Annotated in this window: 117 protein-coding genes and 2 riboswitches (1 of these 119 running past the window's edge); of the genes, 60 read left to right on the top strand and 57 right to left on the bottom strand. The window is 46.7% G+C overall.

Going from position 1 to position 113,756, the window contains the following annotated elements; all coding sequences use genetic code 11:
• The first annotated feature begins 576 nt into the window (after window positions 1-576).
• From J2W69_RS07980 to J2W69_RS07990, 3 genes are all read left to right on the top strand, one after another.
• Window positions 577-969 (top strand): rhodanese-like domain-containing protein, encoded by a 393-nt coding sequence (locus tag J2W69_RS07980; RefSeq protein ID WP_310276442.1) that lies wholly within the window; start codon window positions 577-579, stop codon window positions 967-969.
• 174 nt (window positions 970-1,143) lie between these two features.
• Window positions 1,144-2,688 (top strand): methyl-accepting chemotaxis protein, encoded by a 1,545-nt coding sequence (locus tag J2W69_RS07985; protein ID WP_310276444.1) that lies wholly within the window; start codon window positions 1,144-1,146, stop codon window positions 2,686-2,688.
• Window positions 2,689-2,710: 22 nt separating this feature from the next.
• Window positions 2,711-3,457, top strand: coding sequence for an SDR family oxidoreductase (locus J2W69_RS07990; protein WP_310276447.1), 747 nt, complete (start codon window positions 2,711-2,713; stop codon window positions 3,455-3,457).
• 46 nt (window positions 3,458-3,503) lie between these two features.
• On the opposite strand, the gene J2W69_RS07995 is transcribed toward J2W69_RS07990, so the two are convergent.
• Genes J2W69_RS07995 through thiC form a run of 6 tightly spaced genes read right to left on the bottom strand, consistent with a single transcriptional unit; the run spans window position 3,504 to window position 9,821 of the window.
• Window positions 3,504-4,244, bottom strand: a complete 741-nt coding sequence (locus tag J2W69_RS07995; RefSeq protein WP_310276451.1) for a HesA/MoeB/ThiF family protein — start codon at window positions 4,242-4,244, stop codon at window positions 3,504-3,506.
• Complete coding sequence (thiE, locus tag J2W69_RS08000) at window positions 4,229-5,791, bottom strand: thiamine phosphate synthase (RefSeq protein ID WP_310276454.1); 1,563 nt, start codon at window positions 5,789-5,791, stop codon at window positions 4,229-4,231. Before thiE ends, J2W69_RS07995 begins: the two co-directional genes overlap by 16 nt.
• Entirely contained in the window at window positions 5,788-6,582 is a 795-nt protein-coding gene (locus J2W69_RS08005; protein ID WP_310276456.1) for a thiazole synthase, read from the bottom strand. Before J2W69_RS08005 ends, thiE begins: the two co-directional genes overlap by 4 nt.
• 2 nt (window positions 6,583-6,584) lie before the next feature.
• Complete coding sequence (gene thiS, locus J2W69_RS08010; RefSeq protein WP_310276459.1) at window positions 6,585-6,797, bottom strand: sulfur carrier protein ThiS; 213 nt, start codon at window positions 6,795-6,797, stop codon at window positions 6,585-6,587.
• Window positions 6,790-7,872, bottom strand: coding sequence for an FAD-dependent oxidoreductase (locus J2W69_RS08015; protein ID WP_310276462.1), 1,083 nt, complete (start codon window positions 7,870-7,872; stop codon window positions 6,790-6,792). Before J2W69_RS08015 ends, thiS begins: the two co-directional genes overlap by 8 nt.
• The gene (thiC, locus tag J2W69_RS08020; protein ID WP_310276465.1) at window positions 7,869-9,821 is read right to left on the bottom strand and encodes a phosphomethylpyrimidine synthase ThiC; all 1,953 of its coding nucleotides are present in this window, start codon (window positions 9,819-9,821) and stop codon (window positions 7,869-7,871) included. Before thiC ends, J2W69_RS08015 begins: the two co-directional genes overlap by 4 nt.
• Before the next feature lie 115 nt (window positions 9,822-9,936).
• Window positions 9,937-10,052: riboswitch (TPP riboswitch) on the bottom strand.
• Between the two features lie 386 nt (window positions 10,053-10,438).
• Here thiC and J2W69_RS08025 point away from each other — a divergent pair.
• A complete protein-coding gene (locus J2W69_RS08025) occupies window positions 10,439-10,732 on the top strand; it encodes a hypothetical protein (RefSeq protein WP_310276467.1) in 294 nt (97 codons plus the stop codon).
• Window positions 10,733-10,839: 107 nt separating this feature from the next.
• Here J2W69_RS08025 and J2W69_RS08030 read toward each other — a convergent pair whose 3' ends face one another.
• Window positions 10,840-11,115: a helix-turn-helix domain-containing protein gene (locus J2W69_RS08030; RefSeq protein ID WP_310276470.1), complete on the bottom strand. Its 276-nt coding sequence runs from the start codon at window positions 11,113-11,115 to the stop codon at window positions 10,840-10,842.
• A 326-nt stretch (window positions 11,116-11,441) separates the two neighbouring features.
• On the opposite strand from J2W69_RS08030, the gene J2W69_RS08035 reads away from it, so the two are divergent.
• Both J2W69_RS08035 and J2W69_RS08040 read left to right on the top strand, forming a co-directional pair.
• Window positions 11,442-11,987, top strand: a complete 546-nt coding sequence (locus J2W69_RS08035) for a zinc ribbon domain-containing protein (protein ID WP_310276473.1) — start codon at window positions 11,442-11,444, stop codon at window positions 11,985-11,987.
• 115 nt (window positions 11,988-12,102) lie between these two features.
• Window positions 12,103-12,663, top strand: a complete 561-nt coding sequence (locus J2W69_RS08040; RefSeq protein WP_310276475.1) for a hypothetical protein — start codon at window positions 12,103-12,105, stop codon at window positions 12,661-12,663.
• 102 nt (window positions 12,664-12,765) lie between these two features.
• On the opposite strand, the gene J2W69_RS08045 is transcribed toward J2W69_RS08040, so the two are convergent.
• Entirely contained in the window at window positions 12,766-13,368 is a 603-nt protein-coding gene (locus tag J2W69_RS08045) for a M23 family metallopeptidase (protein ID WP_310276477.1), read from the bottom strand.
• Window positions 13,369-13,584: 216 nt separating this feature from the next.
• Here J2W69_RS08045 and J2W69_RS08050 point away from each other — a divergent pair, with 216 nt between their 5' ends.
• Complete coding sequence (locus tag J2W69_RS08050; RefSeq protein WP_310276480.1) at window positions 13,585-15,096, top strand: FAD-binding oxidoreductase; 1,512 nt, start codon at window positions 13,585-13,587, stop codon at window positions 15,094-15,096.
• 20 nt (window positions 15,097-15,116) lie between these two features.
• A complete protein-coding gene (locus tag J2W69_RS08055) occupies window positions 15,117-15,974 on the top strand; it encodes an SMP-30/gluconolactonase/LRE family protein (protein ID WP_310276483.1) in 858 nt (285 codons plus the stop codon).
• Here J2W69_RS08055 and J2W69_RS08060 read toward each other — a convergent pair.
• From J2W69_RS08060 to J2W69_RS08090, 7 genes are all read right to left on the bottom strand, one after another.
• A complete protein-coding gene (locus tag J2W69_RS08060) occupies window positions 15,964-16,692 on the bottom strand; it encodes an AraC family transcriptional regulator (RefSeq protein WP_310276486.1) in 729 nt (242 codons plus the stop codon). The genes J2W69_RS08055 and J2W69_RS08060 overlap by 11 nt on opposite strands.
• Window positions 16,664-17,101, bottom strand: a complete 438-nt coding sequence (locus tag J2W69_RS08065; protein WP_310276489.1) for a PACE efflux transporter — start codon at window positions 17,099-17,101, stop codon at window positions 16,664-16,666. The genes J2W69_RS08060 and J2W69_RS08065 overlap by 29 nt, the downstream gene beginning before the upstream one ends.
• A gap of 130 nt (window positions 17,102-17,231) precedes the next feature.
• Complete coding sequence (locus J2W69_RS08070) at window positions 17,232-17,504, bottom strand: hypothetical protein (RefSeq protein WP_310276492.1); 273 nt, start codon at window positions 17,502-17,504, stop codon at window positions 17,232-17,234.
• Between the two features lie 500 nt (window positions 17,505-18,004).
• Window positions 18,005-18,565 (bottom strand): CBS domain-containing protein, encoded by a 561-nt coding sequence (locus tag J2W69_RS08075; RefSeq protein WP_310276495.1) that lies wholly within the window; start codon window positions 18,563-18,565, stop codon window positions 18,005-18,007.
• Window positions 18,566-18,671: 106 nt separating this feature from the next.
• Window positions 18,672-18,989, bottom strand: a complete 318-nt coding sequence (locus J2W69_RS08080; RefSeq protein WP_310276497.1) for a hypothetical protein — start codon at window positions 18,987-18,989, stop codon at window positions 18,672-18,674.
• A 302-nt stretch (window positions 18,990-19,291) separates the two neighbouring features.
• Window positions 19,292-20,335: a cytochrome d ubiquinol oxidase subunit II gene (gene cydB, locus J2W69_RS08085; protein WP_310276500.1), complete on the bottom strand. Its 1,044-nt coding sequence runs from the start codon at window positions 20,333-20,335 to the stop codon at window positions 19,292-19,294.
• A complete protein-coding gene (locus tag J2W69_RS08090; RefSeq protein WP_310276503.1) occupies window positions 20,335-21,774 on the bottom strand; it encodes a cytochrome ubiquinol oxidase subunit I in 1,440 nt (479 codons plus the stop codon). The genes cydB and J2W69_RS08090 overlap by 1 nt, the downstream gene beginning before the upstream one ends.
• A gap of 303 nt (window positions 21,775-22,077) precedes the next feature.
• Here J2W69_RS08090 and J2W69_RS08095 point away from each other — a divergent pair, with 303 nt between their 5' ends.
• Genes J2W69_RS08095 through J2W69_RS08105 form a run of 3 tightly spaced genes read left to right on the top strand, consistent with a single transcriptional unit; the run spans window position 22,078 to window position 25,784 of the window.
• A complete protein-coding gene (locus J2W69_RS08095; protein ID WP_310276506.1) occupies window positions 22,078-23,952 on the top strand; it encodes an ATP-binding protein in 1,875 nt (624 codons plus the stop codon).
• Window positions 23,945-25,348, top strand: a complete 1,404-nt coding sequence (locus J2W69_RS08100) for a sigma-54-dependent transcriptional regulator (RefSeq protein WP_310276508.1) — start codon at window positions 23,945-23,947, stop codon at window positions 25,346-25,348. Before J2W69_RS08095 ends, J2W69_RS08100 begins: the two co-directional genes overlap by 8 nt.
• 46 nt (window positions 25,349-25,394) lie before the next feature.
• Window positions 25,395-25,784 (top strand): hypothetical protein, encoded by a 390-nt coding sequence (locus J2W69_RS08105; RefSeq protein ID WP_310276511.1) that lies wholly within the window; start codon window positions 25,395-25,397, stop codon window positions 25,782-25,784.
• Here the strand turns inward: J2W69_RS08105 and J2W69_RS08110 are convergent.
• The 4 genes from J2W69_RS08110 to J2W69_RS08125 all read right to left on the bottom strand — a co-directional run bounded on the left by J2W69_RS08110 (window position 25,770) and on the right by J2W69_RS08125 (window position 31,148).
• A complete protein-coding gene (locus J2W69_RS08110) occupies window positions 25,770-26,372 on the bottom strand; it encodes a YkgJ family cysteine cluster protein (protein WP_310276515.1) in 603 nt (200 codons plus the stop codon). The genes J2W69_RS08105 and J2W69_RS08110 overlap by 15 nt on opposite strands.
• A 126-nt stretch (window positions 26,373-26,498) precedes the next feature.
• Entirely contained in the window at window positions 26,499-29,381 is a 2,883-nt protein-coding gene (locus J2W69_RS08115) for an EAL domain-containing protein (protein ID WP_310276518.1), read from the bottom strand.
• Complete coding sequence (locus J2W69_RS08120) at window positions 29,378-29,689, bottom strand: DUF3630 family protein (protein ID WP_310276521.1); 312 nt, start codon at window positions 29,687-29,689, stop codon at window positions 29,378-29,380. The genes J2W69_RS08115 and J2W69_RS08120 overlap by 4 nt, the downstream gene beginning before the upstream one ends.
• A 10-nt stretch (window positions 29,690-29,699) precedes the next feature.
• Window positions 29,700-31,148 carry a protein adenylyltransferase SelO gene (locus J2W69_RS08125; protein ID WP_310276524.1) on the bottom strand — a complete coding sequence of 483 codons (1,449 nt, stop codon included), beginning with the start codon at window positions 31,146-31,148 and terminating at the stop codon, window positions 29,700-29,702.
• A 189-nt stretch (window positions 31,149-31,337) separates the two neighbouring features.
• Here J2W69_RS08125 and J2W69_RS08130 point away from each other — a divergent pair, with 189 nt between their 5' ends.
• Window positions 31,338-31,646, top strand: coding sequence for a c-type cytochrome (locus J2W69_RS08130; RefSeq protein WP_310276527.1), 309 nt, complete (start codon window positions 31,338-31,340; stop codon window positions 31,644-31,646).
• A gap of 51 nt (window positions 31,647-31,697) precedes the next feature.
• Here J2W69_RS08130 and J2W69_RS08135 read toward each other — a convergent pair whose 3' ends face one another.
• Complete coding sequence (locus J2W69_RS08135) at window positions 31,698-31,955, bottom strand: hypothetical protein (RefSeq protein ID WP_310276530.1); 258 nt, start codon at window positions 31,953-31,955, stop codon at window positions 31,698-31,700.
• A gap of 87 nt (window positions 31,956-32,042) precedes the next feature.
• Window positions 32,043-33,839, bottom strand: a complete 1,797-nt coding sequence (gene recQ, locus J2W69_RS08140; protein ID WP_310276533.1) for a DNA helicase RecQ — start codon at window positions 33,837-33,839, stop codon at window positions 32,043-32,045.
• Between the two features lie 129 nt (window positions 33,840-33,968).
• Between recQ and J2W69_RS08145 the strand changes: the two genes are divergently transcribed.
• Both J2W69_RS08145 and rarD read left to right on the top strand, forming a co-directional pair.
• A complete protein-coding gene (locus tag J2W69_RS08145; RefSeq protein ID WP_310276536.1) occupies window positions 33,969-34,421 on the top strand; it encodes a thioesterase family protein in 453 nt (150 codons plus the stop codon).
• Between the two features lie 130 nt (window positions 34,422-34,551).
• Window positions 34,552-35,460 carry an EamA family transporter RarD gene (rarD, locus tag J2W69_RS08150; RefSeq protein ID WP_310276538.1) on the top strand — a complete coding sequence of 303 codons (909 nt, stop codon included), beginning with the start codon at window positions 34,552-34,554 and terminating at the stop codon, window positions 35,458-35,460.
• Here rarD and J2W69_RS08155 read toward each other — a convergent pair.
• From J2W69_RS08155 to J2W69_RS08195, 9 genes are all read right to left on the bottom strand, one after another.
• Window positions 35,445-35,858, bottom strand: coding sequence for a VOC family protein (locus J2W69_RS08155; RefSeq protein WP_310276540.1), 414 nt, complete (start codon window positions 35,856-35,858; stop codon window positions 35,445-35,447). The genes rarD and J2W69_RS08155 overlap by 16 nt on opposite strands.
• Window positions 35,859-35,901: 43 nt before the next feature.
• Window positions 35,902-37,983: an ATP-dependent DNA helicase RecG gene (gene recG, locus J2W69_RS08160; RefSeq protein ID WP_310276543.1), complete on the bottom strand. Its 2,082-nt coding sequence runs from the start codon at window positions 37,981-37,983 to the stop codon at window positions 35,902-35,904.
• A gap of 93 nt (window positions 37,984-38,076) precedes the next feature.
• Window positions 38,077-38,880 (bottom strand): substrate-binding periplasmic protein, encoded by an 804-nt coding sequence (locus tag J2W69_RS08165; RefSeq protein WP_310276545.1) that lies wholly within the window; start codon window positions 38,878-38,880, stop codon window positions 38,077-38,079.
• Between the two features lie 35 nt (window positions 38,881-38,915).
• Window positions 38,916-39,308 (bottom strand): RidA family protein, encoded by a 393-nt coding sequence (locus J2W69_RS08170; protein ID WP_008900731.1) that lies wholly within the window; start codon window positions 39,306-39,308, stop codon window positions 38,916-38,918.
• Window positions 39,309-39,313: 5 nt separating this feature from the next.
• Entirely contained in the window at window positions 39,314-41,437 is a 2,124-nt protein-coding gene (gene spoT, locus J2W69_RS08175; RefSeq protein ID WP_310276550.1) for a bifunctional GTP diphosphokinase/guanosine-3',5'-bis pyrophosphate 3'-pyrophosphohydrolase, read from the bottom strand.
• A 108-nt stretch (window positions 41,438-41,545) separates the two neighbouring features.
• On the bottom strand, window positions 41,546-41,821 hold the full coding sequence (gene rpoZ / locus J2W69_RS08180; RefSeq protein ID WP_008900729.1) for a DNA-directed RNA polymerase subunit omega: 276 nt from the start codon (window positions 41,819-41,821) through the stop codon (window positions 41,546-41,548).
• Window positions 41,822-41,869: 48 nt separating this feature from the next.
• Window positions 41,870-42,502, bottom strand: coding sequence for a guanylate kinase (gene gmk, locus J2W69_RS08185; RefSeq protein ID WP_310276557.1), 633 nt, complete (start codon window positions 42,500-42,502; stop codon window positions 41,870-41,872).
• A gap of 74 nt (window positions 42,503-42,576) precedes the next feature.
• Window positions 42,577-43,056 (bottom strand): PaaI family thioesterase, encoded by a 480-nt coding sequence (locus tag J2W69_RS08190; protein ID WP_310276559.1) that lies wholly within the window; start codon window positions 43,054-43,056, stop codon window positions 42,577-42,579.
• Window positions 43,057-43,090: 34 nt separating this feature from the next.
• Window positions 43,091-43,585, bottom strand: coding sequence for a hypothetical protein (locus J2W69_RS08195; RefSeq protein ID WP_310276562.1), 495 nt, complete (start codon window positions 43,583-43,585; stop codon window positions 43,091-43,093).
• 281 nt (window positions 43,586-43,866) lie between these two features.
• Here J2W69_RS08195 and J2W69_RS08200 point away from each other — a divergent pair, with 281 nt between their 5' ends.
• From J2W69_RS08200 to J2W69_RS08210, 3 genes are all read left to right on the top strand, one after another.
• The gene (locus J2W69_RS08200) at window positions 43,867-44,976 is read left to right on the top strand and encodes an efflux RND transporter periplasmic adaptor subunit (protein ID WP_310276565.1); all 1,110 of its coding nucleotides are present in this window, start codon (window positions 43,867-43,869) and stop codon (window positions 44,974-44,976) included.
• A gap of 2 nt (window positions 44,977-44,978) precedes the next feature.
• The gene (locus J2W69_RS08205; RefSeq protein ID WP_310276568.1) at window positions 44,979-48,044 is read left to right on the top strand and encodes a multidrug efflux RND transporter permease subunit; all 3,066 of its coding nucleotides are present in this window, start codon (window positions 44,979-44,981) and stop codon (window positions 48,042-48,044) included.
• Between the two features lie 440 nt (window positions 48,045-48,484).
• Window positions 48,485-50,947: a TonB-dependent receptor gene (locus J2W69_RS08210; protein WP_310276571.1), complete on the top strand. Its 2,463-nt coding sequence runs from the start codon at window positions 48,485-48,487 to the stop codon at window positions 50,945-50,947.
• Between the two features lie 178 nt (window positions 50,948-51,125).
• Here the strand turns inward: J2W69_RS08210 and gntR are convergent, their stop codons facing one another.
• Window positions 51,126-52,127: an HTH-type transcriptional regulator GntR gene (gntR, locus tag J2W69_RS08215; RefSeq protein ID WP_310276574.1), complete on the bottom strand. Its 1,002-nt coding sequence runs from the start codon at window positions 52,125-52,127 to the stop codon at window positions 51,126-51,128.
• A gap of 124 nt (window positions 52,128-52,251) precedes the next feature.
• On the opposite strand from gntR, the gene J2W69_RS08220 reads away from it, so the two are divergent.
• From J2W69_RS08220 to J2W69_RS08255, 8 genes are all read left to right on the top strand, one after another.
• Window positions 52,252-52,836: a gluconokinase gene (locus J2W69_RS08220; RefSeq protein ID WP_310276578.1), complete on the top strand. Its 585-nt coding sequence runs from the start codon at window positions 52,252-52,254 to the stop codon at window positions 52,834-52,836.
• An 86-nt stretch (window positions 52,837-52,922) separates the two neighbouring features.
• Complete coding sequence (locus tag J2W69_RS08225; protein WP_310276581.1) at window positions 52,923-54,320, top strand: MFS transporter; 1,398 nt, start codon at window positions 52,923-52,925, stop codon at window positions 54,318-54,320.
• 2 nt (window positions 54,321-54,322) lie between these two features.
• On the top strand, window positions 54,323-56,719 hold the full coding sequence (locus J2W69_RS08230) for a GH36-type glycosyl hydrolase domain-containing protein (RefSeq protein WP_310276584.1): 2,397 nt from the start codon (window positions 54,323-54,325) through the stop codon (window positions 56,717-56,719).
• Window positions 56,716-57,708, top strand: coding sequence for a Gfo/Idh/MocA family protein (locus tag J2W69_RS08235; RefSeq protein WP_310276587.1), 993 nt, complete (start codon window positions 56,716-56,718; stop codon window positions 57,706-57,708). The genes J2W69_RS08230 and J2W69_RS08235 overlap by 4 nt, the downstream gene beginning before the upstream one ends.
• Window positions 57,709-57,937: 229 nt before the next feature.
• Entirely contained in the window at window positions 57,938-58,243 is a 306-nt protein-coding gene (locus tag J2W69_RS08240; RefSeq protein WP_186435101.1) for a transcriptional regulator, read from the top strand.
• The gene (locus tag J2W69_RS08245; RefSeq protein ID WP_310276592.1) at window positions 58,240-59,490 is read left to right on the top strand and encodes a type II toxin-antitoxin system HipA family toxin; all 1,251 of its coding nucleotides are present in this window, start codon (window positions 58,240-58,242) and stop codon (window positions 59,488-59,490) included. Before J2W69_RS08240 ends, J2W69_RS08245 begins: the two co-directional genes overlap by 4 nt.
• Before the next feature lie 70 nt (window positions 59,491-59,560).
• On the top strand, window positions 59,561-60,559 hold the full coding sequence (locus J2W69_RS08250) for a YecA family protein (RefSeq protein ID WP_310276595.1): 999 nt from the start codon (window positions 59,561-59,563) through the stop codon (window positions 60,557-60,559).
• Between the two features lie 170 nt (window positions 60,560-60,729).
• Window positions 60,730-61,698: a tyrosine-type recombinase/integrase gene (locus J2W69_RS08255; protein ID WP_310276599.1), complete on the top strand. Its 969-nt coding sequence runs from the start codon at window positions 60,730-60,732 to the stop codon at window positions 61,696-61,698.
• A 219-nt stretch (window positions 61,699-61,917) separates the two neighbouring features.
• Here J2W69_RS08255 and J2W69_RS08260 read toward each other — a convergent pair whose 3' ends face one another.
• Together J2W69_RS08260 and J2W69_RS08265 are read right to left on the bottom strand one after the other, a co-directional pair.
• Entirely contained in the window at window positions 61,918-63,150 is a 1,233-nt protein-coding gene (locus tag J2W69_RS08260; RefSeq protein ID WP_310276602.1) for a tyrosine-type recombinase/integrase, read from the bottom strand.
• 199 nt (window positions 63,151-63,349) lie between these two features.
• Window positions 63,350-64,210, bottom strand: a complete 861-nt coding sequence (locus J2W69_RS08265) for a YicC/YloC family endoribonuclease (RefSeq protein WP_310276604.1) — start codon at window positions 64,208-64,210, stop codon at window positions 63,350-63,352.
• 338 nt (window positions 64,211-64,548) lie between these two features.
• On the opposite strand from J2W69_RS08265, the gene rph reads away from it, so the two are divergent.
• From rph to J2W69_RS08280, 3 genes are read left to right on the top strand one after another with little or no spacing between them, the layout of a single operon-like run.
• Window positions 64,549-65,262 (top strand): ribonuclease PH, encoded by a 714-nt coding sequence (gene rph, locus J2W69_RS08270; RefSeq protein ID WP_310276608.1) that lies wholly within the window; start codon window positions 64,549-64,551, stop codon window positions 65,260-65,262.
• A gap of 9 nt (window positions 65,263-65,271) precedes the next feature.
• A complete protein-coding gene (pyrE, locus tag J2W69_RS08275) occupies window positions 65,272-65,916 on the top strand; it encodes an orotate phosphoribosyltransferase (RefSeq protein ID WP_008899993.1) in 645 nt (214 codons plus the stop codon).
• 39 nt (window positions 65,917-65,955) lie between these two features.
• The gene (locus tag J2W69_RS08280; protein ID WP_008899992.1) at window positions 65,956-66,327 is read left to right on the top strand and encodes a diacylglycerol kinase; all 372 of its coding nucleotides are present in this window, start codon (window positions 65,956-65,958) and stop codon (window positions 66,325-66,327) included.
• Here J2W69_RS08280 and J2W69_RS08285 read toward each other — a convergent pair.
• Both J2W69_RS08285 and J2W69_RS08290 read right to left on the bottom strand, forming a co-directional pair.
• Complete coding sequence (locus tag J2W69_RS08285; RefSeq protein WP_310276613.1) at window positions 66,324-67,940, bottom strand: ATP-binding protein; 1,617 nt, start codon at window positions 67,938-67,940, stop codon at window positions 66,324-66,326. The two genes, J2W69_RS08280 and J2W69_RS08285, sit on opposite strands and share 4 nt — an antisense overlap.
• A gap of 3 nt (window positions 67,941-67,943) precedes the next feature.
• A complete protein-coding gene (locus J2W69_RS08290) occupies window positions 67,944-68,537 on the bottom strand; it encodes a YfiR family protein (protein ID WP_310276616.1) in 594 nt (197 codons plus the stop codon).
• A 94-nt stretch (window positions 68,538-68,631) separates the two neighbouring features.
• On the opposite strand from J2W69_RS08290, the gene J2W69_RS08295 reads away from it, so the two are divergent.
• On the top strand, window positions 68,632-70,557 hold the full coding sequence (locus tag J2W69_RS08295) for a TonB-dependent receptor plug domain-containing protein (RefSeq protein WP_310276619.1): 1,926 nt from the start codon (window positions 68,632-68,634) through the stop codon (window positions 70,555-70,557).
• 57 nt (window positions 70,558-70,614) lie between these two features.
• On the opposite strand, the gene slmA is transcribed toward J2W69_RS08295, so the two are convergent.
• From slmA to coaBC, 3 genes are read right to left on the bottom strand one after another with little or no spacing between them, the layout of a single operon-like run.
• Complete coding sequence (gene slmA, locus J2W69_RS08300; RefSeq protein ID WP_310276622.1) at window positions 70,615-71,205, bottom strand: nucleoid occlusion factor SlmA; 591 nt, start codon at window positions 71,203-71,205, stop codon at window positions 70,615-70,617.
• A gap of 18 nt (window positions 71,206-71,223) precedes the next feature.
• The gene (dut, locus tag J2W69_RS08305; RefSeq protein WP_310276625.1) at window positions 71,224-71,682 is read right to left on the bottom strand and encodes a dUTP diphosphatase; all 459 of its coding nucleotides are present in this window, start codon (window positions 71,680-71,682) and stop codon (window positions 71,224-71,226) included.
• The gene (gene coaBC, locus J2W69_RS08310) at window positions 71,666-72,889 is read right to left on the bottom strand and encodes a bifunctional phosphopantothenoylcysteine decarboxylase/phosphopantothenate--cysteine ligase CoaBC (protein WP_310276628.1); all 1,224 of its coding nucleotides are present in this window, start codon (window positions 72,887-72,889) and stop codon (window positions 71,666-71,668) included. Before coaBC ends, dut begins: the two co-directional genes overlap by 17 nt.
• 82 nt (window positions 72,890-72,971) lie before the next feature.
• Between coaBC and radC the strand changes: the two genes are divergently transcribed.
• The 5 genes from radC (at window position 72,972) to mutM (ending at window position 75,661) form a co-directional block, all read left to right on the top strand.
• Complete coding sequence (gene radC / locus J2W69_RS08315; protein ID WP_310276631.1) at window positions 72,972-73,646, top strand: RadC family protein; 675 nt, start codon at window positions 72,972-72,974, stop codon at window positions 73,644-73,646.
• A 166-nt stretch (window positions 73,647-73,812) separates the two neighbouring features.
• Window positions 73,813-74,049, top strand: coding sequence for a 50S ribosomal protein L28 (rpmB, locus tag J2W69_RS08320; protein ID WP_008899984.1), 237 nt, complete (start codon window positions 73,813-73,815; stop codon window positions 74,047-74,049).
• Between the two features lie 11 nt (window positions 74,050-74,060).
• On the top strand, window positions 74,061-74,216 hold the full coding sequence (gene rpmG / locus J2W69_RS08325; RefSeq protein ID WP_008219722.1) for a 50S ribosomal protein L33: 156 nt from the start codon (window positions 74,061-74,063) through the stop codon (window positions 74,214-74,216).
• Window positions 74,217-74,367: 151 nt separating this feature from the next.
• Complete coding sequence (locus J2W69_RS08330; RefSeq protein WP_310276635.1) at window positions 74,368-74,838, top strand: hypothetical protein; 471 nt, start codon at window positions 74,368-74,370, stop codon at window positions 74,836-74,838.
• A gap of 7 nt (window positions 74,839-74,845) precedes the next feature.
• Complete coding sequence (gene mutM, locus J2W69_RS08335; RefSeq protein WP_310276638.1) at window positions 74,846-75,661, top strand: bifunctional DNA-formamidopyrimidine glycosylase/DNA-(apurinic or apyrimidinic site) lyase; 816 nt, start codon at window positions 74,846-74,848, stop codon at window positions 75,659-75,661.
• On the opposite strand, the gene J2W69_RS08340 is transcribed toward mutM, so the two are convergent.
• From J2W69_RS08340 to J2W69_RS08355, 4 genes are all read right to left on the bottom strand, one after another.
• Complete coding sequence (locus J2W69_RS08340; RefSeq protein ID WP_310276641.1) at window positions 75,658-77,334, bottom strand: BamA/TamA family outer membrane protein; 1,677 nt, start codon at window positions 77,332-77,334, stop codon at window positions 75,658-75,660. The two genes, mutM and J2W69_RS08340, sit on opposite strands and share 4 nt — an antisense overlap.
• A 98-nt stretch (window positions 77,335-77,432) precedes the next feature.
• Window positions 77,433-77,750 carry a hypothetical protein gene (locus J2W69_RS08345; protein WP_310276643.1) on the bottom strand — a complete coding sequence of 106 codons (318 nt, stop codon included), beginning with the start codon at window positions 77,748-77,750 and terminating at the stop codon, window positions 77,433-77,435.
• An 87-nt stretch (window positions 77,751-77,837) separates the two neighbouring features.
• Window positions 77,838-78,674, bottom strand: coding sequence for a mechanosensitive ion channel family protein (locus J2W69_RS08350; RefSeq protein ID WP_310276646.1), 837 nt, complete (start codon window positions 78,672-78,674; stop codon window positions 77,838-77,840).
• A complete protein-coding gene (locus tag J2W69_RS08355; protein WP_310276649.1) occupies window positions 78,671-79,486 on the bottom strand; it encodes a DUF432 domain-containing protein in 816 nt (271 codons plus the stop codon). Before J2W69_RS08355 ends, J2W69_RS08350 begins: the two co-directional genes overlap by 4 nt.
• A 290-nt stretch (window positions 79,487-79,776) precedes the next feature.
• Between J2W69_RS08355 and mgtE the strand changes: the two genes are divergently transcribed.
• From mgtE to J2W69_RS08380, 5 genes are all read left to right on the top strand, one after another.
• Window positions 79,777-81,126 (top strand): magnesium transporter, encoded by a 1,350-nt coding sequence (mgtE, locus tag J2W69_RS08360; RefSeq protein WP_310276651.1) that lies wholly within the window; start codon window positions 79,777-79,779, stop codon window positions 81,124-81,126.
• Between the two features lie 71 nt (window positions 81,127-81,197).
• Window positions 81,198-81,297: riboswitch (TPP riboswitch) on the top strand.
• A 43-nt stretch (window positions 81,298-81,340) separates the two neighbouring features.
• Window positions 81,341-83,440, top strand: coding sequence for a TonB-dependent receptor (locus J2W69_RS08365; RefSeq protein ID WP_310276655.1), 2,100 nt, complete (start codon window positions 81,341-81,343; stop codon window positions 83,438-83,440).
• Between the two features lie 10 nt (window positions 83,441-83,450).
• The gene (locus J2W69_RS08370) at window positions 83,451-83,702 is read left to right on the top strand and encodes a YkoF family thiamine/hydroxymethylpyrimidine-binding protein (RefSeq protein WP_008899975.1); all 252 of its coding nucleotides are present in this window, start codon (window positions 83,451-83,453) and stop codon (window positions 83,700-83,702) included.
• On the top strand, window positions 83,696-84,322 hold the full coding sequence (gene pnuC, locus J2W69_RS08375) for a nicotinamide riboside transporter PnuC (protein WP_310276658.1): 627 nt from the start codon (window positions 83,696-83,698) through the stop codon (window positions 84,320-84,322). Before J2W69_RS08370 ends, pnuC begins: the two co-directional genes overlap by 7 nt.
• On the top strand, window positions 84,277-85,170 hold the full coding sequence (locus J2W69_RS08380; protein ID WP_310276661.1) for a phosphotransferase: 894 nt from the start codon (window positions 84,277-84,279) through the stop codon (window positions 85,168-85,170). The genes pnuC and J2W69_RS08380 overlap by 46 nt, the downstream gene beginning before the upstream one ends.
• A 4-nt stretch (window positions 85,171-85,174) precedes the next feature.
• Here the strand turns inward: J2W69_RS08380 and J2W69_RS08385 are convergent, their stop codons facing one another.
• A complete protein-coding gene (locus J2W69_RS08385) occupies window positions 85,175-85,357 on the bottom strand; it encodes a hypothetical protein (RefSeq protein WP_008899972.1) in 183 nt (60 codons plus the stop codon).
• Window positions 85,358-86,159: 802 nt separating this feature from the next.
• Between J2W69_RS08385 and J2W69_RS08390 the strand changes: the two genes are divergently transcribed.
• Genes J2W69_RS08390 through J2W69_RS08415 form a run of 6 tightly spaced genes read left to right on the top strand, consistent with a single transcriptional unit; the run spans window position 86,160 to window position 91,948 of the window.
• A complete protein-coding gene (locus J2W69_RS08390; protein WP_310276666.1) occupies window positions 86,160-88,958 on the top strand; it encodes a monovalent cation/H+ antiporter subunit A in 2,799 nt (932 codons plus the stop codon).
• A complete protein-coding gene (locus J2W69_RS08395) occupies window positions 88,958-89,314 on the top strand; it encodes a Na+/H+ antiporter subunit C (RefSeq protein WP_008899970.1) in 357 nt (118 codons plus the stop codon). Before J2W69_RS08390 ends, J2W69_RS08395 begins: the two co-directional genes overlap by 1 nt.
• A complete protein-coding gene (locus J2W69_RS08400; protein WP_310276670.1) occupies window positions 89,311-90,801 on the top strand; it encodes a monovalent cation/H+ antiporter subunit D in 1,491 nt (496 codons plus the stop codon). Before J2W69_RS08395 ends, J2W69_RS08400 begins: the two co-directional genes overlap by 4 nt.
• Window positions 90,801-91,310 carry a Na+/H+ antiporter subunit E gene (locus J2W69_RS08405; protein ID WP_310276673.1) on the top strand — a complete coding sequence of 170 codons (510 nt, stop codon included), beginning with the start codon at window positions 90,801-90,803 and terminating at the stop codon, window positions 91,308-91,310. Before J2W69_RS08400 ends, J2W69_RS08405 begins: the two co-directional genes overlap by 1 nt.
• The gene (locus J2W69_RS08410) at window positions 91,310-91,579 is read left to right on the top strand and encodes a K+/H+ antiporter subunit F (RefSeq protein ID WP_310276675.1); all 270 of its coding nucleotides are present in this window, start codon (window positions 91,310-91,312) and stop codon (window positions 91,577-91,579) included. The genes J2W69_RS08405 and J2W69_RS08410 overlap by 1 nt, the downstream gene beginning before the upstream one ends.
• 36 nt (window positions 91,580-91,615) lie before the next feature.
• Window positions 91,616-91,948, top strand: coding sequence for a Na+/H+ antiporter subunit G (locus J2W69_RS08415; protein ID WP_310276678.1), 333 nt, complete (start codon window positions 91,616-91,618; stop codon window positions 91,946-91,948).
• A gap of 20 nt (window positions 91,949-91,968) precedes the next feature.
• On the opposite strand, the gene J2W69_RS08420 is transcribed toward J2W69_RS08415, so the two are convergent.
• From J2W69_RS08420 to J2W69_RS08465, 10 genes are read right to left on the bottom strand one after another with little or no spacing between them, the layout of a single operon-like run.
• The gene (locus tag J2W69_RS08420; protein WP_310276681.1) at window positions 91,969-92,247 is read right to left on the bottom strand and encodes an HPr family phosphocarrier protein; all 279 of its coding nucleotides are present in this window, start codon (window positions 92,245-92,247) and stop codon (window positions 91,969-91,971) included.
• Window positions 92,237-93,094 carry an RNase adapter RapZ gene (gene rapZ, locus J2W69_RS08425; protein WP_008899964.1) on the bottom strand — a complete coding sequence of 286 codons (858 nt, stop codon included), beginning with the start codon at window positions 93,092-93,094 and terminating at the stop codon, window positions 92,237-92,239. Before rapZ ends, J2W69_RS08420 begins: the two co-directional genes overlap by 11 nt.
• Window positions 93,091-93,546, bottom strand: a complete 456-nt coding sequence (gene ptsN, locus J2W69_RS08430; RefSeq protein WP_310276686.1) for a PTS IIA-like nitrogen regulatory protein PtsN — start codon at window positions 93,544-93,546, stop codon at window positions 93,091-93,093. The genes rapZ and ptsN overlap by 4 nt, the downstream gene beginning before the upstream one ends.
• A 25-nt stretch (window positions 93,547-93,571) precedes the next feature.
• On the bottom strand, window positions 93,572-93,859 hold the full coding sequence (gene hpf / locus J2W69_RS08435; RefSeq protein ID WP_008899962.1) for a ribosome hibernation promoting factor: 288 nt from the start codon (window positions 93,857-93,859) through the stop codon (window positions 93,572-93,574).
• Between the two features lie 25 nt (window positions 93,860-93,884).
• Window positions 93,885-95,378: an RNA polymerase factor sigma-54 gene (locus J2W69_RS08440; protein WP_310276689.1), complete on the bottom strand. Its 1,494-nt coding sequence runs from the start codon at window positions 95,376-95,378 to the stop codon at window positions 93,885-93,887.
• Between the two features lie 47 nt (window positions 95,379-95,425).
• On the bottom strand, window positions 95,426-96,148 hold the full coding sequence (gene lptB / locus J2W69_RS08445; RefSeq protein WP_310276692.1) for an LPS export ABC transporter ATP-binding protein: 723 nt from the start codon (window positions 96,146-96,148) through the stop codon (window positions 95,426-95,428).
• Window positions 96,148-96,642: a lipopolysaccharide transport periplasmic protein LptA gene (gene lptA / locus J2W69_RS08450; RefSeq protein WP_310276696.1), complete on the bottom strand. Its 495-nt coding sequence runs from the start codon at window positions 96,640-96,642 to the stop codon at window positions 96,148-96,150. Before lptA ends, lptB begins: the two co-directional genes overlap by 1 nt.
• Window positions 96,632-97,186 (bottom strand): LPS export ABC transporter periplasmic protein LptC, encoded by a 555-nt coding sequence (lptC, locus tag J2W69_RS08455; protein WP_008899958.1) that lies wholly within the window; start codon window positions 97,184-97,186, stop codon window positions 96,632-96,634. The genes lptA and lptC overlap by 11 nt, the downstream gene beginning before the upstream one ends.
• Window positions 97,183-97,740: a 3-deoxy-manno-octulosonate-8-phosphatase KdsC gene (gene kdsC / locus J2W69_RS08460; protein ID WP_310276699.1), complete on the bottom strand. Its 558-nt coding sequence runs from the start codon at window positions 97,738-97,740 to the stop codon at window positions 97,183-97,185. The genes lptC and kdsC overlap by 4 nt, the downstream gene beginning before the upstream one ends.
• Window positions 97,740-98,708, bottom strand: coding sequence for a KpsF/GutQ family sugar-phosphate isomerase (locus tag J2W69_RS08465; RefSeq protein ID WP_310276703.1), 969 nt, complete (start codon window positions 98,706-98,708; stop codon window positions 97,740-97,742). Before J2W69_RS08465 ends, kdsC begins: the two co-directional genes overlap by 1 nt.
• A gap of 373 nt (window positions 98,709-99,081) precedes the next feature.
• Between J2W69_RS08465 and J2W69_RS08470 the strand changes: the two genes are divergently transcribed.
• From J2W69_RS08470 to murA, 7 genes are read left to right on the top strand one after another with little or no spacing between them, the layout of a single operon-like run.
• Window positions 99,082-99,897, top strand: a complete 816-nt coding sequence (locus tag J2W69_RS08470; RefSeq protein ID WP_310276706.1) for an ATP-binding cassette domain-containing protein — start codon at window positions 99,082-99,084, stop codon at window positions 99,895-99,897.
• Window positions 99,894-100,676, top strand: coding sequence for a lipid asymmetry maintenance ABC transporter permease subunit MlaE (gene mlaE, locus J2W69_RS08475; RefSeq protein ID WP_008899954.1), 783 nt, complete (start codon window positions 99,894-99,896; stop codon window positions 100,674-100,676). The genes J2W69_RS08470 and mlaE overlap by 4 nt, the downstream gene beginning before the upstream one ends.
• A gap of 3 nt (window positions 100,677-100,679) precedes the next feature.
• The gene (gene mlaD, locus J2W69_RS08480; protein WP_008899953.1) at window positions 100,680-101,147 is read left to right on the top strand and encodes an outer membrane lipid asymmetry maintenance protein MlaD; all 468 of its coding nucleotides are present in this window, start codon (window positions 100,680-100,682) and stop codon (window positions 101,145-101,147) included.
• A gap of 2 nt (window positions 101,148-101,149) precedes the next feature.
• A complete protein-coding gene (locus tag J2W69_RS08485) occupies window positions 101,150-101,815 on the top strand; it encodes an MlaC/ttg2D family ABC transporter substrate-binding protein (protein WP_310276712.1) in 666 nt (221 codons plus the stop codon).
• On the top strand, window positions 101,802-102,113 hold the full coding sequence (locus J2W69_RS08490; RefSeq protein ID WP_310276714.1) for an STAS domain-containing protein: 312 nt from the start codon (window positions 101,802-101,804) through the stop codon (window positions 102,111-102,113). Before J2W69_RS08485 ends, J2W69_RS08490 begins: the two co-directional genes overlap by 14 nt.
• Window positions 102,103-102,360, top strand: coding sequence for a BolA family protein (locus J2W69_RS08495; protein ID WP_008899950.1), 258 nt, complete (start codon window positions 102,103-102,105; stop codon window positions 102,358-102,360). The genes J2W69_RS08490 and J2W69_RS08495 overlap by 11 nt, the downstream gene beginning before the upstream one ends.
• Before the next feature lie 9 nt (window positions 102,361-102,369).
• On the top strand, window positions 102,370-103,632 hold the full coding sequence (gene murA / locus J2W69_RS08500; protein WP_310276717.1) for a UDP-N-acetylglucosamine 1-carboxyvinyltransferase: 1,263 nt from the start codon (window positions 102,370-102,372) through the stop codon (window positions 103,630-103,632).
• Window positions 103,633-103,701: 69 nt separating this feature from the next.
• On the opposite strand, the gene J2W69_RS08505 is transcribed toward murA, so the two are convergent.
• The 3 genes from J2W69_RS08505 to J2W69_RS08515 form a co-directional block, all read right to left on the bottom strand.
• Window positions 103,702-104,724 (bottom strand): trypsin-like peptidase domain-containing protein, encoded by a 1,023-nt coding sequence (locus tag J2W69_RS08505; RefSeq protein ID WP_310276720.1) that lies wholly within the window; start codon window positions 104,722-104,724, stop codon window positions 103,702-103,704.
• Between the two features lie 146 nt (window positions 104,725-104,870).
• The gene (locus J2W69_RS08510; RefSeq protein WP_310276722.1) at window positions 104,871-106,232 is read right to left on the bottom strand and encodes a Do family serine endopeptidase; all 1,362 of its coding nucleotides are present in this window, start codon (window positions 106,230-106,232) and stop codon (window positions 104,871-104,873) included.
• A 76-nt stretch (window positions 106,233-106,308) separates the two neighbouring features.
• Window positions 106,309-106,761, bottom strand: coding sequence for a Z-ring associated ZapG family protein (locus J2W69_RS08515; RefSeq protein WP_008899946.1), 453 nt, complete (start codon window positions 106,759-106,761; stop codon window positions 106,309-106,311).
• 124 nt (window positions 106,762-106,885) lie between these two features.
• Between J2W69_RS08515 and zapE the strand changes: the two genes are divergently transcribed.
• The 8 genes from zapE to J2W69_RS08555 all read left to right on the top strand — a co-directional run bounded on the left by zapE (window position 106,886) and on the right by J2W69_RS08555 (window position 113,182).
• Complete coding sequence (zapE, locus tag J2W69_RS08520; RefSeq protein ID WP_310276727.1) at window positions 106,886-107,980, top strand: cell division protein ZapE; 1,095 nt, start codon at window positions 106,886-106,888, stop codon at window positions 107,978-107,980.
• Window positions 107,981-108,156: 176 nt separating this feature from the next.
• Complete coding sequence (rplM, locus tag J2W69_RS08525) at window positions 108,157-108,585, top strand: 50S ribosomal protein L13 (RefSeq protein WP_008899944.1); 429 nt, start codon at window positions 108,157-108,159, stop codon at window positions 108,583-108,585.
• Between the two features lie 12 nt (window positions 108,586-108,597).
• Window positions 108,598-108,990 (top strand): 30S ribosomal protein S9, encoded by a 393-nt coding sequence (rpsI, locus tag J2W69_RS08530; protein ID WP_008899943.1) that lies wholly within the window; start codon window positions 108,598-108,600, stop codon window positions 108,988-108,990.
• 426 nt (window positions 108,991-109,416) lie between these two features.
• Complete coding sequence (petA, locus tag J2W69_RS08535; RefSeq protein WP_008899941.1) at window positions 109,417-110,007, top strand: ubiquinol-cytochrome c reductase iron-sulfur subunit; 591 nt, start codon at window positions 109,417-109,419, stop codon at window positions 110,005-110,007.
• Window positions 110,007-111,281, top strand: coding sequence for a cytochrome b (locus J2W69_RS08540; protein ID WP_405047878.1), 1,275 nt, complete (start codon window positions 110,007-110,009; stop codon window positions 111,279-111,281). Before petA ends, J2W69_RS08540 begins: the two co-directional genes overlap by 1 nt.
• Window positions 111,281-112,018 carry a cytochrome c1 gene (locus J2W69_RS08545; RefSeq protein WP_008899939.1) on the top strand — a complete coding sequence of 246 codons (738 nt, stop codon included), beginning with the start codon at window positions 111,281-111,283 and terminating at the stop codon, window positions 112,016-112,018. The genes J2W69_RS08540 and J2W69_RS08545 overlap by 1 nt, the downstream gene beginning before the upstream one ends.
• Window positions 112,019-112,088: 70 nt before the next feature.
• On the top strand, window positions 112,089-112,727 hold the full coding sequence (gene sspA, locus J2W69_RS08550; RefSeq protein WP_008899938.1) for a stringent starvation protein SspA: 639 nt from the start codon (window positions 112,089-112,091) through the stop codon (window positions 112,725-112,727).
• A complete protein-coding gene (locus J2W69_RS08555) occupies window positions 112,727-113,182 on the top strand; it encodes a ClpXP protease specificity-enhancing factor (RefSeq protein WP_310276737.1) in 456 nt (151 codons plus the stop codon). Before sspA ends, J2W69_RS08555 begins: the two co-directional genes overlap by 1 nt.
• A 9-nt stretch (window positions 113,183-113,191) precedes the next feature.
• Here J2W69_RS08555 and ilvY read toward each other — a convergent pair whose 3' ends face one another.
• A protein-coding gene (gene ilvY, locus J2W69_RS08560; protein ID WP_310276741.1) for an HTH-type transcriptional activator IlvY crosses the window boundary here: on the bottom strand, window positions 113,192-113,756 show its 3' portion. It continues 353 nt past the right edge of the window; the window shows 565 of its 918 coding nt (coding positions 354-918); the start codon falls outside the window, past its right edge — the gene reads right to left on this strand; its stop codon occupies window positions 113,192-113,194.

The raw sequence follows: 113,756 nt of genomic DNA on the forward strand, positions 1-113,756 counted from the left end.
AACAGCTGATCCAGTAATTGGTCTGTAATTGGCATTCTTTATCCCTTCCAAGGAGTTAGGTAGAATGCCACTTACACAGATTTTTTTACACTCTCCAAGGTTCTCCTTAACAGGCAATTCTCGGTTCGTGATTGTTCGCTGAAAAAAGTGATGAAGGTATTGTGTGACTCTGATCTAAAAACTAGTTTGTTTGTCGTCATTCGTTCTGAATCCTTTCAATATGTTGATTCATTTGTAAATACGATTAAGCATCGTGATCTTGTTGACCTCAATGCACAGTTAGATTTCGCTGAGAATCGCGCCGGAATAAGATTCTGTGGTTTTAAATATGATAATAAATATTATCCCCAGTTGTGGGCTGAAGACACTTTGCTGCATTCACTTAACGTAAAAAATGACATTATTTCTCTTGGTAAAATTTTGGAACGACTATTGGGTATGTGACATACATGACAATCAAATCAGGCGTTTCAAAGACATTACATCTTGAGTTATCCGCTTGCGATAGGTGCAGTGATTAGAGATTTTTCCATTTCGGTATATAGTAAAACCAACTCACTACACAGGACTGCCGTTATGAAAACAGGACTCGTGCTTGTTGCCGAAGCTAAAGAAAAAATTCAGGAACTGACAGTGCAGCAATTGGCTGCGTTATTGCAGACTAGTCAGGCGCGTATTATTGATGTGCGTGAACCTGCAGAGTTTGCCACTGGCCATATACCTACTGCTGTCAATATGCCGCGTGGGGTGCTGGAAATGCAATTGCCGCAGCATCCGGCTGTCGCGCAGCATAAGGATGCAGTTGAAGCTTTAACTGAATTGGCGAATCAGCCTTTGTATTTAATTTGCCGTTCCGGAGCCCGTTCGGCTTTAGCGGCGGAATCGCTGCAACGTATGGGTTTTCGTGACTTATACTCAATAGCTGGTGGTATGCAGGCTTGGGCCGACAGTGGTTTTCCTGTCAGGTAATAAAGCCGTGTTCAACCAAAGCGACCTAGACTTTAGTCGCAATCCCCTGCGGATGGTTTGACAGTCGCTGACAGAACAGAAACACTGCCAGAACCGAAATGCTACAGAGTTCACAACTCTGTGATGTTTTTTTCTGCCATGTTGTCTTCTGGCCTCTGTTGATGGGAAGTCGTTATGGAAAATCTACGGGCTGCATTGGGTTTTGTGGTGTTCTGGCTGCTGGCGCAGATACTGTACTTGTGGCTGAACTGGAATAGCTGGCTGCTGGTGCTGTTCAATCTGTTTGCTGTAGGTGGTTTCCTGTTGTGGGCCGGCCGAAAACAACCAGAACCTCAGCCGCAAAATGAATCCAATGCGCTGGCTGACAGTGCCCATCATATTACCGAAGCCACTTCAAAAATGGCGATAGGTGCAGCCGAAGTTTCCTTTTATATCGATGGTTTAATTAAAGATATCAAACACAGTGGCGACGATTGTGGTCAGATCGGCAGCGCCGCTTCAGCTTTGGCCGATACCAGCGGTCAACTCACAGATAATTTGCAACAAATCAGCCATAGCATTACCCATACCGCCAATGCCTGTAGCACTGCCGATCAACGCCTGCAGAAAAGTGTAGATAATATCAACCAGTTAGCTAACGCGGTGAGCGATGCAGCGGCCCGTTTGGAGCAACTCAAAGGCAGCGCTGACGATATTCAGCGTATTACTGAAGTGATCACTGGCGTGGCCAATCAAACCAATTTATTAGCGTTGAACGCTGCTATTGAAGCGGCGCGGGCTGGCGAACAAGGCCGTGGTTTTGCTGTAGTGGCAGATGAAGTGCGGGCCTTGGCGGGCAAAACCTCAGAAGCCACTAAAGATATAGCCAAAATGCTGGCTGATATTCGCAGCCAAAGCGAACAAACTGCGGATGTGATGACACAACTTGTGCAGTTAAGTGCGGATGTGCAGCAGGAATTACATAGCGTCGCCTCAGGTTTTAATGGCATCAATACTGAAGTAGGGCAGGTATCTGCTGCGCTGGAGCAAATTGAGCAGGTCAGTACTGGTCTGGAAAATACCAGCCAGCAACTGGGCCAGTCGATTCAGAGTATTAATAAGGCCTTATCGGCAATAGAACATAAAGGCAGTACAGTGGCAGAACAAGCCGTTGAATTATCGGTGGAAACCGAAAGTATTTACCGCGAACTCAGCACTGTCACCAGTCAGAGTTTCTTTAACCCTGTTTTAAAAGAAGCTCAGCAAGCAGCTACTGCCATAGGCGCTTTATTTGAAAAAGCCCTGAGCGAAGGCAAACTGACCGAGCAGCAATTATTTGCCGAGCAGTACAAGGCTATAGCTAATACCAATCCACAGAAATTCCATACAGCTTACGACAGTTTTACTGACCAGTTTTTCCCGCAGATCCAGGAGCCTATTTTAGAGCGTCATAGCAATGTGTTGTACGCTGGTGGCGTGGACCGTAAAGGTTATTTCCCCACCCACAATAAAAAATACAGCCAGACCTTAACAGGCAACTACGAGAAAGACTTACTGCAAAACCGCACCAAACGTATCTTTGGCGACCGCACCGGCAGCCGCTGTGGCAGCAACACCCAGCCTATGCTGCTGCAAACTTATAAACGCGACACAGGCGAAATTCTGCATGATTTATCAGTGCCCATTATGGTCAAAGGTCGGCATTGGGGTGGATTCAGGATTGGGTTTAAGCGGGTTTGAATAGCTATATGAAACAAATAAAATGAAAAAAGTTCTGATTGTTACAGGAGGCAGTCGCGGTATTGGCGCTGCTACTGCAAAACTGGCTGCTACTCAGGGTTATGCGGTTTGCGTGAATTATCTGCGTAATCAACAAGCTGCAGATGCCGTTGTTGCAGAAATTCAGGCTTTAGGTGGCACAGCTATAGCGATGCAGGCGGATCTTTCTGTTGAAGCTCAAGTTTTAGCTTTATTTCATCGTGTTGATCTGGAGTTGGGGCCCGTGACAGCATTGGTAAATAACGCTGGTATTTTGGAGAAACAAAGTAGCTTGTTGGATATGGATCAAAGCCGTTTGCAACGGGTATTTGCAGCTAATGTGATGGGCCCTATGTTATGCGCGCGTGAAGCTGTAAAGCGTATGTCGGTAAAATTTGGCGGCACAGGCGGGGCTATTGTAAATGTATCTTCTGTGGCCTCTCTTTTAGGTGCGCCTGGAGAATACATTGATTACGCTGCATCCAAAGGTGCTCTGGATAGCTTCACTATAGGTTTATCTAAAGAGGTGGCTGATCAGGGCATTCGAGTGAATTCAGTCCGGCCAGGTTTTATTTATACAGATATTCACGCCAGCGGCGGTGAGCCTAGGCGGGTTGATCGCATTAAAGATGCCATTCCAATGAAGCGAGGTGGCCAGCCAGAAGAAGTTGCACAGGCGATTTTATGGCTATTATCCGATCAGGCCTCTTATGCCACCGGCACTTTTATTGATTTGGCAGGAGGGAGGTAAGGGGTAACATATTATCAAAATGAGCTGGCTATCTGAAAATGACTGCTTATACAGTGCAAGTCCCACACTGTTTTGACGCTGTAATCTGATAACTCACCAACCTAAATCCCATCCCCTCAAACTGCCAGAATTTAGCTTGCGTATCTGGCTGAATAATTTGCTGGATTAGTAACATAGCTTGCATAGAGCCGATGATCCCAAGCAAAGGGGCTAAAACGCCTAAGCTGCTGCAATTGCCGGATTGGTCTGTTAAATCCGGGAATAAGCATTGGTAACAAGGGCTGCGGCTTTGGGCAAAAGGCCAAAGCATCAACTGGCCTTGTTGGGCTATAGCGGCAGCGCTTATCAGGCTGACTTGACGCTGCTGACAAAGTTGGTTAATTAGTTTTCGGCTTTGGAAGTTATCGGTACAGTCCAGCACCCAGTCGGTGTTTGCTAATAATTTATTGGCATTGTCAGCGCTAAAATGCTGCTCTATAGCTGTGATTTGCACATGCGGATTGAGCTGTTTTAGCTGGCGCGTTGCCATTTTGGCTTTATTAAAACCTCTGTCGCTGTCGCGGAATAAAATTTGCCGTTGCAGGTTAGACAGTGCCACTTTATCGCCATCGACAAGCGTCAGTTGGCCTATACCTGATGACACCAGATACTGGCTGGCGGCATTGCCTAAACCACCACAACCTATCAGCAATACCTTAGTCTGTTTCAGTTTTAACTGAGCTGCTTCGCCAAAACCGGGCAACATCAATTGGCGGCTATAGCGAATAAATTCTAAATCATTGAGCATGGCTTTTGCTCCAGTTGGGCCCCGGCGATCAGCTGCTGCATTTGTTGCACCCATAGTGTGGGCTCTGCAGCTTTGGCAAAAGCCTGTACTACCGCCAGATGTTGGATGCCACAGGCCAACACTGCTTGGGCATTGTGTTCATGAATGCCACCAATAGCGACCAGCGGAATAGTGGGGAATAAGGCAGAGTATCGAGCAAGTTTTTGCAGCCCCTGTAATTTGCCACCCATCTCCTTGGTTTGAGTGGCAAAAACAGCGCCTATTGCCAGATAACTGGGCTGAAATTGCTGCGCTCTTAATAGTTTATAAAAACCATGGCTGGATAAACCCAGCCGCAGTCCGGCTTGTCGCAAAGCTGCTAAGTTGGCGCTGTTGATATCTTCCTGACCTAAATGCACACCATAAGCGCCCAACTCCAGCGCTAATTGCCAGTGATCGTTAATAAAAAGCTGAATATCATGCTGCTGACAGAGCTGGATTGCCTGCTGGATTTCTTGCCTCAATAGCACCTGATCTGTGCTTTTTATCCGCAGTTGCAGGGTTTTAACTCCGGCCGCTAAAGCCCTTTGTAGCTCTGCCACTGAAGGCACTATTACATATAAACCTAAAGGCGCTTTTAAAGGCGCAAAGGATTTGGCTGGCGGTTGCAGATCCTCAGTGAGTAACTCTGGTAAATAATCTGCTTTGGCTGGAAAACCCCAATGCCCTAAAGTGCCAGAACACTCTGTGATGGCAACAGGCTGACTTAAACCCTGATTGATATAGCTTTTTGCCACCACAAAAGCATCTTCCAGCGCATAACCTAAAGCCAAAGCTGCTGCCAAAGCGCTGCTAAAACAACAGCCTGTGCCATGGTTAAACTGGTGCTGTTGGCGTGGACTGCGAAGGCTGATCTGATGGCTATAGGCTGGATAACCACGGAAACTAAACTGTGGGCTGATAAAAAGCTCGTCTGTGCAGCTTTGTGTATCAAAGTTGTGGCCGCCTTTCACTAATACTGCCTTCACGCCAAACTCAAACAATTGCTGCACCGCTTGCTTAGCAGGAGCAGCTTTAGTGAATGCTTCCAACTCTGGTAAATTGGGAGTTAATAAGTCGAGTTGTGGCAATAAGTGTTGCATCACAGCCTGGTATAAATCAGCGTCCGCCATCCTTGAACCCGAACTGCTGATGGCTACAGGGTCGTAAATCACCAACAGATCAGTTTGTTGTTGTCTGAGTTCTTGTAAAAAGTCAGCTAACCAAAGCACCTGAAGTTTATTCACCAGCAAACCAATTTTAATCACAGTGGGTTTTGCATCTTTCAGTAAAGCCATAGCCTGCTGGTGCAGCATAGCCACAGATACAGCCATACAGCTATCAACGCCTGAACTATGCTGGGCGGTTATAGCTGTAACTAAAGTGCATAAGTGCAAGGGCTGCTCTGGTGTTGAAAAACTCTGGCTGGTTTTTAAGTCGGCCTGAATACCGGCACCTGCGCTATTGTCTGAGCCTGCAATACTCCAAATCACAGTGGTTTTATTGGCTCGATTTGCTGAATCAGTCATTGCGCCTCCTGTAACCAAAACGGCATACCAAGCACAGGTGTAGAAGGGCTGGCAAAATCCTGTTTTGGCATAGCACCAGCTAAAAATGCCGAACGGCCCGCTGCTACTGCCTGTGAAAAAGCCTGAGCCATCAATACAGGATCTTTGGCCAAAGCCACGGCAGAATTCAGTAATACGCCATCAAACCCCATTTCCATCACCTGACAGGCGTGACTGGGCAAACCTAAACCTGCATCCACTATTAAAGTGGCGTCTGGTAAACGTTCCCTTAAAGTCCGCAGCGCATAAGGGTTTAACACACCCAAGCCCGAACCTATAGGCGCAGCCCAAGGCATCAGCACCTTGCAGCCCAACTCATACAGCCTTTTGCATAACACCAAATCGTCAGTGCAATAAGGCAAGACTTCAAAGCCATCAGCCAGCAATTGCTCAGCCGCTTGCAGCAATAAAATGGGGTCGGGCTGCAGGTTGTAGTCGTCTCCTATCAGTTCCAGCTTGATCCAGTTGGTTTGAAACAACTCCCGCGACATTTGCGCCAAAGTCACGGCTTGTTGCACTGAATGGCAGCCTGCCGTATTAGGCAACAGCCTGAGTTTTAAGTCGCGGATCAACTGCCAGAACTGCTCGCCCCCTTGTTGCTCGGGTGCCTGCCGCCTTAAGCTTAAAGTCACAGCTTCACAGCCACTTTGCTGCAATGCCTGCTGCATTAAAGCCGGGTTTGGATATAAGGCGCTGCCTAAAATCAGCCTGCTGTTAAGTGTTTGGCCGTAAATCTTAAATTCGGGTTGCATGCTTAACCTCCGGCTATTGGGCTGACAATATCCAGTTGATCACCAGCTTTAAGCGCAATCTCCGGATACTGAGCTGCGGCAATAAAACGGCCATTTAAAGCCACAGCAAAAGGGGCTTTAAAACGCGGCAATAAATCGCTTAATTGACTGGAGTTTAAGATTTCGGTTTTGCCATTCAGCCAGATATTCACTGTGGTATCAGTCACTTCAGCCATAACACAGCTCCTTAGTTTCACTGAACTGCAGCAAAGCCAGCTGAGCGACCTGTTCAGCTAAAGCCGGGCCTAATAAATACCCATGGCGATATAAACCATTAACCCGAATCAAGCCGGGCTTTTGCTGTATTTCAGGTCTGTTATCTGGCAAAGCCGGGCGTGCTGAGGCTTGTAAGCTTAAAATTTCAGCATCGGCAAAAGCAGGGTCTACTGAATACAAAGCCGATAACAGTTCAAGCGCCGAACGCACCGAAGGGCCGGATTGATCAGCCGACTCCAGCTCTGTAGCGCCCACCACAAAAATGCCTTCACCTTTGGGTGCTATATAAAGCGCATAACGGGGATGGAATAACCGCACAGGGCGGCTTAATTTTACTGCTGGTGCTTTCACTCTCAGTACTTCACCCCGCACAGATCTGAGCTGCGGCAACTCGGTTGAAGCCCCTAAACCACGGCAATCAATCACCAGATCAGCTTGTTGCAACTTGCCATTACACCAAAGCTCATCACCCTGAAATTCAGTTGTGGACTGAGCTTCCAGCGACACAGCTCTTTGTTGCAATAGCTGCAGGGAATGATCTAAAAAAGCCTGATTATCTAACTGACCTTCACCCGGTAAATAACAGCCATGCTGAAAACGCCCGGCTAACGAAGGCTCAAGTTCTGCCAGTTCAGTTTTAGTCAGCCATTGAGCTTTGTATTCAGGCTGAGCTTTAATTTGGCTGACCAAATGCAATAACAGGTGCTGTTGCTGTGGGTGTGCCAGCAGCAAAGCCCCTTGTTGTTGCAGGCCAAAATCCGGCAACTGTTGTTGTAACTGTTGCCAGAGCGGCATGCTGCGATAGCCCAGCTCAACTAAATCCTGATCCAAAAGCACAGACTCAGCCAAAGGCGACAACATAGCGGCAGCAGCAAAAGCTGCACTATGTTGATACATCGTTGGAGTAGCAGTGAAACTACCCTTTTCCAGCAGGCGAATACGGGCTGGCTTTGGCCACAGTCCGGGTTCGGACAAGGCCAAAGCGCATAATCGTCCCATTAAACCGCCACCGAGGATCAGCAGCGTCGGGCTCATAGCGTAGGTTCTTCTGTTATTTGGTCAGCCAGTGTTTTATCCGAACCGTGATAAAGCTCTGCACCAGACTGGCGGAACTGCTGCGCCTTTTTCTGCATTTCTGCTTGTTGCTGTTCAGTATCCAGCTGCTTTACTTCAATACTTGCAGCGTACTCGCGCACATCCTGACTAATTTTCATCGAACAAAACTTAGGGCCACACATAGAACAAAAGTGCGCTACTTTGCCGGATTCCTGTGGCAGCGTTTGATCATGGTAAGAGCGGGCGCGTTCGGGGTCTAAACTTAAATTAAACTGATCCTGCCAGCGGAACTCAAAACGGGCTTTGGATAAAGCATCATCCCGAATTTGTGCACCAGGATGGCCTTTGGCTAAATCGGCAGCGTGGGCGGCAATTTTGTAGGCGATCATGCCTTCTTTGACATCGTTTTTATCAGGTAAACCCAAGTGCTCTTTGGGCGTGACATAACAAAGCATAGCGCAGCCATACCAGCCAATCTGAGCAGCGCCAATGGCCGACGTCAGATGATCGTAACCCGGTGCTATATCAGTGGTTAGCGGGCCTAAAGTATAAAAAGGCGCTTCGGCGCAGTATTCCAGTTGCAACTGCATATTTTCACGGATCAACTGCATAGGCACATGGCCAGGGCCTTCTACCATTACCTGCACATCTTTAGCCCAGGCGCGGTGTGTCAACTCGCCTAAGGTTTTCAGCTCGGCAAATTGTGCTTCGTCATTGGCATCGGCTATAGAACCAGGACGCAGGCCATCACCCAAACTAAAACTGATATCGTAAGAGCGCATAATGTCGCAGATATCGTCAAAGTGTTGATATAAAAAGTTTTCCTGATGATGCGCCAGACACCATTTGGCCATAATAGAGCCACCACGCGAGACTATGCCGGTCAGGCGTTTGGCTGTCATAGGCACATAAGCTAAGCGCACTCCGGCGTGAATAGTAAAATAATCCACCCCTTGTTCGGCCTGCTCAATTAAGGTATCGCGGAATAATTCCCAGCTTAAGTCTTCGGCTATGCCACCTACTTTTTCCAGCGCCTGATACAAAGGCACAGTACCAATAGGCACCGGGCTGTTGCGGATAATCCATTCGCGGGTTTGATGAATATAACGGCCAGTGGATAAATCCATCACAGTATCTGCGCCCCAGCGCGTGGCCCACAGCAGCTTTTCCACTTCTTCTTCAATGGACGAACTAACGGCTGAGTTGCCGATATTGGCGTTCACCTTCACCAGAAAGTTACGGCCAATAATCATGGGTTCAATTTCAGGATGATTGATATTTGCGGGCAAAATGGCACGGCCTGCCGCTATTTCCTGCCGGACAAATTCAGCGGTAATTTGCTTGGGTAAGTTGGCGCCAAAGCTCTGTCCCGGATGTTGGGTTCTGGCTTCTGTGGCTGCAGCCAAATTAGCGCGGCTTAAGTTTTCCCGGATAGCCACGTATTCCATTTCAGGCGTGATGATGCCACGGCGGGCGTAAGCCAGTTGAGTTACAGCCACACCTATTTTGGCTTTACGTCTTTGGTTCACACTTTCAAATCTTAAGCTTTGCAGGCTTTCATCCAACCACTGCTCCTTGCTGTAGACAGAGCCAAAGTCGGTGATCAAATCCGTGTCACCACGCTCTTTGATCCAGTCGGTACGAAGGGCTGGCAAACCTTTACGGATATCTATTTTGGCATCTGGGCAGGAATAAGGACCTGATGTGTCGTACACCCGAACCGGGGTATTGGGCTGAAATAAAGGATTGTCTTTAGTGCCGCCAATTAAACTGGGCTGTAGTTCAATTTCACGCATGCCCACTTTCACGCCGGGCAAGTCGCCTTCAATATACACCTTGCGGCTGGCGGGATAAGGCTGGCCCTGAAACTGCTGAATAAATTGTTCGGCGGCAGCGCGGGTGGCGCGACGGTTTTGATTTTCTGACATATAAACTCCGATGAAATAATTAAATAGTTAATTTTCAACAGAGCTTGGGAAAAGCGTGGACAGCCATCAACAGATGAGCCGAATGAGTGCGCCAACAGGCAGACGGATCACCGCCGCTATTAGCGCTCTTGTTTCCCTCCGCAGGTATTATCCTGTTCAGGTTCCACGGATTCCGCCCAAGGGCGGTCTCAGCTGACAAACAAGGTTTGTGCAGCACTCCGACAAGCTAAGTGCAGCCAGCATAAACAGCTTTTCCCCAGGCGGCAAGGGGGAATTGGTGAATGGCGTGTTGCGACCTTGTGTTTTCTGTGGTCAAATTTGTGGCAACAACTGACTTAAAGCTTTCTCAAATGCGGCTAAAAAATTGTAGGGGTCGGGTTTATCCCGACCCGCAGACGATTGAGCTATGTGCGCTGTAGGTTGCACTCGCTGCGAAGCGGCAGTGCAACAAGATAATTCACTCAATATTCCTTCTATCTAAAAAAATACTCTTGAAATAGAAGCACATAAGATCTAGCTTGATGTAAATGAACATCAGGGGCAGGTGTAAAAAATGTCCACTCCACAGCCGTTATGCCGTTTGTTGAATCTAATGATTTTTCTGATAGGAGGTATCAATGCAAAATGATCAAGTCGTGGTTGGTATAGCATGGTATCAGCGTGAACATTGGGAGCGGTTAAAGCAAATAGCAGATGACAGTGCCGCTATGGATGACAGTTATGATGAGTGGAAAAAGAATGCGAATGCAGGTATGCATCAAATCCGCTTAACTGATAAGACGGCCTTGAGGGTAAATGTAGATATCGATGAACTGCTTAAGTGGTGTGCAGAGCATCATAAACCTATGAATTCAGCCGCAAGGGCGGAGTTTGTGTCTGAAAAGCTACGTGCCAGATTCGATAAAACATAACAATTTTATGCTGGGAATAGTGATCACATACTTGCAAGTGAAGTCAGGAGATCCTTGATATTGTGCAGCTACTTTAAGCGGCATTTTTTGAGGTTTTATCTGAAAGCTCAGATCTTATGCGACTTAATCGAAAGCTCAAAACCACAGGCATGGGCGTATTTCACCAGCGTAGACCAGCTTGGATTGGAATTACCTTTTTCTAAACGGCTGATATTGCTCTTTTGCGTCTGCATCCTTTGCGCAACCTGTTCTTGTGTGAGCCCGGCTTTAGTACGCATCGAGAGGAGTTGATCGATAAAGTTAAATTCAGCCTCCAACTGCTCGTATTCGGCTTTCACTTCAGTGTTATTTAAAGCACGTTGTTTAAGTTTTTGCAGACTCATCAATATTGAACCTCTTTTTGTCGTTCGCGAGCCAGACGCTAACTTTGTTGGCTTTTGCTTTTACTTTGTCGCCTTCACTTACTAAAGCACCATTGTGAGTCAGATGAAAATAAAATATTCGAAATTATCATTTTAGGTCATTTGCTTGTGGATTCGTATTTGATCGAGCCGCTATGATAGTTGTTTGGTATATCCTTTGATTTTCCGGGCTATATCCATACTTTTTTGCTATTAATCAGTGGCTAACGAGCGCCGTTTCGCGGCCAGAAATAGAACAAGTTATCTGCTGTGTTGTCCGCCACCAGTGGTTATAGAAGGAGTATGCTTTGACGGAAATTGATTATACAAAATATACCTTAGAGGAATTACTCGATTGTCAGCGGGAAATAGACAGAGAAGTTCACCCTGAGCGAGCTAACGAAATTGACTTACTGATTAGAGATAGAGCTAAAAATAAAGCAGTTCAAAGAGTGTCGATGGCAGATGAACAGGGAAATATAGCCTCTATAAAAACTGGCAGAATGCCTTCTCTGGGCCAAGGCTTAAGTGAAGTTATCGGTGGCACCATCTTCGGCCTGATATGGATCAGCGCGACCAGCAAAGAAGACAGTCCAGAATACTGGAGTCTGATTGGCTACTTCATCATAGTGTCTTCGATAATTGGCGGTGCTTACCATATTTATAATGCTTTAGCGAAAAATAGATTTTCAACACTCGACATAGTAGCTCCGGATAAAGAACCAGATCCTTTTAATCAACTCATGGGGTTTGAACATCAGACAAAAGTCGGCAGCGCCCGTTTTTGTGTAAGCTGTGGTTCGTCAATTAAGGGTGAGTACAAGTTTTGCCCAAAATGTGGGATGGAAGTTTAGCCGGATTTAGAATGTTGCAGCAAAGGCTAAAGTGAAATCTTTGGAGGCGAGTTAGTTTACTTTTTAGAATCGGGTTAACTTGTTGAACAAGCCAGTAAGGCTCAGGATTGAAAAGATGATGATAAAATTTTTACCTTTGTTAGCAGCTTTCCTTTTAAGTGCCTGCGTAGTTATATCTGAAGAGTATTTTCATCCTCAAGCCGTTGGTGCTGAAGTGGAGAAAGAATCATGTCGAGGCAAGGTTGGTGCAGACAATCAGCTTGTTTACACATTCGACAATGTGAGATTGATGCTACGTATAAAGGAGTACAGCGGTAAAACCAATCTAGGGATTGAGTTCAGAGTCGCTGAGTCAGGAACTGTTGCTTGGCCTGATCAACTGGTGGAGCTGTATGTCGATGATCTAAAAACAAGCTTTAGTGTGAAAAGCTTTCGTCGGCTAAGAGCAGAGAGCGGCGACTTGATAACAAAAGACTATGCGGTCGGAACTCTGATGGACAACACATCTCTGGAAGACTACGAAACATTTCATGAGAGTTTCATTGTTCAGGAAAAGAAATCGGCCGTGGTTAAAATTGAGCAAATCAAAGTGATTGTTAATGGCAAATTGCATGTACTGAAAGATATTCTTTTTACAAAAAAGAAAGGGGTCTTTCTGCACCCACTGAATTGCTAAAGCGAAAAGCTGGACGCAACTCTTGCCTTGCCCCGCAGTTTATTCCATGGAATGAGCCGCAGCTTATGGACGCTGATGACCAAGCGTCCAACCGCACCAAACCTACAAGGCTTTGTAGCTAACACCTTCCTCTAAACCACAACTATGACTGCTGGTGTTTTTAAAAGTGACGGGTATGGTTTGGCCGCAGGGTAGTTTGTTATAGCCAGGTGGCAGGTTGGGGCCACATTGCTGCACATCAAAATGCAAATGCTGGCTTAATGTCTGACCCGTATCACCACTGATGGCGATCAGGTCGCCAGCTTTTACTTTGTCCCCTTCATTCACTAAAGCACCGTTGTGGGTCAGGTGGAAGTAGCGCGCTATGGTGCCGTCACTGTGTCGGATAAAAACGTAGTTCTCTTCCAAATCTTTACCGTTGCCATCATGAAATGTTTCCCGTACTGCAACCACTTCGCCCGCTCTTGAGGCTACTATTTTTGTGCCTATGGGCATATCAAAGTCGATCGCATAAAGACCAACACCCTGGTTTGATGCCCGGTAATGACCAGTTGAAACTACGACAGGAAAGGCTTCACCTACCTGATAAGGTAATAGATAAGGGGAACTTTGTTGGTCAGGGTAGAGGTCGCAATCCATTTCAGGCTGAGCGCAAGCCATGGTGGATGTCAGAATCAATGCGTTGATTATAAATAATTTTTTCATCAATTTTATCCAGAGTAAAATAGCTTAGTCGAAGCACCTGGCCTGAAGGTTTAAATCGGGCTAAAAAATAGTGGCGATTCAGGGGGGAGATCACAAGTCTAATTGGAGTAACCGTCATTTTTATAACCTTTATTTATCATTTCAACTCAGCCACAAGAAGATCCAGTCAATTTATGCTAATTTGCCTGCGGTGTGCCATTTTGAAAAGACTTGCCTGTGGACAGACGTCAGTTTTTAATCCTAAGCGGCGGTGCTGCTGTAACAACAGTTTCTGGCTGTCAGTTCAGCCCGACTGTAGCTTTGCCTGAAGCTACTGACTGGCAGCAGCTAAAAGCTAATTTTTCCGGCCAGTTATTGTTTCCTTCAGATGCTGGTTTCCATCGTTTTTATAAAGCGGCCAATTCCCGTTACGACTCAATTATTCCTGCTGTGATAGCGCGTTGTGCCACTACGGCCGATGTACAGCTGGTTTTAGCTTTTGCCCGCCGTTATCAATTGCCCATTACAGGCCGTAGTGGCGGTCATAATTATGCGGGTTACTCCAGTACTCAGGGTATTTTGCTGGATTTGGCTTTGATGGCCGATATTCAGTTTCAGCCCGAAGACAACACAGCCTGGATAGGTGCCGGGGTTAAATTAGGGGATGTGTACGACCAGCTTAGTAAAAAAGGCCGTTCTATTCCTGCTGGTAGTTGTGTTGGGGTGGGTGTTGCAGGTTTAACTCAGGGCGGCGGTTTTGGTATTGCCGACCGCTTGTACGGTTTAACCTGTGATGCAGTGCTGGAAGCAGAAGTAGTTACAGTGAGCGGCGAAGTGCTGCGTTGCAACGCGAAGCAAAATACCGATTTATTCTGGGGCTTAAAAGGCGGCGGTGGTGGTCAGTTTGGCATAGTCACCCGCTTTAAATTTCAAACTTTTGCCAGCAGCGATATCTTAGTTTGCAGGGCTTTTTTTGCGCTGAAAGACGCTTTGGCTGTGCTGAGAGCCTGGCAAGGCTGGAGTCAGCAGTTACCGGAACAGCTATGGTCGCAAGTTGCTTTATGGTGGAGCGGCGACACAAGCCGTGAACTGGTGGTGCAAATACGGCTTACCAGTTTGGGTTTAGCTGAGCAGGCGCAGCAACTCTGGCAAAACTGGTTGCAGCTTTTGAAAGTAGAGCCGCTAACCCAGGAAGTGGCTTTGCATCCGTACCGGGATTTTATGCTCAGTGATTGTGATGGTTTAGAGATGCCTGAATGTAAACTGCCACATCAGTCGGAGCAGGCCAAGCTCAACCGCACTGCTATGGCTGGTAGTTCGGACTTTTTTAATCAGTCTATTGAGCCGGCTGGTTTAACGGCTTTGCTGGAACAGGTGCAGTTACGTCAGCAGCAAGGACTTTCAGGCGGTATTTTATTAACCTTGATGGGCGGGGCTATTGGTTCAGTTGCCACAGAACAGACCGCTTTTGTGCACAGAGATGCGGTATTTTGTGCTCAGTATATGGTGAGTTACCCTGTGGGTACTGATGACGCTTTATTGAAGAATGCCGCGCTTTGGGTGAATCAGATGCGCACTGTAATGCGGCCTTACAGCACGGGCGGGGCTTATTTAAATTACACAGACGCTTTGCTTAAAAACTGGTCTGATGCTTATTATGCTGGTCATTACAGCAAACTACAGCAACTGAAAGGCCGTTACGATCCACAGCAGTTACTGCGGTTTGCTCAAGGCATCACACCAGCCTGAACTAAGAGGGATATCAGAAAATGAAGTGTAAAACATTGAATTTACTATTTTTGTCATTAACTCTGCCAGCTTTTAGCCTGTTGGCTGAACATCAGATCGACAGCACAGATTTTGTAACTGATGGGGTTTTTCATGCCGCTATAGAAGGCCCAGCCACAGATAAAAACGGCTATCTGTATGCAGTGAATTATGGCGTTGAGGGCACCATAGGCAAAGTAAGCCCAAAAGGTGAGGTGAGCTTAGCTCTGACTTTACCTAAAGGCAGCATTGGTAACGGCATACGTTTTGATCAAAAAGGTGTGATGTATATAGCCGATTACACAGGCCACAATATCTGGCGTTACGACGGAAAACAGCTGCAGCTGCATGCTCATCAGCCTTTGATGTTTCAGCCAAACGATTTAACCATAGCCAATAACGGTGTGATTTTCGCCAGCGACCCGGATTGGAAAAATCGCAAAGGCCAGTTGTGGCGTATTGAAACTGACGGCAGCTCCAGTCTGGTCGAAACAGAGATGGGCACCACCAATGGCGTAGAAATCAGCCCTGACCAGACCAGGCTGTATGTCAATGAAAGCGCGCAGCGCAGAGTCTGGGTTTATGATCTGGATAAGAAACTGCAAACGAGCAATAAAAGGCTGCTGATCCAGTTCCCTGATTTTGGTTTAGATGGCATGCGCTGTGATGCGGCAGGTAATCTTTATATAGCCCGTTATGGCAAAGGTGTGGTTGCCAAAGTGAGTCCGGATGGCAAGTTACTGAAAGAATACAAGTTAAAAGGTGAATTCCCGACCAACGTCACTTTTTCGCAAAAAGACCCAGGCTTGCTGTATGTCACTATGCAAAAACGTGGTGCTGTGGAGCTGATTAAACTTTAAGTATACCTTTGTGTTGTTGTCCTCTGTACTGCTGTGGACTTTGTCCAAAGTGTTGCAAAAAACGTGCGCTAAAAGCCGAAGCCGACTGATAGCCCACGTTCAGTGCTATTTGTTGCACTGATAAATCAGAGAACAGCAATAAGGTGCGGCTATGCTGCATTCGGAGCTGAGTTAAATACTGACCTGGGCTGTGACCTAATTGCTGACGAAACAACTGTTTAAACTGACTCAGGCTCAGGCTGGCTTTGCTGGCGAGCATTACTAAATCTAACTCTTCTGCCAGATGGTCCTGCATATAAAGCAGAGCCTGGCGTAATCTCCTGTCCACTGCGGGTGCTGGTTGTTCAGCTTCCAGCAATTGCAAAAAAAATTGCTGGGCAGCAGGCAATAGGTGCAGATTCTGTTGTAGCAGCAGCTGTTCCAGTAACAATAAATAAGGTTGCATTAACGCTGAAAGCTGAAACACCGGATGGGCTAACTGCAGCAAATGTGTGGGTAAATGCGTTAAATCTACAACTAAAAACCGGCATTGTTCAGTAGCAGAAAATCCATGTTCTGTGCCTGCCGGTATCACCAGACATTCAGTCGCAGCGACCTGCAACTGCTGATGATTGATCAGTAAATTTAACCGGCCGATTAAAGGCAATACCAGTTGATGATGATCATGGCTATGGCTTTGCAGAACCGGACTATAAGCGCGGATGGATAAGCTGAGCATCAGGCACCGGAAATAAACGATCGTAGCTGTAGTTATACAGGTAGGTGTACAACAAAAACACAATAAACATCAAGGCTTCGCGCCATAAAGCCTGAGTCAGGCTAAAATCCAGCAGCCATAAGGTTAAAGGAATACTGAGTGCAGCTCCTGCTAATTCATAGCTGACACAATGCAGTAACCGTACTTTGCCGGTTTTGACTAAAGAGCCTGTGGCGCGCCCTAAAAAGAAATCAAAAACTTTGGTATGCGTTAAGGTCAGCAAAAATACCGTAAATGAACTGAACAACGAAAACGCCGAAGCGCTGCCAAAAGCTGTATCTGCTACAGCCATAGTGCATAGCGTGCGTAAACCAATAGCACCGCATTCGTAAGCAAAAGCATGACGAAACCAATCCAGGTTGCTTCGCATCAGTAGAACTCAACTCATAAACAAGAGCTGCAGTGTAAAAGGTTCTGGCAAAGCAAGCCTTGGTCAAAAGCCGCACATATAACGCAAAAAGCTGCTTTTCAGCAGCTTTCATCGAAATTGGCTTGTGTGGTTAATGTACCTGGTAATGGCGGCAGAAAAAGTCGATCACTTTGTCCGGATCAGGACGGCTGATCATTTTATGTTTTACTGCCAAACCTGCGGCTAAAGCTCGTAAGGTGACATCTAAAGGCGCACCTGCAGGTTTTTCAATTTGATAGTTCTGGAACAAAAAGTTAATAGCTGCTCCGGCATAAGAGTTTACAGAATGCGAAGGCAGCAAACGCAATTCCTGGAGCCTTACTCCAAGTTCACGCATTCTTTGTAAGCGGCTGGCTTCGTTCATTTGTGTCTCCCTTCAAAAGCAGTTAAACCTGATGCTTATATATCTGCTGTGATCGGGAAAGCTTTAGTGAAATCCTTGCTGCTGATTCTGCTATGAGTGTTTGGTAAGGAAAACGCCGCCATGGATCGGAATAACTGACAGTGTGGAAGCAGGTCTTTGGAGGTACTTGTGCCTGTTGGAAAGGAAAGTGCCGCCATGGATCGGAATAACTGACAGTGTGGAAGCAGGTCTTTGGAGGTACTTGTGCCTGTTGGAAAGGAAAATGCCGCCATGAATCGGAATAACTGACAGTGTGGAAGCAGGTCTTTGGAGGTACTTGTGCCTGTTGGAAAGGAAAATGCCGCCATGAATCGGAATAACCGACAGAGGGGAGGTCTTTGGAGGTACCTATACTCTGTGGCGGCTTTCAAAACCCCGTTCCGCGGGAATGAATACGAAACGGGGAAAACCAGAAGAAAACATTTTTTGCCGTGCTGCTAATGCGGCACGGCAAAGGTCGATCAGGCATACATACGATCAAAAATATTCAAAAAAGTCGGAGCTTTTTCAATATGAACCGGAATATGCAGACGGCTGGCGATATCGCTGGCGGATATCACTCCCCGGATATGGTGAGACTCGGTATCAATGACTAAACAATACTGCTCACCATTGTGTTGCAGAGTAGTTAGCACATCGCCGATAGAGCAGTGTTTCACTTGTTGATAAGCCAGGGCTTTGATTTTGTCGCGTGGACGCATTAAATCGGCCACTGTTAAGTCAGTGCGATTCACGCCTTTGCCTAAACGTTGCAACACATTCTGGATAGACAAGTGTTCGTAGCTGATTAACCCAATTAGTTCCTGATTGGCGTCTATCACCAGTTTTAACTTGCTATGCTCATGATTCATCATGTCCTCTGCTTCGACAGCACAGGTACCAGCATCAATCATCATAGGGCTGTTGGTTTTAAAATCAGACAGGAAATCCAGTGCTGCTGAATTTAAAGTTGCTTCGGCAAATTCAGCGGGCTGAACTAAATGATCTACTACATCAACGTTGAATAAATTTAACTTTTTCATGGAAACCTCTCATCAGTCCGCTCAGAGGCAGCGAACCGGATATCAATACAATGGATGTCGTCAGATCTATGGCAATGAAGCCTGAAACTCTGACTATTTCAATGGATCAGGAGAGGTACGAAGGTGGTGCGCGCGCGGCATAACAGCTTTGCTGTATTTTATTGAAGTGGGTATCTGGTTGTTGATAAAAACGATTCTGAGCTACAGGAAATACAAAGCTATTCCGGCAAGCAGCGCTTTTATCGTCATCAGTTGAAATTTCTGTTGAGTCGGCAGTGGAATGAGGAGCTGAGGCTACCAGAGCCACACTGAAGTTTTTATTCGCTTGTTGCAAATCTACCCAACTGCTGTATGCAGAATGGCCTGCTGAAGGAAACAGCAAACTCAGGTAAAACAACACTGCGATAAAACTTAAATACTTCATTTTTCGCGCCCGGTAAGAACCAATACAGCTTGGTCTTTGCCTGACTATAGCAGCGTTGTTTTTTAAAATGCAAATAAAAAAATGAAAAAAGTGATAAAGTCGAAGCTATTGATCGACACTTTCCTTGTGTCAGATCAATAAAAGCCTGCTGCTGAGCAAGTGAAAGCTGTTGATTTTTTTAGCGCTTTATAAAAACTTCATGCCCTGTTTTAACAGCCAGGCGATCAACAGCAAAGTTAAAAAACCAGTCAGGTACAACACCACAAACCACTGGCCCTGAGAGAGTTTATTCAGCCATTTCATCAGTAGCCCTCCTGATAATCTTCAATTTTTCCGGCAAAAATTTTATAACCCCATAAAGTGTAAGCACAAATAAGAGGCAAAAAGATAAAGATGCCGGGCAGCATAAACATCAGGCTGCTGTCAGGCGCGGCGGCTTCCAGATAGGTCAGTTGTCGTGGCAACAGGTAAGGGAATACGCTGACCAGCAAACCAACAAAAGCCAGCAGGAACAAGGCTGCAGCCAGCCAGAACGGCCGGGCTTCATGACGTTGCTGCACTGCTGTTTCCGCTTTATGGCAGCGGTTCACCCGGCCTAAGTCGCGGAATAATAAACGGGCGGCAAGCACCGACAACAGAGGCAGTGGGATTAACCATAAAGCGTGCCAGCCGCCAAACCAACGAACCCTTATTTGAGGTTCAATCCAGACAGTCCAGAGGCTGACCAGCAGCATGGACAACATCACAATCAGTACTAAACGCTGACCATAACGGGCTGCTTTGTGCTGCAACTCGCCACGGCTTTTCATCACCAGATAACAACAAGCCAACAGGGCGTAGCCCGCCATTACGGCTAAACCACAAAATAAGCTGAAAGGGCTAAGCCAGCTGAAACTGGACTGATTAATAAAGTCCGCTGGTACACCTTGTACTAAAGTGCCCAGCATCAGGCCCTGACAAAAAGCGGCTAAGCTCGAACCTATAGCAAAAGCTGTGTTCCAGTATTTCTTTGAAGTATCTGATTTAAATCGGTATTCAAAAGCTACACCACGGAAAATCAAGCCAATCAGCATTAGCACTATCGGCAGATAAAAAGTGGAGGCAATAGCGGCGTAAGCGGCAGGAAAAGCACCAAATAATATCACTCCACCAAACACCAGCCAGGTTTCGTTGCCATCCCAGACATGAGCGACAGAACGCATCAGGTGATCGTGTTCAGCGTCACTGTTAAACCAGGGATACAAAATGCCCATACCAAGATCAAAACCATCCAGCAGCACATACATCAGAATGGCAAAGCCAAGCAGCAACATATAAAACAAGCTTACACTCAGTTCCAGCTCCATTAGTTGGCTCCTTTTGGATCAGTGGCAGGGGAATTTGATGTTTCGGCATCAGTGGCTAAGGTTTTGGTAAATGACAGCGCATAACCTGAAGCTTTTACGCCTATACGTTGTTGTTGCAGGTGATCAACAGGCGCCGGGCCTTTTTTGATCAGCTTACGCATAAAGTACAGATAAACGCCAAACAGCAGGCTGTAGGTCAGCACAAACAAGGTCAGCGAAAACAGCACCCGCTCTGCTGGTAAGGGGCTGACCACTTCACTGGTACGAACCAAACCATAAATAATCCAGGGCTGACGGCCAATTTCAACCACATACCAGCCTGCTAGCACCGCAATAATTCCTGTGGGTGCCATAAAGCTGACAGGCCAGAGGAACCAGTTGCTTTGATACAAAGTGCCACGCCAGCGCAGATAAGCACCCAGCAACGCAACGCCTAACATCAACATGCCAATACCCACCATAATGCGGAAGCTGAAAAACACCATAGGCACATTAGGTCTGTCGGCTGCAGGTACTGATTTTAGGCCTTGCAACTCGCCATCCCAGCTGTGCGTCAGTATCAAGCTGGCCAATCCTGGTACTGCAATTTCATAGTGATTTTTTTCAGCTTTCATATCAGGCAAGGCAAATAATAACAGCGGTACATTGGCTTCTTTTTCTGCCCAAATTCCTTCCATAGCCGCCAGTTTCACTGGTTGGTGTTCTTTCACATTTAAGCCATGTAAGTCACCCACCCAGGCCTGCTGCGGGGTCAACAGCAACGCTATCCATAAGGTCATAGACAAACCTTTGCGGCCAAAATCTATATGTTGGCCTTTACGCAAATACCAGGCATGAGTGGCCATCACCACAAAAGTGGCGGTGATAAAAGCGGCTAATAACATATGGAAAAAGCGGTAAGGCATAGAAGGATTAAAAATCACTTCCATCCAGCTGACCACTTCAAATTTACCATCAACAAACTGATGCCCTTGTGGGGTTTGCATCCAGGAATTGGCCGCAATAATCCAGAACGCAGAGATCCAGGTTCCCACTGCTACTGTGACAGTGGCGAAAAAGTGCATTTTAGCGCTGACACGTTGCCAGCCAAATAACATCACACCTAAAAAGCCAGCCTCAAGGAAAAAGGCGGTCAGCACTTCATACGCCATTAAAGGCCCAATCACGGCACCGGCCATTTCGGAAAATTTGGAGAAGTTGGTGCCAAACTCATAAGACAAAACAATGCCGGACACCACTCCCATCCCAAAGGTAATGGCAAAAGGTTTGATCCAGAATTTCGCCAGTTGCAGATACTGCGGGTTACCGGTTTTCAGCCATAAGCCTTCCCAGATCGCGATCAGCGTGGCTAAACCTATGGTGATAGAAGGAAAAATAATATGGAAGCTTACCGTAAAAGCAAACTGGAGCCGGGATAGGATACTGACATCAAGTTCCATAACTACCTCAGTTTTTAGACGTTTTGATCCGGCTTAGCGCAGCAGGCGCTATGGCCACGGATAACAACAGCAACATGGTCAGCAGTTCGGCTGCAAAAATAGACAGGTCAGGCATAGTGTTCTCTTTGTTGACAAGTTATGCAGCATTCAGGCTGCTTAGCTTTGTAGTGCCAGAATCAGGCCATAATTTCATATATTTATAACGTGATGATTTTAAATGAATAAAATTTAGTGTTTGCAGGTGGTGTTAACTTGATTTACGATTTAAAGTTAAAGCGGTGACAACTAAGTTGACGGTGAACTGTGGATTTGATTTTAGCTTTTGAGCTGATGATGTTAGTCACCAGTGCTTGTGCTGCGCTGATGTCGGGTTGGTTATGGTGGCATTCGCGTTATCAGCGCACGCTGGCAGGCCTTGCTGGCTTTGGTGCCATGATGGCGCTCTGGTGTCTGGGGCATATTTTTGTATTACATAATGAACCGCAGTTAGGCCGCTATTTATTATTAGCTAATCCCTTGATGCCGACTTTTTTCCTGCATTTTGCCCTGCGTTTTGTTGAACAGGATCAGGTAAAAGCTCCCTGGCTGGGCTGGGCACGCCGCCATATTGGCTGGTTGTATTTTCTGACTGCTCTGGTGGTTTTGCTGAGTTGGAGCCTTGATGCCGGTGATGTGCTGCACAGTGTTGCTTTGGGTCAGGTTTTTGTTTTTCACTCCTACGGTTTTTTAAATCTGCTCTATACAGTGGTTCTGGGTGTATTGGCCCATGCCGTCTTGTGGTATGGCTGGCGTTATCATCAGGGCAATAAAAAACGTTCTATAGTGGCGATGTTTTTGGCGGGCGGCTGGGGTTTATTGCTGGCGACCCCTGTGGTTTTCCCTTCCTTTGGGCTGGACTGGTTTCCTTATCCTATGTTGTTGCTGCCCAGCTATCCTGTGTTACTGGTTTATGGCGTAGTGCGTTATCAGATGCTGGCGGTGAATGCGCTGGCCAACAGAGCCTTACTCTGGCTGGTGATGTCCTTGTTATTGTTGTTATTGATGGCACTGGTTAGCTCTATCTTTGGTCAGTTGGGTATGCAGGCGCTGGCGAATGTACCTGGCTGGCAATTATGGTTGTATTCCAGTCTGGTGTTGTTGTTAACCGCAGCCTGTTACCGGCCTGTGGCTAAACTGGCTGAACGCTTAATTTACCCTGGAGCCATTTTAGATCAGCTGTTGATCAGTACCTGGCGGCAGCAATTGGGGCAATGTCAGAACTGGACCCAACTGAGTCAAACCGCAGCTGAGTTGTTGTCGCAGACCCTGACGCAAAAGGTGCAGGTGGAATTAGCTGCGGCTGTTGCAGGTGAGCAAAGTCAGCTGAAACTGCGCTGTTACCTGCAGCAAGGTCAATGGCAAGTGCAGTTGGTGGGCTGGGACGATATGACGCCTGGCATACGTTTAATGGCCGAAGTCTTTGGCTCTTTGCTTGGCAGCAGCTGTGAGTTACTGGCGCAGTCGTTGCAGCTGGCTGAAGCGGAAAAACAGCAGTTGTCGCAACAACATCTGGTCGAAATGGGCGCTTTAGCTGCTTCTATGGCACATGAACTACGCAACCCGCTGAATATTATTTCAATGGCGTCCGCCGGTGTGGATGCTGAACTGCGTGCTCATATTCAGCAGCAACTGAAAAGAGCAGACCGCCTGATTTCCGATATGCTGGTGTACTCAGGCCGGTTGCAGCTGCAATACAGTCAGATTGAGTTGGAGCCATTGTTGCAAAGCTTGTTGCAGCAGTTTGACTGGCAGCAGGTAAAGCTGGAACTGAAAGTACCAGCTGGTCTGATGCTGCGGGCCGATCAGCACAGAGTGCAGCAGGTGTTTTTAAACTTATTCGATAACGCCAATGCTTTTTTACGTAATCAGGCCAATGCGTCTTTACTGATTGAAGTGACACAGACCAGCGAGCACATTCAGCTTAGAGTGCATAACAATGGCCCGGCTTTGGATGCCAGTTTAACCACTGAACTATTATTCCGGCCTTTTATCAGCAAACGTAGCGGTGGCAGTGGTTTAGGTTTAGCCATAGTGAAACGTATTATGGACGCCCATCAGGGCCAGATCAGTTTCCGTACTGATTTGGGCTGGCCTGTCAGTTTTGAACTTTTGTTTCCGAAGGATACTCCTCATGTTTAGCGCAACAACGCCAAACCCGGCGCGCATTTTAATTGTCGATGATGAACCGGCCTTTCGTTTATTAGCCGAACGTTTTTTACAGCAACAAGGTTATCAGGTGGCAGGTGCTGCCAGTCTGGAAGAAACCCGTACTAAATTGCAGCAGTTTGATGCAGACTTAATTTTATTGGATCTGGCGTTACCTCCTCAGTTTGATCCCGCTCACACGCTGGCTGCTGTGCCTGAATTCTCCAGCAGACCTGTCATTATTTTAACGGGTCATGCTGAGCGGGAATTGGCGTTGCAGGCTATAGCCCAGGGCGCATGGGACTTTATTGCCAAGCCGATAGATCCGGAGTTATTGGCTGTAGTGGTAAAACGCGCCATCACTAAACATCAGCTGGAAAAAGAGCTGAGTCAGTTAAAACAAGGTTTGCAGCAGCATAGTTTTTTGCCGAAGTTAGCTGGTCATTCGCGGCATATGGAAACAGTTCGTACCTTAGTGCAGCGTATAGCGCCCACTGAAGTGCGGGTGCTGGTGACAGGACCATCCGGTACAGGTAAAGAAGTGATTTCACGGGCTTTGCATGAGCTAAGCCCACGGGCTGGCAAAGCTTTTGTCTCAGTGCACTGTGGTGCTATTCCGGCTGAACTGCTGGAAAGTGAGCTGTTTGGTTATGTCAAAGGGGCTTTTACCGGTGCAGATAAAGACAGGCAGGGTTTATTAAAACTGGCCGATGGCGGCACCTTATTTCTGGATGAAATTGGTGAAATGCCGTTGGCCATGCAGGTGAAATTACTGCGGGTATTGCAGGAAGGTACTTTTTATCCGGTCGGCGGCCGTGAGCAGCAAAAAATTGATATCCGTTTAGTGTCGGCCACTAACGCCAATCTGCCGGATTTAGTCAAACAAGGTAAGTTCCGTGAAGATCTGTATTACCGCATTAAAGGGGTCACTATAGAAACAGTGGCTTTGGATGAGCGGCGGGAAGATATTCCACTGCTGATCCAGTTTTTTCTGGAGCAACTAAGCCAGCAGTACGGCCAAAAGCTGCAACTTGAGTCGGCTGCTATCAGCTGGTTTTTGCAAAAACACTGGCCAGGTAATGTGCGTGAATTAAAGAATACGTTGGAAAGTGTCGCTGCTATAGCTCAGCAAGGGGTGATCCGGGTTGCAGATATTCAGTTGCTGCATCTGGAGCATCAAAGCACGTCAACAGAAAGCGAACTCTTGCCTGGAGCTGATTTAAGTAGTCTGGATGAACAGGTAAAAGCGCTGGAGATCCGTTTAATTCAGCAAGCTATGGCACAACATAAAGGCAATAAGAGCCAGGCTTCCCGTGTTTTAGGCATTTCGCGACAGGGTTTACTGAAAAAAATTGAGCGTTACGGCCTGACAGATTTGGGTGATGACTAACCCATCCTGTCTATACTGAAGTAGTTAGCCAAAAGGAGTGCCAGCTATGACCGATTTTATTGTCCATGGCAAATTCAGTGTTACACCTCATGGTGAAGTGCTGTTATGCGAAATTCAGGGGGCCTGGAATAAAGAAGGTTCAGAGCTGCTGATCGAGGAATTGAAATCCCTGGTACAGGGTTTTATCGGTAAAAAATGGGCCAGGGTCATGGATCTGCAAAACTGGGAGCTGTCGACCCCGGATGCGATCAGTCTGATGACTGATTTTAGTGCATGGGAAGACCAACACGGCTGCGTATTGCGCTGTTATGTCGGCTTAAATCCTATACAGCAGCAGCTGCTGGAAATGAAATACCAACACTCCCACAAGCCACAACATTTTAGCCACACAGATACAGCCCTGACGTACGCCAAACAATTTTTACAACGGCTCTGAAAAACCAGCCATCTCTGCATACCAGGCTTTAGTCAGCACTTTTTCCAGTGCTGCTGCGGCCGCATCTTTAATGGGCATATTCTGTTTACTGAGTTCGTAGTCCAACTGAGCAATTTGGGCTTTGTGGTTCATCATCATAGGTGGAATTTCAATCGTCAGACTGAGTTCTGCTGCCACCACAGCTGCTGGTTCATCGGCACGTATCACTTTGCAAATTGACAGCAAGACTTCACCTTGACGGCCACGGTAACCTGCAGCACCAAACATACGGCATACCGCAGGTCTGTAGGCATAAATACCACAGTGACCGCTTTTACGATCTGCGGAAGAGGGCTGATAAAAAAAGCAGCTATCCTGCTCGTGTTGTTGTAAGGCTTCGAGGGTGCTTTCTGCTGTGCCTTGCTCGTGCAAATAAAGTGCTAAAGGCAGCATTTCAAGCACTGAGGCTTCAATGCCCGGATGCAGACAACATTCACCACAGCCAGTGCGGCAAAACAGCTTACGATCGTTCTGGTAACCACTATAAGTTTGAGCAATTTCGTCGTTGAGGATCATTAACTCAGAAGTGACTGCAAGCAGCTGCTGCATAGGTTCTCCGAACAAACAGCAAAACCCCACTGGGGCGGGGCGCTATTGTAATGACAGCAGATCCTACTCAGCAATAGGGCGCAAAAAATATACTTTGGCTGCTGAAAATGGGGAGAGTTACAGGTTTTATTCTTGTTGATATAAGGGGCGGGGTTTGGCTATGCCGTAGCCTTGGGCGAAGTCTATTCCCATCTCTGTCAGCTTGTGACAAATCTCCATGTTTTCAACGTATTCGGCTACGGTTTGGATTTTCATAGCCCTGGCTATATCGTGAATAGACTGTACTATGGCGCAATCAAATGGGTCGATCAGCAAGTCGCGGACAAAGCTGCCGTCAATTTTAACAAAGTCAACCGGGAAGTTTTTCAGATAACCATAAGAGGAAAAACCACTGCCAAAGTCGTCCAAAGCAAACTTACAGCCTAAAGTGCGGAAATGGGAGATAAAATCCAGTGTCTGATGCACGTTTAAAATCGCCATACTTTCGGTGATTTCAAAGCAGACCTTGGCAAAAGGAATTCGGTATTCACGAAACAATGACGCTACATAAGCTTTAAATAACGGATCTGTTAATGAAGCGCCGGATAAATTGATATTGGCTAAATTCAGTTCTGCCAGATGAGCAGGTTGTTGGGCCAGCCAACGGAAGTAGTTGCGGATCACCCAACGGTCTATTTGTGGCATCAGGCCGTAACGTTCTGCCGAGCTTAAGAAATTTCCCGGTGCTATCAGCCCCTGATCCGGCAAAGATAAACGTAATAACAGCTCATAATGCAAACCCGGCTGATCTTGCTGAATTGCAGCTATAGGCTGCATAAAAAGCACAAAATTATCTTGCTCCAGTGCTTGTCGTAAGGTTTTTAACCACTGAATTTCAGATTGATGCCGTTGCAGCTCTTCGTCATTGGCATTAAACATATGAATACGGTTGCGGCCTTTTTCTTTGGCGACAAAACAGGCGGAGTCTGCTTGTTTTAACCAATGTTCAGTACTTTTATTGCCGTCGGAGTTTTCTGCCAGACCAATACTGACACTGATACTAAACACGCTGTCCTGCCAGATAAAACGGAATTCTTTCACTGTGTCCAGCAACTGACGGGCAATAGTAAAAGCCTCATTGCTGGTTAAATGCGGCAGCAACACCACAAATTCGTCACTTTCCAGCCGGGCTAAAATACCTCTGTTATCCAGTACTCTTTGCATTTGATTGCTGATTTGGCATAACAAAGCGTCACCTGCTCTGTGATCGCAGGTGGTATTGATCAGTTTAAACTGGTCTATGTCCAGATAAAGCAAAGTGGCTTTATACTCAGAGCGCAACGCCAGTTCCAGCTGCTCTATAAAATAATGCCTGTTGTACAAAGAAGTCAGCGGGTCGTGAGTGGCCAGATAAGCCAGTTGTTCAGTATTTTGTTTATGGGCTGTGATATCGACTATAGAGCCATGCACATAAGCACTTTGCACGCCATCTCCTTCTGCCAGCCTGGCCGACATTAAAGCCCAGAACGCCGAACCGTCGGAGCGTAAACCTCTGATTTCAAAATTTTTATTGTCACCCAGCTGCAGTTGTTTCAGCATCTGAACTCTGTCTTCCGGATTAGCGTAATAACGCGCCATACTGGATTTTGCGACATCCTGCTGCATTTGCTGCAAATTTTGATAACCCAGCATAGTCAGCAACGCCTGATTGGCTGTGATCAACTGGCCCTGCAGAGTGCTGGTAAACATCCCTTCAACAGCGTTGTGATAAATATCGTAATACTGCTGCAAATGCGCATTCGCCAGGCGTTGATGATCCAGACTTTGTTGTTGAGTGCCTTTGATATTTTGCAGCAAGCTGAAGCTCATCAGTGCCATGCTGCCCATCACAGCCATTAACAACAGATAATGCCAGGCCTGAGCTGTGGGTAAATAACCAATTTGGGACAACGCCAGCACTACTATGCAACCAAAGAAAAATGCCCAGCCTAAGGCAAAAGTTTTGGCGGTACGGTCGCCTTTAATAGCGTGCATCAAGGCAAACAGGGTGTTTACGCCTAAACATAATGCAGTGACCACCAATAAGCCCCAGAAGCGCAATTGGTTATTGGCATAGAGTGGGCTAAAAAGTAATAACAAGGCGCTGATTAAGCATAAATAAAAACCAAAACGCCCCAGTATTCCACCTTGTTGTTTACGGACATGCCAGCTGAACAGGGTCAGGCAAGTGTAGGTTGCTCCGGCTGCCACATACAAAATAGCCTGATTAATTTCCGGATAGTCGGGCCAAAGCACAGCAAAAGCCAGGCCATTTAAAATGGCCAACACCAGAGCGCAATTGATAAAAAAGCCTGAATAATACAAATACAGCCGCTGTTGCACTGAAAAAAATAAAAACAGGTTGTAGATAGCCATCAGCAATAAAACACCACACAACAGGCCATCCAGAATGTTTTTGTACAGCTGGTCCAGCACAAAATGGTTGTGCTGCCATAAAGTCAGCTGTACTGGGGCCACTGCTGCATCCTGAACCTTGATAAAGAGATCAAGTTCCTGATCTGGCTCAAAGTTGATTGGAAATGCGAAACTACGGTAAGCCAGAGCTCGCTGGTCAAAAGGCACCGAAGCGCCTGTACTGCTTAGCAGTTGCAGATCATTTTTTTCTCTATTGTAACTATACACTTGCACCAGATCCGCCAGCGGAAAATCATAATGCAGCACAGTCTGAACAGGCGTTTGGCCTTTGTAGTGTAAACGGGTAAATAACCACAAGGACTGATCGGCTCTTTGCAGTGACTTTTTGTATTCGGTCACCAGACGAAAGGCATGATGGCGCTCAGGGTCAAATATCAGCTCTTCCAGCGGCAAGGCTCTGTGGCTTTGTTGAAAATACAGCGCAGGCCCTAATTCCTGACGGCTAAGCTGTTTATCAAAGTGATTCACCTGAGCATGAAAAGCAAAAACATTGCCGCAGAACATCAGCAGCATCAGCCACCATAGCTTTAATACATGCTGAAGTCTTTCCTTCATCCGATCCTCAAATTACTGAATTCTTTTGCTAATTCTGACAGTAACATAGCGCTGCCTGCACTGTCAGCCGTCACCCAAAAACTTTCGCTGTAGTCTTCGTAACAAAGTGTGAAAGTTTCATTAACGAAACTTAAACCCAGTTCGACCCTGTCTGCGCCGTAAGATAAAGTGCCGGTTCGTATTGAGCTTTGTTCAAACCACAGCTTGCACTGCTGTACCTGTTCAAACCGCATCGGCCATAAAGGGGTCAGCAGCAGCTGTTTTTGTTCGATTTGCACTATAAAACCGTTGATCACTCTGTTGTTCATGCTGTTTCCGTTAACTGCTGCAGGAGATATCCATGCCTTTACCCCAATCCGGTGGCGGAGCTGCAAAGGCTTCTTTACCTGCCTGTAGCTGATAAGGGCTTTGTAACACTTGCATCAGTTCATGCAAAGGCGCTGTATCCCCTTGTTCTGCCGCAGTGATCACTTGTTGAGCTAAGTAGTTTCTCAATACATACAAAGGGTTGATGCTGTCCATCTGGCTTTTGCGTTCGACGGCTGAAGCAGGTTCCAATGCCAGACGAGCGCGATACAATTCTGCCCATTGATCAAAAGCGGCGACATCCAGCATATGATCACGAACAGAAGAGCCTGTTGCGTCATTGGTAAAATCAGCCAGACGGCGGAAACTTAAACTGTAGTCCTGCTTTTGTTGCTGCAATAACGCCAGCCATTGGCCTATTAAGGCTCTGTCTGTGGGCTGTTGTGTGCTAAGACCCAGCTTTTTTCCCATCAGCGTCATGTAATGGTTAACCAGAGTCGGCTCATACAAACCAAGCGCTGAGCGTAAGTCTTCAACTTCAATCAAAGGGGATAGTGCATGTGCCAGCGCGTTGAGGTTCCACAAACCTATACCAGGTTGTTCATCAAAGGCATAGCGGCCGCTGTGATCTGAATGATTGCAAATGTAACCCGGTTGATAATCATCTAAAAAAGCATAAGGGCCATAATCAAAACTCAGGCCTAAAATCGACATATTGTCTGTGTTCATCACGCCATGGTTAAATCCCACGGCTTGCCACTGGCTGATCAGCTCTGCTGTACGTACTACGACTTGTTGCAACATAGCCAAAGCAGGATTTGCGGCATTCAGACAGTCGGGGAAATGCTGCTGCACTGTAAAGTCGACCAGCCGCTGTAGCTGGTTCTTATCGCCGGTGTAAAAACAGTGTTCAAAATGGCCAAAACGGATATGGCTTGGGCAAACCCGTATTACCATAGCGCCTTGTTCTATAGTTTCGCGTTGCACAGGCTCGGTGCTGCCGACCAGACTTAAAGCTCTGCTTGTCGGAATACCTAAATGATGCATAGCTTCGGAGGCTAAAAACTCACGGATGCTGGAGCGTAATACAGCACGGCCATCACCAAAACGTGAATAAGGGGTGCGGCCTGCGCCTTTTAAATGTAAATCGTAACGCAGGCCATCGCGGCCCTGAATATCCCCCAACAGCAAACCCCGGCCATCGCCTAATTCCGGGTTGTAGTGACCAAATTGGTGGCCTGCGTACTTTTGTGCCACAGGAATGCTGCCGGCAAACAGTTGTTTACCACTTAAATAATCAGCGGCATCTGTTTGGCTAAAAAACGCTGTGGGAAGTTGCAACAAAGCTGCTGTATCAGCACTAAAGGCTAAAAGTTTGGGCTCTGCAAATGGAGTCACTGCAACAGCGCTGACTAAATCAGGCAAACCTGAAGCGTAAGTGGAACTTAAAATAAGTGACATAACCAATCCCAAAACTGCGATGGCCTATTGTGGTTGCTGTATCTGCTTAGCTCAAGTGCTTTCTGGTGTTGAAGCGGCTCTTTGGATGTATTTTTCGCTCTGACTTGTATAAACAAGTGCTTAGGTCTTTAATGGACCAAAGATCTAAAAAAATAAACCCACAGTCTATATTCAGGGAGAATGACAATAATGCGATTTATATCTTTGATAGTGTTAGTTTTGGTCGGGTTGGCTGCACCAGTTATGGCGCAAGATGTAACAGCTGGCAAAACCAAAGCCGGAGTTTGTGCTGCTTGCCATGGTGCAGAAGGGGTGTCTGTTATTCCGGATTACCCGAACTTAGCAGGGCAAAAAGTGAAGTATCTGGAAAGCTCCATCAAAGCTTACCGTGATGGCCAACGTAAACATGCGGTGATGTCACCTATGGCTTCAGGTTTGTCTGATGCAGATATTCTGGATTTAGCGGCTTATTTTGCGGCTTTGCCTGCAAACAAATAGTGATGGGTTGTAACAGAACGGCTGTCGCAACCGGCAGCCTGACGTAAAACATCAGTTTTTATCTGCTGGCTCTTCTGGGGCAACCAGCCACTGCCAACCTACATTTAAAACGCCTGTGATCACATCCGGAAGCACAGACGAACCTGGCTTTTGGTGTAGTTGTTCTGCTTGTTTTTCTCTGGCTTCAACGCTATTTCCCATACCATCCAGAAAAGATTGGGCAGCCTGATGTTTATCGTAGCTACTGCATCCAGTCATTAATACTGCACTTGCCAGAATGGCAATAAAACCAAATCCATGTTTTTGCATAAGCTTTTCCTTTGCTTCCGGGTGATGGGTCTAAAGCTGTAGTTGAGGCGACAGGTTAATCCGAACGTTTTTTGTGTCAATACAGGGTTAATCACCTGCTAAATAATCGCTGATCAAATCAAGGAAATCAGCGCCATAACGGCCCAGTTTAGTCTGGCCTACACCGCTGATGGCTAAAAACGCCACGCTATTGGTGGGGCAGGCTTGCGCCATTTCTATCAGTGTTGCGTCTGAGAACACCACAAAAGGGGGCACGTCGTCGCGCTCTGCTATGGCTTTACGCAGCACTTTTAAACGGGCGAACAGCTTGCGGTCATAGTTCTGTGGTGCTGTAGTTTTACTGCTGCTGGTTTTGGTTTGCACCAGACGTGGCACAGCCAGTTGCAGGCTTTGCTCGGCGCGTAATACAGCGCGGGCAGCTTCCTGTAGTTTTAATACCGAGTGCTGGCTGATGTCTTGCTGCAATAAACCACAATGCACCAATTGGCGCAAAATACTCAGCCAGTAGTCGTGAGACTGATCTTTGCCTATCGCATAAGTGGACAGTTTATCGTGACCCAGTTCATGAATACGACTGGTCTGACTACCACGCAATACGTCGATGACATGGTTCATACCAAAACTTTGGTTCACTCTGTAGACACAAGACAAGGCCTTTCGCGCCAGTTCAGTGGCATCAAACTGTTTAGGTGGGTCTATACAGATATCGCAGTTGCCGCAGGGTTTTTGGCTGGATTCACCAAAATAGTTCAGCAGCACTAAACGCCTGCAGGTTTGCGCCTGAGCAAAAGCTGCCATTTGATTAAAACGCTGCAATGCTACTTCGGTTCTGCTGTTGTTTTCATCTTTTTCGATCCAGCTGCGCATCCGGGCTATATCTGCAGGGTCGACCAGCATTAAAGCTTCAGCGGGCACACCATCACGGCCTGCGCGGCCTGTTTCCTGATAATAAGCTTCGATGGTACGGGGTAATTCAAAGTGGATGACAAAACGTATATTGGATTTGTTCACGCCCATGCCAAAAGCCACAGTAGCGATAATCAGCTGGATTTGGTCTTTTTTAAAGGCTTCCTGCACCGAGTTACGTTGCTCGTTGCTTAAGCCTGCGTGATAAGCCGCCACCTGAAAGCCTTTGCCTGCCAGCTGTTCAGTCAGCTCGTCGACTTTACGGCGTGAAGCGCAATAAATAATGCCACTTTGTTGCTCCTGCAGTTTCAGGTAATTCACCACCTGTTCCAGCGGGCGGAATTTCTCCTGCACTGTATAGCGGATATTAGGCCGGTCAAAGCTGCCGACTGATACATAAGGTTGTTGCAAGTTCAACTGACGGCTGATGTCTTTTTGGGTAGCTGGATCGGCTGTGGCTGTTAAAGCCATCATAGGCACATGCGGGAAATAGTGCTTTAACTGCGCCAGTTCAGTGTAGTGAGGCCTGAAGTCGTGGCCCCACTGCGAAATACAGTGAGCTTCGTCTATGGCGAATAAACTGACACCCACTTCCGCCAGGCGCGACATAAAATCAGCCTGCAATAACCGCTCAGGCGCCAGATACAACAGCTTCAGTTGCTGGTTACGTAAACGGCGTATCACATCCTGAATTTCTTCTCTGCTTTGGCTGCTGTTAATAAATTCAGCCGCTATACCATTGGCCTGCAAGGCGTCGACCTGATCTTTCATCAGCGACATTAAAGGTGATACCACTACAGTGACATAAGGCAGCAGCAGAGCAGGTAACTGATAACACAGCGATTTTCCGCCCCCTGTTGGCATCAGCACAAAAGTGTCCTGACCGCTCAGGCAAGCCTGGATCACCTCCAGTTGTCCATGACGGAACTGGCTGTAACCAAAAGCTTGTTTTAAGGTGTCGAACAATAGTTGTGGCAAAAGGCGTTACTGCGTTATGAAAAATCTGGCGCATTGTAGCCAAAAGCGGCGGAGCTGTCTTGGGCATTGTGTCATTGGCTGTACTGGGGTAAATTCCTTACTGCTCTTACCAGTCACATTGAGAACCTTATGCACGCCGATCAGTTACTGCCTTTTATCGCCGATACCTTTGACCAGATGCCTTTTAACAGATTGTTGGGGTTAAAAGTCACGCGTTTTGATGAACAACAAGCTGAAGTGCGCTTTGACTGGGCAGGCCAGCTGGTGGGCAATCCGGTGCAGCAGATTTTACATGGCGGTGTAATAGCTTCAGTACTGGATGTAGTGGGAGGCCTGATGGCCGTATCCAGCGCTTTAAGCCGTTTAGGTGATATAGCAGATGCTGAATTGGCGGAAAAACTTGGAAAAATGAGCACTATAGATATTCGCACCGATTACTTAAGGCCAGGCCGTGGTCAGCAATTTATTGCTACAGCCCAGGTGATCCGCACTGGCAATAAGGTTTGTGTGTGTCGCATGGAGCTGCATAACGAACAAGGCATACATATAGCTTTGGGAACAGGTACTTATCTAGTAGGCTAATAGCTGCTTTCAGCCAGATTTATCTGATATTGCGCCAGTTTTAATGCGGTTGTCTTACCTTTGTGACACTGGTCACGTACAATGCGCGCCTTAAGTCGACATAGGTCGGCTGCTGCAGGTGGTGGTAACTATGTCTTTAAGTCCGGCGCAAAAAATAGGTGGCGCCTTTGCCGCCAGTGCTTATACCTTGTGGGGTATAGCTCCGCTTTATTTTAAACAAATTGATTTTGTGCCAGCGCAGGAAATTCTGATCCATAGAGTTGTCTGGTCTTTTGTATTGTTGGTGCTGATTGTGTTTGCGATGCAGCAATGGAGCAAAGTGCAGCAAATATTAGCCCAGCCTAAAATGGTATTGGCTTTGTTAGGTACTTCACTGATTTTAGGTGGCAACTGGGGTTTGTTTATCTGGGCTGTGAATAATCATCATATGCTGGATGCCAGTTTAGGCTATTACATCAACCCTTTATTGAATGTGCTGCTGGGTATGTTTTTTCTCGGTGAACGGTTACGTAAATTTCAGTGGCTTGCTTTATCACTGGCGGCTACAGGGGTGCTGATCCAGTTGGTTACTTTTGGCTCTGTGCCCTGGATAGCATTAACTCTGGCCTGTACTTTTGCGCTTTATGGCCTGTTTCGTAAAAAGCTGGCGATTGATGCCATCACCGGGCTTTTTGTTGAATCCTTGTTGTTATTACCTTTGGCTTTGTATTACTGGTGGCAGTTTGCTGACAGCAGTGCAGCTGATTTTAGCCAAAACAGCTGGAGTTTAAACTTGTGGTTGGTGGCTGCAGGTTTTGTCACTACAGTGCCTTTGCTGTTTTTTATTGCAGGCGCAAAACGCTTACAGCTCTCCACCATGGGCTTTTTTCAATACATAGGCCCAAGTTTTATGTTTGTATTTGGGGTTTGGTTGTACAACGAAACCCTAACTACAGCGAAGCTGGTGACCTTCGGTTTTATCTGGCTGGCACTGATTGTGTATTCACTGGATGCTTATTTGGCGCTGCGGAAAAGACCGGCGGTTCAGGTTATAGAGTAGAGCGGACCTTTAAGTTCGACTGTATTGCCCTCCGGGTCCTGAATATAAATCGAAGGACCCAGACCTTCAGCGCCATAACGTGATTCAACCGGGCCAGCCGTTACCCCTTTGCTTTGAAAATACTGCCACAGACTTTCTGCTTCAAAAGGTTCGATGCGTAAACACAAGTGGTCCATATTGTGCCCTTCAGGGCCAGGTGCTTTACCACCTTGTTGCCCTAAAGGTTGATCCACAGGCACCAGATCAATCAGGCTATGGCCAGCCCTTAATTGATACAAACCTAAGTCAGGTTCCTTGCGCTCTAAGCTACAGCCCAGCACCTGCTGATAAAAATCCAGCATCAGCTGCAGGTCTTTTACCCGCAGCACCACATGATCTAACTGTAAAATACGAAACATAACACGCGCTCTTTATTGAGTTGTCAGGTATATATACACCTAATCAGGCTTGAGCGTAGATCTCTTTCAAACCTAACCAACGGCGGATCAGAGGAGCACAGTTTGGGTGATACTGTTGCCAGAGCAGAGCCGCAGCTTGTTGGGCCGCTGGGATAAGCTGAGCGTCCCGGCTTAAGTCGGCGATGCGGTAGCTCACCTGGCCTGTTTGTTTGGTACCCAGCAGTTCGCCTGGTCCACGTATTTCCAAATCACGTTGTGCTATGACAAAACCGTCATTGCTTTCTCTAAGCACCGCTAAACGAGCCTGAGCTGTGGGTGACAAAGGCGCGTGATACAACAGTAAACAGTGGGACACTGCGCTGCCCCGGCCGACCCGGCCTCGTAATTGATGCAGCTGAGCTAAACCTAAACGTTCGGGGTTTTCAATAATCATTAAGCTGGCGTTGGGGACATCAACACCTACTTCAATCACAGTAGTTGCCACCAGTAAATCCAGTTCACCGGCTTTAAAAGCGGCCATTACCTGTTGTTTTTCCGCTGCTTTTAAGCGGCCATGCACTAAAGCTATACGTAAATCCGGTAAGGCAGCAGTCAGCTCTACCGCTGTCATTTCTGCGGCCTGACATTGCAACTGTTCCGACTCTTCAATCAAAGTACAAACCCAATACGCCTGCCTGCCTTGTTGTTGTACGACTTGCCTTACCCGTTCTGTGACTTCGCCACGGCGGCTGTCGGGTAACACCACTGTAGTGACAGGGGTACGACCTGGCGGTAATTCGTCTATGACAGAGGTATCTAAGTCGGCATAAGCTGTCATGGCTAAAGTGCGGGGTATAGGTGTGGCAGTCATCACCAGTTGATGTGGATAAAAGCCGGTATCAGCACCTTTTTCACGCAACTCCAGCCGCTGATGCACACCAAATCTGTGTTGCTCGTCGATAATCACCAGGGCCAGTTGTTGAAACTGCACCTGCTGCTGAAACAATGCATGAGTGCCAATCACCATTTTGGCTTCACCGGTTTGAATAGCATTCAGCTGTAACTGCTTTTGTTTGACTGAGGCTTTACCGGCCAGCCAGGCAATTTGATAACCCAAAGGCTCCAGCCAGGCCCTGAAGGTATTGGCGTGTTGTTCTGCCAACAGCTCAGTCGGAGCCATCAAGGCCACCTGAGCGCCACGACTTAATACAGTTAAAGCTGACAAAGCGGCCACTAAAGTTTTGCCAGAACCAACATCACCCTGCACCAGACGCAACATAGGTTCGGTCTGAGCTAAATCATGGCGAATTTCTTTGATCACGCGTTGCTGCGCTGCTGTAGGAGCAAAAGGTAAAGCGGCTAAAAATTGTTGATCTTGCTGCTCTTCCACTACAAAACTGCGACTTTGCTGGACACGGCATTGTTGGCGTAATTGCAGCATGGATAACTGTTGTGCCACTAACTCTTCGAAGATCAGCCGCTGTTGCGCCGGATGTTGGCCTTGCTCCAGCAGTTGCAAAGACGCATCTGGTGGCGGTCTGTGCAGATAAAATAAAGCATCAGACAAAGACCAGCTGTTGTGGCCCAGCACAGGTGCTAAGTATTCGGTCGGGCTGCTGCGCTGTAATACCTGCAAAGCGGCGTCTGTTAAATTACGCCAGCTGTTTTGTTTCAAGCCTTCGGTACTGGGGTAAACAGGGGTCAGAGTTTCAGCTACATCCTGATCAACGCCGTCTTTTAGAACTTTGTATTCGGGGTGCATCATTTCAAAACCACGCATGCCCCTTTTTACTTCACCAAACACTCTTAAAGTGACACCTGGCGTGACAGCATTTTTTTGCGCTGCATTAAAATGGAAAAAGCGTAAGGTCAGATGGCCTGAACCGTCGCGAATGGACACCAGCCAGCTGCGTCTTTTACCAAAGGTAATTTCACTGCTGATCACTTCGCCTTGTACTGTCGCTGTTTGCTGCGGCCATAAGTCGGCGATGGGGTAAAGGCGGGTACGATCTTCGTAACGTAAGGGCAGATGAAACAACAAATCCTGCACACTCTGAATACCCAGCTTATGCAGCAGTTCACTGACTTTGGCACCAACACCTTTTAGCTGGCTGACGGATAGGGTATCCAGTGCTGTAACTGTCAAAACAAAGACCGTGCTAAGTGGCTGATAACAGGCAGTTTAACCTGTGATCGCAATGAGGCATAGCCGCAGATGTGTTTTGGTAATGTTTTAGGGTTAGTTTTTCTGGTCCGGCTCTGAATCAGCCAGATAGGTTGGGCCATGTTCTAACGGGTTAAAAGCATAGAGTTTTTTTACTGTGCCGTCTTGCACCATAGAGGCGATGGCCTGTTCAATCCGGCTTTTTAGTGCCAGATGTTTGCTTTTTTTAGACAAGCCAATATTGATAAAACGTTTTTCTACTACAGAAAAATCAACAGGTGCTCTTTTAAACTGATAATGCAGCTCCTGTTTGTCGGCTATGACATCCAGGGAGCTTTGAGTGGGCACTATTAAGCCATCCACCCGGCCACGTAACAGCATTTCAAAACCTGTTTCTATACTGTCTATTTCAACATGGCGTCTGGAGGTTTTGATCAATGGCATCAGGCCTGGATGGTAAGTGTAGTTGCGCACTGTCGCCAAAGTTAAAGAAGCCAGTTGGTTAAAATTGCGGATCTGCCGTGGATCCACAGCTTTTAAATACAAAGATTCAGGAATTCTTTCGTTATAAGGCATCAGATAAATAAATTCTGCCCTTTCTTCGGCAAAATTCAGATTACTCATTAAATCTGCTTCGCCTGTCTGCATTTGACGAAAGCAACGGGCTGAAGGAGTTTTAGGGCTGAATTGCAATATGAAACCAGCGCGTTTCGCCAGTTCCTGCATTAAGTCTACAGAAGGACCATAAGGCGCCTTACCTGTTTCATAGGCATGAAAACGCGAAAAATGATCCAGACACCAGGTGAGCACTGGTGTCTCTGTAGCGGCTGCAAAACGGGGGAGTATCAGCAGCAAAACACAACACAGGATCTTGTTCACTCAGTTCGCCTTGCAGGACCGAAGCAGCAGGTGCCCTAGTTAGTTGAAGGAACTTCCATCACACCATCAATTTCAACCTGAGCGCCACGAGGTAAAGCACTGACCTGAACCGCAGCTCGAGCAGGGTAAGGGGCGCTGAAGTGTTTGCTCATAATTTCATTGACGGTGGCGAAATTCGACAAATCAGTCAGGAAAATATTCACCTTAACCATATCATTTAAACTGCCACCAGCGGCCTGACAAACTGCAGCCAGGTTTTCAAACACCTGCTGGGTTTGTTCAGCGAAATTTTCAGACACCATCTGCATAGTCTCTGGCACTAAAGGGATCTGGCCAGATAAATACACAGTAGTGCCAATTTTAACGGCCTGACTGTAAGTACCAATAGCGGCAGGAGCTTTATCTGTACTGATGATCACTTTTGACATAACAACTATTTCCTTCTGTAAACTTTAAGTACCTCAGGCACAACACGAATTTTGCGCATGACGTTAGCTAAATTAATGCGGTCACGTACAGATAAAGTGATTTTCACCACGTATTCACCTGTGTCTCTGTCGTCGGTCGACAAGTCCTGAATATTTGAATCCTGCGACGCTATCACTGTAGTCAGTTTTGCCAGCACACCGGGCTGATTGAGAATAAATACCCTGATATCACATAAAAACTGTTTATCACCGGTTTTGTCCCATTTCACCGGGAAGTATTTACCCGGCTCTTTTTCCCAGCCACGAATATTGCGGCATTCCACACGGTGCACGTTCAGGCCCTTGCCCGGCGTGGCATTAGCGGCAATTTCATCACCAGGAATAGGGCGGCAACATTTGGCGAAGGTGAGCAACATACCTTCAGAGCCAATAATAAAAGCTTTGGCTTTTTGGTTGGCCGGGTTTTCAGCAGGCAAAGCTTCTTCGCCTGAATCAAAACCACCCATCAAACGGCGAGCGACAGCTATAGGCAACTGATTACCCAAACCTATTTCGACCAGCAGTTCATCCAGCGATTTTTGCGTCGTGCTTTGCAGTACCTGTTCAATACGCTCTGGCGGAATATTTTCCAGTTTGACATCACCCAAAGCTGAAGTCAGTAAACGACGGCCTAAGCCCACAGCTTCACTCAGCTGCTGTTTTTTCAAATAGTTACGAATACCTAAAATAGCCCGGCTGGTCACCACATGGTTCAGCCAATTGGCGTTAGGTTTACCGCCAGGACTGGTAATAATTTCAACCGTCTGGCCTGTTTCCAAAGGTTTGTTCAGCGGATAAGGTTTACGATCCACCCGCGCACCAACACATCTGTTGCCTATGTCGGTATGCACTGTGTAGGCAAAATCAACCGCATTGGCACCTATAGGTAATTCAACAATCTGGCCTTTAGGGCTGAATACATACAACTCATCCGGATAGAGTTCAGATTTGACGTTTTCTACAAATTCGTAGGTGTTACCTGAGCTTTGTTGCAATTCAAGTAAACTTTGCATCCAACGCTGAGCCCGGATTTGCGCTGTGGTATTTTTGTTTTCGCCAGCGCCTTTATAGGACCAGTGCGCGGCAATACCTTTGTCAGCCATTTCATCCATTTCACGGGTACGCATCTGAATTTCCACCGGAATACCGTGTGGTCCAATCAGAGAGGTATGCAAGGACTGGTAACCGTTTTGTTTTGGAATGGCGATATAGTCTTTAAAACGGCTTTCAATAGGTTTAAACAGGTTATGCACTACACCTAAAACGCGGTAGCAGTTGTCTATGCTGTTAATCAGTACACGGAAACCGTAAATATCCATTACATCGTTAAACATTAGCTCTTTGCTTTTCATCTTACGATAAATGCTATACAGATGTTTTTCACGACCTGCCACTTCGGCTTCGATACCGGCGGCTTTAATACGCTGCTCTATTTCCGACTGAATGCGTTCAATAATTTCTTTGCGATTACCCCGGGCCTGCTTCACTGCAGTTTCCAAAGCGCGATAGCGCATTGGGTATAAAGCGCGGAAGCCCCAGTTTTCCAGCTCGTTTTTAATATTGTGAATACCTAAACGGTTGGCAATTGGGGCGTAGAGTTCTAAAGTTTCACGGGCAATACGACGGCGTTTTTCTGGTTTGAGAGCACCTATGGTGCGCATATTATGAGTGCGGTCGGCCAGTTTAATCAGAATAACGCGGATATCCTGCGTCATCGCCATAAACATTTTTTGCAGGTTGGTAACTTCGAACTCTTTGATATCTTTGAATTTTACTTTATCGAGTTTACTGACACCCTGTACCAGCTCGGCTACTGTTTCACCAAAAGTACGGGTTAAGTCTTCTTTACTGACAGGAGTATCTTCAATCACATCGTGTAATAACGCAGCCATCAAGGTCTCGTAATCCATCCGCATTTCGGCGAGGATACTGGCAACTGCTACAGGATGAGTAATATAAGGTTCGCCGCTGGAACGAATTTGTGGCGCGTGCGCGTCGCGGGCTACAACATAAGCCTGTTGCACCAGAACGACCTGCTCAGCTGGCAGGTAAGCACTGATTTGATTTTTCAGGCCTTCAAACAAATACATCCGAAACTCCCCAATACGCACAACGCTTTGGCGTGTTCCTTTGAATATACGTGGATTTCAAACTATTGCCAACGGCCGGATACCGTTGGCAGAGGGTACGAGCTCAGATTATTCGTCAGAACCGATAATTGCAGCGACGGCAGCCATTTCAGAGGCTTCTTGCTGTAACTGTTCACGACGTTCCTGCTGGTCCAGAATACCGTTAGTGATAAAACCTTTTTCGATTTCACGTAAAGCAACCACAGTTGACTTATCGTTTTCCGGGTCAACCATTGGCTCTTTGCCTTCAACAGCTAACTGACGGGCACGACGTGAGGCCACCAGAATTAAATCAAAGCGGTTACCAATTTTATTTACTGCATCTTCAACTGTTACGCGAGCCATCTGCCACTCCGGTTAATCTGGGTCTGAATAAAGACCGCATAGTCTACTCTATTTCGTTTCGTTCGCCAACAGGCCAGAAATTAACTTCTGTTGCCGTATCGCTTGTTTTTGCTGTTTTAAGCGTTGGGTAAGGATAATGCCGGAAAATTGCTGTAACGCCAGTTCCAGATCATCATTCACCACCCAGTAATCGTATTCGCTGGCATGACTAATTTCATCACGGGCTTTGGCCATGCGGCCAGCTATCACTTCTGCACTATCCTGACCACGCTGATTCAGGCGCTGCTCTAAAGCTTCAACACTGGGCGGCAGAATAAAAATTGTGCTGACAAAAGGCAGTTGGGCTTTAATTTGACGGGCACCTTGCCAGTCAATATCCAGAAATACATCTATACCTTGCGCTAGTTTATCGGCCAAAGCCGCTTTGGAGGTACCGTAATAATTGCCAAAGACTTCAGCCCATTCAATAAACTGATCCTGTTCAATCAGCTGTTTAAAGGCTGGAACATCAGTGAAGTGGTACTGCACACCATTGCTTTCGCCCGGCCTTGGTGAGCGGGTGGTATGAGAAACACTGAGCTGCATATCGGCATGTTGTTGCAGCAGCGCGTTGATCAGCGTGGATTTTCCGGCCCCGCTTGGCGCTGAAATAATAAATAAGTTACCTAATAAGTCCTGCATGCCGTACCACCTTCTGATCAAAAGCGGATTTTAGCCGCATCGCTGCCGTGCTGCAAACAAGGCTTGGTGTTTGTTCAGGATTTCTTTTTCGCTTTGACCGACAAAGTTAAAGTGAATTTGGCCATCAGCTCGTCGCCATGTAACGAAGGGCAGGTGACATCAATAGTCACTGGCTGATTAATCCGCTCTCCGGTATCCAGCGACTGTTGGATCATCTGGTCTATTAAAGCGCCGTCATTGCTGATGAAGTGAATAGCAGCTTCCGGACGTTTTAAAAATTCACCCTGTACATCTTTAAAGGCAAAATGGATATTCAGCTTCTTCTGCCGCGCTTTGTAAAAGACTAAAAAAGCACCAGCTAAATCGGCACCTATAGCCAAAGCGCCAAAATAAATACTGCCCAAATGGTTTTTGGTATGGCGATGATGTGGCATACGAATGACGGTGCGTGCGTCAGTTAACTCCAGAATTTTTGGCTTACAAAAACCAATCAGCGGAATATAACGAAATCCAAACCACCAGAGTTGCCAGTTGGCTTTAGTGAGTGCGTTCATCAGTATGCTCCAGAATTCAACTGGTCGGAGCTTATCATTCTGATGGCGATAGTGCGACTTTTTGCTGCCAATGTCGCTCAAAATTCGCTTTGGCTTGCTGACGCTGCTCAACACACCACACCATTTGTCTGCTGTCGCGTACACCAAAACATTGCTTCGGCTCAGAGTAATAAGCCAGCCATGCCTGTAATTTTTTGCCCTGATAAGGTGCTTTTACCGACACCGAGCTGACATAAAGTTGTGGGCCTTTGGCGATATCATTCAGTGGCGCTGTTGCTGGTGCTTTGATGGTTTTCTTTGGTTTAATCTGCGGTGTGACAGGTTTTTGGCAAAACTGATCCAGCTGTTTTTCTAACAAACGCTGATCGAGGTTGAGCTGTTCTGCTTCTTTTAAGCTGTACCCTGAACTGATTTTTTGTTCCAGCTGCTGCAGTTTTTTTGTGGCTTTGGCGCAATCAGCTGCTGGCCATTGGGGTTGGGCATAAAGTGCAAAACTGCAGCAGAATACAATAAACAACAGCGGTTTCATCCTGAACTCCGCCTGTTAATGAAGGGTTAAATAACTATAGTTGATTTTTGGCGCTTTGAGCTGAATGAATTTAGGACTATGAACGGGCTCTGCTGGTCTGTTTTTTTTTGCAGCTGAACGCATTCTCTGATCCTTTATCATACCGAAATCGTTTAGCTTGGTTAGACAATACAAAATACTGAATAAATTAAAGAAATAGCCTGCGATTTCCTGATAACGCTGGCTATGCTAAGTGGGCTGAACAGGCTGTTTATTGCCACTGAATTAAGCGGAGTTTTTGCATGAAATTGGTAAAACTAGTGATGCTATCCGGCCTTTGGCTGAGTTGTACTGTTATTGCGCAACAAAGCCCGGCTGTGCCGGTGAAAACCGCTGTGGTGCAACAGCAGGCTGTGCCTGTTTGGATCCGGGCTATAGGCCAGGTGAAGGCTGAGCAAAGTGTCGAAATACGCCCGCAGGTCGATGGTGTGTTGCAGCGTATTTTGGTGGAAGAGGGGCAGTTGGTGCAAGCCGGGGATTTACTTGCCGTAATTGATGATCGCAGTATTAAAGCCGCGCTTGAACAGGCTAAAGCTCAGCTTTCTGTGGTGCAGGCGCAGCTGGATGTGGCGCGACTGGATTTAAAACGTTATCAGAATCTACGCAAAGATCAGGCGGTATCGGCACAAATGGCCGATCAGCAGCAGGCCACAGTGCAGCAGTTAGAGGCTGAACTTCGTAGTGTGCAGGCCACTATTCATGCACAGCAAGTGGAGTTGTCTTTTACTCAAATTCTGTCGCCTTTTGCAGGCCAGGTCGGCATTCGTAATGTGGATGCTGGCAACTATGTGCGGACCAGTGATGCCAGCAGTTTGTTTTCTGTGGTTCAGTTGGACCCTATCAGTATTGAAATTGCTTTACCTCAGTCGCGTTTAGCCGAGTTACAGCTGTTGATGCAACAGATCAGGCAAAAACAAACAGTGCCGGTGTTGGCTTATTTAAAAGAAGGAGCGGATCCATTGGCTCAGGGCAAGCTCACTGTAGTGGATAACAGGGTGGCTTCTGCCAGTGGTACTATCAGAGTGAAAGCAGATTTTGCCAATCCGGATTCTGCTTTGTGGCCAGGTCAGTCTGTGGTGATAGCTCTGCAAAGCAAGGTGTTAGAAAACGCCTTAACTATTCCGGCTAAAGCCTTGCAGCAAGGGCCACAAGGCGCTTTTGTCTGGTTTGATGATCAAGGCAAAGCCGCGACTGCAGCCGTTGATGTAGTACTGCAGGATAAAAATCAGGTAGTGGTGACAGGAGTGACTGCGGGGCAGCAGGTGGTAGTGGATGGGCAAAGCCGGTTACGCAGAGGTTCGGAGCTAAAAGTTCTGACTGATGCCCCTCAAACTGCGGCTACGGAGCACTAAGCATGAAAAGCCGTAGTCTGTATGCCTGGTGTATGGATCACCCTATAGGCACAGTGTTACTGACATTCGCTTTGGTGTTGTTAGGTATATTGGCCTTTCCACGTTTATCTATAGCGCCTTTGCCTGAAGCTGATTTTCCTACTATTCAGGTGAATGCCCGTTTACCCGGTGCCAGTGCCGAAACTATGGCCTCTTCTGTTGCCACTCCGTTGGAAGTGGCATTAAGTTCAGTGCCAGGCATTACCGAAATGACGTCAACCAGTGCTTTAGGTTCGGTGGAAGTGACTTTACAGTTTGTACTGGAAAAAGATATCGACAGTGCAGCTCAGGAAGTGCAAGCCGCACTGAATCAGGCGGCCGGGCGTTTGCCTGATATGCCTAATTTACCCACCTGGCGTAAGGTGAACCCTGCTGACAGTCCTATTCTGATTATTGGTGTAACCTCTGAAACATTGTCCCGCACGGAAATCAGTGATTTGGCCGAAACCGTGCTGGCGCGCCAGATGACACAAATTAACGGCGTAGGTGAAGTTTTTATTGGCGGCCAGCAAAAACCTGCTATTCGTATTCAGGCCAGGCCTGAAGTTTTAGCCGCTGCGGGTTTAACTCTTGCTGATATTCGTATTGCAGTGCAAAGAGCCAGTGTCAATCTGCCTAAAGGCGCTTTGTTTGGCGACAACAGAGTGTCTACTTTGGCGGTGAACGATCAAATTTTTTCTGCCGGGGAATACGCCGATTTAATTGTCAGTTATAGCGATGGTTCTCCTGTGTATTTACGCGATGTAGCCACAGTGAAACTGGGTGCTGAAAACGATTTTGTGCAAATCTGGCCTAATGGTGAATCTGGTGTGGCGCTTATTATCCGTCGTCAGCCTGGCGCCAATATAGTGGCCACTGCGGATCGAATCAGGGCTGCCTTACCTCAATTGACCGCCGCTTTGCCTGCTGATGTGAAAGTAGAAGTCTTTAACGACAGAACCCGGACTATTCGTTCTTCTTTGCATGAAGTAGAACTGACGCTGGCGATTGCCGTGGTGCTGGTGATAGCTGTGATGGCGGCGTTTTTACGTCAGTGGTCGGCCACCCTGATTGTCTCTGCAGTGCTTGGGGTGTCCTTGATTGGCACCTGTGCTTTTATGTATCTGGTAGGGTTCAGCCTGAATAACCTGACGCTGGTGGCGATAGTTATAGCCGTTGGTTTTATTGTTGATGATGCCATAGTAGTGATTGAAAACATTCACCGGCACTTAGAAGCGGGCGACAGCAAAAGAGTGGCGGCGCTTAAAGGGGCAGAAGAAATCGGTTTTACCGTGGTGTCGATCAGCGTGTCTTTGGTGGCGGCTTTTATTCCGCTGCTCTTTATGGGCGGCATTATCGGCAAGTTGTTTCTGGAATTTTCGTTAACAGCTGCTGCGGCCATTCTGATATCTGTTGTCGTGTGTTTAACTTTAGCTCCAACCTTAGCATCTATTTTTATGGACAAAGCGCCAGCCCATGACCCGGAAAATCCTGGCTTTTTTGACCGCTTAGTCAAACGTTATGACAGAGTGCTGACCTGGGCTTTGGATCATCAGAAGATTATGCTTGGGGTGTTTTTTCTGACAGTGGCAGGCAGTGTCGCCAGTTTTATGGCCATTCCTAAAGGCTTTTTTCCGCTGCAAGACACAGGTTTTGTTATAGGTGTGACTCAGGCCGCTTCAGATATTCCGTACGAAGATATGATTGCCAAACATAAACAGCTGGAGCAGATCTTAAAAAATGATCCGGATATCACGGGCTTTAACCATGCTGTGGGTGGCAATAACTCGACAGGCTCAGGCCGGGTCTGGGTGGTATTAAGCGATCCGGATGACAGAGATGCCAGCGCCAGTGAAATTATTGACCGCTTAAGACCACAGTTTGCGCAAATTCCTGGTTTTCAGGTGTTTTTACGTGCAGCTCAGGATATTAACCTGGGGGCTGGTCCTGGCCGGGCTCAGTATAGTTATGTGTTAAAAGCCTTAAGCAGTGAAGAGTTAGCTACCTGGACTCAGGCGTTAACGGCTAAATTACGGCAAAACCCGATCTTTACCGATTTATCTAACGACTTACAGTGGGATGCCAATATTATTAAGCTGGAACTGGACAGGCAGGAAGCGGCCCGTTTAGGTTTTGCTGCTGCAGATTTGGATCAGGCCTTGTACGATGCTTTTGGTCAGCGCCAGATCAACGAATATCAGACTGAAACCAACCAATATAACGTGATATTGGAGCTGGACCCGGCCCAACGTGGCACAGCAGAAAGCCTTAATTATTTCCACTTACGTTCCCCCACTACCGGAGAAATGGTGCCTTTATTGGCTTTTGCCAAAGTGCTGCCAGCGACCAGTGGCCCTGTGGTGATTGCCCACAATGGCATGCAACCTGCGGCCAATTTATCCTTTAATCTGGCAGCAGGTATTTCATTGGGTGAGGCTGTTGAAGTTCTGGAACAAGCCCGTACCGGGTTACAAATGCCTGCTTCGGTGTCGGGTTCTTTCCAGGGCGCAGCTCAGGCGTTTCAGGATTCTCTGGCCACTCAGCCCTTGCTGATTTTCACTGCTTTGTTAGCTGTGTATATCATTTTGGGCGTGTTGTACGAGAGTTTTGTTCACCCTCTGACAATTTTATCCACGCTGCCCTCTGCTGCTATAGGTGCTATTTTATTGCTCTGGGTCTGGCAGCTGGATTTCTCTATTATGGCGCTGATCGGCATTATCTTGCTGATAGGGATAGTGAAGAAAAACGGCATTCTGATGGTCGACTTTGCGTTGCAAGCCCAGCGTGAGCAAGGCTTGTCGGCAAAAGAGGCTATTCATCAGGCCTGCTTAGTAAGGTTCCGTCCTATTATGATGACCACGCTGGCCGCTATTTTAGGTGCTGTGCCTTTAATGATGGGCTTTGGTACTGGCGCAGAACTGCGGGTGCCTTTAGGTGTGGCTGTAGTGGGCGGTTTAGCTTTTAGCCAGGTACTGACTTTATTAACTACTCCTGTTGTATTCCTCGCCTTGGATAAAGCCTTTTTGCAGAAAAAGCAAATAGCCAAATAAATACTTCGGTCAGAGTGAAATGAAGCAATCAGCTTTAACTTTACTCTGACCGAAATTCTTTCCCGTACAAAATTGATAGCGCTATCATTTTTGCTTCCACTGCTCTGCCGTACTTCATTTTGATGAAATAAAATACAAAACCTGCCTGTTAATTCAACTGCGACCTTAGTCGTATTCTGTCGTAAAAGATCCGGCTCCCAGCTTATTTTGATAAAAAAGATCCAAATAATGGTTGCGCAATCATTTTTCTGAGGCTAATTTATCGCCCAGGCTTAGGCTTGGTATTACCAATAAGCGAACGAAATCAATCCAAACAGCAATCCAACAGAGATATGCCATGGATTTCTGATCGCTTGAACAGATACCACATAAAAAAATCAACAGGTGTTAGCGCTGTCATGCTGGCAAAAAGAATAAACAGACAGGATAGGGGAATCAAAGTGAAAGTCTTAAAATTAAAACCGTCGTACTTACTCACTACCTTGGCGCTGTGCAGCGCTTTTGGTGTGGTGGCACAAGTTGCAGAAACCACAAATACCGGCGAAGGCAAAGATGATGAAAGCCGTGCTATTGAAGTGATTCAGATCACCGCGACCAAAAGGGTAACCACCTTACGTGAAACTCCGCTTGCTGTTACAGCCTTTGACCAGAAAACTCTGGATAAAAACCATGTGGCCCAGCTGGATGATTTACAGGGCATAGTGCCCAGTTTACAAATTGCTCAAAACGGCACACAAAATACCCCTATGGTCTATGTGCGTGGTATTGGCTCTTCCGACCAAACCGAAAGTGGCGACCCTGCTGTCGCTTTTCACATTGACGGTGTCTATTCAGCCCGCTCTCAGGGCGCTTCTGCGTTGATGTTTGATTTAGAAGGTGCTGAGATTTTACGTGGCCCACAAGGCACTTTATTTGGCCGTAACGCCACTGGTGGTGTGGTGAACTTACACACGGCCAAAGCCCGTCTGGATGGTTTTGATGCCAACGCTGAAATCACGTTAGGCAACTATGACCGCCGCGCTATGCGTGGCATGGTTAATATGCCGTTAAGCGATACCTTAGCTGTGCGTGTTGCAGCCGCAGTGGATCAATCAGAAGGTGTAGTGGATTTCCTGCCGGGTTCAGCCATGGGCGAAAAATACGGTTCAACTGATCTGGCCGCTTCTCGTTTCAGTGCTTTTTACCAGCCATCTGACAAGTTTGATATCACCTTATCTTATGAAAACTTCACTGATAAAGGCACAGGCAATATCCCGACTATTACCGGTGGTTCAGATCGCAGTTCTTTCGTGCAGGAACCAGGTTTTAACCATGCAACCAGCGACAGTTTCCGCACCAGAGCCAACTACAATTTTGATTCAGGCTTGCAATTGTCTTACATAGGCGGCTACACAGATACGTCCCGTGAATCTGTATGGGACAGAAGCTGGAGCCCGACTAAGTACGAATGGGGCGGCTGTGTTGAGTGTGATCACCGGGCCACTCAGCATGAATTGCAGTTAAAAAATGATGACTCAGAGCGTTTTCAGTGGATGGTGGGTTATTTCTACTTTAAAGAGAACAACAACACTATTTTTGACATAGTGCACCCAGACGTGGATTACGAGGGCGGTAATACTCCTAACCCAAATCTGTGGTCTACCTACCGTCAGCCTGATCGTGGTTTAGAGTCGAACAGTATTTATGCTCAGTCTACCTATAAACTGACAGACGATTGGCGTATCAGCGCCGGCTTACGTTACACCGAAGATAAACGCTGGGACAAAGGTGGTCGTAACATCATGTGTCCTGACGAAAAACGTACAGAAGTGAGGGATCCAAATCAGGATTACATAGGCGCATTGGACCCGGATGGCATATTGAACGGTCTGGCTCCGAACAAGTTTTTGGTGCAACCAGGTCAGTGTTGGGTCGATACCTACAACGACACCAGCCCTGAGTGGAGTAAAACCACAGGTATGGCTCGTCTGGAATGGGACATGACGGACAATGTGATGTTTTACACCTCTTACGCCACTGGCTTTAAATCCGGCACTATTCAGGACGGCGGCACCTATAAAGGCGCAGGTCCTTTCACGCAGGCTGATCTGGATGCCATTATCGCGGGCAATAACAATGAAGCTGCCGGTACTGCCGCTTATGTTGCACCAGAAGAAAACACCAGTATAGAACTGGGGATGAAAGGTTTATTCCTGGACGGTACTTTGCAGTTATTTGCTGCGCTGTTCAGCACTGAATACACCGACTTACAGGTCACCAGTAACGTAGTCACCAACACAGGTGCTGACTTACTGCGTAAAACAAACGCAGGTAAAGCCACCATCAATGGTCTGGAATTGGAAGGCCGCTGGTTAGTGACTGAAAACGGCGAGTTAAGTGGCTCAGTCTCTATTCTGGATGCGACCTACGATGAATTCCTGACGACAGACTCAAAATATGGCCGCGATGGTTTAGTTTTTAACCCATCTGCAGGTAACCCGGCATTACCTAACCTGCTGGATTTCAGTGGTAATCATTTAGTGATGGCACCGGAATTTTCTGCTTCAGTGAACTACGAACATTTTGTCGGTCTGGAAAGCGGCGCTACCTTAAAACCAAGAGTTCGCCTGGGTTACACCAGCGAAGTATGGTTTGACCCGGCCAACCGTGGTGACAGACCTGATGGCTTCAGAAATCTGCCTTACGCTGCTGATATCGACCGTCAGGATGCGTATGCCAAAGTGGATTTAAGCCTGGCCTTTGAACCTTCAGCAGGTAGCTGGTCAGCCGAAGCTTTTGTGAACAACGTCACTGACCGCGATATTAAGAGCGATCAAGGCCGTACTCACGGTGACGCAGTACCTAACTTTATGTGGCAATCACCACGTACCTTTGGTGTGCGTTTTAACGTAGCTTTTGAATAATTACCGTCCAACATTATTGATGTTTTACCCTTGTCTCCCGGACTTGTGCGAGTCCGGGTTCTCCCGGTTATTGGGGTATCAGTACCAGCTTCGGCTGGTACTTTTTTGAGTTGAATGGATGGAGTTTCGAACATTCAGTCTGTATCACTTAAGCCATTCAGACATGCAGGAAGGGGATTTAAGTCGAAGCTCGTTCCACTATGCGATAACCCACATCTATAGGTGGCTTATGGGTTTTGTCTTCGCCTGCAGCCGTCATCAGTAATTCAACCGCTTGCTGGCCCATTTCAAAACGCGGTGAGGCGACGCTGGTGATTGAAGGTTCTACCAAAGCTGAAGCTTCTAAATCGTTAAAACCACAAATGGCGATATCAGCTGGTACTTTCAGATTCATTCGTTTGGTTTCAAATAAAGCACCCAAAGCTAAATCGTCATTACAGCAAAATACTGCGTCACACTGGCCCTGAGATTCCGCCATCACGGCCTGCAACAACTGGCCACCTAAACGTATTGATGAAGACTGAGTGGTCGTCACCACATAACTCTGACAAGGTTGTTTAAAGTCCGCTATGGCCTTTTTAAAACCAGCTAAACGTTGCTGAGTACGGGTATCCATGCGGGCGCCCAAAAAGCCTAATTTGCGATAGCCTTTTTGCAGCAAATGGTTGGTGATATCGACACCTGCATTAAAATGCGAAAAGCCAATATTCATATCAATAGGGCAGTCGCTTAACTCCATCAGTTGCACTATAGGAATACCGGATTGCTGCAGCAATTTGCGGGCGTAATCGGTTTGATCTGTGCCGGTTAAAATAAAACCTTCAGGCGACTGGCTAAGTAAAGTGGCGATCAGTTTTTCTTCTTCCAAAGGCGAATAATGGCAATCCCCTAGTACTACCTGCAGATGATGTTGTTTCACAGCGCTATAAATGCCCTGCAGCACGTCATTAAAAACTATGTTAGATAATGATGGAATGATAACCGCAATCACACCTGAGCGACGCGAAGCCAAAGCACTGGCAGCATGGTTACGGATATAACCAATTTCATGCACAGCCTGTTCAACTTTTGTCCGCAGTTTTTCTGAGACTTTCTCCGGATTGCTTAGCACGCGCGACACAGTAATGGCACTGACACCCGCTACTTTTGCCACATCTTTCAGGTTAGGTTTTTTATTCATCGCGCCATTCTCATTATTTTTAAAAAACAATAACTGAAAGCTTAGTTTGAGTCAAAATGGTTGCGCTATCATTTTATCTGAATTAAGCTGAGGCCACATTTTATGGAAGGTGTGATCGTATCTGATGCAACAGGATCCAACAGGGCAGCAGGCAAGCAATTCAGGCAATGAAGAGAATGTTTGCCATGCTCCTCATTTAAAAAGCTGCCAAAGTCTGATCATTATGGGCGTGGCCGGCAGCGGCAAATCTACGCTGGCTTTGCGCCTTGCAGAGCAACTGGGCTGGCACTATCTCGAAGGGGATGATTTTCACAGCCTTGAAGCCAAACAAATGATGGCATCAGGCTCGCCTATCAGCTGTGATATGCGTGACCAGTGGGTTGGCCGTTTATGTGTTGCTTTGCAAGAATGCGCAGCCAAACAACAGGCTGTGGTATTGAGTTATTCAGGTTTAATCCGCAAGCATCGTGAGCGTATTCGCCAGGCCGCACCTCAACCACAGTTTATTTATTTACAAGGTAGCGCTGAATTACTGGCTGAGCGGCTGGCACAACGACAAAATCATTTTATGCCTGTGTCTATGCTGCAAAGCCAGCTGGCGACTATGGAGTCAGTGGAGCAGGAAGCTGATGTGTTGTGTCTGGATATCAGCCAGAGCGTCAACGAACTGATGCTGCAGGTCGTATTAAAAATAGAACAACGACTATAACAAGCGATCACGACTGGCCATTAGTGGCTGGCGCATGATCAATAAATCTGCGAATTAAAACAACAGAACAACGACAGGGTGACAAAGTGACAACAGAAACTGCGGTACCTCAAGACAGGCTAAAGCTGCGCGAAAAAGTCGGTTATGGTCTGGGCGATATGGGTTTTAACTTCTACTGGGCTAATATCTCGGCCTTCTTATTGATTTTCTACACAGATGTATTTGGTATTTCAGCAGCGGCTGCCGGTACCATGATGCTGATCACTAAAATCATTGATGCTTTTACCGACCCTATGATGGGCGCTTTAGCCGACAGAACCAAAAGCCGTTTTGGTAAATTCCGGCCTTATTTATTGTGGTTGGCTTTACCTCTGGCTGGTGCTGGTGTGTTGACCTACAGCACTCCTGACTTAGGCCCTGGCGGCAAACTGGTATGGGCGTATTGCACGTACAGCCTGCTGATGCTGACTTACACAGCTATCAATATTCCTTATTCAGCCTTGTCTGGTGTGATGACCCGTAATAGCCAGGAACGCACCACTTTAGTTAGCTTCCGTTTTATCGGTGGTTTTACCGGCGGTATTCTGGTGACTTATTTAACCCCTAAACTGGTGGTGTTATTAGGCCAGGGTGATGAAATCTTAGGCTGGCAGCTGACCATGGGTATCTTTGGTATAGCAGCTGCTTTGCTCTTTATGTTCACTTTTGCCAGCACCAAAGAACGTATTCAGCCTGTTAGTGAAAACAACAGCGCTGTGAAACAGGATTTACTCGATTTAAAAAACAACAAACCCTGGCTGGTGCTGTTTAGCCTGGCGCTGATCATTATGATCACTATCACTATGAGAGCCAGCAGTGGCGTGTATTACTTTAAATACTATGTGGAGCGGCCTGAGCTGGTCGGCGAGTTTTTATCCTCTTATATGTTTGCTTTGGCTTTAGGTGCTGCATCTACGCCTTTAATGACCAAGTTTATGGATAAAAAGCCGCTGATGATGCTGCTAATGAGCCTGGCCGGATTATTTTCTATCAGTCTGTTTTTTGTCCCAGCCGACGAGGTGGGTTTAATTTTTGCCATCAACCTGGCTATAGGTTTTGTATTGGGGCCTAAATCGCCTTTGGCTTTTTCTATGTATGCCGACACTGCAGATTACAACGAATGGCGCACTGGCCGTCGTGCCACAGCTATGACCTTTTCAGCAGCTACCTTTTCACAAAAATTCGGTGGTGCTATTGCCTCAGCTGTGATTGGCTGGTTATTGGCACTGATAGGTTATGTCGCCAACACTGAACAAAGTGCGGGCTCACAGATGGGTATTTTACTCATGGTTTCGGTGATCCCTGGCTTAGTGGCCTTTTTGGCGGCTTTTGTGATGCGGTTTTACCATTTAGATGAAAAACAATTGCTGACCATTCAACAGGAACTGGACCAGCGTAAATCAGCACCCTTTGTAAAAAATGAAGCAGTCGGAGTGTCGGAGTAACTATGAAAAAGTTGATGCAAGCCACAGAAAACGGCCAGCGTTATGAATTGTACAGCGCCACTGCGATGCCACAGGCTGCAGCTTTTTTATGGAACAAGGTAATGATGATCCAGCAAAACTGCCGTGGTTACGCCACAGCGCAGTTTATGCAGCCAGAACCTGCCAAATATGCCCATGCGCCGAACTTAGAAGCGAAGACTTTTATGCAGCCGGAGCAGCCCTATTACGCTCATCATCCGGGCCGTTTTGTGTATATCAAAGATGAAAACAGTGGTGAAATCTGGTCTGTGCCGTACGAGCCGGTACGCAGAGAAGCCCAAAACTTTGTGTTTTCAGCAGGCCAGTCGGATATCCGCTGGCAGCTGACGCTGGACGCTGGTTTAACTGTGGAATGGTTACTGACCTTAACGCCGGATCAACCGCTGGAGTTATGGCAACTGACGGTGCGCAATGATTCAGCGCAAAGCCGGTCTTTAAGTTTATATCCGTATTTCCCGGTCGGTTATATGTCCTGGATGAACCAGTCTGGCCGTTATGATGCGGATTTAAAGGCTATTATCTGCTCTTCAGTCACCCCTTATCAAAAGTACCCGGATTACTTTAAAAACAAGTTCTTAAAAGACAAAACCTTCTTATTGGCCGAGCGCACACCGGATTTCTGGGAAGTGAACCAGCAACACTTCGAAGGGCAGGGCGGTTTGCATGCGCCTTCTGCAGTGCAACAGCCGTTTTTAGGCTGTGGTGATTCAGACTACGAAACGCCAGCTTGTGTAATGCAGTACAGAGTCTCTTTAGCCACAGGCCAAACAGAGCACTACCGTTTTGTGTTTGGTCCTGCTTATGACAAAGCTGAAGTAGCGCAAATTCGTCAGCAAGTTTTTGGCACGCCAGAGAGCTTCGGCCAGATCCAACAGGCTTATGCGGCTTATGTAGCCCAGGCTGTGCCTTGCTTAGTAATCGACACGCCGGACCAGGAGCTGAATAACTATGTGAACCACTGGCTGGCGCGTCAGGTGTATTACCACGGCGATGTGAACCGTTTAACCACAGATCCACAAAGCCGTAATTATCTGCAGGATAATATGGGCATGAGCTATCTGGCTCCTGCTGTGGCACGTCAGGCTTTTTTAACGGCTTTATCGCAGCAGCATCTGTCGGGTGAAATGCCGGACGGTATCTTGTTGCACAAAGATGCTGAACTGAAATACATCAATCAGGTGCCTCATACAGACCAATGTGTCTGGTTACCTGTTTGTATCAGTGCTTATCTGGCTGAAACCAACGACTATGCGCTGCTAAGCGAAAAAGTAGCCTACAAAGATTCCGCCGAGCTACACACTGTGGCTGAACATATCCATCGTGCTATGGGTTGGTTATGGCTGAAAAAAGACGAACGTTGCTTAAGTTATATTGAGCAGGGCGACTGGTGTGACCCAATGAATATGGTGGGTTACAAAGGCAAAGGTGTGTCGGGCTGGCTGAGCTTAGCAGCAGCTTATGCACTGAATGTCTGGGCGCAAATTTGCCGTGATTTAAATTTTCACCAACAAGCCGCTTTATATCAACAACAAGCCAGTGAATTTAACGCCGCCGTAAATCAGTATTTATGGGATGGCAACTGGTATGGCCGTGGTATCACAGACGATAACGTGGTGTTTGGCATCAGCAAAGATACCGAAGGCCGTATTTATCTGAACCCACAAAGCTGGGCTTTATTAAGTGGTGCTGCCAACAGCGAACAACAGCAGCAACTGTTAAAAGCCGTAGAGCAGCAACTGCATACGCCTTATGGTGTGCAAATGCTGGCGCCTGCTTATACCGCCATGCGTGAAGACGTAGGGCGTGTCACACAAAAATACCCGGGGTCGGCAGAAAATGGCTCGGTCTATAATCATGCTGCGGCTTTTTATCTGTTTGCTTTGTATCAGGTGAATCAAGCCGACAAAGCCTATCAGGTGTTAAAACAAATGCTGCCGTCGGACGATCCACAGGATCAGTTACAACGGGGTCAGCTGCCGGTATTTATTCCAAATTATTACCGTGGCGCTTACCAGACGTTACCGCGCACCGCAGGCCGCTCCAGCCAGCTGTTTAATACAGGCACTGTGCACTGGGTATATCGCTGCTTAGTCGAAGGTTTGTTTGGTGTGAAGGGTGACCAACAAGGTTTAACTTTGGCGCCTCAACTGCCGGCCAGTTGGAGCAAAGCTTCTGTGTTACGTCGTTTCCGTGGCGCAGACTTCCATATCCGTTTTGAGCGTGTTGCTGATGTTACAGCGCCAACACTCTGGCTGGACGGTGTTCAGCAGGCAGAGTTGGTGGTGCGCAATATAACGCCAGGCCAAAGTTATCAGCTACTGCTGCAATTGCCGGTTATAACTTCAGAGGGAACAGTATGATCCGTATAGGTTTATTAGGCGCAGCCCGTATTGCTGAGCGGGCTATTATTCAGCCCGCCGCGAAGCGCTCTGATGTAGTCATAGCAGCAGTGGCAGCATCGAATCTTGAAAAAGCTCAGGCTTTTGCCCGGCAGTTTGATATAGAGCTGGCTTTGGGCAGTTATGACGGGCTATTGGCCCGTGATGATATCGACTTAATTTACAACGCTTTACCGCCGTCTTTGCATGCAGAGTGGTCTATTAAAGCTTTGCAACAAGGCAAACATGTGTTGTGTGAAAAGCCTTTTGCCATGGACGCTGAAGAAGCCAAAGCCATGGTGGTGGCAGCAGAGACCAGTGGCTGTTTACTGATTGAAGGCTATCACTACCGCTTTCATCCGGTGTTTGCGGAAGTACAGCGTGTAGTCGCCAGTGGCGAGCTTGGCACTATTCACACAGTGCGCAGCAATTTTTCAGTACGTATAACCGAAACACCAGGTTCTTTGCGCCATAACGTGCCATTAGGTGGTGGTGCTTTAATGGATTTAGGCTGCTACCCACTGCACTGGTTACGCACTTTATTTGGCAGCACACCGCAAATTTTATGGGCCGGTGCCATTTGCCCTAAACCTCAACTCGACAGCGCTTTTGAACTTCGTCTGCAGTTCCCGAACGGCCCTTTGTGTTATGTCGGCTGCGCTATGAGCGAACATTTAAACCGCCAACACGACGCTTATTTGTGCCTCGAAGGCGACAAAGCCCAACTGGAAGTCTTTAACCTGGTCGCCCCACATCAAGGCCACCAGTTACGACTCACCAAATACGGCGAAGCCCACGACTACCAAATGAACGGCGACACCACCTACGACCACCAGCTTGAACACACTCTGAGCTGCATCAAAGGCGAAACCAAGCCGCTGACAGGAGGCCGCGACGCTATAGATCAGATGCAACTGATTGATGATGCGTATAAAGCTGCTGGGTTATTGCCGAGGGGACTTTGTAGGTAGGTTTGGGTGTTAATGCTGAATTTGGAAGCCGCCATCTATGGCGCTTATCCACTCAGGTCTATTTATTCGAATAGGACTATATTCCTACTAAGCTATGCTTTTATAGGAATATAGTCCCATTTTACTTTCCGAATCAGGCGCTACCTTAGATTGAAATAAACCATAAACAGGACTATATTCCCTATATAACTCAAATAAAGGGAATATAGTCCCATTTTGGATGGTTTTTATGTCAAAGCGCGATATGCACAGAGTGTTATTTCCTAAGCAGCAAAAAATCCTCGCTACTTTTGGTGAAGACTTGCTGCTTGCGACCAGACGTCGTGGTTTTAATAAACAAACCATCTGTGACAGAACAGGCTTTGATAACAAAACTGTCAGTAAAGTATTTGCCGGAGATCCAGGTGTCTCCATAGGGGCCTATCTGAAGGTCATGGCAGTGCTGGGTATGGAAGATAATTTTGCTGAAGTGGCAGCACATGATGAAGTTGGTACCAAACTGCAAAACATCCAGCTGTTGGAGCGAGCACGATGAGCCGAACTCTGGTAGACGTTTATGCAGCATGGATGCCGATAGCAGAGCCCTTACTGGTAGGGCAACTGACCTTTGCTGAAACAACCAGAGGGGGCATTTTTAGTTTTGCTTACGATAAAAGTTTTCTTAGTTCTAAATATCGTCTGCAAATCGACCCACTGTTAGCGCTGCATAGCGGTGAGCTTTATAACGACTCGCCCGATCAAAACTTTCGTGCCTTTTTAGACTCATCGCCAGACCGTTGGGGGCGTTTATTAATGCAACGACGGGCTGCGATTGAATATCGTAAAGGCATTCGAGCTTCGGCCAGATTAACAGAGCTGGATTACCTGTTAGGTGTGCATGATTCCTATCGAATGGGTGGGATCCGCTTTAAAACTGCCGGATCGCCAGACTTTCTGGATAACAACGCCGAGTTTGCTGCGCCACCTATTACATCACTCAGAGAGCTTGAATATGCGGCTATGAAAATTGAGCAGGATGAAAACATCGACAGTGACGAATACTACCGCTGGTTAAAGATGTTAATTTCTCCAGGCTCATCCTTGGGCGGCGCCAGGCCCAAAGCTTGTGTGACTGATGCGGCTAACAACCTTTGGATAGCCAAATTCCCTAATCAAAACGATAACTTCGACGTTGGGGCCTGGGAAATGTTGTGCCATGAACTTGCGATAGCCTCTGGCATTGAAATGTTTCCTTGCAGCGTACAGCGCTTTTCCTCCACCCATCACACCTTTCTGACCAAACGTTTTGATCGGGTGGGCGACCAACGAATTCACTTCTCCTCGGCTATGACGCAGCTGCAATACTATGATGGTGAGCATTCAGCAGGAGCAAGCTACTTAGAAATCGCAGAGTTCCTGAGTAACAACGGCGCCCAGACTAAAGCAGACCTTGCTCAGTTATGGCGGCGAATAGTCTTTAATATTGCAGTGTCGAATACCGACGACCACTTACGAAACCACGGTTTTTTATTGACGGAAAAAGGCTGGAAACTTTCTCCGGCCTACGATTTAAACCCAAGCCATGACAAACAAGGTTTGCATCTGAACATTACCGATAACTCTAACGCTCTTGATTACCAGCTGGCTTTTGAAGTGAGAGATTTCTTCCGTTTAAGTGAGGTTGAAGCTACAGCTATTTATGACGAAGTACTCAGCAAGGTGAAGCATTGGCAAGCCGTGGCAACCAAACTGGGGATCAGCCGAAGTGAGCAAATCACTAAGCAAGGGGCATTTAATCTTTAGCACCGTATTATTCAGGGCAGTGTTGTTTTGCTTTTGTAGTTAACTGAGAAATAGTACCGAGCATATCAAGATGAAAACAGGCCGTAACGATCCTTGCCCTTGTGGCAGTGGTAAAAAATATAAACACTGCTGTATCAATGCGGTATCAAAACAACATGCAGAAGTGTTTGATGATATAGCTCAAACTCTGGCGATGAACCCAAACCTGAGTTTGGACGAATTAAACCTGGTGGCTCAGCACAAAATGGCAGAGCGTAATAACAAGCCTCATGCTGATTTTTGTGGCCTTTCACCGAATCAAATAGAGAACTGGCTGTATGCGCCTTTGAGTGAATTAGCTTTGGTCACCATCACCACACCAGCTGATTTATCCGCCAGCCCTGTGATGCGTTATTTGACTTTGATGCTGGATGAAGCCATAAAGCAAAATGGCAGCTTTAAAGCCACAACCAAAGGTAACCTTCCGGCCAAATTAGTAAAACAAGCCAGTGAGCTGTTACCTGAGTTTGCGGTAGCCCGGTTTGAAACAGAGCAAAGTATCAGCGAATTTACGGGCAGCAACGAAGATAAATTTAATGCTCTGCACTACAGCCGACTATTGGCCGAATGTGCCGGCATTATTTATAAAAAAACCGGCAGTTTTTATGTTAAAAAAGCTGCGATAAAACAATACCAGCAGCAGGGGATTCGGGCTTTTTTTCTACCCATGTTGGAAGCTGCCATTAAGCAATACAACTGGGCTTATCTGGATGGCTGGAGTGAGCAGGTTCACCTACAACCCTTCTGGCTTTTTATGTTATGGCGCCTGCAAAGCCATGCTTCTCTCGAAAAGCTGATAGAGGAAGTGTGTGTCGCATTTCCTACTTTGCTTCAGCAACTGCCGGATAAACGCTACTCTTCACCTGAAGAACAGTTGGGAATGCTGATTGAATCGCGTTTTGTGGTGCGCTTTTTACAGTTTTGGGGCTTTGTCACTTTAGACCCACGACGGTACCTGAATGGTGTGAAAGTGCAGAGAAAGGCTGACATAGAGCCGCTGCTGACGGATAGTTTCTCATTTATGGTTTAGATCAGCTTATTTGAAGTCGCAGCTCAGGGCTGCGCTCAACTGGCTGGCTCTTCGCAACTTCAGGTTGTTTGAGTTAAATGCTGAATCTCTGGGCAATGTTGTATAAAAACCTCACTTAAACCTTATATAAAACAGTAGTATACGGCGCTATTTTATATAAGGTGTCCGTTATGACTGATGTCAGCAGTATCTGTTCCCTTTATCTGAAAATCTGTGAGCAAAGAAAAAATCTGTCCAAATACACGTTAAAAGCTTATCGCCTGGATCTCGCACAGTTTGAATTAATAGTCGGCAGCGACTTGGGCATAGCCAGTATCACCAAAGTTGAATTGGCGAACTTTCACCATAAGCTTGTTGAACTTGAATTAGCCCCAAGCTCCATTAAAAGAAAAATTGCCTGTGTCAGAGCTATGTTTCGCTGGCTGGAACTGGATGAAGTTGTTCAATTGAACCCTTTTCATCAGTTCAGAGCAGAAATAAAACTACCGAGAAAGTTACCTAAAAACGTTGCTGCATCTGAGCTACATAAAATGATCCAGTGCGGAAAATCAGACTTAGGTATGGCATCTCATGCGACATACCAGGAAGAAGAGCTGCTGCTTGGCATTGAGACAAAAAAATCGCTGAATAAGCTTTCTACTTTGATGGCGTTGGAGTTGATGTTGTCAACAGGTATGAGGGTTGGGGAGTTGGCCGGTATTTGTATATCGAATATCGATATAGACGAGAGAAAGATCAAAATTCTGGGCAAAGGTGCCAGAGAACGTTACGTCTATTTACCTGATGCTGACCTGTGCGAACTGGCCAGGGCTTACATCAAAGCCAGGCAGATGGTCGAGCCTCAAGACAGTAACTTCCTGGTGAACAGCAGAGGCTCGCCAGCATCTACACAATTCTTAAGAAAACTCATCAAAAACATAGCAACACGAGCCAGCACTAAAAATAAGGTGACACCTCATATGCTCAGACACAGCGCCGCCTGTGAACTGCTGGAATCAGGCCTGGATATCCGCTTTGTACAAAGACTACTTGGACATAGCAGCATATCAACTACAGAAATCTATACACACGTAAGCGACAGCTTATTAAAAGAGAAAGTGACATTGGCAGACGTAAGGGGACGCATCATGAAAAAGTAAGGATAATTTAGAATTATCCTTACTTTTTCCAATTTTTCTGCAATTACCAATCTGAAACCTTGCACATAGACAAGTTTGTATGACTGGTAATTTTGGAGTGGCGTTACCCATCTTATAGACGAATGAATCAAAGAGTAAAGAGTTTTTCGACGCAGTAACACGTCCAATAAGGTGGCACAACTTGAAGCAGTACCTCTAGCTTTGGTTTTCAGGTAATAGCTACAGTATTTTATTAAGCAGTAGCATTGGCTCAACAAAGTCTGAAACTTTCTGGTGTGCATCTCTACGTTCATCAAAATAATCATGGCGGTTGTAGATCCCCTCTACACCTTTAAGTTTATGGTTTAAGCAACGCTCAGCCACTTCACCGCTGATCCGCAGTTTTGCACACAAGCTTCTGAATGCTCTGCGCAGGTCATGCACACTGAACGCTGGGATATCTCCCATCAGATTCGGTGGCTGTTTTTTGCGTCCTGGCTCTCTGCCAAAGCATTTTGAAATTGCGCGATTTAATGTATCAGGCCCCATATGCTCGCTGCCACTAGCTCGTCTTGCAGGGAAAACATAGTCGGAAAAGCCTGCGCGTACTTTTAGTGTTCTGAACAAAGCCGTTGCTTGGGTTGAAAGTGGGATAGATATCGGCGCTCCTGTTTTTGAGCGGCCTGAAGGCAAATCCCATACAGCATTTTCTAAGTCAAACTCTGACCACTTCGCCTCGCATAACTCTGACTTCCGGACTCCCAGCATCACAAATAGGCTACATGCGATGTAGTTATCGATACCAAAACTACGGATATGCTGACGAAAAACTTCAAATGATTTTACTAACTCTTCCTCACTAAGATGTCTGGATCTTGACTTTTCTTCGCCCCCAGCGTCCCTATCATTAAAATCTTCAGCTGGATTGTTTAACAGTAGGTTTAGTTTTCTGCCGTGCCGGAATAACTGCTTCATATACATTAGCGTATCGTTAGCAATTGTCGGTCTGCCTGATTCTCTTACTCTCTCCAATACTCTGCGGACATCAATTGGGCTGACTGTATGTAGCGAAAGCTTACCGATGACAGGGCTAATGTCCTTTGTATAGATGCGGTAGGGAATATTAGGATGCTTCAGACGAGGTGCTATGTCCTTGTGAAACCAGTCGTCAAACAAGGCATCACAAGTAATAGTCTTTTGCCGAAACTCACGTTTGCTCTCTTCAATTGGATCCAGCCCAGATTTCACTAAATTCTTGGCTTCAGCTGCAAGCCGATTTGCTTCCGAGAGAGAAACCTCTGGATACTCACCTAAGGTGAATTCACGACGAGAACCATTGATAGCGTAGCGATAAAACCAGCTAGCAGAACCGGAATTATTGATCTTGAAGTAGAGTCCACTTCCTATAGGTTTGCGAATTGGTTCGCCTGTTTTTACCAGACTTTGAAGTTCTTTGATTGTGATTTGGGCCATAAATATTGCACTCTGTTCTGCGTTTGATAGCTGAACTTTAGCCACCATTTTGGTGGAATGCAAGAGTGGTATTAGCCACCATTCAGGCCACCAAACACTAAGGTGCTAGGTGGTACTGAATGATACAAGGTGAAACAGTAAATTATTTTATATCAGTAGGTTATGTGATGTGTGGTTTGGTGGGAAACATCGAAAAACATTATTCGATATTTTGGATTTGCTCGCGCATCTGTTCAATCAAAACCTTCAGCTCCACCGCTGTATTAGTAATCTCGGTTGAAATAGCTTTGGAGGACAAAGTATTCGCTTCGCGGTTGAATTCCTGCATCATAAAATCGAGGCGGCGGCCTATGGCTCCGCCTTGTTTCAGGCTGTGTCGGGTTTCTTTGATATGAGCGTCTAAACGGTCCAGCTCTTCTGCCACGTCAGATTTTTGCGCTAAAAAGGCCATTTCCTGCTCAAGACGGTTTTGGTCCAGTTCGGCTTTTACTTCCTGCAGGCGGTTGAGCATTTTGTCGCGTTGCCATTGCAGAGCTTGCGGTAAATGCGTGCGTAAGGTGCTGACATGAATGGAGATTTGATCCAGACGGTCGCGGATCATTTGCTCTATGGCGACACCTTCACGGCCACGGCCTGCAACGAAGTCTACTAAGGCGGCGTCAAAGGCGGCCATCAGTTCGGCTTGTAAGCTGTCGATATCTTCTTCCTGAGTTTCCATCACACCAGGCCAGCGCAGAATATCGACCACGTTCAGCTGGGCTTTGCCGCTTTGCTCGGCTAGGCTACTTGCACTTTGCATCAGTTGTTTGGCCAAAGCTTCGTTAATTTTTAACTCGCCAGCTGTGTTTGACGCGCTGTATTTCAGGTTGATTTCCAGTTTACCGCGGTGCAGTTTCTGCCGCAGTTTGTCGCGTAATAAACCTTCTAAGCAACGAAACTGTTCTGGCAGGCGGAAATAGCTTTCCAGATAACGTTGGTTAACGGAGCGGATTTCCCAAACGGCATTGCCCCAGCTGGCACGAATTTCGTGGCGGGCATAAGCGGTCATACTGTGGATCATAATTAAGTCCTGAAATACAAAATAATTCCGAGTATACCCAGTTCAATCATCATTCGTCTAATCTGCCCGTCGCACTTGAAGCCACAGCTGCGTTACCTGCGCTCTCTCACCCCAATCATTTTTGAAAGTATCCGCTTGGCATGACCTGCGAGTTCTCACTTCAATCCAATTGCACATAGGACAACTATGCTCATGGGGACTCGATAACTTGTCGCCTTGCTGCAGCACCAATTGCTTAGGGCAGATCTTTCTTATTCTATTTACTTTGGGTATAGATGGCACTGCAAGGGTGAAATCCCTATAATGAAGCACTTTTAATATCAGGTTGAGGCTTCACCATGCGTCCTAGCGGCAGAACAGCGAGTCAAATTCGTCCTATTACTTTCACCCGTCAATTTACGGCTCATGCTGAAGGTTCAGTATTGGTTGAGTTTGGTAACACCAAAGTTATTTGTACTGCCAGCGTGATTGAAGGTGTGCCACGTTTTATGAAAGGCCAGGGCAAAGGCTGGATCACAGCTGAATATGGCATGTTGCCACGCGCAACTCATACCCGTAACGACCGTGAAGCGGCTCGTGGTAAACAGGGTGGCCGTACTATGGAAATTCAGCGTTTGATTGGCCGCGCTTTGCGTACTGCTGTGGATTTAAGGCTGTTGGGTGAAAACACTATTACTATCGACTGTGACGTGATCCAGGCCGATGGTGGCACCCGCACTGCTTCTATCACTGGTGCTTGTGTGGCTTTAGTCGATGCGTTGAATTTTATGCGCGCTAAAGGTTTGATCAAAACCAACCCGTTGAATTTTATGGTCGCTGCGGTTTCTGTTGGTGTTTATAAAGGCACAGCAGTTGCCGATTTAGACTATGCCGAAGATTCAAATGCTGAAACCGATATGAATATCGTCATGACCGAAACTGGCAAAATCATCGAAATTCAGGGCACGGCCGAAGAAGCGCCATTCAGCTTTGAAGAAATGCAGCAGATGATGGAATTAGGCAAACACGCTATCCGTGAAATTATCGACGAACAAAAACGAGTGCTGGCGTAAGAGGTTCAGATGAAACAGTTTCAAAAAGACTTTATTGAATTTGCATTGTCGCGTCAGGTGCTGAAGTTTGGCAGTTTTACGCTGAAATCCGGCCGTACCAGCCCGTACTTTTTTAACGCAGGTTTATTTAATACGGGTGGTGATTTAGCCCGTTTAGGTCGTTTTTATGCGGCAGCTTTAGAAGATGCCGGTGTAGAGTTTGACCTGTTGTTTGGCCCTGCCTACAAAGGTATTCCTATAGCTACTACTACGGCTGTGGCTTTGTTTGATCAGTATGGTAAAGATGTGCCTTATTGCTTCAACCGCAAAGAAGCCAAAACCCATGGTGAAGGTGGCAACTTAGTGGGCTCGCCTTTACAGGGTAAAGTGATGCTGGTGGATGATGTGATCACAGCAGGTACTGCTATTCGTGAATCAATGCAGCTTATCCAGGCACAGGGTGCCAGTTTAAGTGGTGTGCTGATTGCGCTTGATCGTCAGGAAAAAGGTCAGGGCGAACTTTCAGCTATTCAGGAAGTCGAACGTGACTTTGGCACTCAAGTGATCTCTATCATTTGTTTAAACGACTTAATCAACTACCTGCAAGGCAAACCAGAGCTGGCCCAGTATTTAGAAGCTGTGTCTGCTTACCGTGCCCAGTATGGTGTGAGCTAAGCTGTTAGCCCGAGTGTGATGCAGTTTTAAGGACAAGCTATGAACAAGCCAAATGGCACGGGTTTTGGGCGTATTATTAAAGCTGCAGATTGTAGCCGTAAAGGCTTTGCCGCAGCCTGGGTGAACGAGGCTGCCTTTCGTCAGGAAGCGGGTTTAACTTTGGCTGCTATACCATTTGCCTGGTATCTGGCTGCTGATTTTGGTCATTTTGCGCTTTTGATGGGCGTCTGGTTACTGGTGATTATTGTGGAGTTACTCAACTCTGCCATTGAAGCTTTAACCGACCGTGTCAGTTTAGAACGGCATGAATTATCAGGCCGGGCTAAAGATATGGGTTCAGCAGCTGTCACTTCAGCTTTAGTTTTTGTGGCTTTAGTCTGGGCTGCTGCTATCTGGCAGAAATTCAGTTAAAGATCATTCCGCTGGTGAGCAGGTTCGTTCACCAGCGGAATTAACATCGCAAAATGCACACCTTGTTGTACATCGTCTACTAAATCAATACGCCCATTCAGGCCCTGAGTGATCAGGTTATACAAAATATAAGTGCCTAAACCACTGCCACCTGCTTGTCTGTTGGTGGTGACAAAGGGATCCCATATTTTTGTTTTAATTTCTTTGGCTATACCTTTGCCATTGTCGTAATAATTCAGCTGTAAAAAACCTTCTTGTTGTTGTGCCTGGATCACCACTTCGCCTGCTTCTATATCTTTAAAACCATGGATCAGTGAATTCATGATCAGGTTGGTAAAGATCTGTGAATATACTCCGGGAAAACTATAAAGCCGGATTGTTGGGTCTATTTCCAGTTTGATTTGATGTTGGGTGTATTTCAATTTTGGCCTTAAAGACAGGACTATATTTTGTATATATTCCAGCAAGTTAAACTCGCGAGCTTCTTCGCTGGACTGATCAATGGCCACCATTTTAAAGCTACGGATTTGCTCTGCTGCCCGCTCCAGATTCTTTAACACAATGGCTGAAGTTTCATTCAGTTCTGCCGTCATTTTGCTGAACATAGATTTGCTGATAGAGCCACTTTCAACCGCATGGCTTAACTCAGAGGTTAAAAAACTCAGGTGAGTTACAGCTGTTACAGCAACTCCCACCGGGGTATTAATTTCATGGGCTACGCCAGCCACCAGACAGCCTAAAGAGGCCATCTTCTCCCGCTCAACCAGCTTGGTCTGAGTGGTTTTTAAATGCTGTAAGGTCTGATCCAGCTCCTGCACGCTACGCTGAAGTTCAGCAGTACGGCTTTGTACTTTTTGTTCCAGGGTTTTATTCAGTTCCAGAATTTCCTGCTCTTTGTCCTGTTGATCGCTGTTAATTTGCTCAATCACATCCAGCATGGCATTAAATGACTGGATCAAGCCCTGAATATCAGGATCTGAGGAGTTACTGGCGCGTCTGCTGTAATCTTTGGTATCTGCTATTGAGCTGGTGACCCTTTTCAAATGATCTAAGGGCCTCAAAGCACTTCTGCTGGCTATCAGTGCCAACCAACTGGCGAGGCCAAGAGTGAGTAGCAGTGTTAAGACTAACCCCCATTTTAACTGAGCTAATTGTTGTTTCAGTGGGGTAAGGCTAACGGTCAGGCGTAAATACCCCAGCAAGTTGTTGTCCACCATCACAGGGGTAACACTATGCAAATAATCGGCATCAAAAATGTGTTGTTCTTCTAACTGTTCTGAAGAAGGGGGGACAGGCTCTGTACCATAACTGGCAAAAAGCTGATGGCTGTCGCTAAATTCATCGTATTTCAGCAAGCTGGCAGAAACTATATCCGGCGACTCTTTTAAAGAGTCCAGCATAGTGCTGGCACTTTCGGGCTGATCAAAGACTATGGCTGCGGAACTCATAGAAGCCAGAATACGAGCCTGAGCGCTGGTATAAGATTGCAACTGAGCTTTGTACTGATCGCTGCTGGTCCAGAATAAGGGCACCAGCACTATGCTCAGGCTCAGCAGGGTGAGTAGCAAAATAGAAAAAAACACCCGGTAGCGAAAAGAGAGCAGGATCATCATGATTTACCTCTGCTTCGCTATGGATAAAAAGGCCGCTTTGGCTTGCAGGCCAGATTCTGTCAGGGCCTGAGCTTTGACATAAAGCACTATTCTGTTGCCTTCAAGCTCCATATCAACCTGAGAATATGGGCTTGCACTGACATAGGGTGCGGAAATACGTAATACTTGTTGATGATGCAGTTGGGGTAAATCTGTGAAGCCTGAACCTTCAGGCGTCTGAGTAAAATACAATACTTTGCATTGGCTGGCCTCAGTACTGCTGCCTGAGTTGTCGATTTGCAGTATCCTGACGGGTAATTGTTGAAGCTGCCTTTTTTCGGTGCCTTTTTGTAACTGACTTAACAACACTTCATTTTTTTCCCCCAGCAAACAAATATCAAAAGTACTTTGTCCGGGCTGGGCCGGCCATTCAAAAAACTTGGCAATATTGTAAATATAAGCGGCCTGCATAGCCGAAAATCTTTGGTCGTCCATAGGCGCTGCATCCATGGCGGCTGAGGCCGGCGCCACCCAGCCGAATGCGAACACCGACAACAGGCCTGTCAGCGTCAGACTGATAAAAGCAGGATAGAAATAAATTTTCCGCTTACTTGCCATCTAAGATACTGATTCCTAAACTCCTGTTAAGATCTTATTCTAGTCAGACAAGGCAGTTATGTCGCATTTGCGCTCTGTAATTCCGGTTTTTTTTATGCTGACTGCTGTTTTTCCTCTGGTTGCGGAGGAAATACAGGATTTGTTTGAGATGAGCCTGACAGAGCTGATGGATATTCCTGTGGTGACCGCCAGCCGTTATGAAGAGAATTTAAAATCAGCCGCTGCTGTGATGACCATTGTCAGCGCTGAGCAAATTCGCAATTCAGGGGCAGATTCTTTATATCAATTACTGGAGCAGGTCAGCAGTTTTTATATGACGGGCTCTCACTTCTTTCCTAATAATGTATCTTCTGTACGCGGAGATTTACTCACTCACGCCGATAACCATGTGCTGATTTTATTAAATGGCAAACCTCTGCGGGAAAGTTACTCGGGCGGTATTAATTTTGCGATTTATAATGCTTTTCCGGTTCAGGCTTTAAGCCGGATTGAAGTGATCCGCGGGCCTGGTTCTGTGCTCTATGGCTCTAATGCTTACAGCGGCGTTATTAATCTGGTGACGACTGAGGCCGCTGGTAAATCTATTCAACTAAGTATCGGCGAACAGGGCTATCAATCAGGTTCTTTACTACTCAGTGGCGGAGAGGAACTGAAGCTGTTATTTGCCGCTAAAGTCAGCTGGTCGGATGGTTGGGATTTCCGGTCCTTTGATAATGCTGGAGTGGAAAACAGCATAGATTATGGGCAGCGCAACGCAGGGCTGTTTAGTAGTCTTCATTATCAGGGCTGGCAACTGGATCTAATGAGTTTATCCAGCACTCAGGATTTTTTTGGTGCCAGTACCAGTTGGTCCGGCACTGTGTTACCAGAGGATCGCAAGGTCGACAGCCAAAGGCATCATGCTGCTTTAAGTCATAAGTGGCAGCAATCTGAGCAGTTATGGCTGGCTTCTGCAGTCAGCGTTGCCCGTATGGATTTCAGCCATTACAACTATGATGCCTATTCCACTGAACGTTATCTGGAGTTGAACCAGCACTGGCAACCTTCAAAGGTATGGAGCTGGCAGCTGGGAGGCTCTTTGTGGTGGCAACGTTTTGGCACTGAAGCCGGATTAGCCAATGGGCCTGTGCCTTTGACCAAAAATCGCAGAGATACTGCTTTTGTGCAGGCTGACTGGAGTTTTCACAGCGACTGGAAATTGTCTGCTGGTTTGCAATACAACAACAGTCAGTTGGGAAGCAATGAATGGGTGCCCCGCATGGCGCTGGTTTGGCAAGCTAACCCGGATTGGGCTGTGAAGCTTTTACATGCCAATGCTTATCGTGACCCTTATGGGGTAGAAACTAATTTTAATCTGATTTTGCGAAATCAGGCAGGCGAGGTGACAGGTGGCTTGCGTGGTAATCCAGATTTGTTAGCAGAGCAGGTAAATACGACAGATCTGCAGTTGTTTTATCAGGCTGAAGCTGAGCGTTTTAGTCTGACTTTGTTCCAGAGCAAGGCGGATGAGTTGATCAGCAGGCAAAGAGCTGCCGATAGGGTGATTGATTTTGTCAATCAGGGGGAAATGCGACTGCATGGGGTGGAACTGGAATGGTCCAGGCAAGTGACAAAACGTTTGACGGCTGACCTTGCCATCACCTGGCAACAAAATGAGGTGAATGAGACAAAAGACTTTACCACTGTGCCGCACTGGCTGATGAAATCTGCAATGACCTATCAGCTGTCTGATGTTTGGGGTTCTGTGTATGCCGCTTTGCAATACATTGGGGAAGCTGAAGATATTCTGGTTCGAAATGCAAACAGGCAACTACTGAATCCAACAGCAGATGCTTATTGGCTGATGAACTTGTCCTGGCGTCTGCCTTTGCCGGATTTCTACAACGCTCAGTTACAAACTACAGTTTATAACCTCTGGGACCAGCAGATTTATCAGGCCGAATTTGTGGGTCAGAGTATTAATACTATTCCAGCCCGATCAGGTCGTCAGTTTGGGCTTAGTTTGAGGGTGCCGCTTTAACAAGCTGACTCTAAGCTCAGTGGTTCAGACTGAGCTTAGAGTGGAGAGCTGAGGGATTTAACCAAACAAAGTTTTTTGCAGTAAAGCCCATTGGTTTGGCCATTGAGCTGTAGGCAAGCGGGCAAAACCTGAACGTACAAATTGCTGCATTTTGCCTTCGCAAATACCCAGCAACAAGTTGGCTAAATCACCTTCATCCACAGTAAAACTTTTGCCTTCACGTAACTTACGTTCGCGTAAACATTGTTTCAGCTGAGTTTCCAGCTTTTCATACAAGGCGCTGATGCGCTCCTGCAAACGCTCCTGTTCACCCTGTAAGGCATCACCAGTCAGAATACGGCAAATGCCGGGGTTACGCTCGGCGAAAATCAGCAATAATTGCATAATGAGTTCAATACGCTGTTCGGTTTGTTTGTGCTCCTGCACTATCGCATTAATGCGAGACAACAAAGTGTCTTCGATAAAGTCGATTAATCCTTCAAACATCCGGGCTTTGCTGGGAAAATGCCGGTACAAAGCCGCTTCGGATACACCTACATGAGCCGCCAAAGCTGCTGTGGTGATACGCTGACCAGCATGGCTTTGCAGCATAGCGGCCAGAGCCTGCAAAATATCTTCTTTGCGGTTGGGACGTTTTGTCGTTGCCATGGATATCCTTGTCACAAATTACTGCCGGCCAGAGTGACCAAATCCACCTTCGCCTCTGTCTGAAGCGTCAAAATCTGAAACTATGTTAAATTCTGCCTGCACTACAGGCATAAAGACCAACTGAGCGATACGATCGCCCGGGTTAATAGCGAAGTGTTCCTGTGAACGGTTCCACATAGACACCATCAGCTGGCCCTGATAATCCGAGTCGATTAAACCCACTAAGTTACCCAGCACTATGCCGTGTTTATGACCTAAACCAGAACGCGGCAGTATAGTGGCGCATAAATTTGCGTCACCAATATGAATAGCCAAGCCGGTAGGGATCAGCATGGTTTGGCCCGGAGCCAGTTGTACTTCTGCATCCAGACAAGCCCGTAAATCTAAACCAGCGCTGCCCGGTGTGGCATAAGCCGGTAATGGGAATTCAGTGCCGATACGTGGGTCGAGAATTTTTAAATCAATGGCTTTTTTCATGCAGATAACGCTCGTTAATCAATAAAAGAAGTTGGTGTGCCAGCTCTGATTTGGGTTGTAAGCCAAACTGCTGTTCGCCGTCGGCCCAAAATACAGTGAGGGCATTGTGTTCGCTGTTAAAGCCCTGGTTCGACAGAGATACGTCGTTGGCGCAAATCAGATCCAGATTTTTCTTCGCCAGTTTCTGCCTGGCATAATTGGCGACATCCTGAGTTTCAGCAGCAAAACCTACAGTAAAAGGACGTTGTGATGTTAATGCGGCTACTGCGGCAATAATGTCGGGGTTTTTCACTAAGGTCAGGCTGGTGCTGTCGTCGCTGGTTTTTTTCAGTTTCTGTGTCGCGACCTGTGCCACTTTATAATCTGCTACCGCAGCGCAACCAATAAAGATCTGTGCGCTGATTGCCTGCTCTAATGCGGCCTGATACATCTCTTCGGCTGTGACTACATCAATACGCTTTACCTGATCAGGAGTCTTAAGCTGCACTGGTCCTGCGATTAATGTCACATCGGCACCTAAGCGCGCAGCAGCGTCAGCCAAAGCAAAACCCATTTTGCCCGAGCTGTGATTAGAGATATAACGCACTGGATCTATAGGCTCGCGGGTAGGGCCAGCGGTAATCACCAGCGATACGCCAGCTAAAGGTTGAACTTGCGGCGCAAAATGCTCTAGTACTAAATCCACCAGCTGCAAAGGTTCTAACATCCGGCCCATACCCACATCACCACAAGCTTGTTCGCCTGCTGCAGGGCCCCAAATGTAAAAATTACGTATCTTTAATGTGTCTATGTTGTGTTTGGTGGCTATATTTTTATACATCTGCTGATTCATTGCAGGAGCCACTGCCACTGGAGCGTCGGTGGCCAGCACACAAGTACTGAGCAAGTCGTTGGCCAGGCCGTGCGCTAAGCGGGCAATTAAATCAGCAGATGCCGGGGCTATTAACAATAAATCGGCCCATTTCGCCAGCTCAATATGGCCCATAGCAGCTTCAGCAGCTGGGTCGAGCAGGCTGTTGGCCACCGGATGACCGGATAAGGCCTGCAACGTTAAAGGTGTAATAAATTCGCGCGCTGCGTCGGTTTGGATCACCCGTACTTCAGCGCCACGTTCTTTCAGACGGCGAATTAAGTCGGCACTTTTGTAAGCGGCAATACCGCCGCTGATGCCTAATAAAATGCGTTTTCCTGCCAGTAATAGTGCCATGTCTGTCGCAGCAAAAAGGGGTTAAGTTGGCGTTAAGATAACACGGAAAGATGAAGGAAAACAAAAACTCAAGGAGGTGAAGATGAGTATCAAAAGCTGGCCTGCAGGTGAAAGGCCCAGAGAAAAACTACTGGCGCATGGCGCAGAACATTTATCGGACGGCGAATTGCTGGCTATTTTTTTACGTACCGGTGTGGCTGGTATGGATGCTGTGGAATTGTCCCGCACTTTATTGCATCAGTTTGGTGGCTTACGGCCTTTATTAGCGGCCAGTCAGGCTGATTTCTGCAAAGGTCATGGTTTGGGGCAGGCAAAATATGTGCAATTACAAGCGGTTATGGAGTTAAGTCGACGTTATTTAGTGCAAAGCCTGCAACGCGATACTGTCTTTACTGAACCCGCTTTGGTGAAGCGTTATTTGCAGCAAAGTTTAGCTTCGCAAAAACGCGAAGTTTTTATGCTGCTGTATTTAGACAGCCAACACCGGCTAATTTGCGCCGAGCCGTTATTTTTCGGCACTATTGATGCCAGTCCTGTGTATCCGCGTATTGTAGTTCAGAGTGCTTTAGCGCATAATGCCGCCGCCGTTATTTTGGCTCACAATCATCCATCCGGAGTTGCAGAGCCGAGCCGTGCCGATCGGGTTATAACGGAACGCCTGACTCAAGCCATGTCTCTGGTCGACATTAAGTTGCTGGATCATTTTGTAGTGGGTGATGCAGAGGTTATTTCCTTTGCGGAACGCGGCTGGCTATAAAGGTCTGAAGTTTGGATGTGCAAACGATCGCCTGAACCGTACAGATTTGCTTGAATTTGATCAGGCTTTCGTGTATAAATTGCGCCCTTTCAGAAATCCGGGGCATTCTTCTTGGCCAGAAGGATGAACGAAGCTCGAGCTGAAGTAATTTTGGAGAAACATTGACATGTCTAGAGTGTGCCAAATCACTGGTAAGGGTCCGATGGTAGGTAACCGTCGTTCACACGCCAACAACGCAACTAAGCGCCGTTTCCTGCCTAACCTGCAAACTCACCGTTTCTGGGTTGAAAGCGAAAACCGTTTTGTGACTTTACGTATCTCCACTCGTGGTATGCGTATTATCGACAAAAATGGCATCGATACTGTTTTAGCCGATCTGCGTGCTAAAGGTCAGAAGGTTTAAGGAAGTAAATTATGCGCGATAAAATTCGTTTAGTTTCTTCTGCTGGTACTGGCTTCTTCTATACAACTACGAAGAACAAACGCACCATGCCAGAAAAAATGGAAATCAAAAAGTTCGATCCTAAAGTGCGTAAGCACGTGATTTTCAAAGAAGCGAAAATCAAGTAATTGAACTTAAAAAACCCGACGCAAGTCGGGTTTTTAATAGTCATAACTTTCTCTCTGTCCATCTCACTGCTTTGCCTATAGATTTCCTCTGGTTGTTCTGCCTGTCTCTGGTTTACACTGCTGTTTTTCTTCTATCCCGGTTTTTATCTTTATGATCCGTTTAAGTCAAAAAGGCTGGAATAACGTCATGATTTATACAGTGGTGATTTTAATCGCCCTGTTTATTGGTCTGCCTGAGTACTTTAAGCAAGGAAGTAACGAACCTCAGCCGCAACTTATTTCTGCAAACCAGACGCTGTTGGCTTTGCATTTTCCAGCCCATCAAATTGAGCGGGCAGGGCCAAACTGGCGTGTGCAACCAGCTGTGCTGACAGACGAAGAATTAACGGCCTTATTGCAGCAATGGCAACACGCGGTGTTGCCGGATAAATCGCCGTTAAATCCAGTCAACCCTGTGCTGATCACCGAAGTATCCGTCTGGCTGACCGGCAAACCGGCGCAGCAGCATTGGCAGTTGTATCAGGCAAATGACAATCATTGGCTGAAAGCTGTTGATGCAGATCTGTGGTATCGCTTGCCACAAGGCCAGGCCGACTTGTTATTCCCATCAGTTTTACATTGAGGCTGTTATGCCAGAATTACCAGAAGTAGAAGTCTCCCGTTTAGGCATCAGCCCGCATTTACAGCAACAGCGTATTGAGAAGGTCGTAGTGCGGCAACGCCAGCTACGCTGGTTAATACCGGACCAAGTGCTGGACATTCACCAACAACCAGTGCTTGATGTGACAAGAAGGGCTAAATACCTGTTAATCCACTTGCCTGAAGGTGAATTGATTATCCATCTGGGCATGTCAGGCCATCTGAAAGTAGTACCACAACATACTCCGGCAGGAAAACATGATCACGTAGATATTTACCTGAGTAACGGTTTGTTGCTGCGCTTAAATGACACCAGACGCTTCGGGGCTGTGCTGTGGCAGCCAAAAGATACAGTGCATACCCTGATGGCGAACTTAGGCCCTGAGCCTCTGCTAGGCGATTTCCATGCAGCTATGCTGCTGTTTGCCTGTCAAAAGCGTAGCAGTGCGATCAAACTGGTACTGATGGACAATCATGTGGTGGTGGGGGTGGGGAATATTTATGCCAATGAAGCTTTATTTCAGGCTGGTATTCACCCCAAAATGCCTGCAAATCAACTAACGGCAGAAAAAGCAGAACTGCTGGTGCAAGTGGTAAAACACATTCTGGCGAAAGCTATTACCCAAGGCGGAACCACCTTAAAAGACTTCAGTCAGACCGATGGTAAGCCGGGCTATTTCGCCCAGCAATTGTTGGTGTATGGCCGGGGTGGTGAAGAGTGTTTCAGCTGCCAGACTGAACTGAAAGAAATACGTTTAGGTCAGCGCAGCACTGTCTATTGCCCACAATGCCAAAATGAGCACTAGAAACTGCGTTTAGCCAATATCCGCCATTCAACGCCGGATAAATCGTCATCACCGCCATAAGCTTTGGTGAGGTCGATATGGATCATGGTGCCACGGCTGCTGTGACTGGACAGTAGTCGTATACCGGCGCCTATACCATATAAGGTTTGATCGCCTGAGCTGCCTGGTAAATCCGGATTATCACCCCAGGTGCGGCCCACATCAGCAAAAGTGGCGTAGCCTACGTCAAAAATCTGTGCAATGGATAAACTGCTGTAGTAACGGTATTCCATGGTCGCAAGGGCCAGGCGTTCACCTGTCTGATAATACAGAGGGAAAGCCCGCAATCCTGTATCTCCACCCAAACTTAAACGCTCATCGCGGAACAAATCATTGCCGTATTGATAGCTGAGCTGGCCTACCAGACTATGTTGTGGATCCAGCTTGTGAACCCACATTAAATGACTCTTCAGCAAGGTTTGGCTGAGTTCTGCCTGTTCCAGCTGACTGGCCGATGCTGAGGTCAGCAGGTAGTTATCCGCTGTCAATTCAGTGGCTTTGTAGGCTGATGCTGTCACTTGCCAGCCATGGTCATCTGCGCCGAGCATAGGCGCCAGATAAGCCAGCTTTACATCAGCCTGCCAGCCCAGGTTAATATCTTCTACCCTGTTAAACTGGTAAATATTAAACATCTGGCGGTAGTTGGCTTGCAAATACTGCCACGCCAGCCAAAACTGCGATAAATCGCGTCTTTCTGGTGTACCAAACAATGTGTCCGGTGTTTCTTTGAATTGCACATCATTGTGGGTGGCGCCGATAAAAAACCGCTGTACCCAGTTCTCATCGGACAGCAGTTTCAGCCCCCCTTGAACTTCAAAGTAGTTTTTCTGTTTTTGATATTCGTTGGCTTCTTCACCCAACAGATATTCGTTAATATCCTGACTGTCCTGATCCAGAGTTAAGGCAAAAGACCAGGGCGCATGCAGACGATAAAATGGTTTTTCGATGGCGATTAAATAAGATTCACCATCTGACTTTTCTGCGTAACGGGTATTTAAGCCCCAATGGCTGCCAAACATATTTGGCGAGCGGAAATTGATCAGGTAACTGGTGCGTTCACTGTCGTGTTCGTAATCCAGATTGACCTGATTACCAGTACCAAACAGGTTGTCTTCGGCTAAACCAAAGGTAGAGCGGCTTTCTCCACCTTCACGGCTCAGGGATATTTTTGGCAAAAGCGACCAGTTGTCCCAGGTATGGACTGTCACTATGACTTGTTGATCCGGACACTGATGGCTTACCCGAACTTCAACTTTACGTAAATAACCTCTGGTTCTTAATAAGCGCTCGGTTTCTGCCAGACTTTCGGCATCCAACTGGTCGCCGGCTTTAAACAATACATCTTCCTGCAGGGTCGTTTCGGTCGTGATTATATGAGTGCGATTGGCGAAGCGGTGAAACCAGTAGGTGTTTGGTTGTTCCAAATCAAAGACGTCGTTGCGGACAAAAAGCACTTGCCCAATGGTTTGCCCTTTATATGCACTAAAATCTGTGGTTGGAGTGACTGCGGTACACAAGTCAGATGCCAGAGCATGACTGCTGAACAGCAGCGAAAAAAGAGCAAAAGTTGCTGTTTTTGGCGGGTGTAAATTACGGCTATACATCATCAGCATCGACAACACTACAACATCCATTTCTGTTGATTGAGTTTTATCATGACACAATTTACAGCAAGAGCGAGCAGAAAAGACTGAGAACAGTGTTGTTCTCAGTCTGAACAAGGAAAACAGGCTTATTTTGAAGCAGCTTTAATAGCTTCAATCTGTTTTTCAGACAAACGGATGGCACTACCTGGATAAGGTTTTCCCATAGGGTAATCCCAGGCTTTTGGTCGTGTTTCAGCTACCACTTCTTTAAACGCATTGCAGACTTTTTTAGAGGGAGTATCTCCAAGCTTTTTGGCGTAAGCGTCTAACATTCTGCTGTCAACACCTTCATTGGCCAGTACACAATAGCCTTCAGTTGAATAGACGACTTCTTCTGCAGCTACAGTGGCAGAAGCTGTTCCCAAGCAAAATAATGCAACACAAATTTTATTTATATTTTTCATATGAGTCCTTGATTTAACTACACTTACCAAATTAGTGGGTAAGCCAGATTAACTCTAGGACAGTTTCAGCACTTTGCCAGTTTATCCTTAGGTTTTGTCATGTCGGTTTTGCTGCAACAGCTCTACAGTGTCTTTGCTCAGGTTAAGATCTCGCTGTGGGAAAGGTATTTCTATCCCCTGCTGCTCAAAAGCTATTTTGATTTCTCCCAGTAACGAAGTACGCAGCTCCCGATAATTTTCTTTTCTGGCCCAGACAGAAAACTGTAAATCCAATGAGGATTCAGCAAAACTTAAAAACTGAAATACAGGGATGGGTTCATCCAGGCTTAAAGGGTTTTGCTCTGCAATCTGCAACAGCACTTGCCGTACCTGGCTGATGTCTTCTTTGTAGGCTACACCAATTTTTATGTCGAGCCGACGTATAGGAAAGCGGGTTAAGTTCGTCACTTCTGTTTTGATCAGGCTTTCATTTGGTATACGGACAAAAAGATTATCGAAGGTACGCAATTTAATGGATAGCAGGTCTATCGATAAAATTTCGCCAGTGGTGTTACCTACCTTAATGGTATCGCCAATCTGAAAAGGCCGCTCACCGATTAAAAATAAGCCACTGATCAGGTTTGATACTGAGGTTTGAGAGGCGAAACCTATAGCGACAGATAAAACACCGGCAGCACCAAGTAATACCCCTAAGTTAAACCCCAACTGTTTTAAAGCGCTGGCAATAAACAAGGCCAGTACCAGCCAGTACACCAAGCGACGGTTTAAAGTGGCATGGTGTTGACTGAATCGCTTCAGGCACACTTTGTATGTGGTACGGGCTGCTATACCTGCGACTAAAAAACCAACAATGATCAGCACTGTAGCCTGCATCAGGGAAAAAAACTTTTCAGAACCCAGATAATTCATCAGTTGTTCTATCATGAGCCGCTCCTGCTCGCCGAATGGCTAAATAAGTCACTGAAAGCCCGGAACAGGCCATGTTTTTCCATATACAAACGAGGTTTGGCCAAACGCTCTGCACCATCTGAACCAGCTGGCATTTTTTTACTGATTTGTAATTTACTCATCTCTGCATCGTCCTGATGGTCCAATATCACCTGATCTGTCCACAAGCTGCCATCAATAAGGCCATATAAGGATAAATAAGGCACAGGTAAGCTGAGTTTTTCGATACTCATCATCTGGCTGGAATTATTTTTGACTGAGACAGGGGTAACAGCTCTGTGTACTCTTTTTGGCAGTTCTTCTTTGCTTTGTCGGGCCTGAGTTTTATCGGCATAACATAACTCACCAACCTGAGTATTAGGGCCAAACCAGGTATCTGATAAACGTAATGTCTGTACTTCCTTCAATAACAAAGTGGGTTGCTGCAATTCAATACGAATACTGACAGGGCTACTGATGTAAAACGTCACTTGCTCACCTGGTGGTACATAGACAGGCTGATGAGTTCTGACCACCACAGGCCGATCTGCCAGCAGGGGTTTTAAACAAAATTGCACAGGCTCATTTTCAAACACAAAGCGGCTGGCCTGGCGATGTTGTGGCCACTGGGTCAGCAGTTGTGATTCCGCATGCTGATGTTCTGCCTGTGTCAGCAGCTCTGTAGCAAGCCGCCACTCTCCGGCCTTACGCTGCAAAAATATCTGTAAAGGTCCAAGCAAAATTTTACAGCTTTGTTCATTCAGCAGGGTTTGGGGTTGCCACCAAAGCGCCTGATTTTCAGCAAACATGCACAATCCTTGCAGCGAAAGAGTACGGGCAGAATTTAATCGCGCACTAATGACCGCTATTAAGTTGAGGTTAAGTGGTTACAGGAGTAAAATGATGCGCGTTTTTTACTGTATCAGCAATAAGTTAAGCTGATATTCCTGCCTAATCATGAAAAGAAAGGAGAGTTCCGTTTTTATGGACCTTCCCAGTCACAGGCCTGGCCTGACACATAACTTAGCATTGTAGTTTTGCTGTAGACCGCTGGTTTGTCCTGACCTTGCGACTACGGCCCGTAGTTCGAGGTGATACCATGGAACCTTTAGTTCTGATCCATACATTACGTGCCGCTCTTGAAAGTGGCGATTTATCTGTGTTGTCCGTTCGTTTGGCTGATACTCACGCCGCTGATTTAGCTGGCGCTTTGGCTGAGTTTTCCACTGAGCATTTGTGGCAACTGTTAAGCTGTTTTCCGTTAAGCACACAAGCCGATGTATTCAGCTATTTACCTGAAGATCAGCAAGTTGAGCTGGCCCATAATGTCAGCCGACAGGATTTTATGCCCGTGATCCGGCAGATGTCATCAGATGAAAGAGCTGACTTATTTAATCAGCTGTCTGGTGCACAAAAACAAGCCTTGTTACCCGCCTTGGCGCAAGCTGAGCGTGATGATGTATTGAGTTTATCTGCGTATTCTGAAGGCACAGCAGGTGCCATTATGAGCTCAGATTACGCCATGCTGTCGCCGCGGCTGACCGTGAGTGCGGCTATTGAAGTACTTCGCAATGAAGCACCGGATAAAGAAACCATTTACCTGTCGTATGTGGTGGATCAGGACCGCACTTTAATAGGTGCTTTGTCTTTACGTGAATTAATTCTGGCGCCTACTTATGCGCTGGTTGATGACGTGATGAAACATGATCCTATTCATGTCAAAGTCGATACGGCGCAGGAAGAAGTGGCCACGCTCGTGGCTAAATATGACTTGATAGCTATTCCGGTGGTGAATGCACAAGGCCAGTTAGTAGGTATTGTCACTCACGATGACGCAATGGACGTAGCCGCAGCTGAAGCCACTGAAGACTTTCACAAAACCGCCACTATAGGCAAGCTGGAAGGCAGTGTAAAAGATGCCAAAATCAGTTTGTTATACCGCAAACGTGTGGTCTGGCTGGTGGTGCTGGTGTTTGGCAATATTTTCTCAGGCGCAGGTTTAGCTGCTTTTGAGCAGATTATTTCTGAACATATAGCTCTGTTGTTTTTCCTGCCATTGCTTATTGCCAGTAGCGGTAACGCCGGTGCTCAGGCTGGTACTTTAATGGTGCGGGCTTTAGCCACTGGGGATATTAAATTAAGGCACTGGGGCAAGATGCTGGGTAAAGAAGTACTGGTGGCTGGTTTATTAGGTATGACTATGGCACTAGCTGTCTACGCGCTGGGTTACTGGCGTGGTGGTTTGGACATAGCGCTAGTGGTCGCTGCCACTATGCTGATTGTGGTGTTGGTGGGCAGTTTAGTTGGCTTGTCTTTACCCTTTTTACTCAGCCGTTTTGGTATGGACCCTGCAACCGCCAGCGGACCTCTTATTACGTCCATCGCCGATGTGGCTGGTGTAGTGATTTATTTCTCTATTGCCAGCTGGTATTTACCTGCTTTGGTTTAATTCGTAAGCCAGATCTGTATAAAGTTACAGATCTGGCAATTGCCTGTCTGAAAAAAAGCCGTTACACTCCGCCGCGAACCAAGGGGTGCTTTTAGCTGAGACGCCGTCATACGCGAACCCTTCGAACCTGATCCGGATCATACCGGCGGAGGGATGGTACTTCTGTATTCCTTTTGCTTTGGTGATCCTACTTTTCGATATGGAGTAGAATCATATGTCTCGAGTTTCCTGTTTGTCTTTGGCCATTCTGGCCGCGTTATCCACAACTGTGAGTGCTGAAGAGAACCCTGCGTCCGAACAGGCTGTCGAACGTATTCTGGTGCAGGGCGATTTCCGTCAAGAGCAACTGCAAAAACTGCCAGGCAGTATTCTGGTGCTGAGTCAGCAGGATATCAGCCGTCAGAATGCCCAGCATTTAGATGATTTATTGCAGCAAGCCGCCAATGTGAACTTTTCAGCTGGTGCTTCCCGTGGCCGTTTTTTACAAATTCGTGGTATAGGCGAGCGCAGTGAGTTTGTCGACAGCATCAACCCTTCAGTAGGTGTATTGATTGACGGCATTGATTATTCGGCTTTAGGTGTCAGCTCTTTAGCTGATGTGCAGCAAGTTGAAATTTTCCGTGGCCCGGAAGCGACCCGTTTTGGTGCCAATGCGATGGCCGGTATGCTGAATTTAACCTCCAATGCACCCAGCTTCAATAGCGAAGGCCAGCTCAATGCCACCCTGGCAAATTACGATAGTTATCAAGTAGCTGGCGCCTACAGCACTGCAATAAACGAGCAGTGGGCTTATCGGGTGGCTGTGGATCATCAAAGCTCAGATGGTTTTATCGACAATATCTTTTTAAACCGTGACGATACCAATCATATTGACGAAACCTCGGCCCGCGCTGCGCTGCGTTATCTGGCAAGCAAAGATCTGACGCTGGATTTTATTGCTCACTACCGCGATATCCACAATGGCTACGATGCGTTTTCATTGGATCGTAACCGCTCCACCTTATCGGATAAGCCTGGCCAGGACTTACAACAAAGCCGGGCTTTAGCGATAAAAGCCGATTATCAGGGCCTCAATTGGGCCAATGTCTATACGCAACTCAGCGGTCTGACGGCAGATACTGACTATGGTTTTGATGAGGACTGGAGCTTTGAAGGTATTCATCCTGATGGTTATGCCACTGAAGACCGCTATTTACGGGTACGCGATCAGTGGAGTCTGGAGCAACGCTTTTTAGGCAAAGATCAGACGGACTGGGTTGCCGGCTGGTATGCCAGTGGTCAGAAAACTGAGCTGGAGCGCCAGTTCTGGAACTGGGACTTATGGCAGGCCGCGCAGTTTTTCAGTGATTTTAAACGCCAGAACCTGGCATTGTTTGGCGAGTGGTCCACAGATTTAGGTGATGGCTGGAGTTTAACTTCGGGCGCCCGTGCTGAACGTTATGATGATGAGTACAGTGACAGCAATGGCATCACCCAGCAAAACAATGAGCTGATGTGGGGTGGAAAACTCAGTTTAAGCTTAGCGCTGACGGATTCAACCAGTTTGTATCTGCTGGGATCACGAGGTTACAAAGCCGGTGGTGTGAATGGTGAAGCATTAGGCAAAGCTTTGGGCAGTGGCTCTGAAGAAATGTCAGACTACTTAAACAGTAAAGCTAATTTTTCGCCTGAAACCTTGTGGAATGCTGAATTTGGCGTCAAAGGCAGCTCTGCGGATCAGACTATTGTCAGTCGAGTGGCGGTATTTGCCATGTGGCGTGATGATATGCAGGTGAACAGCTGGGTAACACGAGATCAGTCTTTTGTCGGTTTTATTGATAATGCCGCTTCAGGCCGCAATCATGGGCTGGAATTGGAAAGCCGTGTTCAACTGACAGATAGCTGGACTTTATTCGCCAATGCCGCCTGGCTTGAAAGTGAAATCCGTGGTTTTATCACTGAAGAGGGTGTAGATAAAACCGGTCGCGATCAGGCCCATGCGCCGCACTACCAATACAGTGTCAACAGTGAGTGGTTACTGACGACTGATTTAAGTTTTAATCTGGGGTTGCAAAGCAAAGCCGCTTTTTATTATTCCGACAGTCACGACGCGCGTTCAGAGCAAATGCACTTAGTGAATTTACGTTTGCAGTACCAGTGGGATCAAGTTCAGTTGGCTATATGGAGCCGTAATGCTCTGGATGAAGAATACGGAGTACGGGGCTTTTACTTTGATAACGATCCACGGGATGGTTGGAGCAATGGCACAGAAAAAGTTTATGAACAATTGGGTGAACCACGCCGTATAGGTATCACCGCCAGCTACCAGTTTTAAAGGGTGAATCATGAAATTATCTATTGAAATCAGTAAGTACCCACTAACCAGTGACTATATAGAGCCTATAAAAGGTTTTATCGAATTACTGAACAGCAATCCAAATGTACTGGTGATCACCAATACATTAAGCACTCAGGTGTTTGGTGATTACGACGAAGTGATGGCGTTGTTACAACAAGGTATTCGCTGGTCTTTTGAGACCTATGGCAAAGTGGTGTTTGTGGTGAAATTTTTGCACGGTGATTTACGGCCATGTTAGACGCATGGCTGCAGGTATTTAGCGGCTGGAAAACGCTGACTCAGCTTGAGCTTGCAGCTACCTTGCTGGCGCTGGCTTATGTGCTGCTGGCGATGAAACAAAGCTTATGGTGTTGGCCAGCCGCTTTGCTCAGCACTTTGTTGTACACCCATATTATGTGGCATTCGGCTTTGTTATCTGATGCCTTACTGCAGGTGTATTACGCTGGTATGGCGCTTTACGGCTGGTACAGCTGGCGGCAACAACAGCTACAACTGCCCGCCGGACAGTCGGGCATGACTGAATGGTCAGCTGGCACCCATCTGAATTTAATTGGCGGTACAGCGATCTGTGGATTGCTGCTGGGGTATTTGATGGAGCAATACACTGATGCAGATTTTGCGTACATAGATGCACAAACGACAGCCTTTAGCGTCATGACGACCTATCTGGTGGCGCGTAAAGTGGTGTCTAACTGGTTGTATTGGGTGGTGATCGACGCCATCTGTATTTATGTATATATACAAAAACATCTGTATTTTACGACTGCACTTTTTGTACTCTATACCATTATCGCTTTGGTCGGATTTTTTGTATGGCGCAACAGTTACCAGCAACAACAGCAGATGAACCCCGCCTGATCTGGCATTTATGCCAGCAACTGGAGTTTTTTGCTGATCACGAGCCGTTGTTGCTAAAGCAACTGACACAAGGAAAAAGAACCAGCTCCTATCAGGTGCACACCAACAGAGGCCATTATGTGCTGCGACATTATGGTCCTTCGGTTCTGGGAGTGTGCCGCCAGCAGGAGTTACGTTGTCAGCATGCGGCCGCTGCTGCTGGTTTAGCGCCGGCACCTTTGTGCCTGAATAACCATCAGCGTATGTTGATCACCGAATTTCTGCCTGAAGCTCAAAGCCCTTCAGTGGCTTATATTCGGCAGAATATTCCGGCTTTAGCCCAAAAGCTGGCCACTTTACATCAATTACCAGTACAAACTGCTGTGCTGGATCCCTGGCTGTATTTACAGCAATTAAGAATCCAGCTGGAACCCTATTGGACGGCCGAAGCGCAAACTATCTGGTTGCCATTGATCACCGCGGCCCGCGATTTACAGTATTTTCAGGCAGACATAGGTTTATGTCATATGGACTTGCATGGGCAAAATTTGTTGCTCTGGCAACAGAAACTATGGCTGATTGATTTTGAATACTGCCAGTTGGCGGATGTGGTGTTTGATTTAGTGGCTTTGACAGTGCAGTTTGATTTATCAGAGGCAGAACAACAGCTGCTACTGGACAGTTACAGAGCAGTCAGAGGTTCGGCCTGCAGTGTACAGTTACTGGAAAAAGTGGCGCTGGCGAAAATAGTGTATTCAGGTTTTTGTTGGTTGTGGTACTGGCAAGAAGAGCTGGACAATCAGGACCCCAGACACAAACAAGCCGCAGCAGACTGTTACCAGCTTTTACAGCGGCTTGTTCAGAGCTAGGGTTTTACAGTCCGCCCAAACGCTCGGCCAGAATTTTGTAACGTTTTACATCTTCTTCATCAAACAGAGGTTTGCCTTCATCATCCTTGCCGTTGGCGACTAACAGATTTTCGCGTGCCAGACGTTCAACACGGATCTCCTGAATACCTAAAAAGGCGGCGACTTCTGCAACGTTAAGTATTGCCATAATGAGTTCCTGCAGTAATTATTTTAATTAATTTAAGCTGATATTTTTATTTTAGTGAATAAAGTTTACCAAGCACTGATGTTTTACTTAGTTTTTTCCAGCGTGACAACTGATGTAGCTGTTAATTTTGTGTTTTTTTCGAATTTTTTGTGTTTTATGCCCACCAGATTGTATTTCATTTACAACAGTCAGTTTATAGTCGGATTTAGTGATCAGACCTATGCTGGCTTTTGACTTATTATCTTCGTTTTATTCTGTCACTCGCCTGTCTGGAAAGAAACAACAGGCTCTATGTATACCAAACTGGTATAACAAACTGAACTAACTGATAATTTTTGTGTGCTTGTCATCACTTTTACATAGATTTGAACTATGGTAAATAACAAAACCCAGATCCGATGAGCAACACTCTGCACCTGAGTCTTTCGTATGAAAGCTTCTGCCATAGCTTTGGTTTGATACATTAATTTTCTGCTCAGGCGCCTCTCTGGAACACACTTCACCAGCGTGGTAACACTTCATAGTCAGGCCAGATTTTTGTTAGTGCAGAGCAAGCATTAAGTTGTTATGGATCAGCGATATAATGCCTCTGATCCTTGTTTTTATCCACTTCAGCTTGTCACAGACCAGAACGTCTGGACAGCTGGTATGCGGACAGGTATAAAGTACGGCATGTAAAATTTTCAGGGCATTTAACCCTCTGTCAGGCGCAAGGCGTTTTTGTTGCTTGCCAAATTGCTCAGGGTGTTTTCTTTGCTACTACAAGTGAACACAACTCAGCCCGCTAAGAGGATGTAAGTACATGATTGAGCTTTTGTTGATAGTCTTATTTCCTTTGATCGGCTCTTTAGTGCCAGTACTGACAGCGCGATGGTCACGCAGTTACAGTGCCCTTGCTACCGCTTTATTACCCCTGGCCGCTTTAGCTTTAGTATTGCAGCTTGCGCCAGCTGTATTCGCTGGTGAAACTTTATTTTACCGATTGCCTTGGGTCGAAGCTTTGGGCTTGTCTGTAAGCTTTCGGCTGGATGGCCTGTCACTTCTGTTTCTGTTTTTGATCCTTGGCATTGGTTTGCTGATCATCCTATACGCCCGTTATTACTTGTCTGAAAAAGATTCGATGGCGCGGTTTTATGGCTTTTTAATGCTGTTTATGACGGCCATGCTGGGCATAGTGTTGTCGAATAACCTGCTGCAGTTATGGGTGTTTTGGGAGCTGACCAGTATCAGTTCCTTTTTGTTAATCAGTTTCTGGTGGCACAGACCGGATGCACGCTTAGGCGCCCGCATGGCGTTGATGATCACAGGTTTTGGTGGTTTAGCCTTGCTTGCCGGTATCTTATTAATTGGCAATGTTTTAGGTAGTTTTGAGCTGGATGTGGTGTTGTCTCAGGCCGCAGTGTTGCAACAGCATTCGTTGTATCCGGTGATTTTAATACTGGTCTTGCTGGGCGCTTTTACCAAATCAGCGCAGTTTCCGTTTCACTTCTGGCTGCCCAATGCGATGTCGGCACCAACCCCTGTCAGCGCTTACCTGCATTCAGCCACTATGGTGAAAGCGGGCATCTTTTTATTGGCCCGGATGTATCCGTTATTAGCTGGTACAGATTTATGGTTTTTAATGGTCACTATCACCGGCATGACCACGCTGCTGGTAGGTGCTTATCTGGCGTTGTTTCAGCATGATTTAAAAGGCTTGCTGGCGTATTCCACCATCAGCCACTTAGGTTTGATTACGTTACTCTTTGGATTAGGCACGGATCTGGCTGCGGTCGCAGCTATTTTCCATATTATCAATCACGCTATTTTTAAAGCCTCTCTGTTTATGGCCGCGGGCATTATTGACCATGAGTCAGGTTCGCGTGATATGCGAAAACTCAATGGCCTCTGGCAATTTATGCCCGTGACCGCCACGCTTGCCATGGTGGCTTCAGCGTCAATGGCGGGTGTGCCTTTACTCAATGGCTTCTTATCCAAAGAGATGTTTTTTGCCGAAACTCTGCATCAGGAAGTATTGGGGGCTTTATCCTGGCTGATCCCTGTGCTGGCTACAGTTGCTGCAACTTTGTCGGTGGCATATTCAGCCCGCTTTATTCACGATGTGTTTTTTAACGGTCAACCCAAGGGGTTGCCCCGTACTCCCCATGAGCCGCCTCGTTATATGAGGGTACCGGTTGAAGTGCTGGTTGCACTTTGTATTCTGGTGGGACTGGCTCCTGCCTATGTAGTAGGGGATTTATTAGCTGTGGCGTCCACCGCAGTCTTAGCTGGCCCTTTACCTGTCTACAGTTTGTCGATTTGGCATGGTATTAATTTACCTTTAATGATGAGTGTATTGGCTCTGACTCTGGGTATTTTGTTGTATTTCAACCGCAAGCATCTGTTTCGTTTTCAGGCTGAGCTGCCAGAGCTGAACCCGCTGCAGTTTTTTGAAGTAAAAATTAATGCCTTAGTAGGCTTTGCGAAAAAATGGCATCATCGGTTTGAGTCGGCGACGCTGCAACGTTATTTAATGTGGATGTTTGTGATAGTGGCGATGTTGTTGATTTGGCCTTTGCAGCAAATGGGACAATTTACTCAACACAACGCCATGCAAAAGCCTGATACGCTGATGTTTGCTGCCACTTTTGTCGCAGCTATAGCGGCCATAGCGACTGTGTTATGTCAGCGTCAGCGCTTATTATCTTTAGTGATGATTTCTATTGTAGGTTTAGTGGTCACGCTCATTTTTGTGCGTTTCTCAGCACCGGATCTGGCTTTAACTCAGTTGTCGGTGGAAGTGGTGACTATAGTGCTGTTGATGTTAGCGCTCTTTTTCCTGCCACATAAAATCAATAGGGCATCCAACGCAGGCCGGCTGATCCGAGACGGTGCTATAGCGTCCATCTGTGGTGTGGTGATTGGCAGTTTAAGTTATGCCCTGATGCTGGAACCGCAACAACGTATTTCAGACTTTTTCCTCGCCAATTCTAAAATTGGCGGTGGCGGCTATAACGTAGTCAATGTGATCCTGGTCGACTTCCGTGGTTTTGATACCCTGGGCGAAATTACAGTTTTGGGTATTGCTGCTTTGGGTATATTTAAACTGCTGACCCGTTTGCCTTTATTCAGGTCAAGCTCTGATGCGGAAGGGCGACAATGGGCTCTGGATAAACACCCTATGTTGTTGGCTGTGGTGTCACAAGCTTTGTTGCCTTTGGCCTTGTTAGTGTCGGTTTATATTTTCTTCCGTGGTCACAACTTACCTGGTGGCGGATTTGTGGCAGGTTTAATAACGGCTATAGCCATTATTTTACAGTATGTGGCACAAGGGGTGGACTGGGTACGTGAACGTTTAACATTGGACTATCATCGTCTGGTTGCGGCTGGTGTGCTGATCTCCACCTTGACTGGTGTCGCCAGTTGGGCCTTTGGACGACCCTTTTTAACCTCCTGGTTTGATTATTTCCAACTGCCACTTTTTGGTGAAATTGAACTGGCCAGTGCCATTGCTTTTGATTTAGGGGTTTATCTGACGGTAGTAGGGGCAACTTTGATGATCTTGGCCAATTTAGGCAAAATGACCACTGAACACAGACCTGTAATTAGGGGGCAAAGCTAATGGAATTATTGGTTGCTATTATTATAGGTGTGCTTACCTGTTGCGCTGTGTTTCTGATTTTACGGGCCAGAACCTTTGCTGTGATGCTGGGCTTGACCATGTTGTCCTATGCAGTGAATTTATTCATTTTTTCCAGCGGTGGATTAAAAATAGGGGCCGGTGCTGTGCTCAACGCCACTGAAGAATATGCCGACCCGCTGCCGCAGGCTCTGGTGCTGACGGCTATTGTGATTGGTTTTGCGATGACAGCTTTTCTGGTGGTGTTGTCTATCCGCGCCCGTGCTGATTTAGGTAATGATCATGTGGATGGTAAATTACCCGTAGCGAAAAACACCCGGCAGGGAGCTTCGTCATGAACCATCTGATTATTCTGCCGATCATTTGGCCTTTGCTGGTGGCTTTGCTGACCTTGTTGCCTCCTTTTGACCGCAGCTTGTTATTGCGCCGTTATCTGAGTGTTGGTGGCTCCATTGTGTTGTTGTTATTCAGTATTGTGCTGCTGATACAAAGCACCAACAACCCGGCACAGCTCTATCAACTGGGCAATTGGGCTTCACCTTTTGGCATCAGTTTATTGTTGGATCAGGTCAGTAGCCTGATGTTGTGTCTGACGGCTGTACTTGCAGTCGCATCCAGTTTATATGCCAGCAGTGGTGAAGATGAGGGGGGATTTTTCTTTCATTCTTTGCTGCATTTCCAGCTGATGGGTATTAACGGCGCTTTTTTAACTGCAGATTTATTTAACCTTTTTGTATTTTTTGAAGTGCTGCTGATTGCGTCTTACTCTTTGCTTATTCATGGTGGCGGCAAAGCAAAAACCAAAGCGGCTGTGCATTACGTCGTTCTGAATCTGGTGGGGTCCGCCTTATTTTTGTTTGCACTGGCGTTGATCTATGGCGCTTCAGGTACACTGAATATGCTGGACTTAGGCGCTAAAGTCGCGACTTTGTCCGAAACTCAACTGCAGTTATTGCAAGCCGCAGTGGCGCTGCTGCTCGTGGTGTTTGGCTTAAAAGCCGCGGTGATGCCACTGCATTTCTGGTTAGGCAGTGCTTACTCTTCGGTCACGCCAGCCGTGGCTGCTTTGTTTGCCATTATGACCAAAGTAGGTATTTACAGCCTGTTGCGGGTTTTTGCTATGGTGCTACAGGATGCTGGTTTTGTCGCAAGTTGGGTGTTCCCTGTGCTCTGGTGGACAGGGTTGGCCACTATTGTTATGGGGGTGCTGGGCGTTTTAGCCAGTGAAGATTTACGCAAGATGGCCAGTTATCTGGTGGTGGTGTCTGTTGGCTCTTTAGTCGCTATTCTGTCCTTAGGCACGCCTGAGTCCGTGCAGGCCCTGTTGTATTATCTGGTGCACTCAACTCTGGCTACAGCAGCCTTGTTTTTACTGGCCGATCTGATTGCTCATCAGCGTGGCAAAGCCGGAGACCGTTTAGTCAATGGCCGGAAAATTGCCCAGCCTGTGCTGCTTGGTTCCGCCTTTATTGTGGTGGCGCTGAGCATAGTGGGCATGCCGCCATTTTCTGGTTTTATTGGTAAGTTGTTGCTGCTGCAAGCAGTGCCACAAGGCAGCGCCATGTTGTGGTACTGGTCAGCCTTATTAGGCAGCAGTCTGTTGTTGCTGATTGCATTGAGCAGAGCGGGCAGCATTTTATTCTGGCAGGTCGCAGGTACTGATACTGAAGCTCGTATGGCGGGTGGGCGTCGCGGTACAGCCCTGGTGCTGTTGGTGCTGGCGAGCCCTTTGTTAAGTCTGTTTGCTGGGCCTTTAACCGACTGGTGTCAGGCTGCTGCGGCTCAGTTGCAGGCTCTTGCGCATCTCACTCCGGGAGCCTTCTGATGAAATCGCTAAAGAAGTGGTGGCCAACCCCCATTCGTAGTCTGTTTTTATTTTTGGTCTGGCTGTTACTAAATAACAGCGTAGAGTTTTTCCATTTGTTTTTTGGAGTGGTATTGGCCTGGTTAATTCCACAGCTTATCCATAAGTTCCGTCTGGTTCATCCTGGTATGAAAAATCCTGGTGCGGCTATACGTTATGGCCTGATGGTGCTGTGGGATATTGTTGTGGCTAATATGCAGGTGGTGCGGCTGGTGGTGGGGCCGAATAAACGCTTGCGACCTGCCTTTATTAAGGTGCCGCTGGACTTAACAGATAATCTGTCTATTACTTTTTTGGCCAGCACAGTCTCTTTAACGCCAGGTACAGTCAGTGCAGAGGTTTTACCTTTGAATGCAGGTATGGATGAGCCACGTTATTTGCTGGTGCATGTGCTGGATTTAGCCGATGAGGCTGAATTAATCCAGCAGATCAAACAGCGTTACGAAGCTCCATTAAAGGAGATATTTTAATGCTTGATCTGATTTTGCAAGGCTGTTTCTGTGTGGTGGGGCTCGCCTTATTAATGAATTTGTATGCGGCTATTCGTGGACCTTCAGTGATAGACCGCTTATTGGCGCTTGATACTATGTATATCAACAGCATAGCTTTGTTGCTGCTGTACGGTATTTATCTGGGAACCAGCTTGAATTTTGAAGTGGCTTTGCTGATTGCGATGCTGGGTTTTGTCAGTACTGTGGCTGTATGTAAGTTTCTGCTGCGTGGCGATATCATTGAGTAAAGTGCTGAATAAAACACTAAGACTAAGGAGCGAAATATGAGTTGGCTTGAATGGCTGGTGGCGCTGTTGGCTGTGGCAGGATCTTTATTTGTGTTGTTAGGCTCTGTGGCTTTGGTGAAACTACCGGATTTTTATACCCGTTTGCATGGCCCAACCAAAGCTACAACCCTGGGCTTAGGGGCTTTGGTTTTGGCTTCTATCGTCTATTTTAACTTTGTCACAGGGGAGCTGAGTTTACAGCAGCTATTGATCGCTTTATTTTTATTTATTACTGCACCTATTACCGCTCATATGCTGGTGAAGGCGGCGCTGCATTTAAAACTGAAGACCTCTGCACACACCTCAGGAAAACAAAACGCCGATCTCTGAGTAGCGTACTTGCTCTGGTGTTAGTTTTCTTCGTCGAAGCCGTTTTCGATTAAAGCCACTACAGCGGTTAAGGCTTGCTGAGCCTCTGCACCTTGGGTGCAGACTTCCAGAGTTTTACCTTTGCTGCTCGCCAGCATCAATAACGCTAACACGCTACTGGCATCTGCGATCTGGCCTTCCTGTTGTAACTCTATTTTGGCATCAAACTGACGGCATAATTGCACCAGCTTAGTGGCTGCCCTGGCATGTAAACCCAGCTGATTGACTATAGTGACTGTTTTTTGAAATTTATCGGCCATGATGTCTTACTAGCTCTCGGTGACGAATTTGTACATCTTCGCGCTGTAAACGGTAACTTTCAGCCAGAGATTCAGCGATGTACACAGAACGGTGTTGGCCACCGGTGCAGCCAATAGCTATGGTCAGGTAGCTGCGGTTATTGCGCTCTAAATGCGGCAGCCAGGTGCCAATAAACTGATTAATTTGCCAGATATACTGAGCCACTACAGCTTGTGAAGACAGATAGTCCTGCACAGGTTGATCCAGACCCGTCAGAATTTTCAGTTCAGGTTCCCAATGTGGATTCGGTAAAAAGCGCGCATCAAATACATAGTCGGCGTCTTTAGGAATACCGTATTTAAAACCAAAAGATTCAAACAAAATAACCAGCCGGCCAGTTTTTTGCCCCAGGATCCGCTCCCTAAGCTGTTCTGCCAGCTGATGTACGTTCAGCTCTGTGGTATCCAGATATAAATCGGCACGGCTGGAGATAGGGTCCAGCAGCTGCTGTTCGCGTTGTATCGCTTCATCTAGTGACATTGCCTGATGTGACAAAGGATGCAAGCGGCGGGTTTCGCTGAAACGTTTAATTAAGCTGGTATGGTCGGCGTCGAGGTAAAGAATGGTCAGGTCAACTTTGTGCGGCAGATAAGACAGGATATCTGTGAGCTCTTCGGGGTCCTGCGGTAAATTCCGCACATCTATACTGACCGCAACCCGTTCATATTGCCCCATCACCGCATTAGCTAAAGTGGGCAACAAATTGACGGGGATGTTATCTACACAATAATAACCCAGGTCTTCCATCACGCGCAGGGCAACAGATTTGCCCGAACCCGATCGACCGCTGACGACCAGTAACTTCATTTTGCGATCACCTGTTCAGAGCCAGCCATCAGCAACTGATATAAGTCGTGGCTGTTTGCGCTATGACGGATTTTTTTGGTGAAGTCTTTTTGGCTAAGCATCCGGGCTATACCTGATAAGGTGGATAAATGGGTTTGACACTGGTTTTCAGGGATCAGGATGGCACAAAAAATATCCACGGCCTGGTTATCAATAGCATCAAACTGTATTGGATCTTTGCTGACAACAAACACCAGCATAGGCGTGGTGACACTTTTTAATTTGCCATGAGGAATAGCAATACCACCACCAATACCTGTAGAGCCAAGCTTTTCACGGCTCATCAGGGCTTCGAGTATGTTGTACTCAGGAATTTCCGGTAAACGCTGATGTGCCAGTTCAGCTATGTATTCCAGAATGCGTTTTTTACTATTAAAAAGGACCGCACTCTTGGTGCAGTCCTCCGATAACATTGAGCTCAGGTTCATAGTTTCAGAATCAATGACGAGAAATTTTCTCTTTATGTTTAATAACTTGGCGATCCAGTTTGTCGATCAACTGGTCTATCGCAGCGTACATATTTTCGTCTTCCGATACAGCGAATACTTCACCTCCATTGAGGTGCATCTTAGCCTCTGCAATCTGTTTTAATTTTTCCACGTTCAGCACTACATGTACATTATTAATATGATCAAAATGACGTTCAAGTTTGGAAAATTTGCTATCGACGTACTCTTTCAGTGCTTCAGTGATTTCTACATGACGACCAGTTAAGTTGATTTGCATAGACTCTTCCTTCTTTGTAGAGCTGTTAAAGCAAGCTCTTGCGCTGATTAGACGGCGGAATAAACAAGGCTTCACGGTACTTGGCAATGGTTCGCCGTGCGACATTAATTCCTTGTTCTGACAGTATTTCTGCCATCCTGCTATCACTTAAAGGTTTGGCAGGATTTTCCGCCGCCACCAATTTTTTTATAAAGGCGCGGATTGCGGTGGATGAACATTCACCGCCACTCTCTGTACTTACATGACTGGAGAAAAAGAACTTAAGTTCAAATATTCCTCTGGGAGTGTGCATATATTTTTGCGTCGTAACACGGGAAATTGTTGATTCATGCATTCCCACCATTTCAGCTACATCGTTTAATACCATGGGTTTCATGGCTTCTTCGCCGTGCTCAAAAAACGCCTGCTGCTGCTGCACTATGCAGTTGGCGACTTTGAGTAAAGTTTCGTTGCGGCTTTCCAGACTTTTTAAAAACCATTTGGCTTCCTGCAAATGGGAGCGGATAAACTGACCATCGGAGGCGTTACGGGCATTACGTGACATGGCAGCATATTGCTCGTTAATTCTGATCTTTGGCATCGCATCAGGATTTAACTCAACCATCCAGCGTCCTTTAATTTTCGCTACCGATACATCAGGGATCACATACGACTGTTCTTGTCGAATCACATCTGCCCCAGGTCGTGGGTTCAGGCTGTGGATCAGGCGCATCACTTCTTTTAAGTCGTCTTCTTTGAGTTTAGTCACACGCATCAGAGAACGGAAATCTCTGTTCGCTAAAAAGTCAGTATATTCTTTAATAATATGCCGTGTTTCTGTCAGATAAGGTGTTTTTGGGTCAAACTGGCGCAGTTGTACCAATAAACATTCCTGAATAGTGCGGGCACCAACACCTATAGGGTCAAATAACTGGATACGTTTAATCACAGCTTCAACTTCGTCCGCTTCCACATCGGGCATGCCCAAAGACTCAAGAATTTCGTCTGTGTCTATGGTCAGTAAGCCGTTTTCGTCTATGGCTTCGATAATGATTTCGGCAATGGTACGGTCTGTGTCTGAAAAAGGCGTCAGCTGCATTTGCCAGCGTAAATAGTCCTGCAGGGTTTCGCTGGTTTCACCCTGAAATACCGTATCTTCATCCCCGTTGTAATTATTGGCACCTGCCACAGGGGCTGCGCTGACTAAATCATCCCAATGGCTGTCCAGCGGCAGGTCTTCTTTGATGTTTTGCTCGGACATCGCTTCGCTGCTGTCTTTTACCTCAGGCTCATAATGTTCATCATGGCTGCTGTCATAGTCTGGAGCGTCAAACTCAGCGCCGTGATTTAAATCTTTGGAGGAAGGTTCCTGAAATACAGCATAGTCATCTTCAGCTTCCAGCAATGGATTGGCATCCAGAGCTTCCTGAATTTCCTGTTGCAGTTCAATGGTGGACAGTTGCAGCAATTTAATTGCTTGCTGCAATTGAGGAGTCATTGTGAGCTGCTGACCAAGACGAAGTTGCAGAGACGGTTTCATGTACTTCTTATTTTCTCCAAACAACCCTATTCGGATGTTGTTTTAAACTATAACCTGAATTGCTCACCAAGGTAGACATCGCGGACTTGTTGGTTTGCTAAAACCTCAGCCGGTGTACCTGCAGCAATCAGTTCTCCATGACTTACAATATAGGCAATTTCACAGACATCAAGCGTTTCACGTACATTGTGGTCTGTGATCAGCACGCCAATGCCCCGTTGGCACAGATGCTGAATAATTTTTTTAATATCTAACACTGAAATGGGATCAACGCCAGCAAAAGGTTCATCTAACAGGATAAATGCCGGATCTGCAGCCAATGCTCTGGCTATTTCCACTCTGCGACGTTCACCACCGGACAAACTCATGCCCAGGCTATTACGGATATGGCCTATATGGAATTCATCCAGCAGGGCGTCCGCTTTTTCTTCGCGCTGCTCTTCGGTTAAATCTTTGCGGTGCTGCAAAATGGCCAGCAGGTTATCGTAGACCGTCAATTTACGGAAAATTGAGCTTTCCTGTGGTAAGTAGCCAATACCTGCGCGGGCGCGGGCATGGATAGGATCAAAGGTGATCTCTTTGTCATCCAGCGTGATTCTGCCTTTGTCTGATGGGACCAGACCAACAATCATATAAAAGGTGGTGGTTTTGCCTGCACCATTTGGACCTAACAAGCCAACAATCTGACCCGCATTCACTTCCAGACTGACGTCTTTGACCACCTGACGGCCTTTATAGCTTTTGGCCAGATGGGACGCGACTAACTTCATTATTCTTTTCCTTCCGGGCTGAACACAGTGGTCACTCTTTCGGTTTTTTTACCATCAGATTCAGCTTCCAGCTCTTGTTTTTCAAGGTTGTATTTGATGATAGCGCCTTGCACCATGCTGCCATTCTGACTCAATTCAGCATTGCCTGTCAGCACTAGCGTACCGTTGGCCACATCGTAGCGAATTTCATTGGCACTGGCTTTGATAGGCCGCTCTCCATCGAGCAGTTGAGAGTAAGTTGCAGGTTGGCCTGAGGCAATAAACACCTCTTTGCCTTTACCTGCAGTGGCCAGCACTTCGAGTTTGTCTGCTTCAATCAGCAGGCTGCCTTGTTCTACTTTGACGTTATCAACAAAGGTCATGACTTTGTCTTTAATAGAGCCAAACTGACGGTCTGAACCTACCTGAATTTCTTTTTTAAAGTCATCAGGCCCAGCCAGACAAAAGCCGCTGAAGGCAATAAAGGCGCTGAGTAAAATAATGTTACTTTTCATTGTAATAAACCGTTTTTGTGTGCTGTTTCAGCTCAATATTCTGTTCGTTCAAATCGGCCAGCATACCTTTGCCTGTGATTTGAAAGCCCAGTCCAAAAATTCGTACCTGCTCATTCGATTGCAGGCTGTTGGTGTTAAACAGAAGCTCAACTGCATTGGTTTCTATTCGGGTAAAGAGTGGGTCTGCCGACATATTACGCAACTCCACTCTGTGTTCAAGAATGAGTTTGTCATCAGGATAAAGCACAGCCTGCTCGCTTGTCACTTGCCATAATGGCACTTTTTCCTGATAAATAGTGTAGATAGGGAAATCAAACTGTAAAAAGCCAAAACGTTCAAAGTGCTCCATACGCTGAGCCCGGATCAGATCCGACAAGTGGCCTTCTTTATCGTAAATCATCCGGGTCAGGTCGACAGCCACATAGTCTGGTTGATGGTCCTGATTACCCGGAGTGCTACTTTGCTCCTGGTCCAGCAACTGCCAGCTGTAAAAACCAGCGGCAGCGGCCACAATAAGCACTAACCACAGAAATTGACGAATCATGTACTGCTTCCTGAAAATTCAGCAAATTTGCCCTGACTGGTCAATAGCAAATCACAGAGCTCACGCACTGCACCAAAACCACCTGGTAATTTACAACGGTAATCTGCATGCAAAGCAAGATAGGGGTGAGCGTCCTGAACTGCCACACTTAAGCCACAATGTTGCATCACTGCCCAGTCCGCCAAATCATCGCCGATAAAGGCAATTTGTGAGGCTTCGAGTGCCAGTTTTTGTTGGAGTTCAGCAAAAGCGGCGAGTTTATTTTCCTGACCCTGATAAATGTAAGGCACAGTGAGTGACGTCATACGCTGTTGCACTATCTCTGAGCGACGGCCCGTGATCACCGCCACTTCAATACCGGCGTGGCGTAAGGCTTTAATGCCGTAACCATCCCGGGTATGAAAGGCTTTCAGTTCTTCGCCCTGATTGCCTAAATAAATACGGCCATCCGAAAACACGCCATCCACATCACAAATCAACAGGCGGATCTGCTGAGCCTTTTGCTCCAGTTCCGGGCTGATGTCCTGATACATTTGGCTAAATAAAACAGACATCAGAGCACTCCGGCTTTTAGCAAGTCGTGCATATTTAACGCACCTACAGGTTCATGTTGTTCGTTCACTACAATAAGACCATTAATTTTGCGTTGTTCCATGATTTTCAGGGCTTCTGCTGCCAGCATAGCAGGTTTGGCCGTGATACAGTTTTTGGTCATCAGGCTGGCAATGCTGGCTTTGTGTAAATCCACTTGCTGATCCAGCACCCGGCGTAAATCTCCATCGGTAAATAAGCCAGCCAGCTTACCTGAATCATCCACTACAGACGTCATGCCTAAACCTTTACGGGATATCTCTAATAAAGCTTCTTTCAGACTGACTTGCTGGTGCACCACTGGCAAGGCATCACCAAAATGCATCACATCTTCTAAGCGTAATAATAAACGACGACCCAGGCTGCCACCCGGATGGGATAAAGCAAAATCATCCGCAGAAAAACCACGTACATCCAAAAGGGCAACGGCAATGGCATCACCCATCGCCAAGGTAGCTGTGGTGCTGGCTGTTGGGGCCAGGCCTAAGGGGCAGGCTTCCTGTTCAACCCGCACACATAAATGCACATCGGATAAAGCAGCTAAAGTAGATTCAGGCCGGCCTGTCATAGCCACCATTTTAATACCACGGCGTTTTAATACCGGCACTATCGCGAGCACTTCAGCAGTTTCACCCGAGTTAGAAATGGCCAGCACTACATCCTCTGTGGTGATCATGCCTAAATCGCCATGACTGGCTTCGGCCGGATGAACAAAAAAAGAAGGGGTGCCGGTAGAGGCTAAGGTGGCAGCAATTTTATTGGCGATATGGCCGGATTTACCCATACCAATCACTATGACCCGGCCTTTGCAGTCAAACATCATCTGACAGGCCAGATTAAAACTTTCGTCTATATAGGTGGCCAGCTGGGTTACAGCGGCAGCTTCAATCTGCAACACCTGCAGGGCCTGAGGGCGAAAGTCCAATGTCATGCAAAAATCCCCTTCAATTCGTTATTGCCCGCTTTTTTGGATCTGTAGTTCTTTGGAAAGGATCCAGTAAGAGAATCAGTCAGATCATAGAGATAGCTCACATATTAAGCTGCGATTCATTTTCAGCGCGGCACACTTTGCGGCCATGTAAAGGCTGATATTTTCGTGTTTATTGGGCCTAAATGCAAAAGATTACGTAAAACAAATTGATTATTCTGTTTTTGCAATCAGTTGTTACTATTTTTTATAAGGTTGTCGTTGCGAAAAACCTATACAATAGCAGGCCTTTACTAGTCCGCTTGGCTTGAAGTCGCTGTTGTGCATAGGTATATTGCGCGCCTTTAATTTTAGCGATAAACGCTATTGTCTTTAAATGAGGATCAACGTGTCAGATATTCTGGTAGACATTCAGCACCTGACGTTTAAGCGTGGTGACCGTGTGATCTATGATGACATGAGCATGCAGTTTCAGCGCGGCAAAGTGACCGCCATTATGGGGCCCAGTGGTATAGGTAAAACCACTCTGTTGCGCCTGATCGGTGGTCAGTTAAAGCCTGAACAAGGGAAAATTCTGGTCAATGGTCAGGATATACCTCAGCTTAATCGTAAAGATTTGTACAGAGCCCGGCAGAAAATGAGCATGCTGTTTCAAAGCGGCGCTATGTTCAGTGATATGTCGGTCTACGACAATGTCGCTTTTCCAATTCGTGAGCATACCCGTCTGCCGGAAGAAATTATCCGTTTGATGGTGTTGATGAAACTGGAAGCTGTTGGTTTACGTGGTGCCCGTGATTTAATGCCGGCAGAACTCTCTGGCGGTATGGCGCGTCGTGCTGCGTTAGCCCGTGCTATCGCTTTAGATCCGCAACTTATTCTGTACGATGAGCCTTTTGCTGGTCAGGACCCGATTTCAATGGGGGTGATAGTGCGTCTGATCCGCTCTTTGAATAATGCGCTGGGTTTAACTTCGGTTGTGGTCTCCCATGACGTCAATGAAGTGATGAGTATTGCTGACTATGTCTATGTGGTGGCTGAACAAAAAGTCATAGGTCAGGGCACACCGGAAGAGCTGCGAGCTCACCCCTCTGCGTTAGTGCAGCAATTTTTACAGGGAGAGTCTGATGGTCCTGTGCCTTTCCACTTTAAAGCGGCCAGTTACAGTACGGAATTAATGGAGTTAGCTAAGTGATAGTGGATAAGTTACAGCAACTCGGACAAAAGAGTATTGCTAAAATTCAAGGCATGGGCCGGGCAACTATCATGTTGTTTGGTGCTTTAATCGCCTGGCCAACACCACGCAAAAGCTTCCCTTTATTGTTGAAGCAGTTGTATGTGGTTGGTGTGTTGTCTTTGCTGATCATTTTGGTATCCGGTTTGTTTATCGGCATGGTGCTGGCACTTCAGGGTTACACAGTGCTGTCAAAGTTTGGCGCTGAACAAATGTTAGGCCCTTTGGTGGCGTTAAGTTTGTTGCGTGAGCTGGGTCCTGTAGTGACAGCCTTATTGTTTGCTGGTCGGGCAGGTAGTGCTTTAACAGCTGAAATTGGTCTGATGAAAGCAACTGAGCAGTTATCAGGTATGGAAATGATGGCGGTTGACCCCTTGCGCCGTATTATCGCGCCCCGGTTTTGGGCTGGCGTGATCAGCATGCCACTGCTGGCCATGATATTTACTGCTGTTGGCATCTTAGGTGGCCATTTGGTGGGGGTAGACTGGTTAGGTGTGGATAGCGGCGGTTATTGGTCGGCTATGCAAGCCAACGTTGATTTCCAGCAGGATATTATGAACGGCGTGATTAAAAGTGCTGTGTTTGCTTTGATTGTGACCTGGATAGCCTTACATAAAGGCTTTGATGCGGTGCCAACCTCTGAAGGCATTAGTCAGGCCACCACACAAACTGTGGTGACATCTTCTCTGGCGGTCTTAGGTTTTGACTTTATATTAACAGCAGTAATGTTTGGTGGATAAAAAATGACATCTCGCAAAATCGAAGTGTTGGTGGGTTTGTTTGTTGCGCTGGCTATAGCAGCTTTTATGTTGTTATCCCTGAAAGTAGCGAATAGCGGTATGGCAGGCACTGGCCAGACCTATATGTTGTATGCCAAGTTTGAAAACATTGGCGGTTTAAAAGTTCGGTCCCCCATTAAAGTGGGTGGAGTGGTGGTTGGCCGTGTGCGTTCCATCAATCTTGATACCGAAGAATATTCTCCTGTAGTGGCTATGGAAATTGACAGTCAATACAACAACTTTCCTGAAACCAGTTCGGTCGCTATTTTGACCTCTGGTTTATTGGGTGAGCAGTATCTTGGATTACAACCTGGCTTTGTTGATGAAACCGTCTCCATCCTTAAAAGTGGCGATTATGTTGAAGACACCAAGTCCGCTATTGTGCTGGAAGAATTAATCGGCCAGTTCTTATTTAACAGAGGAAGTAACTAAGCATGAAAAATTTGCTGGTAAAAATTGCAGCTACTGCATTGATTTCATTGGGCCTCATTGCCCAGGCATCAGCCGCGGAAGTTAAAACTTATAACGACCCGTACAAAATGATCGAAGCAGTGGCCGATCAGGCTTTTCGGCGTATTGCCAACGATCAGCCTGTGATCGAAAAAGATGTCGAGCATTTACGGGTGATAGTCAACGAAGAATTAGTGCCTTACATCGACAGTCGTTATGCGGCTTTCCGTGTTATTGGGAACTACATCAAACAAACTAAAGAAGAAGATCGTGATGCTTTTGTTGTGGCCTTTAAAGATTATATGGTAGCCACTTACGCTGGTGCTTTAACTCAGTATAAAAATCAGAAAGTGATTTTTGAGCCTGCCCGCGCTGTGGGTAACCAAAATATCATCACTATCAAAACCCGTGTTATAGATCCAGGCAAACCAGACATCAATATCGAGTTTAAACTGCGTCGGGCTAAAGATTCTGAAAACTGGCAGGTATTTGATATGGTGGCTGAAGGCATCTCTTTGTTAGACAGCAAAAGAGCAGAGCTGGGCAACATGATCCGTCAACAGGGTTTAGCCAGCGTGACCGCATTGTTAGTGGAGAAATCAAAAGCTCCTATCACAGCTCCTATGCAGGGTAACAATGCTAAAAATTAGTCAACAACAACAGACACTGCTATTTTCCGGTGCTTTGGACCGGGATACAGTACCTACGCAGTGGCCATTTAAGCTATTAAAAAAATTAAGTGGCACTGTCGTCTTTGATTTTCGCGAGCTTGCATTGGTTGACACTGCCGGGCTTGCCTGGTTACTCCATCAGGTAGCACAAGCTGCTAAACTGGGATTAACTATCCAAATGCGTCATGTGCCAGAGCAGTTAATTTCTCTGGCTAAGTTGTCAGATGTTTTGGCCTTGTTGCCATTGGTAGAAGAGGATAAAGGCAATGCAGTGTAATGAGATTGAGCTTCTGTTAACAGAAGAGCTGAAACTGGCTGAAGTTTACGTTAAAGCTGAAGGCAATCATTATGCTGTGACTGCAATAGGGGATTGTTTTGATGGCATCAGCCGGGTGAAACAACAACAAATGATTTATGCCCCTTTGATGGCAGCTATTGCTGATGGTAGTATCCATGCAGTTTCAATTAAAACTTTCACGCCGACTCAATGGCGTCGTGAAAAATTACTTAACCCACCTGTATAGTAGCTAAAGATGCAACAATTTCTGGTTTCAGGCGGCGCCACCTTAAAAGGTGACGTTGTTATTTCCGGCGCTAAAAATGCCGCACTTCCTATTTTATTTGCCACTATTCTGGCAGAGCAGCCTTCAGTGCTGAGCAATGTCCCGGAACTAAAAGACATTGATACCACCTTCAAATTGTTGCGCATTTTTGGCGCTGAAGTCAGCCGTGATGGGCATCAGGTCACAGTGGATGCAACAGCTATTCACAGTCAGATGGCGCCCTACGAGTTGGTGAAAACCATGCGCGCTTCTATTCTGGCTTTAGGTCCTCTACTGGCTCGTTTTGGCCATGCCGAAGTGTCTTTACCCGGTGGTTGCGCTATAGGCGCCCGTCCGGTGAATTTGCATATAGACGGCCTGCGTAAAATGGGTGCTGAAATCACGGTAGAAGCCGGTTATATCAAAGCCAAAGCAAGCCGTTTGCATGGTGCTCATATCTTTATGGAACTGGTTAGTGTAACTGGCACTGAAAACCTGATGATGGCTGCAGTGCTGGCTGATGGTTTAACCATTATAGAAAATGCTGCCCGTGAACCTGAAGTAGTAGATTTAGCTCGTTACCTGATAGCTTTGGGCGCTGATATTCAAGGCGCGGGCACTGATACTATCCGTATTACAGGTAAAGAAAAGCTGCAGGGTGCTTGTCATACTGTGTTACCTGATCGTATTGAAACTGGTACTTTTTTAGTGGCTGCTGCTGTGACAGGCGGTGATGTCACTTGTTTGAATGCTTCTCCTGCTGAACTGGAAGTTGTACTTGAGAAACTGCGTGAAGCAGGTGCTGAAGTGACAACAGGCACGGATTGGATCCGTCTGAATATGGCAGGCCGGGCGTTAAAATCAGTCAACGTGAAAACTGTGCCTCACCCTGGTTTCCCTACCGATATGCAAGCCCAGTTTACTGTGTTGAATGTGGTAGCAGAAGGTGTGGGTATGGTGACAGAAACGATTTTCGAAAATCGTTTTATGCATGTGCCAGAATTGCAACGTATGGGTGCTGATATACAGCTGGAAGGCAATACAGCACTGATTAAGCACAGCGACAAGCTGACAGGTGCTCAGGTGATGGCAACAGACCTGAGAGCTTCTGCCAGCTTAGTGATTGCGGGCTTAGTGGCTGAAGGTGAGACTGTGGTGGATCGTATCTATCACATTGATCGGGGTTATGAGCAAATCGAACATAAACTCAAAGGCTTAGGCGCTAATATTCAGCGGATCAATGCTCCGGCCTGACGCCCGGTGCTAAAGACTAATAAAAAGGCCAGTGCTTAGTCACTGGCTTTTTTATGTCAGCTTGAATGGTTAGTTCAGTTCTCTGATTACCACAGGCACAGTCAAAGCCTTGCCATTACGTTCAATCGACATTTGTAAGGAGGTGTCAGGGGCTGTCTCTGCAATCAAATCCAAAGCATGATGCACACTGGTCAGGGTTTCGCCGTTGATTTTCTGCAATATATCTCCGACCTGTAAACCCGCTATAGCAGCCGGACTTAAAGGTTCTATGGCTGTGATTTTTACACCAAATAAGGTTTGGGCTGTGGATATCATCGGATCGCCGGCAGGATTCACCACAGGGTCACCACTGACGCCTAAATAACCACGGATCACCCGACCATGCTGGATCAGTTTCTGCAGTACATTACTGGCCAGATGATAGGGCACCGCAAAAAATATGCCCTGAATGTCCTGATTACGCTGGCGCTGAAAAGCCGCAGTATTGATACCCACCAATACGCCGTTGCTGTTAATCAAAGCACCACCTGAATTACCTGCATTAATGGCAGCATCCATCTGCATAAAGTCGGCATAACCGTTTGCCGGGCTCAAACCACCACGGCCTGTCGCGCTTATTACACCCTGAGTGATGGCCTGACCCAGATTAAAAGGGTTACCTATAGCCAGTACCACATCTCCAACCTGAGGCTCTAAGCTATCATCCTGTGGGATCACAGGTAAGTTGTCGGCTTCGACATACAACACAGCTAAGTCAGTCAGTTGATCCTGACCAATCAGTATTGCATCAAAGACCCGGCCATCCTGCAAAGCCACTGAAATCTGGTCAGCTCCGTATACCACATGATAATTAGTCAGCACATAGCCCTGAGCATTCATAATGACGCCAGAACCTAATTCCTGACGCTCTATAGTTCTGCTTTGGTAAGAACGCGGGTCCTGAGTTGTGCTTTTGGTGTAGACATTGACAACAGCCGGTGCTGCGGCCCGAACAGCTCGGGAATAGGACACAGGCGCTGGCAATGATTCTTTCTTCTGCCAGAAATTCAGGTTTAATCCTTGATTCTGGTTGAAAAAAACCAACCACAGCATGGCAAGTGCGAGACCATAAGCAACGCTTTTTAATAGACTAATCAGAAGTTTGGGCACTGGGAGAAGTTATGAAACAAAAGATTCTGCAAGCATAACACTAAATAGGAAGTTGCAGTAGCAAGCCACAGGCTTGCTACTGCAAAAAGTTAACGTATTAATACATAAAGGATACGATTACCGCGTTGAACCTGCAGTGCAATGATACCGGAGCTTTTACCTAACAACTCACGCAGCTCTTTGGTGTTGTTCACTCTGCTGCGACTCACGCCAATAATCACATCGCCTTTTTCCAGGCCTAATGCAGCAGCCGGAGAGCGTGCGGCCACTTCATCAATGACGATGCCATTTTCACCATCCGGTGTTTTGCCATCTGTTAAACTGGCGCCTTCAAGCATGGGATGCAGTACTTTGGCTTCTGCTGTGGCGGCTCCTGCAGCTTCCAGCGTCACTTTCACCGTCAGCGCTTTATCATCACGTAAAATACCCAAAGCTATTTCTTTGCCTACGCCCAGAGTTGCAATTTTTGCGCGAACTTCAGTAAAAGATTCAACCTTCTTGCCGTTCAGATGGGTAATAATATCACCACTTTTCAGACCAGCTTTATCGGCTGCTGAACCTGGTATCACTTCTTGCACCCAGCCGCCTTTACTGGTTTTGGTTTTCATAGCCTTGGCAATTTCAGCGTTTAAATCACCGCCACGTACACCTAAAGCACCACGACGCACTTCACCGTATTCAATAAACTGGGCGACCAGGTTTTTCATCATATTGGCAGGAATAGCAAAACCTATGCCTATATTGCCTCCGTTAGGGCCTATGATGGCTGTGTTGATACCAATCAGCTGACCTTTGAGGTTGACTAAAGCGCCGCCTGAGTTACCGCTGTTGATGGCAGCATCGGTTTGGATAAAGTCTTCATAACCTTCAATGCCTAAACCACCACGGCCCAAAGCACTGACAATACCTGAAGTGACGGTTTGACCTAAACCAAAGGGGTTGCCTATAGCTATGGTAAAGTCACCCACTCTCAAAACATCCGAATCTGCCAGCTCGACCTGGGTCAGATCCTCCGCTTCAATTTGCAGCAGGGCTATATCGCTTTCCGGATCTTCACCAATTTTTTTGGCTTTGTAGCTACGACCGTCTTTTAAGGTCACCTGAATATCAGAGGCTTCATTAATCACGTGGTGGTTAGTCACCACATAACCTTTTTTAGCATCGATGATGACACCTGAACCCAAACCACGGAAAGGTTGCTCTTGACGTAACTCGCCCCGACGGCCAAGGAATTGCTCTAAACCACCAGGTAAACGTTGACGAACTTCACGGCTGCCGGCTACTGAGATATTGACTACAGCTGGAGTGACATTCTCCAGCATAGGGGCCAGACTTGGCATTTCCTGCTCGCCAGCACCAAAAAATGGCAGCTTGGCCTGGGCTGGCGCGGGTTGCGCCAGCAGAAAGGCGGTTAAAATACTGACAGTAACTAAAGATAACTGCGACTTCATATAGGTAATGCTCCTTTACACGGACGACGCCACTGTACAAATGACGTCACTAAGAATGCTTTACCAGTCGAAAAGTTCAGTTGTCCGATGAGTTTCGCTCAGTTTTATTTTTCATTAAGCCACTGGCTGTATTGGAATAATCCAATGGCTGGTAGGATGGTTCATCCTTCACTTTGCGACGCTCATCCAGTTTATGGATCGACTGGCGTATTTGTGCCGTAGTGTCTGCTGCGAAATAATTCAGCTCGCTACGGTTGTCAAAAGTTGGTCTTTCGATCAACTGCATCTTGGTCTGAGCCATATGGCGGGCAATTTTTTCATAGTTTTCGTGGAGCTGGCTCATCAGTTGATGAGTGGTTTCCACGTGTTCTGTGACATCGCTACGGTATTGCTGCAGCTGCTGTTTGGTTTCGTTTAGCTCCACCTGCAGTTTGCTTTGATTAAATTGACGCAAACAATACAAGCGGGTTGCCACTATGCCAACCACTAAGCCAGCTACTAACCAGGCCAAGGCAAAAGTAACAGTCATAACAACTCCTGAAAAATTAGTTAGTTCAACAATAGTTTAACCTATCTTCTTATCCAGAGTGGTAAGGCATGTTACTATTACGACCATTATTTAAGGTTAATTGGCTTATTTTTCAATATCTGGCATGACTACACCACTGCAAAAATATCAACAAGACCTCCAACGTGATGATTTTCTGTTTGATGCCGCTCAGCAAAATGCAGTGCAGCACCTGGAACGTCTGTATCAGCAATTTGTGCAAAAGAAGCCTTTGAAACAAGGTTTTCTGCATAAACTTCTGGGCAAAAAGCCAGAAGCTGAACCCCTGCAAGGCATTTATTTCTGGGGCGGGGTAGGCCGGGGTAAAACCTATCTGGTGGACACTTTTTATGAATGCCTGCCGACTACACGCAAGTTGCGAATCCACTTTCACCGCTTTATGCACAAGGTGCATCAGGAGCTAAAATCCCTGCCTGGTGTATCTGATCCGTTAAAAGTAGTAGCCGACAGGTTTAAAGCCGAAACCGATATTTTGTGTTTTGACGAGTTTTTTGTCTCCGACATCACCGATGCGATGATTTTAGGCACCCTGATGCAGGAGCTCTTTGCCCGCGGTATTACGCTGGTGGCCACTTCGAACATAGAGCCTGACGGTTTGTACCGCAATGGTCTGCAACGCGCTCGGTTTTTGCCCGCTATAGCTTTGATTAAACAACATACGGAAATAGTCAATGTAGACAGTGGCATAGACTACCGGCTTCGTACTTTAACTCAGGCGGAAATTTATCATTCGCCGCTGGATGAAAAAGCAGACTGCAATCTGGCTGAATACTTTTTGGCTTTGTCGGTGGATCCGCGTCAGGATAAAGCACAAATAGAAATAGCAGGTCGTATACTCACCAGTCGCAAAGAAGCGGATGGCATTATCTGGTTTGATTTTCCGGAGCTGTGCGAAACGGCCCGTAGTCAATATGACTATATGGAGCTGAGTAAGTGTTACCACACTGTCTTGCTGTCGAATGTCACTCAGATGGGGCAGACCCGGGATGACGTGGCCCGGCGCTTTATTGCTTTGGTCGACGAGTTTTACGAGCGTCATGTCAAACTGATTATTTCGGCTTCTGTGCCTATGGAACAACTCTATACAGAAGGTATTTTGTCCTTTGAATTTAAACGTTGTTTAAGCCGTTTACAGGAAATGCAGTCGCACGATTATCTGGCCAGCGAACATTTACCGTAATTTTTTACATAAATGGCTGTTTTTTGTCATTGGTTACTATATAATCCGCGCCCGGCCCACGTTACAGCCTGAAATTGCCGTAGCCTGGCAGTTTATGTACTCGAAGGGGTGCGATAAGCGACACAATGAAGATTGTGTTAGGTGTAACAGTGTTATTTTTTTTGGGTAGTTTTTAGATGAAAACTTTTACTGCTAAGCCAGAAAGCGTTCAACGTGACTGGTTCGTTGTTGATGCAACAGGTAAGACACTTGGTCGTATCGCAACTGAGATCGCTCTTCGTTTACGCGGAAAGCACAAACCAGAGTTCACTCCACACGTTGATACCGGTGATTACATCATCGTTGTAAATGCTGATAAAGTGACTGTCACTGGTAACAAAGCAAAAAACAAAATGTACTACTCTCACAGTGGTTTCCCAGGTGGTATCAAAGAAATTAACTTTGAAAAACTGCTTGTGAAGAAGCCGGAGATGGTATTGGAAGCAGCCGTAAAAGGTATGTTGCCTAAAGGTCCTCTGGGCCGCGCTATGTTCCGTAAGTTAAAAGTATATGCAGGCGCCGAGCATCAACATGCTGCTCAGCAACCGCAAGTTTTAGATATCTAATCGGAGCAGAACATGGCAACTAATCAATATTACGGTACTGGTCGTCGTAAGACCTCTACAGCTCGTGTATTCATCAAAGCAGGTTCAGGTAACATCGTTATCAACCAACGCTCTATCACTGAATACTTCGGTCGTGAAACTGCTCGTATGGTTGTTATGCAACCATTAGAGTTAGTGGAAATGGTAGGCAAGTTTGACTTATACGTCACTGTGAAAGGTGGTGGTATTTCTGGTCAGGCTGGCGCAATCCGCCACGGTATCACCCGCGCTCTGATGGAGTTCGACGAGTCTCTGCGCCCTGCATTACGTAAAGCTGGTTTCGTCACTCGTGACGCCCGTAAAGTTGAACGTAAGAAAGTGGGTCTGCATAAAGCTCGTAAGCGTCCACAGTACTCAAAACGTTAATTCGTTTTTTGTTGCAAAGAACCCGGTCTTGTACCGGGTTTTTTATTCTCAAATTTTAAATAACTGGTTCGGAACAAACTTCTGTTGTGCAATGCTGCGTATAGACTCATGACATCAGAGGTTAGCTTGCCAGTGTTTTATCTCTTCAGGTTCCGTATTTTCTTCTGTCCAGTGTTATTTGAGCGGCGTCTTATCATGACAGAAATGTCTTTTTCCGGTTAAAACATGGTGATGCAAAGTTTTACTGACTATTCTGGTTCGGTGTTTCGTCGAAAAACTAGTGTCATAACAAAGAGAATTCGGCTAAATCCTTGTGTAAAGCAGGGCTTTTCATTATGATCCGCCGTATTTTTCAACTTATAATAATCGCTGTAATTCAGCCGCTTAAAATATCAGTATTTAAGCGTTTAACGTGGAGATGAGTGGATGAGCAATGCGCCTGTAGATCATGGTCGCCGTCGCTTTCTGACCATAGCAACTTCTGTAGTTGGTGGGGTTGGTGCGATTGGAGCTGCTGTTCCCTTTATTGCTTCCTGGAATCCGAGTGAAAAAGCTAAACAAGCTGGTGCTGCAGTCACCGCTGACATTAGCAAACTCGAAGACGGGCAGTTAATTCGGGTTGAGTGGCGGGGCAAGCCGGTATGGATAGTCAAGCGGACTCCAGCCATGCTGGAAACTTTGACTAAATTTGATGATAAGCTTCGTGATCCTGCATCTGAAGAACCACAACAGCCTGATTATGCAAAAAATACTCACCGTTCGAAAAAGCCAGAAATTTTTGTGGCTGTGGGGATCTGTACTCACCTGGGTTGTTCCCCAACTTACATTATGAAAGACTTCGAGGCTCAGGTTGAAGGTATGCCTTCAGGTTTCTTCTGTCCATGTCACGGTTCTACTTATGATATGGCTGGACGGGTATTCTCCGGTGTTCCGGCACCAACAAACCTGATGATCCCACCTTATATGTTTGTCGATGACACCACCATTATCATTGGTGAAGATGAGGGGACAGCTTAATGTTTAAAAACCTGATGAGCTGGATTGAGTACCGTATGCCATTTATGGAGAAAATGAATCTCCATGTGATGCAGTACCCGGCGCCAAAAAACTTTAACTTCTGGTACTTCTTTGGTTCTTTAGCCATGTTAGTACTGGTGAACCAAATCCTGACTGGTATCTGGTTAACGATGAACTTCGTGCCAAGTGCCGAAGGCGCATTCGCTTCTGTTGAATACATCATGCGTGATGTGGAGTACGGCTGGCTGCTGCGTTACATGCACTCTACCGGTGCTTCTGCCTTCTTTGTTGTTGTTTACCTGCACATGCTGCGTGGCATGATGTACGGCTCCTACCAGAAACCAAGGGAACTGCTGTGGATCTTCGGTATGCTGATTTTCTTAGTCTTAATGGCTGAAGCCTTTATGGGTTATTTATTACCCTGGGGTCAGATGTCATTCTGGGGTGCTCAGGTTATTATCTCGATCTTCGGTGTTATTCCGGTGATTGGTGATGATTTAACGCTGTGGATCCGTGGTGACTACGTGATTTCCGGTGCAACTTTAAACCGTTTCTTTGCCTTACACGTGATTGCATTACCATTGGTACTGGTTGTTCTGGTGTTCCTGCACATCATTGCTCTGCATGAAGTGGGTTCAAACAACCCTGATGGTATAGATGTAAAACGTGAGAATAACGGCGAAAAAATCGAAAACAACGTCTCAGACAAGTTTACCTTTCATCAGTACTTCACTAAAGGCGGTAAAAAAATTATCGTTGATGCTATTCCTTTCCACCCTTACTACACGGTGAAAGACATAGTAGGTGTGGTTGGTTTCCTGTTTATTTTCTGTTTTGTGATCTTCTTTGCACCTGAAGGTGGTGGTTACTTCTTAGAGCCGCCAAACTTTGAGCCGGCAAACCCAATGAAAACGCCTGACCATATAGCGCCGGTCTGGTACTTCACGCCTTTCTACGCCATTTTACGTGCTGTGCCTGATCAGCTGTTTGGTGCGATCTTTATGTTCCTGGCTATTCTGTTCCTGGCTCTGTTGCCTTGGTTGGATCGTTGCCCGGTGCGTTCTATCCGTTACCGCAGCACTTTGCACAAAGCAAACCTGATCATGTTCTGCATCAGCTTTGTCGCCTTAGGTGTATTAGGTGTGTTACCAGCGACTCCATTTTATACCTTGTTAGCGCAGATTTTCTCTTTCACTTATTTTGCTTACTTTGGCCTGTTATGGTTCTACAGCAAAAATGAGAAAACCAAGCCGTTGCCAGTGAGGTTATCCTGATGATTAAAAAGTTATTTACTGTATTAGCGCTGGTCGCATCCAGCGCCGCTATGGCGGCAGGTCCAACAGTGCCTCTGGATAAAGCACCTATAGATTTGACAGACAAAGAGTCGCTGCAACGTGGTGCCCGCATCTTCCAGAACTATTGTCTGGGTTGTCACCAAATGGAGTACCAGCGTTATTCACGTACCTTTCGTGATTTAGGTATTCCGGAAGATATTGGTATGGAAACTTTAGGTTTCACGGCCAATAAAGTCGGTGACCATATTAAAAATGCTGCACCTAAAGCGGATCTGGCAAACTGGTTTGGTGCTGCACCACCAGATTTAACCAACGTGGCCCGTGTGCGTGGACCAGACTGGTTGTACACTTATATGCGTTCTTTTTATGCAGATCCAACCCGTCCATTTGGTGTGAACAACGAAGTTTTCCCTATGGTCGGTATGCCTCATGTGTTACAGGAGCTGCAGGGTATTCCTTACAAAGCCACTGAAACACGTTTAGTTGATGGTGTATCAACAGAAGTTTATGTAGGTATTAAAACAGATGGTTCTGGTGAGTTAAGCACTGAAGAGTACGACAGTGCCATGGCTGATCTGGTGAACTATCTGGAATACGTAGGTGAGCCTTCCAAACTGGAATCGCGTAGCTTAGGTATTAAAGTTCTGATCTTCTTAGGTATTTTCTTTATCTTCGCTTTTCTGCTGAAGAAAGAATACTGGAGAGACGTCCACTAAGGACAAGAGAGTTAGCCTTTAAAGGGGCCGAGAGGCCCCTTTGTATTTTTGCTTATAACCGGAGGATCCTATGGCGATTTCTGCCAACAGACGTGCTGTAATGACCTTGTTTTCAACAGCCAATGACATGTACTGTCATCAGGTCAGAATGGTACTGGCGGAGAAAGGCGTCACAGTTGATATTATTCAGGTCAGTACAGATAGCCTGCCTGAAGATGTCTACGAGGTTAATCCTTATGGTTCTTTGCCCACTTTGATGGACAGAGATTTAGCTTTATTTAAAGCCGATATTATTAACGAATACCTGGACGAGCGTTTCCCACACCCACCATTAATGCCTGTCTATCCTGTGGCCCGTGCTAATGCCCGTTTAATGATGCATCGCATCGAAAAAGACTGGTATGGTTTAGCGGACAAAATTCTGAAAAATGCTCCGGATGCTGCTATAGCGCGCCGTGATCTGCGGGAAGGTTTGCTGGCTATGGCACCTTTGTTCCAGGAGCATCCGTATTTTATGAGTGAAGAGTACAGCCTGATTGATTGTTATCTGGCAGCTTTGTTGTGGCGTTTGCCATTGCTCGATATTGAACTGACCGGAACCGGCAGCAAGTTATTGCAAACTTATATGACCCGTATTTTTGAACGCGACGGTTTTCAGCAATCTTTAACTGAAGCCGAGCGTGAAATCCGTCGGGGGCGTGGTTACTGATGGATATGACCCCGAATAAGCCTTATTTAATCCGGGCTTTTTACGAATGGATAGTGGATAACAACTTAACGCCTTATCTGGTAGTGAATACCAGTATTCAGGGCTGCAAAGTACCAACCCAGCATATTCAGAACGGCCAGATTGTGCTGAATATTCTGCCTTCGGCAGTAGGTAATATGTTGATGGGTAATGATGTGATTACCTTTAACGCCCGTTTTGGTGGTAAACCTTTTGCTCTGACTGTCCCCATCAAGGCTGTTTTAGCTATTTATGCGCGTGAAAACGGTGCAGGCACCATGTTTGATGCAGAAGATGATGGCGATGAAGATATGCATCACCCGAACTCTGTAGCAGATGGCGAAGCCATGGACAGTGCCTTGCAGAATGGATCAGATGACGAACCGACCGATCCAAATAAAGGCAAAAAAGTGTCTCACCTTCGGGTGATCAAATAAGCATCTGAGTTAAATCAGCTCAGATGCGACCTGCCAGAATGCTCTTAACAGCGGCTCATGCAGCCGCTTCGATAAGATACACAAACCTAAATCAAAAGGGGCGAACTCATCGCCCTGAGTTAAATAACGCACTCTGTCCCGCGCCGGGCTTTGCTGCGCCACTATAGCGGGCACCAAAGCCACGCCGGTGCCTAAAGCCACCATACTGACCATAGCTTCATGACCTTCTACTTTGGCGACCACTTTGGGCTCGGTAATACGGGCTTTGCGCCACAACTCAAAACGACTACGCACAGGACCATGCTCAGGCAGAATAAAAGGCACCTGCTCCCAGGGAATTGGGCTTTGATTGAGCAAATCGTTGGTTTTGCAGGGGATCACCGGTGCTATCAATTGCAGCGGTACTTTGGCGATACTGCGAAACGCCATATTCAGCGGAAAATGCTCCGGGTAGACAGCCAAAGCTATATCGGCTTCATCTTGTTTTACTTTCTCCAAAGCTGCAGAGGCGTCTCCTGTAATGAGCTTAATCTCTGCCAAAGGGCACACCAGCCGGAATTTATCCAATATAGCG

This window comes from Rheinheimera soli (assembly GCF_031457405.1).
In the GTDB taxonomy this organism is placed as follows: Bacteria; Pseudomonadota; Gammaproteobacteria; order Enterobacterales; family Alteromonadaceae; genus Pararheinheimera; species Pararheinheimera soli_A.

Coding starts and splice junctions, on each gene's coding strand:
- J2W69_RS07980 (WP_310276442.1), top strand. CDS start 577: ATGAAAACAGGACTCGTGCTTGTTGCCGAAGCTAAAGAAAAAATTCAG.
- J2W69_RS07985 (WP_310276444.1), top strand. CDS start 1,144: ATGGAAAATCTACGGGCTGCATTGGGTTTTGTGGTGTTCTGGCTGCTG.
- J2W69_RS07990 (WP_310276447.1), top strand. CDS start 2,711: ATGAAAAAAGTTCTGATTGTTACAGGAGGCAGTCGCGGTATTGGCGCT.
- J2W69_RS07995 (WP_310276451.1), bottom strand. CDS start 4,244: ATGCTCAATGATTTAGAATTTATTCGCTATAGCCGCCAATTGATGTTG.
- thiE (WP_310276454.1), bottom strand. CDS start 5,791: ATGACTGATTCAGCAAATCGAGCCAATAAAACCACTGTGATTTGGAGT.
- J2W69_RS08005 (WP_310276456.1), bottom strand. CDS start 6,582: ATGCAACCCGAATTTAAGATTTACGGCCAAACACTTAACAGCAGGCTG.
- thiS (WP_310276459.1), bottom strand. CDS start 6,797: ATGGCTGAAGTGACTGATACCACAGTGAATATCTGGCTGAATGGCAAA.
- J2W69_RS08015 (WP_310276462.1), bottom strand. CDS start 7,872: ATGAGCCCGACGCTGCTGATCCTCGGTGGCGGTTTAATGGGACGATTA.
- thiC (WP_310276465.1), bottom strand. CDS start 9,821: ATGTCAGAAAATCAAAACCGTCGCGCCACCCGCGCTGCCGCCGAACAA.
- J2W69_RS08025 (WP_310276467.1), top strand. CDS start 10,439: ATGCAAAATGATCAAGTCGTGGTTGGTATAGCATGGTATCAGCGTGAA.
- J2W69_RS08030 (WP_310276470.1), bottom strand. CDS start 11,115: ATGAGTCTGCAAAAACTTAAACAACGTGCTTTAAATAACACTGAAGTG.
- J2W69_RS08040 (WP_310276475.1), top strand. CDS start 12,103: ATGATGATAAAATTTTTACCTTTGTTAGCAGCTTTCCTTTTAAGTGCC.
- J2W69_RS08045 (WP_310276477.1), bottom strand. CDS start 13,368: ATGAAAAAATTATTTATAATCAACGCATTGATTCTGACATCCACCATG.
- J2W69_RS08055 (WP_310276483.1), top strand. CDS start 15,117: ATGAAGTGTAAAACATTGAATTTACTATTTTTGTCATTAACTCTGCCA.
- J2W69_RS08060 (WP_310276486.1), bottom strand. CDS start 16,692: ATGCTCAGCTTATCCATCCGCGCTTATAGTCCGGTTCTGCAAAGCCAT.
- J2W69_RS08065 (WP_310276489.1), bottom strand. CDS start 17,101: ATGCGAAGCAACCTGGATTGGTTTCGTCATGCTTTTGCTTACGAATGC.
- J2W69_RS08070 (WP_310276492.1), bottom strand. CDS start 17,504: ATGAACGAAGCCAGCCGCTTACAAAGAATGCGTGAACTTGGAGTAAGG.
- J2W69_RS08075 (WP_310276495.1), bottom strand. CDS start 18,565: ATGAAAAAGTTAAATTTATTCAACGTTGATGTAGTAGATCATTTAGTT.
- J2W69_RS08080 (WP_310276497.1), bottom strand. CDS start 18,989: ATGAAGTATTTAAGTTTTATCGCAGTGTTGTTTTACCTGAGTTTGCTG.
- cydB (WP_310276500.1), bottom strand. CDS start 20,335: ATGGAGCTGGAACTGAGTGTAAGCTTGTTTTATATGTTGCTGCTTGGC.
- J2W69_RS08090 (WP_310276503.1), bottom strand. CDS start 21,774: ATGGAACTTGATGTCAGTATCCTATCCCGGCTCCAGTTTGCTTTTACG.
- J2W69_RS08100 (WP_310276508.1), top strand. CDS start 23,945: ATGTTTAGCGCAACAACGCCAAACCCGGCGCGCATTTTAATTGTCGAT.
- J2W69_RS08105 (WP_310276511.1), top strand. CDS start 25,395: ATGACCGATTTTATTGTCCATGGCAAATTCAGTGTTACACCTCATGGT.
- J2W69_RS08110 (WP_310276515.1), bottom strand. CDS start 26,372: ATGCAGCAGCTGCTTGCAGTCACTTCTGAGTTAATGATCCTCAACGAC.
- J2W69_RS08115 (WP_310276518.1), bottom strand. CDS start 29,381: ATGAAGGAAAGACTTCAGCATGTATTAAAGCTATGGTGGCTGATGCTG.
- J2W69_RS08120 (WP_310276521.1), bottom strand. CDS start 29,689: ATGAACAACAGAGTGATCAACGGTTTTATAGTGCAAATCGAACAAAAA.
- J2W69_RS08125 (WP_310276524.1), bottom strand. CDS start 31,148: ATGTCACTTATTTTAAGTTCCACTTACGCTTCAGGTTTGCCTGATTTA.
- J2W69_RS08130 (WP_310276527.1), top strand. CDS start 31,338: ATGCGATTTATATCTTTGATAGTGTTAGTTTTGGTCGGGTTGGCTGCA.
- J2W69_RS08135 (WP_310276530.1), bottom strand. CDS start 31,955: ATGCAAAAACATGGATTTGGTTTTATTGCCATTCTGGCAAGTGCAGTA.
- J2W69_RS08145 (WP_310276536.1), top strand. CDS start 33,969: ATGCACGCCGATCAGTTACTGCCTTTTATCGCCGATACCTTTGACCAG.
- rarD (WP_310276538.1), top strand. CDS start 34,552: ATGTCTTTAAGTCCGGCGCAAAAAATAGGTGGCGCCTTTGCCGCCAGT.
- J2W69_RS08155 (WP_310276540.1), bottom strand. CDS start 35,858: ATGTTTCGTATTTTACAGTTAGATCATGTGGTGCTGCGGGTAAAAGAC.
- J2W69_RS08170 (WP_008900731.1), bottom strand. CDS start 39,308: ATGTCAAAAGTGATCATCAGTACAGATAAAGCTCCTGCCGCTATTGGT.
- spoT (WP_310276550.1), bottom strand. CDS start 41,437: ATGTATTTGTTTGAAGGCCTGAAAAATCAAATCAGTGCTTACCTGCCA.
- rpoZ (WP_008900729.1), bottom strand. CDS start 41,821: ATGGCTCGCGTAACAGTTGAAGATGCAGTAAATAAAATTGGTAACCGC.
- gmk (WP_310276557.1), bottom strand. CDS start 42,502: ATGCAGGACTTATTAGGTAACTTATTTATTATTTCAGCGCCAAGCGGG.
- J2W69_RS08190 (WP_310276559.1), bottom strand. CDS start 43,056: ATGAACGCACTCACTAAAGCCAACTGGCAACTCTGGTGGTTTGGATTT.
- J2W69_RS08195 (WP_310276562.1), bottom strand. CDS start 43,585: ATGAAACCGCTGTTGTTTATTGTATTCTGCTGCAGTTTTGCACTTTAT.
- J2W69_RS08200 (WP_310276565.1), top strand. CDS start 43,867: ATGAAATTGGTAAAACTAGTGATGCTATCCGGCCTTTGGCTGAGTTGT.
- J2W69_RS08205 (WP_310276568.1), top strand. CDS start 44,979: ATGAAAAGCCGTAGTCTGTATGCCTGGTGTATGGATCACCCTATAGGC.
- gntR (WP_310276574.1), bottom strand. CDS start 52,127: ATGAATAAAAAACCTAACCTGAAAGATGTGGCAAAAGTAGCGGGTGTC.
- J2W69_RS08220 (WP_310276578.1), top strand. CDS start 52,252: ATGCAACAGGATCCAACAGGGCAGCAGGCAAGCAATTCAGGCAATGAA.
- J2W69_RS08230 (WP_310276584.1), top strand. CDS start 54,323: ATGAAAAAGTTGATGCAAGCCACAGAAAACGGCCAGCGTTATGAATTG.
- J2W69_RS08235 (WP_310276587.1), top strand. CDS start 56,716: ATGATCCGTATAGGTTTATTAGGCGCAGCCCGTATTGCTGAGCGGGCT.
- J2W69_RS08240 (WP_186435101.1), top strand. CDS start 57,938: ATGTCAAAGCGCGATATGCACAGAGTGTTATTTCCTAAGCAGCAAAAA.
- J2W69_RS08245 (WP_310276592.1), top strand. CDS start 58,240: ATGAGCCGAACTCTGGTAGACGTTTATGCAGCATGGATGCCGATAGCA.
- J2W69_RS08250 (WP_310276595.1), top strand. CDS start 59,561: ATGAAAACAGGCCGTAACGATCCTTGCCCTTGTGGCAGTGGTAAAAAA.
- J2W69_RS08255 (WP_310276599.1), top strand. CDS start 60,730: ATGACTGATGTCAGCAGTATCTGTTCCCTTTATCTGAAAATCTGTGAG.
- J2W69_RS08260 (WP_310276602.1), bottom strand. CDS start 63,150: ATGGCCCAAATCACAATCAAAGAACTTCAAAGTCTGGTAAAAACAGGC.
- J2W69_RS08265 (WP_310276604.1), bottom strand. CDS start 64,210: ATGATCCACAGTATGACCGCTTATGCCCGCCACGAAATTCGTGCCAGC.
- rph (WP_310276608.1), top strand. CDS start 64,549: ATGCGTCCTAGCGGCAGAACAGCGAGTCAAATTCGTCCTATTACTTTC.
- pyrE (WP_008899993.1), top strand. CDS start 65,272: ATGAAACAGTTTCAAAAAGACTTTATTGAATTTGCATTGTCGCGTCAG.
- J2W69_RS08280 (WP_008899992.1), top strand. CDS start 65,956: ATGAACAAGCCAAATGGCACGGGTTTTGGGCGTATTATTAAAGCTGCA.
- J2W69_RS08285 (WP_310276613.1), bottom strand. CDS start 67,940: ATGATGATCCTGCTCTCTTTTCGCTACCGGGTGTTTTTTTCTATTTTG.
- J2W69_RS08290 (WP_310276616.1), bottom strand. CDS start 68,537: ATGGCAAGTAAGCGGAAAATTTATTTCTATCCTGCTTTTATCAGTCTG.
- J2W69_RS08295 (WP_310276619.1), top strand. CDS start 68,632: ATGCTGACTGCTGTTTTTCCTCTGGTTGCGGAGGAAATACAGGATTTG.
- slmA (WP_310276622.1), bottom strand. CDS start 71,205: ATGGCAACGACAAAACGTCCCAACCGCAAAGAAGATATTTTGCAGGCT.
- dut (WP_310276625.1), bottom strand. CDS start 71,682: ATGAAAAAAGCCATTGATTTAAAAATTCTCGACCCACGTATCGGCACT.
- coaBC (WP_310276628.1), bottom strand. CDS start 72,889: ATGGCACTATTACTGGCAGGAAAACGCATTTTATTAGGCATCAGCGGC.
- radC (WP_310276631.1), top strand. CDS start 72,972: ATGAGTATCAAAAGCTGGCCTGCAGGTGAAAGGCCCAGAGAAAAACTA.
- rpmB (WP_008899984.1), top strand. CDS start 73,813: ATGTCTAGAGTGTGCCAAATCACTGGTAAGGGTCCGATGGTAGGTAAC.
- rpmG (WP_008219722.1), top strand. CDS start 74,061: ATGCGCGATAAAATTCGTTTAGTTTCTTCTGCTGGTACTGGCTTCTTC.
- J2W69_RS08330 (WP_310276635.1), top strand. CDS start 74,368: ATGATCCGTTTAAGTCAAAAAGGCTGGAATAACGTCATGATTTATACA.
- mutM (WP_310276638.1), top strand. CDS start 74,846: ATGCCAGAATTACCAGAAGTAGAAGTCTCCCGTTTAGGCATCAGCCCG.
- J2W69_RS08340 (WP_310276641.1), bottom strand. CDS start 77,334: ATGGATGTTGTAGTGTTGTCGATGCTGATGATGTATAGCCGTAATTTA.
- J2W69_RS08345 (WP_310276643.1), bottom strand. CDS start 77,750: ATGAAAAATATAAATAAAATTTGTGTTGCATTATTTTGCTTGGGAACA.
- J2W69_RS08350 (WP_310276646.1), bottom strand. CDS start 78,674: ATGATAGAACAACTGATGAATTATCTGGGTTCTGAAAAGTTTTTTTCC.
- J2W69_RS08355 (WP_310276649.1), bottom strand. CDS start 79,486: ATGTTTGCTGAAAATCAGGCGCTTTGGTGGCAACCCCAAACCCTGCTG.
- mgtE (WP_310276651.1), top strand. CDS start 79,777: ATGGAACCTTTAGTTCTGATCCATACATTACGTGCCGCTCTTGAAAGT.
- J2W69_RS08365 (WP_310276655.1), top strand. CDS start 81,341: ATGTCTCGAGTTTCCTGTTTGTCTTTGGCCATTCTGGCCGCGTTATCC.
- J2W69_RS08370 (WP_008899975.1), top strand. CDS start 83,451: ATGAAATTATCTATTGAAATCAGTAAGTACCCACTAACCAGTGACTAT.
- pnuC (WP_310276658.1), top strand. CDS start 83,696: ATGTTAGACGCATGGCTGCAGGTATTTAGCGGCTGGAAAACGCTGACT.
- J2W69_RS08380 (WP_310276661.1), top strand. CDS start 84,277: ATGGCGCAACAGTTACCAGCAACAACAGCAGATGAACCCCGCCTGATC.
- J2W69_RS08385 (WP_008899972.1), bottom strand. CDS start 85,357: ATGGCAATACTTAACGTTGCAGAAGTCGCCGCCTTTTTAGGTATTCAG.
- J2W69_RS08390 (WP_310276666.1), top strand. CDS start 86,160: ATGATTGAGCTTTTGTTGATAGTCTTATTTCCTTTGATCGGCTCTTTA.
- J2W69_RS08395 (WP_008899970.1), top strand. CDS start 88,958: ATGGAATTATTGGTTGCTATTATTATAGGTGTGCTTACCTGTTGCGCT.
- J2W69_RS08400 (WP_310276670.1), top strand. CDS start 89,311: ATGAACCATCTGATTATTCTGCCGATCATTTGGCCTTTGCTGGTGGCT.
- J2W69_RS08405 (WP_310276673.1), top strand. CDS start 90,801: ATGAAATCGCTAAAGAAGTGGTGGCCAACCCCCATTCGTAGTCTGTTT.
- J2W69_RS08410 (WP_310276675.1), top strand. CDS start 91,310: ATGCTTGATCTGATTTTGCAAGGCTGTTTCTGTGTGGTGGGGCTCGCC.
- J2W69_RS08415 (WP_310276678.1), top strand. CDS start 91,616: ATGAGTTGGCTTGAATGGCTGGTGGCGCTGTTGGCTGTGGCAGGATCT.
- J2W69_RS08420 (WP_310276681.1), bottom strand. CDS start 92,247: ATGGCCGATAAATTTCAAAAAACAGTCACTATAGTCAATCAGCTGGGT.
- rapZ (WP_008899964.1), bottom strand. CDS start 93,094: ATGAAGTTACTGGTCGTCAGCGGTCGATCGGGTTCGGGCAAATCTGTT.
- ptsN (WP_310276686.1), bottom strand. CDS start 93,546: ATGTTATCGGAGGACTGCACCAAGAGTGCGGTCCTTTTTAATAGTAAA.
- hpf (WP_008899962.1), bottom strand. CDS start 93,859: ATGCAAATCAACTTAACTGGTCGTCATGTAGAAATCACTGAAGCACTG.
- J2W69_RS08440 (WP_310276689.1), bottom strand. CDS start 95,378: ATGAAACCGTCTCTGCAACTTCGTCTTGGTCAGCAGCTCACAATGACT.
- lptB (WP_310276692.1), bottom strand. CDS start 96,148: ATGAAGTTAGTCGCGTCCCATCTGGCCAAAAGCTATAAAGGCCGTCAG.
- lptA (WP_310276696.1), bottom strand. CDS start 96,642: ATGAAAAGTAACATTATTTTACTCAGCGCCTTTATTGCCTTCAGCGGC.
- lptC (WP_008899958.1), bottom strand. CDS start 97,186: ATGATTCGTCAATTTCTGTGGTTAGTGCTTATTGTGGCCGCTGCCGCT.
- kdsC (WP_310276699.1), bottom strand. CDS start 97,740: ATGTCTGTTTTATTTAGCCAAATGTATCAGGACATCAGCCCGGAACTG.
- J2W69_RS08465 (WP_310276703.1), bottom strand. CDS start 98,708: ATGACATTGGACTTTCGCCCTCAGGCCCTGCAGGTGTTGCAGATTGAA.
- J2W69_RS08470 (WP_310276706.1), top strand. CDS start 99,082: ATGAGGATCAACGTGTCAGATATTCTGGTAGACATTCAGCACCTGACG.
- mlaD (WP_008899953.1), top strand. CDS start 100,680: ATGACATCTCGCAAAATCGAAGTGTTGGTGGGTTTGTTTGTTGCGCTG.
- J2W69_RS08485 (WP_310276712.1), top strand. CDS start 101,150: ATGAAAAATTTGCTGGTAAAAATTGCAGCTACTGCATTGATTTCATTG.
- J2W69_RS08490 (WP_310276714.1), top strand. CDS start 101,802: ATGCTAAAAATTAGTCAACAACAACAGACACTGCTATTTTCCGGTGCT.
- J2W69_RS08495 (WP_008899950.1), top strand. CDS start 102,103: ATGCAGTGTAATGAGATTGAGCTTCTGTTAACAGAAGAGCTGAAACTG.
- murA (WP_310276717.1), top strand. CDS start 102,370: ATGCAACAATTTCTGGTTTCAGGCGGCGCCACCTTAAAAGGTGACGTT.
- J2W69_RS08505 (WP_310276720.1), bottom strand. CDS start 104,724: ATGCTGTGGTTGGTTTTTTTCAACCAGAATCAAGGATTAAACCTGAAT.
- J2W69_RS08510 (WP_310276722.1), bottom strand. CDS start 106,232: ATGAAGTCGCAGTTATCTTTAGTTACTGTCAGTATTTTAACCGCCTTT.
- J2W69_RS08515 (WP_008899946.1), bottom strand. CDS start 106,761: ATGACTGTTACTTTTGCCTTGGCCTGGTTAGTAGCTGGCTTAGTGGTT.
- zapE (WP_310276727.1), top strand. CDS start 106,886: ATGACTACACCACTGCAAAAATATCAACAAGACCTCCAACGTGATGAT.
- rplM (WP_008899944.1), top strand. CDS start 108,157: ATGAAAACTTTTACTGCTAAGCCAGAAAGCGTTCAACGTGACTGGTTC.
- rpsI (WP_008899943.1), top strand. CDS start 108,598: ATGGCAACTAATCAATATTACGGTACTGGTCGTCGTAAGACCTCTACA.
- petA (WP_008899941.1), top strand. CDS start 109,417: ATGAGCAATGCGCCTGTAGATCATGGTCGCCGTCGCTTTCTGACCATA.
- J2W69_RS08540 (WP_405047878.1), top strand. CDS start 110,007: ATGTTTAAAAACCTGATGAGCTGGATTGAGTACCGTATGCCATTTATG.
- J2W69_RS08545 (WP_008899939.1), top strand. CDS start 111,281: ATGATTAAAAAGTTATTTACTGTATTAGCGCTGGTCGCATCCAGCGCC.
- sspA (WP_008899938.1), top strand. CDS start 112,089: ATGGCGATTTCTGCCAACAGACGTGCTGTAATGACCTTGTTTTCAACA.
- J2W69_RS08555 (WP_310276737.1), top strand. CDS start 112,727: ATGGATATGACCCCGAATAAGCCTTATTTAATCCGGGCTTTTTACGAA.